170 protein-coding genes and 3 tRNA genes (1 of these 173 cut by a window edge) are annotated in these 100672 nt (G+C 67.7%); 132 read left to right on the top strand and 41 right to left on the bottom strand.

Annotation, left to right across the window (positions count from 1 at the left end):
- The 7 genes from galU to FH608_RS46600 form a co-directional block, all read left to right on the top strand.
- Positions 1–476: the 3' portion of a UTP--glucose-1-phosphate uridylyltransferase GalU gene (gene galU, locus FH608_RS46630; protein ID WP_139637631.1), read on the top strand. 427 nt of this gene lie to the left of the window's left edge; only the last 476 of its 903 coding nucleotides appear in the window; its start codon lies beyond the left edge, outside the window; its stop codon occupies positions 474–476.
- Positions 463–1650, top strand: a complete 1188-nt coding sequence (gene glp, locus FH608_RS46625; RefSeq protein WP_139637630.1) for a molybdotransferase-like divisome protein Glp — start codon at positions 463–465, stop codon at positions 1648–1650. Before galU ends, glp begins: the two co-directional genes overlap by 14 nt.
- Positions 1647–2123 (top strand): cyclic pyranopterin monophosphate synthase MoaC, encoded by a 477-nt coding sequence (moaC, locus tag FH608_RS46620; protein WP_139637629.1) that lies wholly within the window; start codon positions 1647–1649, stop codon positions 2121–2123. The genes glp and moaC overlap by 4 nt, the downstream gene beginning before the upstream one ends.
- Positions 2123–2602 carry a MogA/MoaB family molybdenum cofactor biosynthesis protein gene (locus tag FH608_RS46615; protein ID WP_139637652.1) on the top strand — a complete coding sequence of 160 codons (480 nt, stop codon included), beginning with the start codon at positions 2123–2125 and terminating at the stop codon, positions 2600–2602. The genes moaC and FH608_RS46615 overlap by 1 nt, the downstream gene beginning before the upstream one ends.
- Positions 2603–2648: 46 nt before the next feature.
- Positions 2649–3302, top strand: a complete 654-nt coding sequence (locus FH608_RS46610) for a GNAT family N-acetyltransferase (protein WP_139637651.1) — start codon at positions 2649–2651, stop codon at positions 3300–3302.
- Positions 3303–3426: 124 nt separating this feature from the next.
- Positions 3427–4005, top strand: a complete 579-nt coding sequence (gene sepX / locus FH608_RS46605; RefSeq protein WP_139637628.1) for a divisome protein SepX/GlpR — start codon at positions 3427–3429, stop codon at positions 4003–4005.
- 49 nt (positions 4006–4054) lie between these two features.
- A tRNA-Ala gene (locus FH608_RS46600) sits at positions 4055–4128 on the top strand.
- A gap of 94 nt (positions 4129–4222) precedes the next feature.
- Here the strand turns inward: FH608_RS46600 and FH608_RS46595 are convergent.
- The 4 genes from FH608_RS46595 to FH608_RS46580 all read right to left on the bottom strand — a co-directional run bounded on the left by FH608_RS46595 (position 4223) and on the right by FH608_RS46580 (position 7543).
- Positions 4223–5707, bottom strand: coding sequence for a tyrosine-type recombinase/integrase (locus FH608_RS46595; protein WP_139637627.1), 1485 nt, complete (start codon positions 5705–5707; stop codon positions 4223–4225).
- A 43-nt stretch (positions 5708–5750) separates the two neighbouring features.
- Positions 5751–6560, bottom strand: a complete 810-nt coding sequence (locus FH608_RS46590; RefSeq protein WP_139637626.1) for a hypothetical protein — start codon at positions 6558–6560, stop codon at positions 5751–5753.
- Complete coding sequence (locus FH608_RS46585; RefSeq protein WP_139637625.1) at positions 6557–6859, bottom strand: hypothetical protein; 303 nt, start codon at positions 6857–6859, stop codon at positions 6557–6559. The genes FH608_RS46590 and FH608_RS46585 overlap by 4 nt, the downstream gene beginning before the upstream one ends.
- Positions 6860–7081: 222 nt before the next feature.
- Positions 7082–7543 (bottom strand): helix-turn-helix domain-containing protein, encoded by a 462-nt coding sequence (locus FH608_RS46580; protein ID WP_139637624.1) that lies wholly within the window; start codon positions 7541–7543, stop codon positions 7082–7084.
- 204 nt (positions 7544–7747) lie between these two features.
- On the opposite strand from FH608_RS46580, the gene FH608_RS46575 reads away from it, so the two are divergent.
- From FH608_RS46575 to FH608_RS46520, 14 genes are all read left to right on the top strand, one after another.
- A complete protein-coding gene (locus FH608_RS46575) occupies positions 7748–7987 on the top strand; it encodes a helix-turn-helix domain-containing protein (RefSeq protein WP_139637623.1) in 240 nt (79 codons plus the stop codon).
- Positions 7984–8331, top strand: a complete 348-nt coding sequence (locus FH608_RS46570) for a hypothetical protein (RefSeq protein WP_139637622.1) — start codon at positions 7984–7986, stop codon at positions 8329–8331. The genes FH608_RS46575 and FH608_RS46570 overlap by 4 nt, the downstream gene beginning before the upstream one ends.
- Before the next feature lie 112 nt (positions 8332–8443).
- Positions 8444–8593 carry a hypothetical protein gene (locus FH608_RS52225; RefSeq protein WP_193319028.1) on the top strand — a complete coding sequence of 50 codons (150 nt, stop codon included), beginning with the start codon at positions 8444–8446 and terminating at the stop codon, positions 8591–8593.
- Positions 8594–8675: 82 nt separating this feature from the next.
- Positions 8676–8936: a hypothetical protein gene (locus FH608_RS46565; RefSeq protein WP_139637621.1), complete on the top strand. Its 261-nt coding sequence runs from the start codon at positions 8676–8678 to the stop codon at positions 8934–8936.
- Positions 8929–9279: a hypothetical protein gene (locus FH608_RS46560; RefSeq protein ID WP_139637620.1), complete on the top strand. Its 351-nt coding sequence runs from the start codon at positions 8929–8931 to the stop codon at positions 9277–9279. The genes FH608_RS46565 and FH608_RS46560 overlap by 8 nt, the downstream gene beginning before the upstream one ends.
- Positions 9276–9581: a hypothetical protein gene (locus FH608_RS46555; protein WP_139637619.1), complete on the top strand. Its 306-nt coding sequence runs from the start codon at positions 9276–9278 to the stop codon at positions 9579–9581. The genes FH608_RS46560 and FH608_RS46555 overlap by 4 nt, the downstream gene beginning before the upstream one ends.
- Complete coding sequence (locus FH608_RS46550; protein ID WP_139637618.1) at positions 9578–9940, top strand: hypothetical protein; 363 nt, start codon at positions 9578–9580, stop codon at positions 9938–9940. Before FH608_RS46555 ends, FH608_RS46550 begins: the two co-directional genes overlap by 4 nt.
- Positions 9937–10245, top strand: coding sequence for a hypothetical protein (locus FH608_RS52220; protein ID WP_193319027.1), 309 nt, complete (start codon positions 9937–9939; stop codon positions 10243–10245). Before FH608_RS46550 ends, FH608_RS52220 begins: the two co-directional genes overlap by 4 nt.
- A complete protein-coding gene (locus FH608_RS46545) occupies positions 10245–11180 on the top strand; it encodes a YqaJ viral recombinase family nuclease (protein WP_193319026.1) in 936 nt (311 codons plus the stop codon). Before FH608_RS52220 ends, FH608_RS46545 begins: the two co-directional genes overlap by 1 nt.
- The gene (gene bet / locus FH608_RS46540) at positions 11177–12148 is read left to right on the top strand and encodes a phage recombination protein Bet (RefSeq protein WP_139637616.1); all 972 of its coding nucleotides are present in this window, start codon (positions 11177–11179) and stop codon (positions 12146–12148) included. Before FH608_RS46545 ends, bet begins: the two co-directional genes overlap by 4 nt.
- Positions 12145–12489, top strand: coding sequence for a hypothetical protein (locus FH608_RS46535; RefSeq protein ID WP_139637615.1), 345 nt, complete (start codon positions 12145–12147; stop codon positions 12487–12489). The genes bet and FH608_RS46535 overlap by 4 nt, the downstream gene beginning before the upstream one ends.
- Before the next feature lie 11 nt (positions 12490–12500).
- Complete coding sequence (locus FH608_RS46530) at positions 12501–12995, top strand: HNH endonuclease (protein WP_139637614.1); 495 nt, start codon at positions 12501–12503, stop codon at positions 12993–12995.
- Positions 12992–13324, top strand: coding sequence for a hypothetical protein (locus tag FH608_RS46525; RefSeq protein ID WP_139637613.1), 333 nt, complete (start codon positions 12992–12994; stop codon positions 13322–13324). The genes FH608_RS46530 and FH608_RS46525 overlap by 4 nt, the downstream gene beginning before the upstream one ends.
- A 10-nt stretch (positions 13325–13334) precedes the next feature.
- A complete protein-coding gene (locus FH608_RS46520; RefSeq protein ID WP_139637612.1) occupies positions 13335–13727 on the top strand; it encodes a hypothetical protein in 393 nt (130 codons plus the stop codon).
- Positions 13728–13811: 84 nt separating this feature from the next.
- Here the strand turns inward: FH608_RS46520 and FH608_RS46515 are convergent, their stop codons facing one another.
- Complete coding sequence (locus FH608_RS46515; protein ID WP_139637611.1) at positions 13812–14102, bottom strand: XRE family transcriptional regulator; 291 nt, start codon at positions 14100–14102, stop codon at positions 13812–13814.
- Between the two features lie 168 nt (positions 14103–14270).
- Between FH608_RS46515 and FH608_RS46510 the strand changes: the two genes are divergently transcribed.
- The 21 genes from FH608_RS46510 (at position 14271) to FH608_RS46425 (ending at position 24599) form a co-directional block, all read left to right on the top strand.
- Positions 14271–14519 carry a helix-turn-helix domain-containing protein gene (locus FH608_RS46510; protein WP_193319025.1) on the top strand — a complete coding sequence of 83 codons (249 nt, stop codon included), beginning with the start codon at positions 14271–14273 and terminating at the stop codon, positions 14517–14519.
- 44 nt (positions 14520–14563) lie between these two features.
- Positions 14564–15301, top strand: coding sequence for a hypothetical protein (locus tag FH608_RS46505; RefSeq protein WP_139637609.1), 738 nt, complete (start codon positions 14564–14566; stop codon positions 15299–15301).
- Positions 15298–16293: a hypothetical protein gene (locus FH608_RS46500; protein ID WP_139637608.1), complete on the top strand. Its 996-nt coding sequence runs from the start codon at positions 15298–15300 to the stop codon at positions 16291–16293. The genes FH608_RS46505 and FH608_RS46500 overlap by 4 nt, the downstream gene beginning before the upstream one ends.
- A 93-nt stretch (positions 16294–16386) precedes the next feature.
- Entirely contained in the window at positions 16387–16845 is a 459-nt protein-coding gene (locus tag FH608_RS46495; protein WP_139637607.1) for a hypothetical protein, read from the top strand.
- Positions 16842–17015, top strand: a complete 174-nt coding sequence (locus FH608_RS52215; protein ID WP_193319024.1) for a hypothetical protein — start codon at positions 16842–16844, stop codon at positions 17013–17015. The genes FH608_RS46495 and FH608_RS52215 overlap by 4 nt, the downstream gene beginning before the upstream one ends.
- Positions 17012–17413: a hypothetical protein gene (locus FH608_RS46490; RefSeq protein ID WP_139637606.1), complete on the top strand. Its 402-nt coding sequence runs from the start codon at positions 17012–17014 to the stop codon at positions 17411–17413. The genes FH608_RS52215 and FH608_RS46490 overlap by 4 nt, the downstream gene beginning before the upstream one ends.
- On the top strand, positions 17410–18066 hold the full coding sequence (locus FH608_RS46485; protein WP_139637605.1) for a class I SAM-dependent methyltransferase: 657 nt from the start codon (positions 17410–17412) through the stop codon (positions 18064–18066). Before FH608_RS46490 ends, FH608_RS46485 begins: the two co-directional genes overlap by 4 nt.
- A 78-nt stretch (positions 18067–18144) precedes the next feature.
- Positions 18145–18552 (top strand): hypothetical protein, encoded by a 408-nt coding sequence (locus FH608_RS46480; protein WP_139637604.1) that lies wholly within the window; start codon positions 18145–18147, stop codon positions 18550–18552.
- A complete protein-coding gene (locus FH608_RS46475; RefSeq protein ID WP_139637603.1) occupies positions 18545–19300 on the top strand; it encodes an HAD domain-containing protein in 756 nt (251 codons plus the stop codon). Before FH608_RS46480 ends, FH608_RS46475 begins: the two co-directional genes overlap by 8 nt.
- Positions 19297–19620, top strand: coding sequence for a hypothetical protein (locus tag FH608_RS46470; RefSeq protein ID WP_139637602.1), 324 nt, complete (start codon positions 19297–19299; stop codon positions 19618–19620). The genes FH608_RS46475 and FH608_RS46470 overlap by 4 nt, the downstream gene beginning before the upstream one ends.
- Positions 19620–19787 carry a hypothetical protein gene (locus tag FH608_RS52210; RefSeq protein WP_193319023.1) on the top strand — a complete coding sequence of 56 codons (168 nt, stop codon included), beginning with the start codon at positions 19620–19622 and terminating at the stop codon, positions 19785–19787. The genes FH608_RS46470 and FH608_RS52210 overlap by 1 nt, the downstream gene beginning before the upstream one ends.
- The gene (locus tag FH608_RS52205) at positions 19780–19935 is read left to right on the top strand and encodes a hypothetical protein (protein ID WP_193319022.1); all 156 of its coding nucleotides are present in this window, start codon (positions 19780–19782) and stop codon (positions 19933–19935) included. Before FH608_RS52210 ends, FH608_RS52205 begins: the two co-directional genes overlap by 8 nt.
- Before the next feature lie 17 nt (positions 19936–19952).
- Positions 19953–20309: a helix-turn-helix domain-containing protein gene (locus FH608_RS46465; RefSeq protein WP_139637601.1), complete on the top strand. Its 357-nt coding sequence runs from the start codon at positions 19953–19955 to the stop codon at positions 20307–20309.
- Positions 20306–20596, top strand: coding sequence for a hypothetical protein (locus FH608_RS46460; protein ID WP_139637600.1), 291 nt, complete (start codon positions 20306–20308; stop codon positions 20594–20596). The genes FH608_RS46465 and FH608_RS46460 overlap by 4 nt, the downstream gene beginning before the upstream one ends.
- Positions 20589–20798, top strand: coding sequence for a hypothetical protein (locus tag FH608_RS46455; RefSeq protein ID WP_139637599.1), 210 nt, complete (start codon positions 20589–20591; stop codon positions 20796–20798). The genes FH608_RS46460 and FH608_RS46455 overlap by 8 nt, the downstream gene beginning before the upstream one ends.
- A complete protein-coding gene (locus FH608_RS46450) occupies positions 20791–22095 on the top strand; it encodes an SNF2-related protein (RefSeq protein WP_139637598.1) in 1305 nt (434 codons plus the stop codon). Before FH608_RS46455 ends, FH608_RS46450 begins: the two co-directional genes overlap by 8 nt.
- Positions 22092–22988, top strand: coding sequence for a DNA-methyltransferase (locus FH608_RS46445; protein ID WP_139637597.1), 897 nt, complete (start codon positions 22092–22094; stop codon positions 22986–22988). The genes FH608_RS46450 and FH608_RS46445 overlap by 4 nt, the downstream gene beginning before the upstream one ends.
- A 219-nt stretch (positions 22989–23207) precedes the next feature.
- Entirely contained in the window at positions 23208–23663 is a 456-nt protein-coding gene (locus FH608_RS54270) for a WhiB family transcriptional regulator (RefSeq protein WP_139637596.1), read from the top strand.
- The gene (locus FH608_RS46435; RefSeq protein WP_139637595.1) at positions 23663–23926 is read left to right on the top strand and encodes a hypothetical protein; all 264 of its coding nucleotides are present in this window, start codon (positions 23663–23665) and stop codon (positions 23924–23926) included. Before FH608_RS54270 ends, FH608_RS46435 begins: the two co-directional genes overlap by 1 nt.
- Positions 23923–24423: a helix-turn-helix domain-containing protein gene (locus FH608_RS46430; RefSeq protein ID WP_139637594.1), complete on the top strand. Its 501-nt coding sequence runs from the start codon at positions 23923–23925 to the stop codon at positions 24421–24423. Before FH608_RS46435 ends, FH608_RS46430 begins: the two co-directional genes overlap by 4 nt.
- On the top strand, positions 24420–24599 hold the full coding sequence (locus tag FH608_RS46425) for a hypothetical protein (RefSeq protein ID WP_139637593.1): 180 nt from the start codon (positions 24420–24422) through the stop codon (positions 24597–24599). Before FH608_RS46430 ends, FH608_RS46425 begins: the two co-directional genes overlap by 4 nt.
- Positions 24600–24616: 17 nt before the next feature.
- Here the strand turns inward: FH608_RS46425 and FH608_RS46420 are convergent, their stop codons facing one another.
- Positions 24617–24946: a hypothetical protein gene (locus tag FH608_RS46420; protein ID WP_139637592.1), complete on the bottom strand. Its 330-nt coding sequence runs from the start codon at positions 24944–24946 to the stop codon at positions 24617–24619.
- Between the two features lie 217 nt (positions 24947–25163).
- Between FH608_RS46420 and FH608_RS46415 the strand changes: the two genes are divergently transcribed.
- The 14 genes from FH608_RS46415 to FH608_RS46350 all read left to right on the top strand — a co-directional run bounded on the left by FH608_RS46415 (position 25164) and on the right by FH608_RS46350 (position 33648).
- The gene (locus FH608_RS46415) at positions 25164–26078 is read left to right on the top strand and encodes a helix-turn-helix domain-containing protein (protein ID WP_139637591.1); all 915 of its coding nucleotides are present in this window, start codon (positions 25164–25166) and stop codon (positions 26076–26078) included.
- Complete coding sequence (locus tag FH608_RS46410) at positions 26075–26638, top strand: ATP-binding protein (protein ID WP_139637590.1); 564 nt, start codon at positions 26075–26077, stop codon at positions 26636–26638. Before FH608_RS46415 ends, FH608_RS46410 begins: the two co-directional genes overlap by 4 nt.
- Entirely contained in the window at positions 26635–28029 is a 1395-nt protein-coding gene (locus tag FH608_RS46405; RefSeq protein WP_139637589.1) for a replicative DNA helicase, read from the top strand. The genes FH608_RS46410 and FH608_RS46405 overlap by 4 nt, the downstream gene beginning before the upstream one ends.
- Positions 28030–28039: 10 nt before the next feature.
- Positions 28040–28507: a CHC2 zinc finger domain-containing protein gene (locus FH608_RS46400; RefSeq protein ID WP_139637588.1), complete on the top strand. Its 468-nt coding sequence runs from the start codon at positions 28040–28042 to the stop codon at positions 28505–28507.
- Positions 28504–29175, top strand: a complete 672-nt coding sequence (locus FH608_RS46395; protein ID WP_139637587.1) for a PDDEXK family nuclease — start codon at positions 28504–28506, stop codon at positions 29173–29175. Before FH608_RS46400 ends, FH608_RS46395 begins: the two co-directional genes overlap by 4 nt.
- Positions 29172–29900, top strand: coding sequence for an endonuclease domain-containing protein (locus FH608_RS46390; protein WP_226900503.1), 729 nt, complete (start codon positions 29172–29174; stop codon positions 29898–29900). Before FH608_RS46395 ends, FH608_RS46390 begins: the two co-directional genes overlap by 4 nt.
- Positions 29901–29956: 56 nt before the next feature.
- Positions 29957–30439, top strand: a complete 483-nt coding sequence (locus tag FH608_RS46385) for a hypothetical protein (RefSeq protein ID WP_139637586.1) — start codon at positions 29957–29959, stop codon at positions 30437–30439.
- Positions 30436–30897, top strand: coding sequence for an NUDIX domain-containing protein (locus FH608_RS46380; protein ID WP_139637585.1), 462 nt, complete (start codon positions 30436–30438; stop codon positions 30895–30897). The genes FH608_RS46385 and FH608_RS46380 overlap by 4 nt, the downstream gene beginning before the upstream one ends.
- Positions 30890–31276: a hypothetical protein gene (locus tag FH608_RS46375; protein ID WP_139637584.1), complete on the top strand. Its 387-nt coding sequence runs from the start codon at positions 30890–30892 to the stop codon at positions 31274–31276. The genes FH608_RS46380 and FH608_RS46375 overlap by 8 nt, the downstream gene beginning before the upstream one ends.
- Complete coding sequence (locus FH608_RS46370; protein WP_139637583.1) at positions 31269–31775, top strand: hypothetical protein; 507 nt, start codon at positions 31269–31271, stop codon at positions 31773–31775. The genes FH608_RS46375 and FH608_RS46370 overlap by 8 nt, the downstream gene beginning before the upstream one ends.
- Complete coding sequence (locus FH608_RS46365) at positions 31772–32170, top strand: DUF397 domain-containing protein (protein WP_139637582.1); 399 nt, start codon at positions 31772–31774, stop codon at positions 32168–32170. The genes FH608_RS46370 and FH608_RS46365 overlap by 4 nt, the downstream gene beginning before the upstream one ends.
- Positions 32171–32297: 127 nt before the next feature.
- On the top strand, positions 32298–33038 hold the full coding sequence (locus FH608_RS46360) for a ribonuclease H family protein (protein ID WP_139637581.1): 741 nt from the start codon (positions 32298–32300) through the stop codon (positions 33036–33038).
- Complete coding sequence (locus FH608_RS52200; RefSeq protein ID WP_193319021.1) at positions 33038–33439, top strand: hypothetical protein; 402 nt, start codon at positions 33038–33040, stop codon at positions 33437–33439. Before FH608_RS46360 ends, FH608_RS52200 begins: the two co-directional genes overlap by 1 nt.
- Complete coding sequence (locus tag FH608_RS46350) at positions 33439–33648, top strand: hypothetical protein (RefSeq protein ID WP_139637580.1); 210 nt, start codon at positions 33439–33441, stop codon at positions 33646–33648. Before FH608_RS52200 ends, FH608_RS46350 begins: the two co-directional genes overlap by 1 nt.
- Positions 33649–33652: 4 nt before the next feature.
- On the opposite strand, the gene FH608_RS46345 is transcribed toward FH608_RS46350, so the two are convergent.
- The gene (locus tag FH608_RS46345; RefSeq protein ID WP_139637579.1) at positions 33653–33931 is read right to left on the bottom strand and encodes a hypothetical protein; all 279 of its coding nucleotides are present in this window, start codon (positions 33929–33931) and stop codon (positions 33653–33655) included.
- A 144-nt stretch (positions 33932–34075) separates the two neighbouring features.
- Here FH608_RS46345 and FH608_RS52195 point away from each other — a divergent pair, with 144 nt between their 5' ends.
- The 25 genes from FH608_RS52195 to FH608_RS46225 all read left to right on the top strand — a co-directional run bounded on the left by FH608_RS52195 (position 34076) and on the right by FH608_RS46225 (position 45127).
- Complete coding sequence (locus FH608_RS52195; RefSeq protein ID WP_193319020.1) at positions 34076–34240, top strand: hypothetical protein; 165 nt, start codon at positions 34076–34078, stop codon at positions 34238–34240.
- Positions 34241–34347: 107 nt separating this feature from the next.
- Entirely contained in the window at positions 34348–34614 is a 267-nt protein-coding gene (locus FH608_RS46340) for a hypothetical protein (protein ID WP_139637578.1), read from the top strand.
- Positions 34615–34620: 6 nt separating this feature from the next.
- Complete coding sequence (locus FH608_RS46335) at positions 34621–34923, top strand: hypothetical protein (protein ID WP_139637577.1); 303 nt, start codon at positions 34621–34623, stop codon at positions 34921–34923.
- A 71-nt stretch (positions 34924–34994) separates the two neighbouring features.
- Positions 34995–35342 (top strand): hypothetical protein, encoded by a 348-nt coding sequence (locus tag FH608_RS46330; protein WP_139637576.1) that lies wholly within the window; start codon positions 34995–34997, stop codon positions 35340–35342.
- Positions 35343–35418: 76 nt separating this feature from the next.
- Positions 35419–35625: a DUF7167 family protein gene (locus tag FH608_RS46325; protein ID WP_139637575.1), complete on the top strand. Its 207-nt coding sequence runs from the start codon at positions 35419–35421 to the stop codon at positions 35623–35625.
- Positions 35626–35928: 303 nt separating this feature from the next.
- On the top strand, positions 35929–36186 hold the full coding sequence (locus tag FH608_RS46320) for a hypothetical protein (RefSeq protein ID WP_139637574.1): 258 nt from the start codon (positions 35929–35931) through the stop codon (positions 36184–36186).
- A gap of 3 nt (positions 36187–36189) precedes the next feature.
- The gene (locus FH608_RS46315; protein ID WP_139637573.1) at positions 36190–36441 is read left to right on the top strand and encodes a hypothetical protein; all 252 of its coding nucleotides are present in this window, start codon (positions 36190–36192) and stop codon (positions 36439–36441) included.
- 198 nt (positions 36442–36639) lie between these two features.
- A complete protein-coding gene (locus tag FH608_RS46305; protein WP_226900502.1) occupies positions 36640–37023 on the top strand; it encodes a DUF4326 domain-containing protein in 384 nt (127 codons plus the stop codon).
- Positions 37016–37219: a hypothetical protein gene (locus FH608_RS46300; protein ID WP_139637571.1), complete on the top strand. Its 204-nt coding sequence runs from the start codon at positions 37016–37018 to the stop codon at positions 37217–37219. The genes FH608_RS46305 and FH608_RS46300 overlap by 8 nt, the downstream gene beginning before the upstream one ends.
- On the top strand, positions 37212–37472 hold the full coding sequence (locus FH608_RS46295) for a Zn-dependent oligopeptidase (protein ID WP_139637570.1): 261 nt from the start codon (positions 37212–37214) through the stop codon (positions 37470–37472). Before FH608_RS46300 ends, FH608_RS46295 begins: the two co-directional genes overlap by 8 nt.
- Positions 37465–37824: a hypothetical protein gene (locus tag FH608_RS46290; protein WP_139637569.1), complete on the top strand. Its 360-nt coding sequence runs from the start codon at positions 37465–37467 to the stop codon at positions 37822–37824. The genes FH608_RS46295 and FH608_RS46290 overlap by 8 nt, the downstream gene beginning before the upstream one ends.
- A complete protein-coding gene (locus tag FH608_RS46285) occupies positions 37817–38038 on the top strand; it encodes a hypothetical protein (protein ID WP_139637568.1) in 222 nt (73 codons plus the stop codon). Before FH608_RS46290 ends, FH608_RS46285 begins: the two co-directional genes overlap by 8 nt.
- Positions 38039–38061: 23 nt before the next feature.
- Positions 38062–38313, top strand: coding sequence for a hypothetical protein (locus FH608_RS46280; RefSeq protein WP_139637567.1), 252 nt, complete (start codon positions 38062–38064; stop codon positions 38311–38313).
- Entirely contained in the window at positions 38297–38761 is a 465-nt protein-coding gene (locus FH608_RS46275; protein WP_139637566.1) for an HD domain-containing protein, read from the top strand. Before FH608_RS46280 ends, FH608_RS46275 begins: the two co-directional genes overlap by 17 nt.
- Positions 38758–38976, top strand: a complete 219-nt coding sequence (locus FH608_RS46270; RefSeq protein WP_139637565.1) for a hypothetical protein — start codon at positions 38758–38760, stop codon at positions 38974–38976. The genes FH608_RS46275 and FH608_RS46270 overlap by 4 nt, the downstream gene beginning before the upstream one ends.
- Positions 38895–39212, top strand: coding sequence for a DUF6011 domain-containing protein (locus tag FH608_RS54610; RefSeq protein WP_226900501.1), 318 nt, complete (start codon positions 38895–38897; stop codon positions 39210–39212). Before FH608_RS46270 ends, FH608_RS54610 begins: the two co-directional genes overlap by 82 nt.
- Complete coding sequence (locus FH608_RS46265) at positions 39205–39756, top strand: hypothetical protein (protein ID WP_139637564.1); 552 nt, start codon at positions 39205–39207, stop codon at positions 39754–39756. The genes FH608_RS54610 and FH608_RS46265 overlap by 8 nt, the downstream gene beginning before the upstream one ends.
- 66 nt (positions 39757–39822) lie before the next feature.
- Positions 39823–40014 carry a hypothetical protein gene (locus FH608_RS46260; protein ID WP_139637563.1) on the top strand — a complete coding sequence of 64 codons (192 nt, stop codon included), beginning with the start codon at positions 39823–39825 and terminating at the stop codon, positions 40012–40014.
- 126 nt (positions 40015–40140) lie between these two features.
- Positions 40141–40911: a hypothetical protein gene (locus FH608_RS46255; RefSeq protein ID WP_139637562.1), complete on the top strand. Its 771-nt coding sequence runs from the start codon at positions 40141–40143 to the stop codon at positions 40909–40911.
- Between the two features lie 721 nt (positions 40912–41632).
- Positions 41633–43228 carry a TROVE domain-containing protein gene (locus tag FH608_RS46250; RefSeq protein ID WP_139637561.1) on the top strand — a complete coding sequence of 532 codons (1596 nt, stop codon included), beginning with the start codon at positions 41633–41635 and terminating at the stop codon, positions 43226–43228.
- Between the two features lie 116 nt (positions 43229–43344).
- Positions 43345–43566 carry a helix-turn-helix domain-containing protein gene (locus FH608_RS46245; protein ID WP_226900500.1) on the top strand — a complete coding sequence of 74 codons (222 nt, stop codon included), beginning with the start codon at positions 43345–43347 and terminating at the stop codon, positions 43564–43566.
- A 220-nt stretch (positions 43567–43786) separates the two neighbouring features.
- Positions 43787–44272, top strand: a complete 486-nt coding sequence (locus FH608_RS46240) for a hypothetical protein (RefSeq protein WP_139637559.1) — start codon at positions 43787–43789, stop codon at positions 44270–44272.
- Positions 44272–44670 (top strand): hypothetical protein, encoded by a 399-nt coding sequence (locus FH608_RS46235; protein WP_139637558.1) that lies wholly within the window; start codon positions 44272–44274, stop codon positions 44668–44670. Before FH608_RS46240 ends, FH608_RS46235 begins: the two co-directional genes overlap by 1 nt.
- Positions 44670–44942 carry a hypothetical protein gene (locus FH608_RS46230; RefSeq protein WP_139637557.1) on the top strand — a complete coding sequence of 91 codons (273 nt, stop codon included), beginning with the start codon at positions 44670–44672 and terminating at the stop codon, positions 44940–44942. The genes FH608_RS46235 and FH608_RS46230 overlap by 1 nt, the downstream gene beginning before the upstream one ends.
- Entirely contained in the window at positions 44942–45127 is a 186-nt protein-coding gene (locus FH608_RS46225) for a hypothetical protein (protein ID WP_139637556.1), read from the top strand. The genes FH608_RS46230 and FH608_RS46225 overlap by 1 nt, the downstream gene beginning before the upstream one ends.
- 275 nt (positions 45128–45402) lie before the next feature.
- Here the strand turns inward: FH608_RS46225 and FH608_RS46220 are convergent, their stop codons facing one another.
- A complete protein-coding gene (locus FH608_RS46220; protein ID WP_139637555.1) occupies positions 45403–45594 on the bottom strand; it encodes a helix-turn-helix transcriptional regulator in 192 nt (63 codons plus the stop codon).
- Positions 45595–45656: 62 nt separating this feature from the next.
- On the opposite strand from FH608_RS46220, the gene FH608_RS46215 reads away from it, so the two are divergent.
- Complete coding sequence (locus FH608_RS46215) at positions 45657–46868, top strand: RNA-guided endonuclease InsQ/TnpB family protein (RefSeq protein WP_139637554.1); 1212 nt, start codon at positions 45657–45659, stop codon at positions 46866–46868.
- Positions 46869–46966: 98 nt separating this feature from the next.
- Positions 46967–47227: a hypothetical protein gene (locus FH608_RS46210; RefSeq protein ID WP_139637553.1), complete on the top strand. Its 261-nt coding sequence runs from the start codon at positions 46967–46969 to the stop codon at positions 47225–47227.
- A 167-nt stretch (positions 47228–47394) separates the two neighbouring features.
- Here the strand turns inward: FH608_RS46210 and FH608_RS46205 are convergent, their stop codons facing one another.
- On the bottom strand, positions 47395–47742 hold the full coding sequence (locus FH608_RS46205) for a hypothetical protein (protein ID WP_139637552.1): 348 nt from the start codon (positions 47740–47742) through the stop codon (positions 47395–47397).
- 220 nt (positions 47743–47962) lie between these two features.
- Here FH608_RS46205 and FH608_RS46200 point away from each other — a divergent pair, with 220 nt between their 5' ends.
- The gene (locus tag FH608_RS46200; RefSeq protein WP_139637551.1) at positions 47963–48250 is read left to right on the top strand and encodes a hypothetical protein; all 288 of its coding nucleotides are present in this window, start codon (positions 47963–47965) and stop codon (positions 48248–48250) included.
- Between the two features lie 5 nt (positions 48251–48255).
- Positions 48256–48717: a hypothetical protein gene (locus tag FH608_RS46195; RefSeq protein WP_139637550.1), complete on the top strand. Its 462-nt coding sequence runs from the start codon at positions 48256–48258 to the stop codon at positions 48715–48717.
- 94 nt (positions 48718–48811) lie between these two features.
- Here FH608_RS46195 and FH608_RS46190 read toward each other — a convergent pair whose 3' ends face one another.
- The 4 genes from FH608_RS46190 to FH608_RS46180 all read right to left on the bottom strand — a co-directional run bounded on the left by FH608_RS46190 (position 48812) and on the right by FH608_RS46180 (position 51568).
- The gene (locus FH608_RS46190) at positions 48812–49015 is read right to left on the bottom strand and encodes a hypothetical protein (protein ID WP_139637549.1); all 204 of its coding nucleotides are present in this window, start codon (positions 49013–49015) and stop codon (positions 48812–48814) included.
- Positions 49016–49042: 27 nt separating this feature from the next.
- Entirely contained in the window at positions 49043–49411 is a 369-nt protein-coding gene (locus tag FH608_RS46185; protein ID WP_139637548.1) for a hypothetical protein, read from the bottom strand.
- A gap of 417 nt (positions 49412–49828) precedes the next feature.
- Positions 49829–49990 (bottom strand): hypothetical protein, encoded by a 162-nt coding sequence (locus tag FH608_RS52190; protein ID WP_193319019.1) that lies wholly within the window; start codon positions 49988–49990, stop codon positions 49829–49831.
- 18 nt (positions 49991–50008) lie between these two features.
- Positions 50009–51568: a hypothetical protein gene (locus tag FH608_RS46180; RefSeq protein ID WP_139637547.1), complete on the bottom strand. Its 1560-nt coding sequence runs from the start codon at positions 51566–51568 to the stop codon at positions 50009–50011.
- 13 nt (positions 51569–51581) lie between these two features.
- Between FH608_RS46180 and FH608_RS52185 the strand changes: the two genes are divergently transcribed.
- Together FH608_RS52185 and FH608_RS46175 are read left to right on the top strand one after the other, a co-directional pair.
- Positions 51582–51728, top strand: coding sequence for a hypothetical protein (locus FH608_RS52185; RefSeq protein WP_193319018.1), 147 nt, complete (start codon positions 51582–51584; stop codon positions 51726–51728).
- A gap of 15 nt (positions 51729–51743) precedes the next feature.
- Positions 51744–52091: a hypothetical protein gene (locus tag FH608_RS46175; protein WP_139637546.1), complete on the top strand. Its 348-nt coding sequence runs from the start codon at positions 51744–51746 to the stop codon at positions 52089–52091.
- Positions 52092–52166: 75 nt separating this feature from the next.
- On the opposite strand, the gene FH608_RS46170 is transcribed toward FH608_RS46175, so the two are convergent.
- Together FH608_RS46170 and FH608_RS46165 are read right to left on the bottom strand one after the other, a co-directional pair.
- The gene (locus FH608_RS46170; protein ID WP_139637545.1) at positions 52167–52778 is read right to left on the bottom strand and encodes a transposase; all 612 of its coding nucleotides are present in this window, start codon (positions 52776–52778) and stop codon (positions 52167–52169) included.
- The gene (locus FH608_RS46165; protein WP_139637544.1) at positions 52703–53245 is read right to left on the bottom strand and encodes a winged helix-turn-helix domain-containing protein; all 543 of its coding nucleotides are present in this window, start codon (positions 53243–53245) and stop codon (positions 52703–52705) included. The genes FH608_RS46170 and FH608_RS46165 overlap by 76 nt, the downstream gene beginning before the upstream one ends.
- 715 nt (positions 53246–53960) lie before the next feature.
- Here FH608_RS46165 and FH608_RS52180 point away from each other — a divergent pair.
- From FH608_RS52180 to FH608_RS46055, 22 genes are all read left to right on the top strand, one after another.
- Positions 53961–54269, top strand: a complete 309-nt coding sequence (locus FH608_RS52180; protein WP_193319017.1) for an HNH endonuclease — start codon at positions 53961–53963, stop codon at positions 54267–54269.
- 448 nt (positions 54270–54717) lie between these two features.
- Positions 54718–54870 carry a hypothetical protein gene (locus FH608_RS52175; protein WP_193319016.1) on the top strand — a complete coding sequence of 51 codons (153 nt, stop codon included), beginning with the start codon at positions 54718–54720 and terminating at the stop codon, positions 54868–54870.
- Between the two features lie 91 nt (positions 54871–54961).
- Positions 54962–55360 (top strand): hypothetical protein, encoded by a 399-nt coding sequence (locus tag FH608_RS46150; RefSeq protein WP_139637542.1) that lies wholly within the window; start codon positions 54962–54964, stop codon positions 55358–55360.
- 459 nt (positions 55361–55819) lie between these two features.
- Complete coding sequence (locus tag FH608_RS46145; protein WP_139637541.1) at positions 55820–56059, top strand: hypothetical protein; 240 nt, start codon at positions 55820–55822, stop codon at positions 56057–56059.
- Positions 56060–56062: 3 nt separating this feature from the next.
- Complete coding sequence (locus tag FH608_RS46140; RefSeq protein WP_139637540.1) at positions 56063–56443, top strand: hypothetical protein; 381 nt, start codon at positions 56063–56065, stop codon at positions 56441–56443.
- Between the two features lie 366 nt (positions 56444–56809).
- A complete protein-coding gene (locus FH608_RS54785; RefSeq protein ID WP_139637539.1) occupies positions 56810–57280 on the top strand; it encodes a phage terminase small subunit in 471 nt (156 codons plus the stop codon).
- Between the two features lie 46 nt (positions 57281–57326).
- On the top strand, positions 57327–58922 hold the full coding sequence (locus FH608_RS46130) for a hypothetical protein (RefSeq protein WP_226900498.1): 1596 nt from the start codon (positions 57327–57329) through the stop codon (positions 58920–58922).
- A 12-nt stretch (positions 58923–58934) separates the two neighbouring features.
- On the top strand, positions 58935–60461 hold the full coding sequence (locus FH608_RS46125; RefSeq protein WP_226900506.1) for a phage portal protein: 1527 nt from the start codon (positions 58935–58937) through the stop codon (positions 60459–60461).
- Between the two features lie 3 nt (positions 60462–60464).
- A complete protein-coding gene (locus tag FH608_RS46120; protein WP_226900497.1) occupies positions 60465–61433 on the top strand; it encodes a VG15 protein in 969 nt (322 codons plus the stop codon).
- Between the two features lie 93 nt (positions 61434–61526).
- Entirely contained in the window at positions 61527–62321 is a 795-nt protein-coding gene (locus tag FH608_RS46115; protein ID WP_139637536.1) for a hypothetical protein, read from the top strand.
- Positions 62322–62330: 9 nt separating this feature from the next.
- Positions 62331–63395 carry a major capsid protein gene (locus FH608_RS46110; RefSeq protein ID WP_139637535.1) on the top strand — a complete coding sequence of 355 codons (1065 nt, stop codon included), beginning with the start codon at positions 62331–62333 and terminating at the stop codon, positions 63393–63395.
- A gap of 2 nt (positions 63396–63397) precedes the next feature.
- A complete protein-coding gene (locus FH608_RS46105; protein ID WP_139637534.1) occupies positions 63398–63760 on the top strand; it encodes a hypothetical protein in 363 nt (120 codons plus the stop codon).
- A complete protein-coding gene (locus FH608_RS46100) occupies positions 63757–64359 on the top strand; it encodes a hypothetical protein (protein ID WP_139637533.1) in 603 nt (200 codons plus the stop codon). Before FH608_RS46105 ends, FH608_RS46100 begins: the two co-directional genes overlap by 4 nt.
- 29 nt (positions 64360–64388) lie before the next feature.
- Complete coding sequence (locus tag FH608_RS46095; protein ID WP_139637532.1) at positions 64389–64961, top strand: head-tail connector protein; 573 nt, start codon at positions 64389–64391, stop codon at positions 64959–64961.
- On the top strand, positions 64958–65368 hold the full coding sequence (locus FH608_RS46090) for a DUF6093 family protein (protein ID WP_139637531.1): 411 nt from the start codon (positions 64958–64960) through the stop codon (positions 65366–65368). The genes FH608_RS46095 and FH608_RS46090 overlap by 4 nt, the downstream gene beginning before the upstream one ends.
- Positions 65368–65751, top strand: coding sequence for a hypothetical protein (locus tag FH608_RS46085; protein WP_139637530.1), 384 nt, complete (start codon positions 65368–65370; stop codon positions 65749–65751). Before FH608_RS46090 ends, FH608_RS46085 begins: the two co-directional genes overlap by 1 nt.
- Complete coding sequence (locus tag FH608_RS46080) at positions 65748–66158, top strand: DUF3168 domain-containing protein (protein WP_139637529.1); 411 nt, start codon at positions 65748–65750, stop codon at positions 66156–66158. The genes FH608_RS46085 and FH608_RS46080 overlap by 4 nt, the downstream gene beginning before the upstream one ends.
- A gap of 62 nt (positions 66159–66220) precedes the next feature.
- Positions 66221–66547 (top strand): hypothetical protein, encoded by a 327-nt coding sequence (locus tag FH608_RS46075; RefSeq protein WP_139637528.1) that lies wholly within the window; start codon positions 66221–66223, stop codon positions 66545–66547.
- Positions 66534–66776 carry a hypothetical protein gene (locus FH608_RS46070; protein WP_139637527.1) on the top strand — a complete coding sequence of 81 codons (243 nt, stop codon included), beginning with the start codon at positions 66534–66536 and terminating at the stop codon, positions 66774–66776. The genes FH608_RS46075 and FH608_RS46070 overlap by 14 nt, the downstream gene beginning before the upstream one ends.
- Positions 66769–67257, top strand: a complete 489-nt coding sequence (locus FH608_RS46065) for a phage tail tube protein (RefSeq protein WP_139637526.1) — start codon at positions 66769–66771, stop codon at positions 67255–67257. The genes FH608_RS46070 and FH608_RS46065 overlap by 8 nt, the downstream gene beginning before the upstream one ends.
- Entirely contained in the window at positions 67254–67808 is a 555-nt protein-coding gene (locus FH608_RS46060; protein WP_139637525.1) for a hypothetical protein, read from the top strand. Before FH608_RS46065 ends, FH608_RS46060 begins: the two co-directional genes overlap by 4 nt.
- A gap of 5 nt (positions 67809–67813) precedes the next feature.
- Positions 67814–68176: a hypothetical protein gene (locus FH608_RS46055; protein WP_139637524.1), complete on the top strand. Its 363-nt coding sequence runs from the start codon at positions 67814–67816 to the stop codon at positions 68174–68176.
- Here FH608_RS46055 and FH608_RS46050 read toward each other — a convergent pair.
- Positions 68169–68354, bottom strand: a complete 186-nt coding sequence (locus FH608_RS46050) for a hypothetical protein (protein WP_139637523.1) — start codon at positions 68352–68354, stop codon at positions 68169–68171. The genes FH608_RS46055 and FH608_RS46050 overlap by 8 nt on opposite strands.
- A gap of 110 nt (positions 68355–68464) precedes the next feature.
- Here FH608_RS46050 and FH608_RS46045 point away from each other — a divergent pair, with 110 nt between their 5' ends.
- The 14 genes from FH608_RS46045 to FH608_RS45985 all read left to right on the top strand — a co-directional run bounded on the left by FH608_RS46045 (position 68465) and on the right by FH608_RS45985 (position 80102).
- Positions 68465–72490, top strand: a complete 4026-nt coding sequence (locus FH608_RS46045; protein WP_139637522.1) for a coiled-coil domain-containing protein — start codon at positions 68465–68467, stop codon at positions 72488–72490.
- Between the two features lie 46 nt (positions 72491–72536).
- Positions 72537–72758 (top strand): hypothetical protein, encoded by a 222-nt coding sequence (locus tag FH608_RS46040; RefSeq protein ID WP_139637521.1) that lies wholly within the window; start codon positions 72537–72539, stop codon positions 72756–72758.
- Positions 72759–72760: 2 nt separating this feature from the next.
- Positions 72761–73234, top strand: coding sequence for a hypothetical protein (locus FH608_RS46035; protein ID WP_139637520.1), 474 nt, complete (start codon positions 72761–72763; stop codon positions 73232–73234).
- Positions 73235–73299: 65 nt separating this feature from the next.
- Entirely contained in the window at positions 73300–73794 is a 495-nt protein-coding gene (locus tag FH608_RS46030) for a hypothetical protein (RefSeq protein WP_139637519.1), read from the top strand.
- On the top strand, positions 73795–74490 hold the full coding sequence (locus FH608_RS46025; RefSeq protein ID WP_139637518.1) for a hypothetical protein: 696 nt from the start codon (positions 73795–73797) through the stop codon (positions 74488–74490).
- 15 nt (positions 74491–74505) lie between these two features.
- Complete coding sequence (locus FH608_RS46020; protein ID WP_139637517.1) at positions 74506–75570, top strand: phage tail family protein; 1065 nt, start codon at positions 74506–74508, stop codon at positions 75568–75570.
- Between the two features lie 30 nt (positions 75571–75600).
- Positions 75601–77433, top strand: a complete 1833-nt coding sequence (locus FH608_RS46015) for a hypothetical protein (protein ID WP_139637516.1) — start codon at positions 75601–75603, stop codon at positions 77431–77433.
- A complete protein-coding gene (locus tag FH608_RS46010) occupies positions 77430–77828 on the top strand; it encodes a hypothetical protein (protein ID WP_139637515.1) in 399 nt (132 codons plus the stop codon). The genes FH608_RS46015 and FH608_RS46010 overlap by 4 nt, the downstream gene beginning before the upstream one ends.
- A gap of 113 nt (positions 77829–77941) precedes the next feature.
- Complete coding sequence (locus FH608_RS46005) at positions 77942–78232, top strand: hypothetical protein (protein WP_139637514.1); 291 nt, start codon at positions 77942–77944, stop codon at positions 78230–78232.
- Complete coding sequence (locus FH608_RS46000) at positions 78229–78426, top strand: DUF7620 family protein (RefSeq protein ID WP_139637513.1); 198 nt, start codon at positions 78229–78231, stop codon at positions 78424–78426. Before FH608_RS46005 ends, FH608_RS46000 begins: the two co-directional genes overlap by 4 nt.
- Positions 78419–78739: a putative phage holin gene (locus tag FH608_RS45995; protein ID WP_139637512.1), complete on the top strand. Its 321-nt coding sequence runs from the start codon at positions 78419–78421 to the stop codon at positions 78737–78739. Before FH608_RS46000 ends, FH608_RS45995 begins: the two co-directional genes overlap by 8 nt.
- Positions 78736–78894, top strand: a complete 159-nt coding sequence (locus FH608_RS52170; RefSeq protein ID WP_193319014.1) for a hypothetical protein — start codon at positions 78736–78738, stop codon at positions 78892–78894. The genes FH608_RS45995 and FH608_RS52170 overlap by 4 nt, the downstream gene beginning before the upstream one ends.
- The gene (locus tag FH608_RS45990) at positions 78891–79634 is read left to right on the top strand and encodes a CHAP domain-containing protein (protein ID WP_226900496.1); all 744 of its coding nucleotides are present in this window, start codon (positions 78891–78893) and stop codon (positions 79632–79634) included. Before FH608_RS52170 ends, FH608_RS45990 begins: the two co-directional genes overlap by 4 nt.
- A gap of 111 nt (positions 79635–79745) precedes the next feature.
- Entirely contained in the window at positions 79746–80102 is a 357-nt protein-coding gene (locus FH608_RS45985; protein WP_139637511.1) for a hypothetical protein, read from the top strand.
- A gap of 83 nt (positions 80103–80185) precedes the next feature.
- Here the strand turns inward: FH608_RS45985 and FH608_RS45980 are convergent, their stop codons facing one another.
- Together FH608_RS45980 and FH608_RS45975 are read right to left on the bottom strand one after the other, a co-directional pair.
- A complete protein-coding gene (locus FH608_RS45980; RefSeq protein ID WP_139637510.1) occupies positions 80186–80764 on the bottom strand; it encodes a class F sortase in 579 nt (192 codons plus the stop codon).
- A 60-nt stretch (positions 80765–80824) separates the two neighbouring features.
- A complete protein-coding gene (locus FH608_RS45975) occupies positions 80825–82066 on the bottom strand; it encodes a hypothetical protein (protein WP_139637509.1) in 1242 nt (413 codons plus the stop codon).
- Between the two features lie 366 nt (positions 82067–82432).
- Here FH608_RS45975 and FH608_RS45970 point away from each other — a divergent pair.
- Both FH608_RS45970 and FH608_RS45965 read left to right on the top strand, forming a co-directional pair.
- Positions 82433–82507: transfer RNA gene (locus FH608_RS45970), tRNA-Met, on the top strand.
- A 206-nt stretch (positions 82508–82713) separates the two neighbouring features.
- Positions 82714–82935 carry a DUF2283 domain-containing protein gene (locus tag FH608_RS45965; protein WP_139637508.1) on the top strand — a complete coding sequence of 74 codons (222 nt, stop codon included), beginning with the start codon at positions 82714–82716 and terminating at the stop codon, positions 82933–82935.
- A gap of 888 nt (positions 82936–83823) precedes the next feature.
- Here FH608_RS45965 and FH608_RS52165 read toward each other — a convergent pair.
- From FH608_RS52165 to FH608_RS45900, 16 genes are all read right to left on the bottom strand, one after another.
- On the bottom strand, positions 83824–83982 hold the full coding sequence (locus tag FH608_RS52165; RefSeq protein WP_193319012.1) for a hypothetical protein: 159 nt from the start codon (positions 83980–83982) through the stop codon (positions 83824–83826).
- 5 nt (positions 83983–83987) lie between these two features.
- Complete coding sequence (locus FH608_RS45960; protein ID WP_139637507.1) at positions 83988–84185, bottom strand: hypothetical protein; 198 nt, start codon at positions 84183–84185, stop codon at positions 83988–83990.
- An 89-nt stretch (positions 84186–84274) separates the two neighbouring features.
- Positions 84275–84505, bottom strand: coding sequence for a hypothetical protein (locus tag FH608_RS45955; protein ID WP_139637506.1), 231 nt, complete (start codon positions 84503–84505; stop codon positions 84275–84277).
- 270 nt (positions 84506–84775) lie between these two features.
- A complete protein-coding gene (locus tag FH608_RS45950; protein ID WP_139637505.1) occupies positions 84776–85078 on the bottom strand; it encodes an HU family DNA-binding protein in 303 nt (100 codons plus the stop codon).
- A gap of 95 nt (positions 85079–85173) precedes the next feature.
- Positions 85174–85383 carry a hypothetical protein gene (locus FH608_RS45945; RefSeq protein ID WP_139637504.1) on the bottom strand — a complete coding sequence of 70 codons (210 nt, stop codon included), beginning with the start codon at positions 85381–85383 and terminating at the stop codon, positions 85174–85176.
- Positions 85384–85468: 85 nt separating this feature from the next.
- Positions 85469–85867 carry a hypothetical protein gene (locus FH608_RS45940; RefSeq protein WP_139637503.1) on the bottom strand — a complete coding sequence of 133 codons (399 nt, stop codon included), beginning with the start codon at positions 85865–85867 and terminating at the stop codon, positions 85469–85471.
- A gap of 139 nt (positions 85868–86006) precedes the next feature.
- Positions 86007–86186, bottom strand: coding sequence for a hypothetical protein (locus FH608_RS45935; RefSeq protein ID WP_139637502.1), 180 nt, complete (start codon positions 86184–86186; stop codon positions 86007–86009).
- Between the two features lie 73 nt (positions 86187–86259).
- Complete coding sequence (locus tag FH608_RS52160) at positions 86260–86406, bottom strand: hypothetical protein (protein WP_193319011.1); 147 nt, start codon at positions 86404–86406, stop codon at positions 86260–86262.
- 86 nt (positions 86407–86492) lie between these two features.
- Positions 86493–86756, bottom strand: a complete 264-nt coding sequence (locus FH608_RS45930) for a hypothetical protein (protein ID WP_139637501.1) — start codon at positions 86754–86756, stop codon at positions 86493–86495.
- A gap of 14 nt (positions 86757–86770) precedes the next feature.
- A complete protein-coding gene (locus FH608_RS45925) occupies positions 86771–87013 on the bottom strand; it encodes a hypothetical protein (RefSeq protein ID WP_139637500.1) in 243 nt (80 codons plus the stop codon).
- 279 nt (positions 87014–87292) lie between these two features.
- Positions 87293–89656, bottom strand: coding sequence for a hypothetical protein (locus tag FH608_RS45920; protein WP_139637499.1), 2364 nt, complete (start codon positions 89654–89656; stop codon positions 87293–87295).
- 153 nt (positions 89657–89809) lie between these two features.
- On the bottom strand, positions 89810–89974 hold the full coding sequence (locus FH608_RS52155) for a hypothetical protein (RefSeq protein WP_193319010.1): 165 nt from the start codon (positions 89972–89974) through the stop codon (positions 89810–89812).
- Positions 89971–91422, bottom strand: coding sequence for a hypothetical protein (locus tag FH608_RS45915; RefSeq protein ID WP_139637498.1), 1452 nt, complete (start codon positions 91420–91422; stop codon positions 89971–89973). Before FH608_RS45915 ends, FH608_RS52155 begins: the two co-directional genes overlap by 4 nt.
- A 298-nt stretch (positions 91423–91720) precedes the next feature.
- Positions 91721–91915, bottom strand: coding sequence for a hypothetical protein (locus tag FH608_RS45910; RefSeq protein ID WP_139637497.1), 195 nt, complete (start codon positions 91913–91915; stop codon positions 91721–91723).
- A complete protein-coding gene (locus FH608_RS45905) occupies positions 91912–92172 on the bottom strand; it encodes a hypothetical protein (protein WP_139637496.1) in 261 nt (86 codons plus the stop codon). Before FH608_RS45905 ends, FH608_RS45910 begins: the two co-directional genes overlap by 4 nt.
- Before the next feature lie 104 nt (positions 92173–92276).
- On the bottom strand, positions 92277–92474 hold the full coding sequence (locus FH608_RS45900; protein ID WP_139637495.1) for a MerR family transcriptional regulator: 198 nt from the start codon (positions 92472–92474) through the stop codon (positions 92277–92279).
- Between the two features lie 201 nt (positions 92475–92675).
- On the opposite strand from FH608_RS45900, the gene FH608_RS45895 reads away from it, so the two are divergent.
- Both FH608_RS45895 and FH608_RS45890 read left to right on the top strand, forming a co-directional pair.
- Positions 92676–93458 (top strand): GntR family transcriptional regulator, encoded by a 783-nt coding sequence (locus FH608_RS45895; protein ID WP_139637494.1) that lies wholly within the window; start codon positions 92676–92678, stop codon positions 93456–93458.
- A 16-nt stretch (positions 93459–93474) separates the two neighbouring features.
- The gene (locus FH608_RS45890) at positions 93475–94152 is read left to right on the top strand and encodes a hypothetical protein (protein ID WP_139637493.1); all 678 of its coding nucleotides are present in this window, start codon (positions 93475–93477) and stop codon (positions 94150–94152) included.
- A gap of 310 nt (positions 94153–94462) precedes the next feature.
- Here FH608_RS45890 and FH608_RS52150 read toward each other — a convergent pair whose 3' ends face one another.
- The 5 genes from FH608_RS52150 to FH608_RS45870 all read right to left on the bottom strand — a co-directional run bounded on the left by FH608_RS52150 (position 94463) and on the right by FH608_RS45870 (position 96206).
- Positions 94463–94609: a hypothetical protein gene (locus FH608_RS52150; protein WP_193319009.1), complete on the bottom strand. Its 147-nt coding sequence runs from the start codon at positions 94607–94609 to the stop codon at positions 94463–94465.
- Positions 94610–94672: 63 nt separating this feature from the next.
- Complete coding sequence (locus FH608_RS45885; protein WP_139637492.1) at positions 94673–94924, bottom strand: hypothetical protein; 252 nt, start codon at positions 94922–94924, stop codon at positions 94673–94675.
- 16 nt (positions 94925–94940) lie between these two features.
- The gene (locus FH608_RS45880; protein ID WP_139637491.1) at positions 94941–95213 is read right to left on the bottom strand and encodes a hypothetical protein; all 273 of its coding nucleotides are present in this window, start codon (positions 95211–95213) and stop codon (positions 94941–94943) included.
- 49 nt (positions 95214–95262) lie between these two features.
- A complete protein-coding gene (locus tag FH608_RS45875; RefSeq protein ID WP_139637490.1) occupies positions 95263–95943 on the bottom strand; it encodes a hypothetical protein in 681 nt (226 codons plus the stop codon).
- Complete coding sequence (locus FH608_RS45870) at positions 95940–96206, bottom strand: hypothetical protein (protein WP_139637489.1); 267 nt, start codon at positions 96204–96206, stop codon at positions 95940–95942. Before FH608_RS45870 ends, FH608_RS45875 begins: the two co-directional genes overlap by 4 nt.
- 179 nt (positions 96207–96385) lie before the next feature.
- Between FH608_RS45870 and FH608_RS45865 the strand changes: the two genes are divergently transcribed.
- Both FH608_RS45865 and FH608_RS45860 read left to right on the top strand, forming a co-directional pair.
- On the top strand, positions 96386–96640 hold the full coding sequence (locus FH608_RS45865; RefSeq protein WP_226900495.1) for a GntR family transcriptional regulator: 255 nt from the start codon (positions 96386–96388) through the stop codon (positions 96638–96640).
- Between the two features lie 204 nt (positions 96641–96844).
- On the top strand, positions 96845–97084 hold the full coding sequence (locus FH608_RS45860; protein ID WP_139637488.1) for a winged helix-turn-helix domain-containing protein: 240 nt from the start codon (positions 96845–96847) through the stop codon (positions 97082–97084).
- A gap of 6 nt (positions 97085–97090) precedes the next feature.
- On the opposite strand, the gene FH608_RS45855 is transcribed toward FH608_RS45860, so the two are convergent.
- Positions 97091–97345 (bottom strand): hypothetical protein, encoded by a 255-nt coding sequence (locus tag FH608_RS45855; RefSeq protein WP_139637487.1) that lies wholly within the window; start codon positions 97343–97345, stop codon positions 97091–97093.
- A gap of 244 nt (positions 97346–97589) precedes the next feature.
- Here FH608_RS45855 and FH608_RS45850 point away from each other — a divergent pair.
- Positions 97590–97700 (top strand) — tRNA-Ala (locus FH608_RS45850).
- 82 nt (positions 97701–97782) lie between these two features.
- Here the strand turns inward: FH608_RS45850 and FH608_RS52145 are convergent.
- Entirely contained in the window at positions 97783–97953 is a 171-nt protein-coding gene (locus FH608_RS52145) for a hypothetical protein (protein ID WP_153264994.1), read from the bottom strand.
- 308 nt (positions 97954–98261) lie between these two features.
- Here FH608_RS52145 and istA point away from each other — a divergent pair, with 308 nt between their 5' ends.
- Positions 98262–99908 (top strand): IS21 family transposase, encoded by a 1647-nt coding sequence (gene istA / locus FH608_RS45845; protein ID WP_139637486.1) that lies wholly within the window; start codon positions 98262–98264, stop codon positions 99906–99908.
- On the top strand, positions 99905–100672 hold a 768-nt coding region (gene istB, locus FH608_RS45840), incomplete at its 3' end, for an IS21-like element helper ATPase IstB (protein WP_139637485.1). The genes istA and istB, both read left to right, overlap by 4 nt.

The following is a 100672-nucleotide window of genomic DNA, read 5'->3' as shown; positions in this document are numbered from 1 at the left end:
CCCTGCTCAAGCGCATGATCGAGGTGCGTGACACGTTCGGGGGCAGCGTGATCGCGCTGATGGAGGTGCCCAGGGAGCAGGTCTCGCTCTACGGCGTGGCGACCATCGAGGCCACCGCCGAGGACGACGTCGTACGCGTGACCGACCTGGTGGAGAAGCCGCCCGCCGACGAGGCGCCGTCCAACTGGGCGATCATCGGCCGTTACGTGATCGACCCGGCCGTGTTCGACGTGCTGGAGAAGACGCCGCCCGGGCGCGGGGGAGAGATCCAGCTCACCGACGCGCTGCGCACGCTCGCCTCGCGCGGCCCCTCGGAGGGCGGGCCGGTGCACGGGGTGCTGTTCAGAGGGCGCAGGTACGACACCGGCGACAAGCTCGACTATCTGCGGACGGTGGTGAAGTTCGCGGCGGATCGGGAGGATCTGGCGCCTGAGTTCGTGCCGTGGCTGCGGGAGTTCCTCAATGAAGTCGGTTGACGAGCACCTGGCCGAGATCCTGGCCACGGTCCGCCCGCTGGCGCCGCTGGAGCTGGAGCTGGACCAGGCGCTGGGGGCGACGCTGGCCGAGGAGGTGTCGTCGCCGGTGCCGCTGCCGCCGTTCGACAACTCGGCCATGGATGGATATGCCGTACGCGCGGAGGATGTCGCCGACGTCCCGGTGACGTTGCCGGTGATCGACGACGTGCCGGCCGGGTCCGTGGAGCTGCGGGCCGTGGGGCCTGGTCACACCATGCGCATCATGACCGGCGCTCCTCTGCCGGCCGGGGCCGACGCCGTGGTGCCGGTGGAGTGGACCGACGGCGGCACGGTCTCCGTCCGCATCTCGCGTACGGTCAGCGCCGGCAACGCGATCAGGCGGGCCGGTGAGGACGTCGGGGCCGGCGAGGTCGTCCTCAAGCCGGGCACGCTGATCGGGCCGGCCCAGCTCGGCATCATCGCCGGTGTGGGCCGGCGGCGGGTGCTGGCGCGGCCCCGGCCCAGGGTGGTCGTCGTCTCGACGGGCGCGGAGCTGGTCGAGCCGGGCGGGCAGCTGGCTCCCGGGCAGATCTGGGAGTCCAACAGCTTCACGCTGACCGCCGCCGTGCGCGAGGCGGGGGGCGAGGGCTTCCGCGGGGAGTCCGTCGGGGACGATCCGGGCGTACTCCTCGATCGGCTCGACACGCACCTGATGCGGGCCGATGCCATCATCACCAGCGGCGGGGTGTCCATGGGGGCGTACGAGCCGGTCAAGGAGGCTCTGTCGCCGCTGGGGACGGTCCGGTTCGAGAAGGTGGCGATGCAGCCGGGGATGCCGCAGGGGTTCGGCGTGCTCGGGGAGGACGAGGTGCCGATCTTCGCGCTGCCCGGCAATCCGGTGTCGTCTTTCGTGTCTTTCATGCTGTTCGTACGCCCGGCGCTCGACAAGATGCGCGGCCTCCCCGCGGGGCCGCCGGAGACGGTGACCGCCCGCGTCACCGGGCCGCTGCGCTCGCCCGCGGGGCGGAGGTCGTTCCTGAGGGGAGTGCTGGCCGCGGACCGCACGGTGTCGCCGGTGCACGGGCAGGGCTCGCACCAGCTCGCCGCGCTGGCCTCGGCCAACGCGCTGATCGTGGTGCCCGAGGACGAGACCGAGGTGCCCGAGGGGGCCTCGGTGGAGGTGATCGCGCTGTGAGCGAACTGACTCATGTCGACGAGACCGGGGCCGCCCGCATGGTGGACGTCTCCGCCAAGGACGTCTCGGCCCGCACCGCCACGGCGACCGGGCGGGTGCTGCTGTCCGCCGAGGTCGTGTCGCTGCTGCGGTCGGGCGAGGTGCCCAAGGGCGACGCGCTCGGGGTCGCGCGGATCGCGGGGATCATGGGGGCGAAGCGCACGCCCGACCTGATCCCGCTCTGCCATCCCATCGCGCTGCACGGGGTGAAGGTCACGCTGGACGTCGAGGACTGGGGCGTGGCGATCACCTGCCGGGTCAAGACGGCCGACCGCACCGGGGTCGAGATGGAGGCGTTGACGGCGGTCTCGGTGGCGGCGCTGGCGCTGTTCGACATGGTCAAGGCGGTGGATCCGGGCGCGGTGATCACCGATGTGCGGGTGGAGGAGAAGCTGGGCGGCAAGACCGGCCGCTGGGCCAGGGACGCTTCGTGATGCGGGCTCTTGTGATCACCGTGTCGAACCGGGCGTCCGCCGGAGTTTATGCCGATAAATCAGGACCACTCCTTGTTGAGCTGCTGGGCCGGGAGGTGGGCTGCGAGGTCGTGGACGGCCCGGTGGTGGTGCCCGACGGGGAGGCGGTCGAAGGCGCCCTGCGGAACGGCGTGGCGGAGGCGTACGACGTGATCGTGACGACCGGGGGGACCGGGCTGACGCCCTTGGACCTGACGCCGGAGATGACCTCCCGAGTGATTTTTCGGGAAATTCCCGGTATAGCCGAGGCCATCCGGCTCGCGAACCGCGACAAGGTTCCCGCCTCCGTGCTGTCCAGGGGGCTGGCCGGGCAGGCGGGCGACACCTTGATCGTAAATTTGCCCGGATCGTCCGGTGGCGTACGCGACGGCGTCGCCGTACTCGCACCCATCCTCCGGCACGCGGTCGACCAGATCCGCGGCGGCGATCACCCGCGCTGACCTCGATTCCGTGATCCGTGGCGACATTGTGCCCGATGGGGGGATGATGAGAGGTGTGGATCGACTTCGTGGCTGGCCGGCGACGCTGAACGAAGGCCCGGTCGGCCTCCGGCCGCTCCGGCTGGGCGACGTGCGCGTGTGGCGCGAGACCCGGCTGCGCAATGCCGACTGGCTACGTCCCTGGGAACCCAGTAATCCCGAAACGCCCCTGTTCAGGACCGGCCTCGGGCCGTACATCTCCATGGTCGGCACCCTGCGCCGCGAGGCCAGGCAGGGCCTGGCCATGCCGTGGGTGGTCACGTACGGGGGGCGTTTCGCCGGACAGTTGACGGTCGGTGCGATCGTGTGGGGATCCGCCCGATCCGCCCAGGTCGGCTACTGGGTCGACGGCGCGCTGGCCGGCAACGGCATCATCCCCACCGCCCTGGCCCTGGCCGTCGACCACTGCTTCTTCACCACCGGCCTGCATCGGCTCGAAGCGAACATCCGCCCCGAGAACCAGGCCAGCCGGCGCGTGGTTGAGAAGCTCGGATTCCGGGAAGAAGGCATTCGGCGGCGCCAACTCCACATCGATGGGGCCTGGCGCGACCACATCTGCTACGCGTTGACCGTCGAGGACGTTCCTGGCGGGCTTCTCGTGCAGTGGCGTCGCGCGCGTGAGTCAGCAGCTCACGGAGGTTCTCCCGTCGAAGAGGTTTGACGATCTCGCGACACACCGCACCGAATGCTCGTCAATTAGTGACACGCGGTCTTACGGTGCGTGACGTGAGCACATTGAAGGCGCGACGAGCAGACACGCGTCTTTGTGCTGCCCGGAGGTGGTCGTGAGCAGCGTCCTCCTCTACTTCGCCATCGTCGTGATGTGGCTCTGCGTCCTGATCCCGATGTGGCTGCGCAGAGACAAGACGAACCTGGCCGAACTGGTCGAGCTCGAAGAGCACTACACCGGCGAGCACCAGCTGCCCGACCTCGACAACCTCGACCCCTCCGACACGGACGAGGACGACGGGGCCGAGGTGGAGAAGGTGGACGTGCGCCAGTTCCGGCTCCGGCGCCGCGCCATCATCGTGGCCCGCCGCCGGCGGCTGCTGTTCTTCACGACCCTGCTCGTCCTGGCCTCGGTCGTGACGGCCGCGGTCAAGATGATCCCATGGTGGGGCGTGGCGCCCTCCGTGGTCATCATGTTCTCGTACATGGCCTTTCTCCGCATCGCCGTACAGGTGGACAGGGAACGCCGCGATCGCGCCCGCCAGCTGCGCGCGGAGCGCCAGCGGCGAAGCCGCGAACAGCGGCGCGCAGCCGAGGAGGCGGCGCAGGCGGAAATCATCGAGCTGGCGTCGCTGCACGCGGACGTCCTGTTCGACCAGTACGCCGAACCGCCCAAGCGGGCGGTGGGGGACTGAAAGGGTGGCGCGAGGACCCTCGGGAGTTTGCTAATCTAGTCGAGTCCTTGGGGATGTAGCGCAGTCCGGTAGCGCACTTCGTTCGCATCGAAGGGGTCAGGGGTTCGAATCCCCTCATCTCCACCGCAGGTCAGAGGCCGTTTCCCATCCGGGAAACGGCCTCTTTCGTTTGGTCAATGTCCGATTTTGGGGGCTACTTGGGAGTGGACCTTGGAAGTCAGAGCCTCGCCGACAACCGTCCCCGCTCCCTCCTGACCGACTGAAGCGCCCTCCGCGGACGCGCCGAACCGATCGACGCGACCACTCCGCTCCGGAACGGCTCGAGCAACTCGTTCAGCAACGGCACCGACGACGGCAGCGCCGAATGCTGCTCGAGCGCCACCCGGTCGGCCAGCGACTGCTCCCACCGCTTCTGCAACGACTCCACCAGCTCGCCGCGCATCTGGTCGGTCACGTGCGTGTAGTGCGAACGCATGCTCCCGTCGCCGATGTGGCCCATCCGCTCGTCTCGCAGCACGTCCGCGATCCGGTCCTCCGCCATCCACGTCTCGTGGCTGTGCCGCAGGCCGTGCGGAGTCAGATCCTTCATGATGGGCCGCCAGTTCCACAGCGCCGCCTCGGCCGGGAGGCCCGGTATGCCGCGGCCTCGAGGGTAGGAGTCGGCACCCGCGGGCCACGGCGGGTTGATGGCCTTGCCCGGCCACGACGCGGAGACGTCGACCAGGACGGGGGCGGCCGGCCGGGCGTCCTTGCCTCCGCGTGCGGCGTACCAGCCGTCCGACGCCGGCCGGAAGTACCGGCGTGCGAAGTCGCTGCGCCGCGCGTGCCCGCCGCCAGGCGTGAGGAAGACGTACGTGCCGCCGCTGCAATACGGATCCTCGGTTTCGGGAGAGCAGGAGCACGACCGGGTGGGCAACCGCGCCAGGAGGCCGGTGAGGAACGGCGGCGTGTCGATGGCCCGGATGCTGCCGTCCTTCGGGTGCCCGCGGTAGAAGTGGCCGTTCAGTTCGTACAGCTTCCAGTCCAGGTCGATCACGTCGCTGTGCACACAGGAAGGCTCGAGTCCGACCGCCTCTGACCAGCGGGCCCCGGTGTAGGCGATGAAGAGGACCTCGATGAAGTCGCTTTCCTGGCCGCTGAGTGCCGCGACCCGCTCGGCGACCAGCAGGGCCTCGAGCGGAGTTGCCCACGCCTTGCGTGCCTGCATGACCCGCTGGACTCGCCTCGTTGCTTTCTTGCCTGTCGCGCGTTTGCGCTGGGCCGGGTTGACCTGGATACGGGCGGGCACCGCTGCGGCGAGCACCGTCCCCAGGACCGATCGGGCGTCCTTCGCCGTGCGGGCGGAGCACCGGCCGTTGCGGACGAGGTTCTTCTCCCACGCGGCGATCTCCTCGGCCGTCAGCGAGGCGAGGGTACGTTCGCCGAACTCGCCCAGCACGATGTTCTCGAGCAGCGACCGGTAGGTCTCGAGCGTGGTCAACTCGAGGTCTTGCGCCGGGTACCAGATGTTGACCCAGTCGATCAGCGTGATCTGCCCGGCGCGCGGGTCGACGTACCGGCCCGCCCGGATGGCTGCTTCCTGGTCGTTGGCGTACTGCGCGGCCGCCTTCTTGGTGAGGAAGCCCGGCATGCGCTCGAGCCTGTTGGTGGGCCCTTTCCAGCAGGCGCGGAACATCCTGCCGTGCTTTTCGCCGTAGCCCATCGGGCTGCTCCTAGGGGAGGTCTAAGGGGGTAAGGGTTGGAGTCTAGAGCCGCACGCAAACGTTCAGCAGCGGGTCCAGGTCGACGCCGATGACACAGTCTCGTCCCGCCGTCGTGGGAGTGTCGGGGGTCGGCGCCGGCGGCTCCGTGGTGGAGGGCGGTGGGCTCGCGTCTGGGGGTGGGCTCGTCTCGCGCGGCTCGTCGGCAGTGTCACGCCCCGCTTCGACGGTGGCCTCGTCGGTCGCTTCGACGACGGCTTCGGCCGTCTTGGAGATGGCAGGCGCGGCTGTCGTGGGCGGGCGGGCCACCGTCCGCGAGGGAGGGGTCGACTTGGGCCGGGGGCGTCTCGGCCGCGGCCTCTCCTCCGCCTGGGTGTCCCTCAACGGTTCCGGCAGCCGGGCGGGCAGCGGATTCATGGGTGAGGGGCGGACGGGTGTGCGGGCACGCGTCGGCTCAGGTGCCGGTGTCGGCGGCGGCTGCGTCATGGTCGGCGTCGGCGGGGCGACGGTGACGATGAGCGGCGACGGGCTGGGGAGCACGGCATGCCTGTCGTTGTTGTCCAGGACGGCGTGCAGGCCGGTGACAGCGACGCTGGCCGCCAACGCCGCAGAGACGGCGGCACTGGCTACCTGGTGGTCGCGTGTCGCCCGTAACGCCCGCTCAACCGCCCAGCCAAGAAAGGCAGGGATGAAGATGCCGAGCCTGAGCTCTCGGTAGACCGTTCCCAGGTCTTCCTCGTTGGAGTTGAGGATGACGGTTGTCGGCTCGTCGGGGTCGTCGGCCGGCACCGCGAGCGCGGCGATCTCAGGCGGCAGGTCCTTGCGGGAGGGGAGCGGGCGGACGTTCTCGCTCATGCGCTCCTCCCTCCCTCGACGAGGTCACGCACGTACTCCCACAGCCACTGCTCCCGCTCCACATCGACGCGGCCTTGCGGGTTGAGCAGAAGGGAGACGGGACGGCCGCCGATGGTCACGGTGACGGGTTTGCGTTTGGAGCCGACCGGCCGGCGGAGCGCTGCCCGGAACGGTCCAGGCGGGGATGCGAGTGTGCCCGCGGTGTCGGCGTCGTGGCGGTCGAGGTTTTGGACGATTTCCCGCATGATGATGCGGTCTTTGAGGGTGGTGCGGGAGTAGCGCACGGCTTTTTCGGTCATGCGGTTGCGGGAGTCGTCGGGGCCTCCTGGATTGCTGTTGTCGTGTGAGGGGTTGCTTCGGGATGTCACTCCGGACGCCTCCTGTGCTGCTGGAGAGTTCCGCTGTTCCCTCGCCTGTTTTGCGCTGTCGGGCTTACATAGCACGCCCTTTAGCCGTATTTGGCCAGACCTTATAACGCTGTGTAATCATTCCGTTACATAACGGCTGGTTATGGTGGCGGGTCAGGCGCCCCTTTGTTCCTCCAAAAGCTTCCTGATCAATTCGTTCGAACGCTCGACCTTCTCCGTCAGTTCGGCGAGCCGGTCGTCCGTACGCCGCTGCGCCTGCTCCAGCAGGGCACGCAGCTGGGGCGTGATCGGCGAATCCTGCTCCTCGTCAGCGGCGCTCAACTCTCCCGCGCCGCCCTGCGTCTCCCCGCGAAGCTCATCGATGGGGCGCGGTTCGCCACCGCTGAGCACTCTCGCCGCGCTGCCGGGCTGCCATTTGAGGGCGCGTTCGAGTTGGACGAGCACCCGGTCTTCGTAGGTCGTCTGCTTCGCGTTTTCGATCTTGCTGATGACTCCGGTGGATGGGCCGCCGGCCGCGCTCACCTCGGGTTGGCTGAGTCCGAGGCTGATGCGTCTCTGGCGCGCTTTGAGGCCGAGCCTCGCCCATGCTTCCGGCGGGTACGTGGTGTCGCTCATGACCACTGCATCCTGACTGTCGCCGGGGCGGATGTGAGGGGTCCCCGTGTCAGACATGACTTTACGGGTTTCAGCGCGCATTGGCGAGTCTTCGCATGCAGAGCCGCGCGACAGCATGTGTTGCACCCTCTTGACTCGCATGTATCCGCAAGTCAAAACATGCGAAAACTTGCGAACGCATGCGAGCGTGGCTAGGTTGAAGTCATGGAAGACACCAGCGAAGACGCCAGCGCGTCCGAGCAGGCGCAGGAACAGATCCTCTACACGGCAGAGGAAGCCGCAGCGCTTGTACAACTCACGCCGTACTGGCTGAAGTACAGAGCCCGCCAGGGTCTCATCCCGCACCGCAGAGTTGGCCGGCTCTTCCGATTCGCCCGGGAAGATCTTGAGGCGATCAAGGACATGTCGGCGCAGCCCGTGAAGACCCCCCGGGAGTCTGCGTGAGCGACCTGGGCAAGCTCTACACCACGCGCGACCTGGCCGAACGGTACGGCTGCAAGGCACGCGCCGTCGCCGAAAAGGCATGGCGCAAGGAGTGGCCGTCGACCAAGGTTCTCGGCGAGTACCGGTTCACGCCCGCCATGGTCGAGTGGATCGACCGGCAGCACGAGCACTGGCCCAACGAGCAGGCCGCCGAACCGCAGCAGCCCAAGCCGAAGGCCGAGCCGGTCCGGCAGACGAGGCAGCGACGCACCCCCCAACCTCCGCCGGCAGCCGCTGGCGCCGGGAACAACGTGCGCCGACTCGTCGCCAAGGACCGCTCCCAGCGCCTTAGGGGTGCGTCGTGATGGCGAAGAAGCCCCCGTCCCCGTGGCTGCCGCCGTCTACGCCGTCCACATGGGTGTGCCGGTGTGGAGGGGTCAACCGAAACGGGGCGCTCACCTGCCGGAGGTGCGGCAAATGAGCATCCCCGAGCGGATCGCCGCCGCCGAGATGACCGCCGCCCTGTCGCAGCGGGTGTCCGAGCTCGCCGTCCTGGACGCGTTCGAGGACGAGCTGGCGGACCTGCTGGCCGCCTACGAGGGCAGGCACCGCGCCCTCACCCCCTAGCAAACAGCGCGAGGCCAGCCGTCCCGGGCTGACCTCGCTGATCCCGCTCCAGAGCACCGACTGATCGAGAGAGAGCAGGACCATGACAAAGATACCGCCGCTGATCAGAATCGCGGCTGACCTTGAGGTGGGGGACACCTACCACCGCGACGACGCGTACAGCGTGGTCGTCACCGCTCTGAACCCGCCCACCCGGGAGGCCGCTCTGGCTCGCGGGGAGCGGGAGGTGTGGTCGGGCGGCATGTGGTGGACGCTCCTCGCCGTCGAGAAGATCGACGCCACCCCGAGCGCTCGCCGAGTGGACGCCTACCTCGCCGAGAAGGCGGGAGCGGCGCATGCCTGAGCAGAAGTTCATCATCCGCGCCCTGCTGGAGTACGAGTACCTCGTCACGGCGGAGAACGCCGACGAGGCCGAACGGCTCATGGAGGACGGCGAGCAGATCGGCGAGGGCTCATGCGTCGGCTACAGCGTTGACGCCGTTGTCGCCGCCGACAAGCGTGGTCGCTTCTGGTGCGAGGAGGACGACCTTCGGGCCCGCTGCGAGTGCGGCCACCTGGTCGTCAACGAACACACCGGCCGCAAGTTCGGTGAGCGCGAGCCGAGCAAGACGTTCACCCAGCAGTGCAGCGCCTACGGGTGCAACTGTCCGACGCCCGTCGAGGTGAAGACGGGGGACGCGGCATGAACGACTACGACTACGGCCCCTTGCAGACGTACGAGATCACGTGGAAGTCGGGGCACGTCGAGCGTGTCCAGTGCCACCAGATCACCCACCACAGCCGCGACATGGGCTTCGCCGGCGGCTTGCTCGGTGTCCAGGTCACCCATGACGACCGCCGGATCCAGATGCACGGCGAGTTCGGCGGGCATTGGCGGCTGGTGCTGTCGGCGCTGGAGGACGACATCCGGACCATCCGCCTGGTGACGGGCGGCGAGGAGTTCGCCGGTGAGCGGTTCGATATCGGCGGCGAGGAGTCGGGGTCATGACGGTCTTCTCTCGCGCCCACCTCGGGGACCGGCTCCAGATCGCCGGCGTCCGGGTCGGCAAGTTGGGCCGCGGCGAGTCCTGGTCGAAGCCGCTGCTGCTGATCGGTGAACCGGTCCCGTGCGGGGACGGCCCCTGCAAGGCGCTGACGTGTGACGCGCTGAACCCCGAGGGCAAGACGGTCCACCTGCACCTGAACGGGTCGCGGGAGGTCCACGTCCTGGAGCGCGGCCCCGCATCGGAGCTGGACGCCCGAGAGGGCGCATTCCTGGCCGAGCACGCGGAGACGCCGACCGTGGGCGGCGGACCCGACATCGGCGGCGAAGCGGAAGACCTGTACCGGACGGAGAAGGGCACGTGAACGCCCCCATGGAGCCGGTCTTCATGGACCCGCCCCCAGCCGCCAACGGTCCGCGGGACGCCTCCATATGGGCGCCCACCATCGCCGCTCTGATCGAGAAGACCGGCCAGTGGGCGAAGGTCTTCGTCGGCGACTACAAGGACGCCAACCGGCTCGTGGGTCAGGTCCGCAACAGCCGGTACGCCTGGGCGGGCCACGAGTGGGAGGTCACCGCTCGGAACACCCTGTCGCACACCGACGCGACGGTCTACGCCCGCCACATCAAGCCCCTGGATGCCCCCAACGACGAGGGAGACAACGCCTGATGCGCACGCCGACGGGACGCCTGCTGGGGCGCTGGGAGAGTGGGTCCCCTCAGTGGGACGCGGCTCGGGCTCAGCGTCTCGGCGGCTCCCGCATGGCCGCCCTGCTGGGTCTGTCGCCGTGGGAGTCGCCGTACTCGGTGTGGTGCCAGATGGCCGGGCTCGTGGAGAAGGACAAGCAGACCAAGCAGCAGGCGCGCGGCCACTACCTGGAAGCTGGGATCGCGGCATGGTTCGCCGACCAGCACCCCGAGTACGAGGTGCGCGAGGCCGGTACGTACGTGCACGCCGAACGGGACTACCAGCTCGCCAACCCTGACCGGCTGCTGCTCGGCATGCCCGGCCACTTCCCTGAGCCGGGCGTGCGGGCAGGGCTGGAGTTGAAGACCGACGCCGAAGCGTCCGGCTGGGGCCGTCCGGGGACGGATCAGATCCCGCCCTACTACCGGCCGCAGGTCCAGTGGTACATGGACACGCTCGGCCTGGACGTCTGGTACGTCGTCGTCCTCACGGGGCGGCTGGAGTTCCGCGAGTACGTCGTCCACTACGACGCCCAGGACTGCGTGTGGATGCGCGACCAGGCCGAGGATTTCCTGTCGTCGCTGTACTGGCGGGAGATGCCGGACCTGGACCACCACCCGGCCACCTACGCCGCGGTGCGGAAACTCCACCCGGACATCGATAAGGACGCGGCGTTCGTCGCGGACCTTGACCTGGCGGTCGAGTTCATCGACGCCACCACCAGTCTCCGTGAAGCGCAGGAGCGCGAACAGAAGGCCCGTACCCGCCTGCTTGAGGCGATGGGGCCCGCGCACCGCGCCTTCTACGACGGCTATCGGCTCGCCCGCCGACAGGCGAAGGGCGGCGGCACGCCGTACCTGGTGACCGAGCAGAAGCTTCCTGACCTTTCCGATCTTCTTCGAGGAGTTGCGGCATGACCGTGACCGACAACCTGCCGGCGACGCAGGGAAACGGAACCCTGGCGATTCAGCCGGAGCAGTCGATGTGGACGCCCTACCAGCGCGCCGTTCTCGCCACGCTCGGCGTCGCGGATGACTGCCCGAACGCCGTCCTGGCCGGCTATCTCCACCTGTGCCAGAAGCGAGGCTTGGACCCGTTCCTCAAGCAGGTGTACCTCGTTGGCCGCAATCAGAAGCAGCGCGACGGCAGCTACCGCACCGTCTACACCCCGCAGACCGGCATCGATGGGTTCCGTGTCCTGGCCCAGCGGGCGGCACGCCGCGCGAGCATCGAGTACGAGTACGAGGACACCATCTGGTTCGGCCCTGACGGCTCCCAGCACGAGGTGTGGCTGGCCAGCGAGCCGCCCGCCGCGGCGAAGGTCGCCGTCATCAAGAACGGCAAACGGTTCTCCGCTGTGGCGCTGTACAGCGCGTACGTCGACACCGACCGGGACGGTAGGCCGAAGAACCGGTGGAAGACCGACCCGGCCGGGATGACCGCCAAGTGCGCGGAGGCGCTCGCGCTCCGCAAGGCGTTCCCCGAGGACTTGGGCGACCTGTACACCGACGACGAGATGGCCCACCTCGATGAGGAGCAGCCGCGCGACGTCATCGTGGGGGAGACCATCCGCGAGACCGCCGCGGCGAAGAACGGTGACGCCACACCCGGTGGGGCGACCAAGCACCAGCGCTTCCAGATCGTGCAGCTCCTGTCGGAGAAGGGCATCACCGACCCGGACATGGGGCTGGCGTACATGGCCAAGGTCGCCGACCGCGAGATCGGCAAGAGCGAGGACCTGACCGGAGCCGAGGCCGCGCAGGTGATGGCGGCACTCAACCGCGGCGACTTCGTTGACGAGCCGCCGTTCACGGCGCCGGCCGAGGACAACCCGCTCCACTACGACGAGGACGAGGTGGCCGACTCTGAGGGAGGCCAGTCATGAGCGAGATGCTCACGATCGTCAAGCAGCTCGGCCAGCTCTCTCGCGACCTGGACGAGGCGGTGAAGGAGCTCGGGAAGGCCGAAGAGCAGGCCGTCGAGGATGAGGCAAAGTTCAAGGTTGCCTTCTCCAAGGCGTTCCGTACCGCGGTCGGGTCGGTTGAGGACCGCAAGCAGATCGCCACCGAAGAGACGATCGACCTCTGGCGGATCTGGGGCAAGGCTGCCGCGCTGGTCCGGCTCCGGAAGGAAAACGTTAAGGCGCTCCATTCGCGGATCGACGTGGGCAGGACCATCCAGTCCACGGCGCGGGCGGAGATGCAATTGGCGGGCGGTCAGCTGTGAAGCGATCACCGATGCCGCGCCGCAAGACCGGCCTGAAGCAGGGCAAGCCGCTCCAGCGCAAGACTGAGATGCCTCGCGGGGCAGGGCTCAAGCGCGAGGCCAACCCACCCGCGAAGAAGTCGTCGGGGCAGGCGAAGACGAACCGCGGACTGGACCCGCTGAAGGCTCAGGCTCGCCGGCGCGACGGCGACCGCTGCGTGAAGTGCGGGGTGCACCTGTACGGCGGCGGCAACGTCCACCACCGGCGGAACCGCGGCCTGGGCGGTTCGAGCAAGGCGAACGTCATCTCGAACTTGATCACCTTGTGCGGGACTCCTCTGACCTTGTGCCACGGCGAGGTGACCCTGAAGCCGGAGAAGTGCGACGCCTTCGGCAACGGGTGGCGGCTGTCCACCAACGGCACCTCCAACCCCGCCACGGAGCCCGTGCTGGTGGAGTGGCTCGGCTGGGCACTCCCTCTCGCTGACGGCACCTGGCAGGCCATCGACGCCAGGGAGGTGGCGTGATGGAGCACTCCCTGTACTGCCCCGACTGTGACACGACCGGCCCTCACATGGTGGAGGGCCGGGAGGCCACCTGCCGGTCCTGCTGGACCATCCGCACGGTCTACGACGACGTTCTCGCCGCCGTGATGGACGTGGAGCGCTGCCCTCACTGCCGGGTGACGCACCCGGTGGGAGGGGAGTGCGTGACGGACCTGACGCCGTGCCTGCGCAAGACCGGGCTGTGGCCCTGCGGCACGTGCGATGTCTGCCTCGCCGCACAGGAGCGGGACCTTGCCCGCCGTGCCGACCTGATCGAGTACGGCTCGCCCTCCGACCTCGACACCCCCTGAGGAGACCCCCATGACGCACGTAGACGACCTGCACGAGCCGAACGACCGAGAGCCCGGCGAGCCCGAGCAGGAACCGCCGCTCGACCTGGACGACCTGGAGAAGCTGTACGACCTCTCAGGCGAGCCCGGAGCTCTCCCCGCGTGGGCTCACGTGGTGTACCTGAACGTTCCCGTCCTCATCGCGGAACTGCGTGAGGCCCGCCGGCGGATCGCCGAGTGGGAGGCGCTGCCGGGCCGCGAAGAGTTCGCCACGACCGACCAGCGCGACATCCCGCCGAACAAGCACCACCCGTACCGGGTGACCCCTGGCGAGGCGCTCAAGGCTCCCGAGAAGGGACGTCAGGCATGGGTTCGCCGCCTGACTGTCCACCCGTGGGAGCCGATCGACGGCGCTCCGTTCTGACCCTCTGATCTTCCGCGCCCGCTCGGGGGCGGGCGCGGCACACACCTAGACCACCAGACCTCAGGAAGGGAGGGGAGAGGGGTGTCAGTACTTGAGGCGGCGCTTCATCTCCGCGATCAGGACCTCTCCTGGAACGTACGTGAGATCCGTGGGGATCTCGGTCGTCCCGGCCTCTTCCTCGGTGAGGAAGCCAGCAGCCACGAAGGCTTCGAGCACGGGCCGTTCGTAGGTGCGGGCGAAGGTGGCGACGTTTTCGGGTTTCGGCGAGGCGTGCTGCCAGCGGTTGACGCTGGTCTGGCCGATGCCGGTTCGCCGGGAGATCTCGCGTGCGGACGCCTGCCCGGCGATCTGCTGAACGTACGTCCACCAACTCATGCGCAACAGGGTAGGCGTCCACGCCTCACCCCGTCCAGGCGATCACGGTCCATGTGGCCAAGAGAACTGCCGATATGACTTGAGGGCTACGGCACTCACGCCGTACACTGAGGCGTACACGCATCAGGCGTTGCGACCGGCCCACCTATTTGGAGAGAGGAGACCACAGTGAATGCCACGCTCCGGCTCCGTAAGGACGAGCTGGCCAAGCACCGAGTCCGTGCCGGCCTCAAGACCGAAGGCGACCTCGCCGCCGCCATGGGCGCGGACAGAGGGACCGTCAACCGGGTCATGCGCGGCAGGGCCAAACCGTCCCAGGACTTCATCGCATCGCTGATGGCGGCACTCAATGACGACGTCGCATTCGGCGACATCTGGGAAGTCATCCCAGCCGACTCGGGGGAGTCCCACCGATGAACGAACTTGCTCTCACTGAGAGCCCGTCTCTGCGAGCCCAGTACATGGATCGCGTCGATGTCCTGGACAAGGTGAAGGCGCTCACGTTCTTCCCGGACGGCGAGCACGTTGACACGCCTGGCGTCGCCGATTACTTCGAGGTGAGCCTGGACGTGATCAAGAAGGTAATCCAGCGCAACCGCAAGGAACTCGAACGCAACGGCATGCGGGTGCGGCGCGGCGAGGAGTATCGAGAGTTCGCCGTCGTCAACGCGGTCGCCCCTGAGGGCGGGGACACCCTGTCCCTGGCCTCTTCGCAGAACACCGTGACGACCTTTACCCGCCGGACGATCCTCAATGTCGGGCAGATGCTCACTGAGTCGCCCGTGGCGGAGGGCGTCCGCAAGCACCTGCTTGATGTGGAAGAGCGCGCTCGGGAGATCTACCTCGCGAGCAGGGCGATGCAGCAAGCCGAGTCTCAGGTGCTTCAGCCGAAGACCTTCCCCTTTACCGACGCCGTGGTGCTCATGCGGCAGGAGTACGGCGTCCGGATCTCCGTTAAGGACCTGACCGAGACGCTCCGGCAGGGCGGTGTGCTGCGCCAGGACGAGCGCAGGCCGAAAGCCAAGTACGAGGCGATGTTCTGGCACACCGGCAGCGCCTATGAGGTCCATGCCCACCACATCAAGGGCCTGTACCACCTGTACGAGTCCACGAAGCTCCGCCTTCAGGCTGCGGCGCAGCGCGCTCTGCCGATGGACCCTCCCGGCTGGCCTGAGCTTCCTCTGGACGGTGCGTCGTGATCATCCGTCCAGTCGATTTGCCGCTGGTGCGAGAAGAACTCGCGCGACTCACGTCTTCTGCCGTTGGCGACTGGGCTTTTGGTGAACTAGCGAAGCGCTTCGTCTTCAAGGACCGCGACCTTGGTGACGCCGTCGCCAAGGAAGAAGCCGACCGGTTGCGCCGAGCCGAGTTGTTCTTCGCGAGCGGCGATATGTCGGCGTTGGCCATCGCGGCGTCCGAGGGCTTGCCCGCCTTCAACCTCCTCCCAGAGGACTTGCCGTCTGCCTGCGGGTTCCTGTTCCTAGAGGAGCCGGTCAACATCGGCGAGCTTAGCGAAGACGGTCGGCAGCAAGCGCCAATCGTGGCCGTTTCCTGGGGACCCATGCATGTGAGTGGCGAACTGGTCACGGACCCTTCGATGATGCCGCACGGGGCTCTCTGGGTGAGCTGGTATCTCGGCAGAGAGGAAGCTCTCGCCAACGCTGGGCTGCACGTCACCCCCGGCAAGAACGGCGCAGATCTCGACAGATGGATAGCGACGTTTCGCCACGCCCCGCGCCTCATGTGCATCGAGGTGAGCGTCGTTCCATTCAGCCCCGAGGCGATAACTGCGGACATCGGCAGCGACGGCGATCGGCCTGTGCGGCTTGACGACAGCGAGGGTGCTGGGCGGTGGATGCGCATCCTGAAATCGGCGTGGCTGCTCATGCAGCAGCCAGTGGCGACCGTCTCGGATGCGGAGTACAAGCGGCATGATCGCCGCCGCTTGGAGCGACAGAAGATCGAGCCGAGCCGAGTACGAGTCATCATGCTTCGCCGCGCAAAGACCACTAGCGAGCACGGCGACTCCGACCGCGAGTTCCACCACCAGTGGATCGTCCGAGGCCACTGGCGTCAGCAGTGGTACCCGTCCCGAGGCGTCCACCGCCCCGTGTGGATCGCCCCCCACATCAAGGGCCCTGAAGGGGCTCCGATGCTCGGCGGGGAGAAGGTCCACGCCTGGGTCCGGTAGCCGCCTCCACGAACTCTGACCCCCCTCGTGCTCGCCCTCCCCAGGGCGAGCCACTCCGATCAACCCGAACAAGCACGCCAACAGGAGATCGTTTTGAGCACCACCAGCAGCGTTTTCGATCAGCGAGTCGCCTACCGTCCGGCCGTCGTGGACCTGTTCCGCAACCTCACCGGACCCGAGATTCAGCGCGTCACCGGAGAGATCGCCAAACTGCAGGAGCAGGTGAACCACCTCGTCGCCCAGATCGAAGACGGCGAGAGGTACATCTCCGAGTTGAGGCAGGCACAGAAAGACGTCGAGGCCAGCGCCGACCTGCCGGCGGCCGAGCCGCCCGCCGCGAGCGTGGCGAAGTGCTCAGCCTGCGGCGAGAAGGTCGTGCAGGTCGAGGGCGAGTGGACGCACTCCGGCCGGGAGCTGGTCAAGAACGGCAAGGTGTGCTGGCCGGACCGGCACAAGTCGCCCGTTGCCGCCCCTGCGGGTCCTGCGGACCAGTCGTTCGAGCGGTGGGAGGGCGCGATCGAGGAAGAGCGCCGCGCGGGGAGCGTCTCGTGAGCCGCCTGTTCGCCCGCCGCCGGGGTCTCCACTGCCGTCACGGCAGCTTGACGGGCTGGTCTGCCCTCGCCTTCCTGGTCGGCCTTGAGCCGGTCGTGGAGTCCTTCACCCGGCCGCGCACCTCCACCCCTCACATCCACCCCTACGACTCCCCGAAGGACGCAGCATGAGCACCGAAACCCCCGAGACGAAGAACCCGTACCAGGCCCGCCGTGAGGCCATCTCCCGCGCCATAAGCACTTGGCAGCAGGGCGACGGCAGCGACTCCGGCCACGAACTGGACGACGCGACCGCGCTGGAGGACTGCCTCCTGGACGAGGGCCTGGCCCTGATGCCCCGCTCTACCGGTCACGGCAAGTGGGTGGTGGAGGTGGACGGGCAGCGCGCCCCGATCGCTCCCGGCTCGGACCGCCCGGTCGGCCTGCTGGACGCGGAAGAGGCGGCCGAGCTGTTCCTGACGCTCAGCGCCGCCGACGAGTACGCCGAGCACCAGCCGACCGTCCGCCCGGCCACCGAGATGGAGTTCAAGACCGCCCTGGCCAACCACCTGTTCGGCGGTGTGGCATGAACGTCTCAGCCTCAGACCGCGAAATGTCCTTCTGGCCTACCCCGGCCGAGGTCGCCGACGATCTCGTGTACTGGCTGATGGAGCCGTGGCACGCCCTCGGTGATGGCGTCCGTGTGCTCGAACCTTCAGCAGGCGAGGGGCACCTTGTCCGCGCGATTCGGGAGCGCCTGCCCGAAGCGCACATCACTGCGGTCGAGCCCAGCGAGACGCGGGCTGCGGCACTGCGCGCGACGCCTGGCATCGAGGTCGTGCAGACCACCCTGGAGTCGTACCTCGCTGACGTCACACGGCAGGCGACCAATGGTCCGTGGCAGCCCTTCCATCTGGTGATCATGAACCCGCCGTTCACCCTGCCGGACCGCCGCGAGGCATGGGCCGAACACGTGCTGGCGTGCTACTACCATCCGCACCTGCTCGCGCCATACGGCGTCATCGGCGCGGTGGTTCCCCGCATCGTGATGACCGGCCGCTCCAAGCTCGTACAAAAGGTGCGCGGCCTCCTCGACGAATGCGGAAGGGCGCGAGCGTGCGAACGAGGCGCCTTTTCCGACATGGGGGCCAAGGTCAGCACGGCACTGATCTGGACGCAGAAGCCCTACGGGGAAGCCGAGTCGTCGGGCCAGCTTGACCTGTTCTCCGGGGCGGCGTCATGAACGACATCACCCCCGAGAACCTCTCTGAGGCCGCTCAGGCTCAGACGGGCGGTGCGTCCAATGCCTAACCCCATGTCCATGGAAGAACTGGAGGCGTTCCGCGAGAGCGCCCCAGAGTGCGCACACGGCGAGCTCTGGTCACTGCTCGACTGGTCGCTGTGGGGGGCCGGGATGGCCGACGTGTTCCGGGAGCCGCTGGCGGACACGATGCTCGCCGCCGTCCCGGACAACGTCCGCCAGCACGCTGAGGCGATCATGGCCGACTTCAAGAAGCGGCGCGAGATCACCAAGACGGGCGTCACGGTCTACCAGGAGCAGCGTGACGAGGTGGCGCGCCTCAAGGCCCGCCTGGACGCCGCCGAGTGGACGATCCGTCAGGCGCTCTCCCAGGTCGAGCACGAGGAAGCCGTGCACGTCCTGAACCGGTACGTCGCCGCCGCTGAGGCCGCTCAGGCAGACCAGGGCGGCGGTGACGGCAATGTCTGAGCCGCCACTGCTGCTCCTGGACGTTGATGGCGTCCTGAACGCCCTCCAGCGACCCGGCCCCGAGTGGATCGCCACCAGAGCGTTGGGCTTCCGCCTACTGCTCAACCCGTCACATGGGCCGATGCTGCTGAAGCTCGCCGAAGAGACGGGCGCTGAGCTGACGTGGGCCACCACGTGGGAGCACGACGCCAACCGGGAGATCGGCCCCAAGGTGGGCCTGCCCGAGATGCCCGTGATCGAGCTCGGCTCTGCGCACGACGTGCCGGGCGTGCTCTGGAAGACGCCCGCCGTCGCCGAGTACGTGAAGGGCCGCCCGTTCGTCTGGTTCGACGACGACCTCAACGACGCGGACGAGGCGTACCTGAAGACCCACCCGGGCGTGGGCGAGTTCCTGATCGTCCACGTGGACGGAGACCACGGGCTCACCGATCGACACTTCGAGAAGGCGCGCGATTGGCTGACCATCCAGCGCCTCACCTCCGAGCGGGACCGTCTGGCTTCCGCCGCCCGCGACTCTGACGCCTACGCCCTGGACAAGGAGTTGACCGAGTCCGACGCCGAACGCGCGGACCTCGCCAGCCAGGTGTCCGTCCTGAAGGACCACGTGGCCGCCCTGCAAAGCGACGCGCGGGCCGCCCTGGCCATCGACTGGGACGCCCTGAAGACCGCCGTGGCCGGCCTGGAAGGCGTCGAGACGTCTGCCGTGTCCGCCGTACTGGGAGCGTTCCGTCAGGCGGTGTCGCGGTGAGCCTCGACAACCTCGCAGCGTGGATCGCCTGGGTGGGGTCCTCTGGCGGTCGCGGATGGCTGCTGGCCGGCGTCGTCATCGCGGTCATCCTGGCCGCCGCCTGCGTGGCGTGGGTGGCGTCCAAGGCCACCCGGTTGCCCGCCCGCCAGCGCCCCGCCCGGACGGTCGACCGCGCCGACGACGAGCGGGACATCCACCCGCGCACCCGGCTGGAGCGGATCCTCCGCGAGGACGCCGCCAGCCGCCCCCTCACCCGCGCGCAGATCCGGGACCAGTTCGGCGTGGACGTCCACGACGCGTTCCCCGAAGAGGAGGGCTGATGGCCCGCGTTATCGCCCTGGCGATCGTCACTGCCGGCGTGCTGGCCGTCGCCTGGTTCGTCAACCAGACCGACCCGGGTGCCGCGTTCTGGGTGCTCGTCCTGGGTGGCCTGTTCCTAGTCGCTCCCGCACTGTACGCGGTGATCGACGGAGACGGCCGTGGCTGACCTGCGCCCCTGCTGCCAGCAGGCCGGCCTTGACGGGACCACACCCGAGGAGCACTTCCCGGTGTGCGACGCCCGAGCCGAAGACCCGCAGACAGAAGCCCTGTTCGACCTGTTCGCCACGACCGAGGAAGGAGGGCCGCAGACGTGACCAGAGGAAGGCCGCCGATGCGTCCCGAGGACGTCGAGCACGGCACTCAGCGCGGCTACGCCTGGCACCGCCGCCGCGGCGAGCATGCCTGCGGGCCGTGCATGGAAGCACACGGTCGCGACCTCGCGAACCGGCGGGCACGCAGAGCGGAAGCCTCCCCGTTGGGCCGCAGCCTGACCCAGGCACGCCAGCGCGCTGGGCTGTCAGAGGCCGAGCTTGCCGAACAGCTGGGCTGGTCGTCGCCGTACTCGGTCGGCTGGGTGGAGAACGGCTCCCGCCGGGTGTCGCTCCAGGCGCTTGAGGAGTGGGCCGCCGCCTTGGGGTGTCGGATCGAACTCATCCCAGGCGAGGTACTTGAGGAGTCAGCCGCATGAATCCCAGGGTCCCCAGCGCGAACCAGCGCGCCACGGAGGTGGTGAAGCACTTCGCCGCCGCCATCGAACATCTCGGCCGCGCCCTGCACGCCGTGGAGCGGGGCGACTGGGACAGGGCTCGCAACCATCTGACCCGCGTGGCCGAACGCGCCTCCATCACCGACGTGTGCTTGAACGTCGGCTACCCGGACGCCAAGGCCACCCTGGCGGCCATGCGGGAGCGGCTGCCGAAGGAGTGGGCTGACCCAATCGCGGCGTTCCTGGCAGAAGGAGCGTCCGATGTCTGACTTCGCCTCCCACCCCATGATCGACGTGTGGGCAGTCCTGTCCGACCCGGACATCCCCAGCGACGTCGGGCAGCGGCTCCTGACCCGGCAGCGTGCCCGCGCTCTCGGACTCACCCCCGACGTGGTGCCCGAAGAGGACAAGCCGTTCCTGGCCCGCCACATCGTGCCGGCGCCTGACCCCACGGAGGTGGCCGATGCCTAGCCCGTCGTACGCCGACTTCATCGACCGCAAGCGCCGCACGATCACGCCCGTCGGCCTTCCCGCCGAGCCGAGCGATGTCCACCCGATGCTGCACGAGTGGCAGCGCCGGATCGTCGCCTGGGGTGTCCGCACCGGCCGTGCCGCGCTGTGGGAGGACACCGGCATGGGCAAGACCGTCCAACAGGTCGAGTGGGCGCGTTTGTCCGGCGAGAGGTCGCTGATCGTGGCGCCCCTGGCGGTGTGCGGGCAGACGGTGCGTGAAGCGGCCAAGGTAGGCGTGAATGCCCGCTACGTGCGCAGCGGCGCCGACGCCGACGGCCCGGGCGTGTGGGTGACGAACTACGAGATGGCCGAGCGGTTCGATCCGGACACGCTGGACGCGGTGGTGTTGGACGAGGCGTCGATCCTGAAGCAGTCGGACGGCAAGACCCGTACGGCGCTCATCCAGCACTTCAAGCCGGTCAAGCATCGTCTCGCGTGCACGGCGACGCCGGCGCCGAACGATGTCGAGGAGCTGACCAATCAGGCCGAGTTCTTGGGCGTCACCACCCGCGCGGAGATGCTCGCCGCGTACTTCGTGCACGACTCGGACGGGTGGCGGCTCAAGGGTCACGCCAGGGAGCCGATGTTCCGGTGGATGGCGTCGTGGGCGGTCGCCCTGCGCCGTCCCTCGGACATCGGCGGCAGCGACGACGGTTACGACCTGCCCGGCTTGGACATCCAGGCGCACCGGCTGCCGGTGGATGAGGTGCCCGAGGGCCAACTGTTCGCCGTCGACCTGGGCGGCGTGGGCGGGCGGGCCAAGGTCCGCAAGCAGACGCTAGCCGCCCGCTGCGAGAAAGCCGCGGACCTCATCAACGCCGAGCCAACGGAGCCGTGGGTGGTGTGGTGCGGGCTCAACGACGAGGCGCGAGAGATCGCCCGCCGCGTGCCTGGCGCCGTCAACGTCGAAGGTTCGTGGACGCCCGAGGCGAAGGCTGACGCCTTCCTCCGCTTCGCCGATGGCGACATCCGCGTCATGGTCACCAAGCCGTCCATCGCGGCCTTCGGGTTGAACTGGCAGCACTGCGCCCGCATGGCCTTCGTCGGCCTGTCCGACTCATACGAGTCCTACTACCAGGCGATTCGCCGCTGCTACCGGTACGGCCAGACCCGGCCGGTCACGGCCCACATCGTCGTGTCCGAACTCGAATCTCAGATCGCCGCGAACGTCGCCCGCAAGGAGCGAGAGGCCGCCGCCACGATGGCCGCCCTCGTGGAGCGGATGCGCGCGGCCGGAACGTGGAGTGCCGCATGAGCGACCTGTATGTCACTGACGAAGCCGCAGGCACGGGCTGGCGGTTCATGCTCGGCGACAGCTGCGAGAGGCTCGCCGAGGTTGAGACGGGCAGCGTGCACCTGTCGGTGTATTCGCCGCCGTTCGCGTCCCTGTACGTCTACTCCGACTCGCCCCGCGACCTCGGCAACAGCGCCGACTGGCCGGAGTTCTTCGAGCACTACCGGTACATCATCCGGGAGAACCTGCGGGCGACGGCGCCCGGCCGGATGGCGGCCGTGCACGTCGCCCAGGTCCCCATCATCAAGGGCGTTGCTGGCTACACCGGCCTTCAAGACTTCCGCGGCGAGGTGATCCGCGCCTACGTCGAAGAGGGCTGGATCTACTTCGGCGAGATCACCATCGACAAGGATCCGCAGGCCCAGGCCATCCGCACCAAGAGCCACGCCCTGATGTTCGTGACGAAGAACCGCGACTCGTCCGGCACCCGGCCCGCCCTCGCTGACTACCTGCTGCTGTTCAAGAAGCCGGGCGAGAACACGGTCCCGATCAAGACGGACGTCACCAACGACGAGTGGATCGCATGGGCGCGCCCCATCTGGTACGGCATCCGCGAGACCAACACCCTCAACACCACGGTCGCGAAGGACAGCGCGGACGAGCGGCACATTTGCCCCCTTCAGTTGGACTTGATCGAGCGGTGTGTCCGGCTGTGGTCCAACCCTGGCGAGTTGGTCCTGTCGCCGTTCGGCGGCATCGGCTCCGAGGGCTACGTCGCGGTCCGGACGGGCCGCCGCTTCATCGGCTGCGAACTCAAGAGCTCGTACTGGCGTGCCGGCGTCACGAACCTCCAAGAGGCCGAGATGCACGCCGCCACCCCGGCTCTCTTCACAGCTGCGGAGTTGACGGCGTGAGCACGCACCTCGCTCGGGATGTGGAGCGTCTCCGCTCCCACATCCCGTGCCTCGAAGCCGCCGCCGCTGACGAGTCCGTTCACCCCGTAGTTCGGGCGTACATGCGGATGGAGGCCGCTCTCACCCGCGCAGCAGTAGATCTCCTCGCGCAGACCGTCTCGCAGCGAGACGGAACCCCCTCGAACGACCCCGAACGAAACCGAATGGAGGCGAACTCTGATGTCCACGCCTAACTGGGAGAAGCGTGCCGCGTGCCGCGGCGAGGACCTGTACTTGTTCTTCGGCCACGAGGGCGAGCGGCAGCCTGACCGGGAAGCGCGCGAGCAGGTGGCAACCGCCATCTGCGCCCGCTGTTCGGTGCGCACCCCTTGCCTCCTGGCCGCGTTCGAGCGCAAGGACGACTCGGGCGTTTGGGGCGGACTGGGGGAGGAGGAGAGGCGTTCCAAGCGCCGCTCGTGGCTGAAGCGGACCGCGTTCGAGCGGAAGACTGTCGGCGCCTACGTGCCGCTCCCCGACGACAAGCACTGCCCGGCCTGCGGCACCACCAAGTCGGCGATCGAGTTCCCGAAGGATCGCCGCCAGCCGGACGGGCTCAACCGGACGTGCAAGGAATGCGCCAGCGAGGCCGGCCGGAAGGCCCGCGCTCAGCGCCGCGAAGCCGCAGAGGTGGCGTGATGAGCTACGTCACCGCGATGGGCGGCCACGACGCCGAATGGCTGCTGCAGCGCGAGCACGAGCTGAACGACCGGCTGATGCAGGCCGGACGCGCCGGCAGGAAGCCGCTGCTGAAGTCTCCCGTCTCCTCCTCCCGACTCGGCGCGATCAAGCCGATCGAACCGTGGGAGGCCGATCTGGTGTTCCGGTTCGTTCGCCGGACTGTCGCCGGCGACGAGGCGGTATCTGAGGTCCTGCAGATGCTCGGGCTGGAGGGGTCGTGAAGCCCGTCCACCCGATCGTCGCCGCCCTCAAGCAGGCCAGGGAGGACCGCGGCTGGACTCAGGCCGAGCTCGCCCGGCGCCTGTGGAAGACACCCGAGGCGGTCGCGTTCTTCGAGAACTCGCCCGGCAGCCGGAAACTCGCCTCGGTTGAGGAGGTTGCCGCCCTCTTCGGGATGCGGCTCGCGCTCGTCCCGGTCGTAGACGACGGCGTCGACCTGGATGCTCTGGCCGACGACATGATCCTGCCCGCCTGCCGTCTCGTCCCCGCCGTCCACGACGAGGACCCGGACGAGGTGGCCAACATCATCGGCGCGATGGGCGTGATGGAGTTGCGCGCCCTCGCGGTCGTCTTGGCCTCCCTGGTGCCCGCCGACGACCCGGCTCTGGGGCTGTTCACCCAGTGGCGAGAAGACGGTCCTGGGAAGGCCGCGGGACGGCGCCGGCTCATGCTCTCGGAGGTCGCGGCGTGGGAGCAGGGCAAGCGGGAGGCGTCGTGACCCCTCAACAGCTTCATGCCGCCCTCGACGAACGCCGCCGTACCCTCGGCCTGCCCTGGTGGCGGGTGGCGATCCAGTTGCAGATCAGCGGCGTGTTCCTGAACCGGATGCGGCACGGGCACCTGTCGAAGCCGTTGCGTGCCCGTGTCGAGGCGTGGCTTGGGGAGGCGTCGTGAGGGCGTCTCTCCGTACCTCAGGAGTCGGAGGGCTCGGGCGAGTCGGTGAGGCGGAAGCCTGCCGCTTCGAGGTCCCGAAGTGTGACGTGGGCGACGGGCCTGGTCTTGCGTGCCGGCGGAGGCTTGATGCCGTCGACCACGTCGGCGTCTTCCTGGATGCGGCGAATGTGTTCCGGCTCGCGCTCGAAGTGACGGGCGATGTCCGCCTGCTTCACGCCACTTGCGCGGGCTTCTCTGATGGCGCGGCCGAATTCGAGCCACGCACCGTTGACGATCTCTTCGGCGAGTTTCTCGGCTCGCTGGACCTCAGCATAGGCAGCATCGAGGGGGGCCATCGGGTCGCTCACCTCTCCATCATCACACCACTGATGTGGCCACCTTAGCATGTGGGGCCCACATTGCAATGTGCCCACATCTCAAGTAGGCCCCACATCATCATGTGGGGTATTGTTGGACTCGAACAACTGAGTGATCAGGGGGACTGAAGTGGCGTCACTCCGAAGATCGGCCTTACCGCATGAGTCCCTGAACCCCTTGGCGACGACGAATGGATGGCCGACCTACATGAGCACGCAAGCGATGGTGTGGGCCCTGGAGGATGCTCCAGACGTACCGGCTCAGGCTCTCGGTGTGCTCATGGGGCTCGCCAACCATGCCGACGAGTTCGGCCGCGGGGCGTACCCGGATCAGCAGACGCTGGCCGGCTACGCCCGCAAGTCTGACCGGTCGTGCAGGTCGGATCTGGCCATGCTGGAGGAGCTGGGGCTGATCCGGCGCGGGGACCAAGGTCTCGTGGCCCATCTCGCGCCCAACAAGCGCCCGGTGGTGTGGGACGTGGCGATGGAGCGTCGCAAAGAACGGGTTGGCCGGAAGCGTGATTCCGGCCGGAATCACGCTTCCGGCCGGAAGCCTGGCGCAGATCAGGACGAATCCGCAGGTGACAGTTCTGCGTCCGGAAGTGGGCTTCCGGGCGGAAGTGAGCGTCCGGCCGGAAGCGCAGCGCAGACAGGCCGGAAGCCTGCTTCCGACAAACCGTCCGTAGAACCGTCCGAGAGTTGTTCTCTCCCTACGGGAGAGAACAAAGACGCGCGTACGCGTGATAGCACCTCCGGCGACTCCTCGAAGCCAAAGCGCAAGAGAGCCACCAAGGCCGAACTCGACGAGCGTGAGCGCCAGGCGCAGGACCTCACCACGAAGTTCTTCGAGCGCTACGAGACCGCCCAGCAGTTCATCGCGATCCGGCAGGTGCTCCGCGGCGCGCTCGGCAACGGCATCAGCCGCGACAACCTCGCCAGAGCCATCGATCGGCTCGGCCGCGAAGGTAAGCCGATCTCCGGCGCCAGCATCCAGTACGTGCTCGGCCAGATGCGAGGCCAGGGCAGGGACTCGCCGGGCAATGGCTCCAACTCACAGTTGCCGCCTCGTGACGGCTACACCTCCGACCTGTCCAAGATCTTCGGGATTGGAAACGCCTCATGACTGATGACCCGAACGGCCTGGCTGAGTGGCACGCAGAGCGGCGCCGTAAGCGCGTCGCGGACTTCCACGCCAGGCGGCCTGTTCGCCTCCGTACCTCCGGCCAACTGCACCCCGACATCGCCGAGTGGGGCAGCCGCCTGTTCGACCACACCGCCGGCAACCTGATCCTTCTCGGCCCGACCGGCACCGGAAAGAGCTGGTCGACATGGGAAGTCATGGAGCGCACCCTCAAGGCCGGATACATGGGCGAGATCGCGATGCGCAGCCAGGCCGAGTGGCAGGAAATCGTCGGCCCCCCCGCTGACCGTGAGGGGTTGGCGAAGATGCGCGACGTTGACGTGCTCGCCCTCGACGACTTCGGAACGTTTCGCGCGGAGGAGTGGCAGCGCGAACTGCTCCTGCCGGTGATCGACGCCCGATGGGCGAACGGCCGACCCACCATCATCACGACGAACCTGCCCGAACTGGGCGAGCGTCTTGGCCCGCGGATCGCATCCCGTCTGGCCGACAACGCGACCGCTGTGGCCCTGGGGGGCCCTGACCTGAGGGCGGGCCGATGACCGACTTCGAGACGTCCGGCTGGGAAGCGACCGAGAAGGTCATCGCCGCGGAGATGGCCATCGCTGGCGCGGCGATCCAGTCCCGGCTCTTGCTGGACGAGGCTGCCGACATTGTGACGCCTGCGGACTTCTACAGCGTCGCCCGCTACGTGTTCGCCGCAGCGCTGGAGGTGCGGGACAACTGCAAGCCGGCCGACCGCGCCAAGACGCGGATCGACACCACCGAGGTGCTGATCCAGCTGCAAAACCAAGGCGACCTCGAGCGGGTGGGCGGCGGCTCGTACCTGCACACGCTGATGGAGCACGCCGCCGTCGCCGGGTCGGTGGGCCGCCTGTGCAAGGAGATCTCCCAGGACGCCGAACGCCGCCGTCTGCAGCAGGCACTCCGCACCAGCATCCAGATGACCGAGCACGCGACGTGGGACCCGTCCACGGACATCGATCAGGTCCGCAAGATGGTCGACGAGGCGTTGACCCGCCGGATCGGCGAGCGACCCAAGGACGTTTCGGCCACCGTGGTCAAACTGCTCGACGAGCTGGAGAACCCGCCGCCGAAGCTCGACGTGATCGAGACGCCGTTTGAGGACCTCAACCACCTGCTCGGCGGAGGCTTCCGCAAGGGGCAGCTCGTCGTCATAGCCGGTCGGCCCGGCCTGGGCAAGAGCGTCCTGTCCGTCGACTTCGCCCGCAAGGCCGCCATCCAGAACGGCGAGCGGAGCATCATCTTCACGCTCGAAATGAGCGAGGAAGAGGTCGTCGACCGCATCACCGCCGCCGAAGGGCGCATACCGTTGCGCGCCATCCGCACCCGCAACGTCACCCGGCAGCAACTCGCCGCCGCCGCGGAGGCCGGCGCCCGCATCTCCGGGTCGCCGCTGACGATCGACTTCGTGCCCGGCTGCACGCTCGATCACATCCGTTCCCAGCTTCGCTGGCTGTCCCGTGAAGACCCGGCGAAGCTCGTGGTCGTCGACTACTTGCAGATCATGACCGCGCCCAAGAATCCGCGCCGTGACATCGAGCTTGGCATGGTCACCCAGCAGTTGAAGGCCATGGCGGGCGAGTTCGGGCTGACGATCGTGCTGCTCAGCCAACTCAACCGCGAGTCGCAGAAACGCACCGACAAGCGGCCCCAGATCGGGGAGCTGAAGGACAGCGGCTCCATCGAGGCGGACGCCGACGTGGTGATCCTCATCCACCGCGAAGATGCCTACGAGCCGGAGTCCCCTCGAGCGGGCGAGGCCGAGCTGATCGTGGCGAAGAACCGCGGCGGCCCCCAGGCGACCGTGACCGTGGCCGCCCAACTCCACTACTCCCGGCTGATCGACATGGCCAAGGACGAGCCCACCTCAACCCCTACCGGCCGACCCGACCTGCACGTCGTGAACTGAAGGAAACCTCATGTCTCTACAGATCCCTGACCGTGACATCGCTCGAGTCCTGGCGCTCAGCCCGATCGCCGACATCGTTCGAGAGCACGTCAACCTCATCCCGGCTGACGACGGCACACTGAAGGGCACCTGCCCGTTCAGCGCCGACCCTACGGAGACGTTCTACGTGGCGCCGAGCCGTGGCATGTGGTTCTGCTTCGGCTGCGATGCCGGCGGAGACGCCATCACGTTCATTGAGAAGATCGAAGGACTGGCGTTCGTTGACGCGGTCATTCGTCTTGCCGACCGGGCGCACCTCGAGCTCGAGTTAAACCCCGAACCCAGCGCAGTGCACGCGGCCCGCGCCTTGCGTGCAGGGATTCCCGAGGCCATCGAGAAGCGTGACCTTGATGCCCTGATTCGCAACCTCGCGGAGTGGCTGTCCACCGATCCCATCGTCCGCCGTGCCGCCGACGCTGGCGAGGAGGGGACGGCGTGAACATCAACCCGATCGAGACCAGGTACCGCGGCTACCGCTTCAGGTCCCGCACCGAGGCGAGGTGGGCCGTCTTCATGGACCACCTCGACGTCCCGTGGGACTACGAATTGGAGGGCTACGTCGTGGACGGCAAGCCCTACCTGCCTGACTTCCTTGTCTACCCCGACACCCCAGCCGCGTTCTGGCTGGAAATCAAGGGCACCGCACCGACGGCCGACGAGGTCGCCAAGGCCCAGGGACTCGCAACCGGAACGAGCATTCCCGCCTACGTCTACTTCGGCAAGGTCGAAGTGCCAGCGCCCGACCTGTCGCACATCACCGACCTCGAAGATCTCATCGGCAGCCCCGGCTACGAATGGGACAACAGCGTCGGATGGCTGCCCTACCCGGTTCGGCCGGCGCAGTGGGAGCTCAACCTCACACCGACCGCCTACAGGCTGAACCCGCGGCCCACGCCAGGGCAGCCGAAGAGCGACTTCTGGTGGTGGATGGACTGCCCTTACTGCCCGCGGGCGATCATCAAGCTGTCTGGCCAGGTGTTCGGCTGCCCAGACCTCCCCGACGACGCCGAGTTGCAAGCCGTGCAATTCCGGCACCACACCCCGCGGCTTCTCGACGCTTACCGCGCTGCCCGGTCGGCTCGTTTCGAGCACGGGGAGTCCGGGTGAGCGTCACCGTCGCTCCGACTGTGGAGGCGATGATCTGGCTTCCGAAAGAAGGCCAGGTGATCGCGAAGGTCCCGCCGCGGAAAGGCAACTTCCGGTGGTTACATCACACGCTGGAAATCCGCTCACCCAGCCTCGAAGGCGATCGGTGGTCCCTGCCTCGCAACTGCCTGATGAAGTTCGTGATGGCGGCGATCGACCGTTTCGGCTACGTCGCGGTGTACCGGGACATGTCGAAGCTGTCGAGGTGCACCAAATCGTGCCTGGATGCGATGGGCATGGAGTGCGACTGCTCGTGCCTAGGCGCCCACCACGGAGAGTCCTCTGGAGGCTGGTTCGAGCGAGTTGGGGACGCCGTGGTGGCGGACTTGGGTGAGATCGCCCGAACCAAGGTCGTCTACGGCCCCAAAGGCGCTGAAGGGGGTGCCCAGGTCTACCGCGGCCAATTGCAGGGCCGCACCTACTCCGTCACCCGGGCCGGCCGCAGCGACTGGCCGAAGGCCGCGGACTTCATGTGTCCAAGTTGCGTGACCGCACGGGCGCAGGTGTGGGACCACTGCCACACCCATGGGTTCGTCCGAGCGCCGCTCTGCAACCCCTGCAACACCCGCCACTGGAGCGGTTGGCGCCCGGTCAACGGTCGGGCCATGCCAAGCCACAACCTCGACACCAACTACTACCGGTGGTGTCCACGTCACGGCGAGCGCGGCCAGGCATGCAGCGCCTAATCCCGCTCCCGCCCCTCCCGATACCGACCTAACAGCCCAAGGGGAGATCAACGCCCATGAGTGACACGAAGACGACCGTGCTGTGCGGCAACGAGGACCACGACGAGGACACCCCGGCGGTCGCTCGTCTCACCTACCCGAATGCCCGGTTCCGTCCGGTTGCGGTCTGCGCCGGCGACCTCGAAGACGTGGCGGAACAGGCGCTCGACGAGAAGGCGAGCGTGCTCATCGAGCCGGTCGAGCACCGACACAAGCCGGTCACCAGCGCGATGAAGGAGGTGGCCAGGCTGCACTTCAGGGAGCGCGGCGGCGACGTGCGCGCGATCCTGCTGCAGGCGCCGGACCACCCAGGTTACGAGGACCTGCCGGAGACGATCGAGGAGCGGCGCAAGCTCCCGGCCCGCTTCCACGTGCCCGTCTGGGACGGCAACGGCCAGCCGAATGCGTGGCTGTGCGCGGTCTGCTGGGAGGACGGCGCCGCCTGGCAGTGGCCGTGCGAGGTCGCGGCGAAGCAGGGCGGCGAGGTGTTCGCCCGATGAGCGCCACGACCGCGGCTGACGCTCGCGTCCAGTTCGCCCAGAAGGCCGTCATCCTCGACGGCGACCGGGTGCTCACGGTCCGCAAAGGCCCCGACGACCCGTTCCAGCCGGGCCGCTGGGAGTTGCCGGGCGGCCGGATGCGGGCGGGCGAATCCCCGGACGACGCTCTGGCCCGCGAGGTGTGGGAGGAGGTCGGGCTGAAGGTGATCCCGGGCCGTCCGCTGGCGGTGTGGTCGTGGCGGCTGGGCGACGGCCCGGACGCTCCCACGGTGGTGGCGGTAGCCAGGCTGTGCGCGACCGCCGCAGGCTCCACGCCTCGCGTCGTGGCCGCCGAGATCGACCGGGCTGCCTGGGTGCCCGTAGGCGACGTTCTCACCCTCGACCTGATCCCGTCCGCTCGCGGACCCATCACGGAAGCGCTCGCCCAACTCGACACCGGGGAGAAGACCCATGGCTGAGACCGTGATCGATCCGGACGCCTGCGTCTCGTGCAGCGCTCCGAACGCGGCGCACCTGCGCGAGCGCGGAGACGGCCAGCACCCAGACGGGCCGTTCTGCGCCCACTGCATGGCCGCGCGCATCGTCGGCACCACCGGGAAGACGATCGCCGACGAGTTTCAGTCGGCGGTGGACACCCTGCGTCGGGCGGCCGAGAGCGCCCGCCGCAACGGCCACCTGACCGGAGACGTCCTCCTGCGGCATCTCGCCGATCCGGTCGCCGACTGGCTGGAGTCAAAGGAGGGCATCCACCTGAGCCAGGACGGGCCGATGCCGGACGACTTCCAGCACGCCCTGCGGATCGCCCGGGTGATCAACCAGGGAGCCGACCATGAGTGACGCGAAGACCGAGAAGACCATCGGCGACGAGCTGCGAGAGACGGCGGCGAAGCTGCGTCGGGTGTCTGCGGGCACCACCGAGGGCCGATGGGTGTGCGGCCAGATGGAAGAGCGCGAGGACTACAGCACGCAGGTAGCAGTCAGCGCGGAGCACACGCTGGTCGCTGAGATCAACCTGAGTACCCGCGATTCCGCGTGGCGTTACATGCGCGACCAGGCCGTTCGGGACGGGCAGTGGATCGCGCTGGCCTCGCCCGCGCTGGCTGAGCCTCTCGCCTCCTGGCTGGAGCAGGCGGCGGAGGAGTTCGACCGCGAGGTCATCACGGACACCCCGGAGTGCCCGAACTGCGGCGAAGGGTGCGCCGGGCACCCTGACGCTCTCGTCCACGACGAGGGGTGTGGGAACTGGCTGGCCGACGCCGACGCGCCCGGCCTTCGCTGCGAGTGCTTCGACCGCCCGCTGGCTGTGGCCAGGGTCCTGAACGGGACCACGTCATGAGCGGCCAGGTCTGGCGGAAGTCGAGCTTCTGCAACGGCGCCACCGCCTGCGGGGAGGTGGCCCTGCTCTCTGACGGAGACATCGGGGTGAGGGACTCCAAGCACCCCGAGGGGCCGACCCTCGTGGTTCCGGCCGGCGACTGGTGCGCGTTCCTGGACGCGGTCAAGACCGGGTCGATGGGCTGGGCTGGCGGGCTGGTGCAGGCGTCCAGGGTCGGTCTGGATGAGTGGCTGGTGTGGTTGACCAGCGACAAGACGGTGGCTCTGCAGTTCACGGAGTCGGAGATGGCGGCGTTCGTGCGGGGTGTCCACGCCCACGAGTTCGATCTGGCGCGGCTCGGGTCGGGCGTGGAAGGCGTCTCCGTGGCTCCAGGATCGACGCTCGCGGGTTTGTAGGGCTCTCCCGTACCTTTTCCCGTCCTTGGGATTGAGCGGGCTTCTGTGGCTCGCTCAGTCGCTCATCAGTCCGAGAAAGATCACTGATCAAGCTCTGCAAGATCGATATTTGAGAGAGGACTCGAACATGCCAGCAGCCGAGGAGGTGAGTTCCGAGATGCTCGCAGCGTTGGCCTACCGCTTCGCCAACGGCACCAGTTCCCCCGAGGGGTCGAGCTGGACAGCGCCGCATCAGGCGCCCGAGACATTCGAGGTAGCCCGCCCCATACGCTTCCGCCTGGACGGATTCACCGGGCAGCGCAACGTGATCGGCACCGACGGGTCGGTCACCCCGGAATGCGAGCACGCCGGGTTCGCTGCCGTCTCCGGCGACGGCCACGTCACTGTCGGGACGTGCCACGGCCCGCGCATGAACAGCCAAACAGCGGAGATGCAGGCCGTCAGATTTGCGCTGCGCCGCTCCGGAGAAGGCCCCGTAACGCTGTTGCTCGACAACCAGGAAGTGATCGCCGCCGTGCAGCACATGGCCCGCACCCGGAAGCCAGCAAGCGGCGGGTGCCGCGACCGGCAGGCGGTCGACGAGGTGAACAACCTGCTCCGGCGCCGCCCCATCACCGTCCGCCACGTCCCCGACGCCGAAGGCACCACCACCTGGGATCGCATGCCGTCGAACCCGCTGATGGCTGCCGCCCACCGCCTGGCCTGGTCGGTGCGGCGCATGCGTCTGGACGGCATCGAACCGACAGGCGCGGCGGTGGACTGGCTGCAAGCAATCGCAGTGGCCAAGACGCGGCGTACGTCGACGCTGCGGGACCGGTACGAGACTTTCCGCCGCCGTCACGCCTCCCAACGGAAGGAGGCTTCCTGATGGCCGCGCCGATGCTGTTCAAGCTGGTCCGCGACGAGGACGTCAGCGGGGTGTCCGGCACAGGCGAGGTCGCCGACGGCGTGCTGTGGCCGGACGGGGCGGTAGCGCTCCGCTGGCGCGGTGAGCGTCCATCCACGGTCCACTACAACCGGATCGACGACGTCAAGCACGTCCACGGGCACAACGGATCAACACGGATCGTGCTCGTCGACCCGTCCGGCCGGCTCGGCAGGATCGCCGACGCCCACTCCAAGAGTGAAGGGCCGCACGGGACGACGTCCGGCCTGTGCGGCGAGTGCGGGTTCGCGTGGCCCTGCCCGACCAACGTGTGGGCGTCCACGGAACGGGACCTGAACGAGGCATGGGATCCCCGCGACGACGAGATCGGGGAGGCTCCCTGATGACCAAGGGCAGCGCCGACTACATCCGCCGCTACTACCAGGTGCCCGCCAAGCGCGGCGCCCGGATCAAGTTCCGAGGGCAGGCGGGCACCATCGTGGGCTTCAAGGATGCGGCACTCCGTGTCCGGCTCGACGACGACCCGAAGCGGATCATCCCGTGCCACCCGACCTGGCGGATCGACTACCTGGACGGGAAGGGCGAGAGGTGAACAGCTACTCCGACTCGCCGGCGGGAGGTGCGGGCGTGGCATCCCGTCCCACAGTGGGCGGGCGGTGCCGTTCGACTCCTTCGGCTCGGGCGATGCGGCGGAACAACTCGTCTGTGAGGCCCGTCCATTTGGCGAGCTGGCCGGTGGTCGCCCCCTGCTTGAGCGCGTGGGCAGCCATCTCCTTGACCTCGGGCAGGAGCGCCTTGTGCGCCTCGTAGTGCCGCTTGAAGCGGGCGAAGGTCTTGGCTTCGCGGTCGTCGGGTGTGTAGTCGCTCTTGCTCATGGCCTCATCCTCGCACACCGAAAGCCCACCGGGAAGGCCACCGCGTTGGGGCTGCTGGCATTCGCCCCGCCAACCTATTGACACCCAACAGGTTGGCCAATACGTTGGGGTTATCAGCAAGGGACACCGACCAGGGAGCACGAGATGACCGCCCGCCTCACCGCCGCCGCCCTCCTCGCCGACAACCCGAACATCACCCTCCAGGAGCTGATCGACTACTCGGCCGGCATGGACTCCAAGAGCGAGGACCAGTTCTGGGCGGCGGTCCGGAAGGAGAGGCCCGCCCTCTGCCCCGAGTGGACCGACTGAAGACCCCAAGGGCCCCGGGAGACCGGGGCCGCCCAGCCCGACCAGCAGTCATCCGGGTGCGAGACCCGGACGGGCACGTAGACCAAACCCAGCAACGAGGAGACGACATGACCACCGCCGTCCGCGAGATCAACCTCGGCACCCTCAACCGCGACCGCCAGGGCCGCTACGCCAAGGTCTTCACGCTGTCCTACGAGACCCGCGCCAAGGGCAGCGGCGAGACCGTCAAGGTCGTCCGCCACCTGCCCGCCTCCGGCGTCGAGACGATCGGCAAGGTGCTCATGAAGGCGTCCGAGGACGTCGCCTGGAACATCGAGGTCCTCGACAACGACGGCAACGACTGCACCTTCGACTTCGCGTACTTCCAGGGCTGACCCGCCATGGCCATCAACTGGAGCGACCTGCCTCCGGCGCCCGCGAACGACACCGCAGACCAGCGCGCCACCCGCGCCGCTGAAGGCCACCCGTGCCTGCGCTGCCCCAAGACCGCGACCACCGCCTACGTGGTGCAGACCGAGGCGGGTCCGCGCTGGATCGACCTGTGCAAGACCGACAGCGACGCGCTGGTGGCGTGGCTGCACCGCGAGATCGTCGTGGTCGAGTTGCCCACGCTGGCCAACCCCAGTCCTGAGGCACCCTCCTCGCCGATGGACGCCCTCGCCGAGTTCTTGTCCACCCGCTGACCCCAAGGGCCCCGCAAGGGGCCCCCTCCTCTTCCTGACCCCAATGCCCGCCCTCGACGTAGGAGACCGCGATGCTCGGCAAGCTCGTCGCCACCGGCAACCCAGACGCTGACGCCTACCTACGGATCGCCCGCAAGATCCGGGGCATCGACGCAGCGCTCGCCACGGCGACCGAGCGCGTCGAAGCCCGCGAGGGCGACACGCACGTCCTGTGGTGGCCGGCGGTGTCCGACGCCAACCCGCTCGGGTACGAGCGCGCCGCCGCTGTGGTGTTCTTCGCTCCCGGCCTGATGGACCGGCTGTGGGGGCAGGCGCAAGAGCACCTGAAGGCGGCGCGGGCGGGCGACGAATGGGCGGCCGAGCTGGTGGACCTGCACGCAGGTCGCCTGTGGGACCCGGCGTTCACGCTCGACACCTGACCCCTCCCGCTCTCCCGGTGTCTCTTCTACCGGGAGAGCGGACCCCAACCCCCCGACGATGACCAAGGAGTCAGATATGGACAACGAGCCGACGATCAAGCTGGCGGTGACGCTCGGCATCGGCCTGGCGAACGCCGAGCGCAGCGACGTGATCGACACGGGGATTCCTGTGAGCGAGTGGAACGCTCTCACCTCGGAGCAGCAGGAGGAGCGCGTCCACGAGGAGTGGAAGGAGTGGATCTGGGAGTACGTCGATGGCGGCGGCTCCGTGGTGGACGAGTGACCTTCTGTCCCGGAGTCCCTTCCGGGACTCCTCAACCTCCGGAGAACCGACCATGAGCGAGTCCCCGCCCGATCCCGCGTCGATGAGCGACACGGACCTCATCTTCGCGATGGGTGTCCACGACGACGTGTGTACCTGCGACTGGTTCCTGGAGTGGCACCGCCGCCGAGGTAGCAAGCCTGCCCCTGCCGAAGACACCGACGACTGACCCTCCCAGCCCTCTCCCGGTACGGCCGGGCACGCGCTCAGAACGCGGAGAGGGCGCTCAGATCCACAAGACCCTCATCGACAAGGAGATGCCCGATGCCCCGCATCCTTTGGGTGAACGCCCCGTACAGCAGCCTGAACGGCTACGTGGGCGGCCTCTGCCTGTTCACTATCGACTGGAAGATCCGCCGCGAAGACCCCGATCACACCCTCAGGACGAAGCTGCCCGGCTTGGACACGCAGGCGTTGAAGGACGACGACGCCGACGTGCTGAAGCGTCGCGCCGAGCAGGTGCTTGAGGAGTTTGTCCAGAAGCTCGGGGCGGTCTTCCCGGACTCCCCGAAGGAGGGCTGAGCCGTGGCCGACGTCAACACCGAGTACGCCTGCCGCTTCACCGGCTACGCCTACGACCCGGAAACCCGCGACGACAAGCAGGCCACGGTCTACGACCTGACCGGGTTCGGCAACGCCGGACTGGCGGCGGCCCGAGCGACCGTGAGCGACACCCGAGCGTGGCAGAAGCGCAAAGGGCTCCCGGTTGACGCCGTCGTGGTGTCCCGGGACGTCCCCGAGTGGACGGTGCACGAGGAGACGGAGACGGAGCGGTGACCTCCCAATCCCCCGTACAGCACGCTGAGGCGCTCGGCCACACCATGGAGTGGGACCCGCCCTTCGCATCCAGCGCCTCCCGGTGGACATGCAAGAGATGCGAGGCGGCTGTCCTGCAGAACCGGAGCCACGTGTACGGCTCCGCCATCGAGAAGACCTGCGACCAGGCGAAAGCGGATCTTGAGAGGGTGATGGGGCGTGCCTGAGACCCGAGAGCCCAAGCGCATCCAGAGGAGACGCACGAAGGGCTGGACCATGCCCGAGGGAGCCGTGTACGTAGGCCGCCCAACGAAGTGGGGAAATCCGCTCCGCTGGACTGATTACCCTTCCGTTCGGTTCGACTGCGACGGCGAGCCGTTCTCAAGCCCCACTTCCGCCCGCCGCCGCTACGCCGTGGTGGACTTCCAGGCTGCCGTCGCCTACAGCGGCGGCATGTCCGGCTACCCGAGCAAGGACGAGATCCGGCGCGAACTGGCGGGCAAGGATCTCGCGTGCTGGTGTCCACTGCCCGAGCCGGGAGAGACCGACTGGTGCCACGCCCGCGTTTTGCTGGAGATCGCGAACGGAGACCCCGATGCCTGAGACTCCGATCACCTGTGAATGGTGTCGTAACAGCCCTGCCACGCAGGCGTTCGTCTTCTACTTCAAGCGCATCCAACGGAAGACTTCTCTGGTGTGCGAGCCGTGCGGCGACCGAGGCGAGCAGGACGTCGCCCGGAACGATCCCGTGGTGTGGCGGTACCGGCTCACCCCGATCAAGGAGGTGCAGAGTGCCTGAGATCCCCGAGGAAGCCCTACGCGACGCCGTACGGGCTCACGAATGCGCCTGGGTGTCCGGAGCCTCCCGCGAGGACCTGGTACGGGCAACCGTAGAAGCCGCCGTAGACGCCCTCGCCGGCGCGGGCCTGGTCGTCGTCTCCGCTGAAGACCTGCGCGCCTACACGTACCGAGGCGTCGACATGACCGAAGAGGAACGGGACGCGATGAACCGCCTCCGCGCCGCCCTACCCGAGGAGTCCGCCGATGCCTGACTTCACCGTCCCGATCCGCAAGCTCGCCACCCTCAACGACACCTCCCCGTACGAGCGGGTGTTCGTCATCCGGCAGATCCTCGACCGGGTGTACCGGGAGGGCTATGACGAGGGATACACGCGGGCGATGGGAGACCGGGGCACAGCGGATCTGATCGCCGACGACCAGGACCGCAAAGACGCGGCAGGCGAGCGGACCCGGATCGCCCGCCACTTCGACGACATGGTGATCACCCGAGAGTGGCGGCGCCGCTTCGAGGACCGCCACGCCGAACACCTGGGCGACGGCGTCACCGTACAAGGCGTGCTGAAAGCCGTCATCGATGAGATCAAGGGGATGGACCGTGCCTGATGACCTCCGTTATCGGGAGATCAAGACCAAGCTGACAGCCCGGTCGTCACGAGCGCTCGGCGAGTTGGCCGCTCGCACCAACCTGTCGGAGGTGGACATCGTCAACAGGGCGCTCCAGATCTACGCCTACGTTGAGGCAGAGCAGGCGGCGGGCAGGCAGATCCTCACCCACGACGAGCGGGAGGGCGAGACGCATGTCCTCCGATGGTTCTGACCTCAACGACCAGGAGACCGACCATGGCTGACCCCGCCCTGGCCATAGACCTCGAAGCCCCGTTCGCCGGCTACGAGTCCGTGACCGAGTGGTACGTAGGCGAGTACACCGATCACGTCTACCCGTCGTGCCCTGCTCTGCGACGCTCAGGGGAGCCTCCGCGGCGCGGGCAGGGCAGGCTGTACCCGGAGGCGGGGGACGTGTGCGGCTGGTGTGCGCGTACGTGGAGAGCCCGCAAGGCGAAGGAGGTGACCGCCGATGACCTTCACATTTGAGGACGCCTACCGTCTCGCCGAGAAGGCCCACCACGGCCAGACGGACAAGGCAGGAGTGCCGTACATCCACCACCCTCTGGCCGTCGCCGACGCGCTCACCGAACACGGCGAGCAGGCCCGCATCGCGGGGATACTCCACGACGTCATCGAAGACACCGACGTGACAGCGGAAGACCTTCTCGCCGCTGGAGTGGAAGCGGACACCGTGGACGCGATCCTCTCGGTGACCCGCCGCGAAGGCGAGGCTTACGCCGACTTCATCCGCCGAGCCGCAGCGCACCCGATGGGCAGGCTGGTCAAGAGAGCAGACATCGGCCACAACTCCGCGCCTGACCGTCTGGCCACTTTGGAGCCGAGACAGGCCGCATCGTTGGCTCGCCGCTACCGCCAGGCGCTGGCGATCCTCGACGAGGCAGAGACGCCAGCACCACCCGAGGAGGAGACGTGAACTGGCTCGTGTGGCTCCCGTACGGGACCCTGGCGCTATCCGTGGTGGCCCTCGCCGTGTCGATCTGGGTCTGTCGCGACGTCAAGCGCAGCGCCCAGCGGGCCATCGCGAACTGGGAGCAGGCTGAAAAGTCGTGGAACGAAGCGGAACGCCGCTGGAAGCAGGCAACCAAGGACTTCAAGACCGCAGCGCAGATCAGACAGAAGCGGCCTTGACCCTGCTCGACCTCGAAGCCCCGCCCCTCCCGCCCATGTACTGCCTCGCCCGCTGCGGCAAGCTCCTGTGGGACCCCAAGAGCCGCGAACTCGGGTACGGGCCGGAGTGCGCGGCCAAGCTGGGCATCATCACCCCGCACTCTCCCCGCTTCTCCCGGAGAGACGGAGGAGACTGCGAAGGGCAAGGCGACTTGTTTGAGGCGCACGAAAACGGGAGCTCTGATCGCCATGCCTGACGCCCTGCCCGCGTTCGAACACCTGTGGGCCACCCTCGAAGCCGAGCGCGCCGCCTGGGAGAAAGCCAAGCCCGCCTACCGGCAGCGGATCGAGGACAACGACGCCACGCTCCATGCCGTGAAAAGCAACGTCCAAGACGCACTCGACGCGCTGGCCGCATCGAAGCATGGTCCGCCTATCACCCAGGACATGATCCGCGCAGCCGCCGCGCGCGCCCGCCGCCGCTTCCGCCGCTCAAGGATCACTGACGCGCTGCGAGGGCGCCCCGCACCCACCATCCCAGAGTGCGCCCATGACGACGTCGTCGAGGTCGTCTCCGCCGGCGAAGTCGTTGCAGGGCTCTGCCAAGGATGCGGTGAGCAACTGACCGCAGCATGGCTCACCTGCCAACACCAGTGCGTGGACCGGCCCTACGTTGACCCTGAGGCGATCTCATGGCCCGAAATCGGCCACAGTGTCCGCCTCGCCATCCACCAGTGCCCAGACTGCGAGACCACGTGGTGGCAGCCCGTGACGATCGCCGAGTGGGTGAGGTGGCTTTGAGGCTCTTGCTGCCGATCCGCCCGTCTGGACATACGGCAACGTCTCACCTGCGATAATGATCGCATTGTGTACGACCCGAATCCCGCCCTCGTCTCCCGCCACCCGCGCCTGCCCGGCGTCGAGCTGATGCACGGGCCGCGCTCGGGTGAGTCCTACCTGCTCGCGGTCGGCGTCCGCTTGGACCCGGACCAGCTGGTAGACGTGGGCGAGTGGCTGGCCAAGCAGGGCCGGGAACAAGCCGCCCGCCGAAGACGCTGAGACGCGAAGAGCGGCCCTCCGCCGTCACTCGGAAGACCGCCCTCGACCCCACTACCCTCGCCACACCTCAGCCGCCACAGCCGAAGCTTCTCCCGCTAGCGTACCGACCTCGGGGGAGGCACCACAGTGTTCGATCCGTCCATCTCGCCCGAAGGGGCCTGCGTAGGCTCGTGTAACCACCGAAGCCGAGAAGCATGGAGGGCGTACCACAAGGCCCGCGAGGCGCACGCCGCCGCAGTAGAGGCGTGGCTGGCAGCCGGCCAGCAGGGCGAACCGCCTGCCGAACCTGAGCAGCCCGACGTCCGCTTCTGGCCCGGCGCCCCGCTCGTCTGCGAGAACGACAAGGCGAAAGTCCGCGCCGCGCTCGCCGACCTTGACGAGCTGATGACGCTCCGCCTGCTCTACGGCGACGGCTACGAAGCCCGCGGCGAATCAGAACGCGTCTCTGGTTCGGCGGAACCGCCCTCCCCGTCGTCCGCGTACGACGACCTGAACGATCTGCTGGGCTGGCTGCGACACCACGAGACCACCTACCGGGCGTCTCAGCTGGACTGGCTCACCGCCCCGTACCGAGGAGCGTCCGCGTCGGCGCTCACGTCCGCAGTCGGCTGGCTGTCGAAGCATCTGGACGGCATCCTCGCCCACCCCGAGCTCGCAGCCGAGTTCGCTGAGGGTGTGCTGCGCTGGACCCGCCGCATCGACCAGGCGGCGAAGGCCCGGCCCCGCCGACGCAGCAAGCCCCTGAGGTGCCCCCAATGCCATTTGGCGACGCTCTCCCAGATGGACGGCGAAGACAAGATCGAGTGCCGCAACCGTGATTGCGGAGCATCTCGCGGCGGGCCAGTCGTCATGACGCAGGACGAGTACGACGCACTCGTCCTGGAGAAGGCGTCATGAGCGCCCAGTGCCCCACCTGCCTCGGCAGGGGAGAGGTCCCCGACGCGAAGACGTGCGCTCTGCCGGACTGCGGACGCGAGTTCGTGTGGCAGGACGACGGACGAGGTCGAGCGCACCCGAGAGCGGACGCGATCTACTGCTCCAAGGCGTGCCAGCACGCCGCCGGGATGCGCGCCTACCGATCCCGGAGGGCTGCGTGATGTCATAGCTCGGGGCGATCGCATCACTTTTCCCGACCCGCCCGAAAATGGGCTGTGACGCGTCACGCCTACCGCTACGGTGGGGAGTGCTTCAGGTGCGAGGGCTCCGGTTCCTTCATCTGCTAAATGAAACCGACCCGGCGCCGTTCTGATCTCTGAAGCTCACAACTGGATATGCACCTTCCCGGTGCGCTGACTGCGGTTACTTCAGTCTCAATAACTGACAAGACAGGTTCGACTCCTGTGCTCGGCTCTGGCCGAGCGTCGCGGGACAAGCCAAACACCGCCGTCACCTTGATCTCGGGAGGGATACAACTTCAGAGCGCGTGCCCGGTGCGCAGGCATGGGTTACTTCCTTTGGGAGGGTGGAGTCGCAGGTTCAAGTCCTGTCACCCCGCACTACGCGGGGTGTAGCTCAGTTGGCAGAGCACACAAACAGTCACCTACGCCGACCTTGATCTCGGGCGCGATCTCTTGAACGAGCCCCTCTCGATCGACATTCGAGAGGGGCTCGTTGCGTTATGACGAAGTTCAACAGCACGACCACCCGCCCGGCCGTGTTCAGCCCGGTGAAGACCGAACGGACCCCATCCGGGCGCACCCACGAGGGAGCCCCTGGATACATCAGGGACGCAAAGGGAGAACTCTTCCTGCTCGCCGTGTCGAACATGGTGGGCGAAGACACCTTCTACGAGAAGGCCGGCGGCCGGGACAACCGGTTCCGGGCTCTCGTCCACCAGGTGGCCATCGAGGACGGCGAGTGGCTGGCCCGGTTCCTGCCGTGGCTGCGCGGCGAGGCGAACATGCGGTCCGCGCCGATCGTCGCCGCGCTCGAAGCGGTCAAGGCACGTCTCGCCGCGGGCGAGCAGGGCCTTAACCGGCAGCTCGTGAACACAGTGCTCCAGCGCCCAGACGAGCCAGGGGAGGCGCTCGCCTACTGGACGTCCACGTACGGGCGTGCGATCCCGAAGCCGGTCAAGCGCGGCATCGCCGACGCCGTCCAGCGGATGTACAACGAGCGCAACCTGCTCAAGTACGACACCGACTCCAAGGGCTACCGGTTCGGCGACGTCATCGACCTCGTTCACCCGTCGCCGGACGCGGCGAAGCGCTGGCAGGGCGACCTCTTCCGGCACGCGCTCGACCGGCGCCACGGCCGCGACAACGACATTCCCGAGTCGCTCGCCATGCTGCGGCGCCGCGCACACCTCATGTCGATGCCGGTCGCCGAACGCCGCGCGATCGTTGCCGTGGGCGTGCCGTCCGCGGTCAACGCCACGCTCGCCGACGCGGGCATGACGTGGGAGGCGCTCGCGGGCTGGCTTCAGGGGCCGATGGACGCGCAGGCGTGGACGGCGGTTATCCCGTCGATGGGCTACATGGCGCTGTTGAGGAACCTTCGCAACTTCGACCAGGCCGGCATCCCCGACGAGATCGCCGACCAGATCATCGCCAAGCTGGTGAACCCGGAGGAGGTTGCCCGCTCCCGGCAGCTTCCGTTCCGGTTCTTCTCGGCGTATCTGAATGCTCCGTCGCTGCGGTGGGGTCACGCGCTCGACAAGGCGCTCACCCTGGCCACGTCGAACGTTCCCGCGTTCAAGGGGCGCACGCTCGTGCTCGTGGACACGTCGGCGTCGATGACCGGTAGCCGTATCTCCGGCAGGTCGTCCGTCTCGCCGGCGCAGGCCGCGGCGTTGTTCGGGGTGTCGCTGGCAGTGAAGGGCGGCGTGGACCTGTACGGCTTCGCTGACAGCGTGTTCAAGCACGAGGTCGGCAAGGGCGCGTCTGTGCTGCGGGAGTTGGAGCGATTCGCCGCGCGGACGGGCGAGGTGGGCCACGGCACGCAGATCGCCGCGTCCGTGCAGCGCACCTACTCCGGCCACGACAGGGTCATCATCCTGTCGGACATGCAGACGATGAGCGGCTACTACGCCGGGAACGTCACCGACGCCGCGCCCAAGCACATCCCGATGTACGGGTTTAACTTGGTCGGCTACCAGCACGCGGCGATGCCGACCGGCGCCGGGAACCGGCACGAGCTCGGCGGGTTCTCCGACTCCACGTTCAAGCTGATCCCGCTGCTTGAGGCGGGGAGGTCGTGCGACTGGCCGTTCTGACCAGCGCCGACTTGTGGATCAGCGGCGTGACGCGTTACTCTCGGTTTTCGGAGACGTGTGCCCCGGTCAGGAAGAGATTCCAGGCCGGGGCTTTTTCGTGTGCGGGGGAGGTGGCCGTGGCCGACTACGACCCCGAAGAGGTGTACGTCACCACTGCCGAAGCTGCGGCGCTGTGCGGTGTGAAGCCGCCGGCTGTCCGCCAGTGGGTGAAGCGCGGACACCTGGAGCCTGTAGGCCGGGACGAGCGCGGTCAGATGCTTTTCACGCAGCTGGCCGTTGCGAAGGCCGAGTACGCGACTCGGAAGCACGCGCGCCGGCCGGACAACGTCGCTGCCTAGACACCGCTAGAAACCCTGAGACGCGCGCTCCCGTGAGGAGTGCGTCGGCTCCGCTGTTCTTCCCCGATGGTTCAGCGTCGAGCCCCACCCTGGTCGCCCGGCCCTCGTGTCGTGAGGGTCGCGGGGTCGGGCGACCAACCAAAGACGTGCGGCCGGGCCTAGCTGGGGGGTCAGGTCCGGTCGCGCGGTAGACCCCCTGGAACCCCCTTGGAGAGCACCAATGAAGGTGTACCTAGCCACGAGTGGCGCCTACTCGGACTACGAAATCGATCACGTCTTCGCCAGGCGCGAGGACGCCGAAGCGTACGAGCTGGCCGACCGGGTCGAAGAGTTCGAGCTGCACGAGGGACCTGTCGAGACGCGCGTCTGGTATTCGCTCACCTGGTGGCCCGACGAGCCTGACGGAGATCACGAGGTGCCGATGTCCGGCCACGGACACCGCCCTGACTACATGCTCACCCTCACCAACCCGCGCCCCATTGAAGGGCGGCGGCGCGACTTCGACGCGCGACCCAATCACGTGGAGCATCGCTGGATGGGTGGCTACGCCAAGGGAAAGGCGTCGCTCACCGTCGAAGGCTGGGACGCTGAGCGCGTCCTGAAGGTGTACGGCGAGCGCCGCGCCGAGTGGCTGAACAACAGGACGCTCGGCATGGTGTGGGACTCGGAGAAGTGCGTGTGGACGCCCGGCGAGGTGGACGCCTGATGCGCATCCAGATCTTGCCCCTCCCTGCCGTCATGGTCGGCGACGACCTTGAGGAGCCGTTCGCGCTGGTCGTGGATCAGTGCCGCTACGACGACCCGAACCTCATGTCACCGCACGTAGCCGACGTCATGGCGCGGCGGTGGCGGGAGTTCGCCCAGGAGTGCGGTGCCCGGTCGGTGATCATCACTGACGAGACGGTCGAGGTTGTGGACGGGTACGCCGAAGCCCCCGCCGTCGAGCCGAGCCGGACCCATGAGGTCCGTCTCAACGTTCCGGGCGTAGATCCTGAGCGGGTTGCGCGGGAGATGTGTGCCCGGCTTGGCCGGTGCCAAGAGTGCGGCAAGCGGCCGTGCACCTGCTCGCCAGAGGAGCCTCCCAGCGAGGAGGCGCGGGTCTGATGGCCGAGGTCAAGCGAACCCGCTCAGCGTCCCTGTACATCCGCAGCCGCCCGCCTTACCAGGGCAGCATGACGGTGTGGGCGCTCAGGGACTTCGTTCGCGCCCTCGACGCTGAGGGTGTCAGCGACAAGACCACGGTGGATTGCCACCACTCCCACGACACCCGGCATGTCGTCTCCCTGTCGGTACGGGAAGCGACCACCGAAGAGGTGAGCGAGCCCGGCGACGACGCATCCGGAAGCGAGCACCAGGGCGACGAGGGGCAGGGCTGATGGCCGCGCTCACCGCCGCCCACCTGCACGAGGTGGCCGAGTGGATGCGGCGCTGGCAGCCGACCCGGCGCGTGGCCGCTGATCCCGCCCGATCCCGGATCCTCTCTGAAGGACAGGACCGGGTGATCGTGTACGAGGAGGCGGCAGTCAGACGGCTGGTGCTCACCTCGCGGGCGCGGTCATGAACGCCCTCCACCGTGCCTGGCGGGCATACGCCGACCCTGCTGGCAGCGAAGCGGCAATGGTCCTCAAAGGGATGATCCCTCTGGAGTTGGCTGCCTGGAACTATCGGGCGTTCGCCCCAGAGGGTTGGCCTGTCCTGTCCGGGACGACTCTCGTGCAGGTGTTGCTGTGGTGCGCCCTGCTGTGGTTCGTACGGGAGAGAGACCAGGCGAGAGCCGAATAAAGACTCCGGGCGAGCGACTCTGACTGCACGCCGGTCGTTCGCCCGGTGCACCACTCAAGTCTCCTCGCGGGGGCGCGCAGGGTGCTTGGCCCGCCACTCGCGTAGCGGCGCTTCCTGCCACATGAGCGCCCGTCCGAACCGCTTCGGCTCGGGGAAGTCCTCGTGATCGCGGGCGTAGTAGTACACCGTCCGCTCGTCCACTCCGAGGATCACGGCAGCTTGCTTGGTGGTCAGGTAGTCCTCCACACCCAACAGATTAGGGTAAGCTTTAACCCAAGACAGTTGGGTTAAAGAAGGGTTAGCCTGCCGTGTCCCGCTACCGCCTCACGCCGACGCCTGCCCAAGAGGTGGCGTTGCTGGAGCATTGCGGGCATGCCCGGTTCGTCTGGAATCTGGCGCTTGAGCAGTGCTCCCACTGGAGGCCAGGACGTAAGAGCGCGCCCGGGTTCGCCGAGCAGTGTCGCCAATTAACCGAGGCCCGCGCAGAGTTTGAGTGGCTGCGCGCAGGCAGCCAGATGGTGCAGCAGCAGGCGCTGAAGGATTTCGCGCAGGCTATGGCCAACTTCTTCGGTGGCAGTCACCGCAAGCCGACATGGCGCAAGCGCGGGCGGATGGAAGGATTTCGCATAGTTGGGCAGCGTGGAGCCGGACGCCACGGTAAGTGGGATGTCCGCCGCGTTTCCCGCAATGTCGGCGAGGTCAAGGTCCCCAAAGTGGGCTGGGTCCGCTTCCGCTGGTCGCGTGCCGTCCCCGAAGACGTCAAGTCGTTCAGGATCACCCGAGACGCTTCAGGTCGCTGGCATGTCGCCTTCGCGGCTATACCGGAACCGATCTCAGCACCCGGCACGGGTGACGTTGTTGGCGTTGATCGTGGCGTTGTTGTGTCTGCCGCGTTGTCTACGGGCGAGTTGCTGCATGCGCCAACGTATCGTGACACCGAGAAGGCCCGCCTCCTGCGACTGCTCCGCAAACTGGCCCGTGCCCAGCGCGGGTCGAACCGGCGGAGCAAGGTGAAGGCCGCCATCGCGAAACTGAAGGCGCGGGACACGGATCGCCGCAAGGACTGGATTGAGAAGACCAGCACCGACCTCGCACGCCGCTTCGACGTGATCGCGGTCGAAGACCTGAAGATCCGCAACATGACCCGATCGGCCAAAGGCACCATCGACGCGCCGGGCCGGAACGTCCGGCAGAAGGCCGGGCTGAACCGAGGCATCCTCGCGGCGGGCTGGGGACAACTGGTCGAACGGCTGGAACACAAGGCCCCGGGCCGAATCGTGAAGATCAACCCCGCGTACACGAGTCAGCGTTGCTCGGCGTGCGGGATCGTGGACGCGAAGTCGCGCGAGAGCCAAGCCGACTTCCGTTGCCGATCCTGCGGATACGCCTGCAACGCCGACGTGAACGCGGCCAGGAACATCAAACACGCGGCAGGGCATGCCGTGTCTGCGCGGGGAGGCCCGCCGTTGGGCGGGCCGGTGAACCGCGAACCTCAACACGACATCCTCCCCGTGAGGTAGTTGCCGTTGGAATTCCCCGCCGCCAGGCGGGGGAGGATGTCAAGCCGCATGCTTGGCTGCCCGCCCGGACATCAACCCCTCATCCTCGGGAGCCCCTCATGCCCGACCGCTCGGACCTCACCCTCCCGTGCCTGGCCTGCGGCAAGCCCCTCACGTCGGCCCTGCCCGGAGCGTGCATCAACCAGCCGTCCGGGGCGACCACGTTCACGACGACTGGCCACTACGGGTCCACCGTGTTCGACCCGATGGACGGCTCCCGCCTGGACGTGAACGTGTGCGACGACTGCCTCACAGCCCGGCGGGACCGGGTGCTCCACATCGCCCACGACGGGACTCTCCAGCCGTGGGGCGTGGACTGATGGACTTCGCCACAGGCTGGAAGATCTCCCGCTCCGTCCCGGCAGAGAACCACGCCTCGCGCTGATCCTACGTCCAGTCGGACGGCCGCCTCTTGTGCGACTGCCACGTCCTCTTCCGGCATCCGCAGTTCCTCGCTGACCTCGGAGACCTGAGCGCGCTGCCGTAGCTACGCCTCTCCGCCCGCGCACCGGCACGGCACCTGAACGAGCGTCCCCGCCTCCCGATCGAAGTGGGCGACCTTCCGCGACCCGAAACACAGACGGCACGGGAACGCAGCCGAGACCACAGGATCGGACCACACCCGGTGGTTCGTCGCGGTCGGCTCCGGTGGCGGCGGCTTGGAGCACGCTTCCGCCGGCTCATTGTCGCCGCCGACCCAGCCGAGCCCGCCGCAGAAGCGGCACGCGAGGAACAGCGGGCCGACCAGCTCGCCCTTGCTGCCCTGGCACTCGGGGCAGGTGATCGGGTCGGTCATCCGCGCCCTGTCCCGCCGCACGCCGAGCACGGAACCCATTTCCGCTGCTTGTTCTCCTCGCCGTTCATCTCCATCCACTCCCCCTGCGCGCCGAGACACACGCCGCAGATCGGTGGGGCTTCGTCGTCGTCCTTTTTGCCCATGCCCGGACGGTAGCCGGATACGCACGGCGCGTCTGTGGTCTTTGGGGTTCTAGCCCTGTACCACCCCGAGACCCGCCCACCACGGCGGGCTTTCGCACGCCTGAGGAGGTGGTCGCGTGGCCGACGAGTACGACCCCTCCCTCCACGGCTCCTACGGCAGGTGGCTCCGCGAGAAGGGCGTCCAGACCCGTGCCGGCGGATGGACGAACGCCACCCACGACCAGGTGCGCGAGGGCGTCGGCGAAGACGGCCGCCGCTTCAAAGTCGTCACCGACCAGCTCGGCAACGACGTCATCCAGCACGGCAACGACCAACAGTCCGTGCACATCAAGTCCACGGAAACCATCCGCGCCACCGTCGCCACGACCACGAGCAGCGGCGCTAACGAGCAGTCGAGGGGCTGATCATCATGTCGATTACTTCGAGCGGCTTCTTCACTTCGACGTTCGTCGCCACGCTGGGCGCGTCCCAGATCGGGCTGGACCTGGACGACGACGACATGTTCAAGGTGGCCCTCTTCACGGACAGCGTCGTCCCCGACTTCGATGCGGTGGCCGCATCTGCCGCGTACGGCGCCGGCGTGTGGGCGTCGAACGAAGTCTCCGGCACCGGCTACACGGCCGGCGGCGCGGTCCTCGGAACCGCCGCGCTCACGGGCGCGTCCGGGGTGCTGAAGTTCGACGCCGCCGACTCGTCGTGGACGTCCTCGACGATCACGGGCGCTAAGGGTGCGCTGATCTACGCGGACGGTCTGACCGGTAAGAACGCGGTCGTGCTCGTCAACCTGGGAAGCGGGTATTCCACCTCGAACGGAACGCTTGCGATCACCTGGAACGCGAGCGGGATCTTCACGGTGACGCTCAACAGTTAGCCGTGACCTGCGCGCCCGCCGCCTGACCTCGCCGCCTACGGGCGGCTTTCGCGTGTCTGGGGGTCGTGGTGGTCGCCGCTTACCGCTCCCACACTCAGACCACGTCGCAGTCGTCCACGTTCACGTGCGCTGTCCCGGCCGGGACAGCGTCCGGGGATGTGGTGTTCGCGGTCCAGTCGGCAGACCTGGTCACGTTCGCGAACATGGGCACGCCCAGCGGTGGCACGGCCTGGAGTTTGCTGACCTCCCGCCAGTGGGGCGACGCCAGCAACCTCGCCGGGGTGAAGATCTGGTACAAGACCGCTGGCGGCTCCGAGGGCACCAACTACACGTTTTCGCAGGGTTCAGGCGGCGGCAGCGCGGTGATCGTCCTGTCGGTGTCGGGCGCGGACGCCTCGACCATCGTCAACGCCTCAGCGATCTCCGGTACCAGCACCACGCTCACCACCCCGTCCGTCACCCCGAACGGCACAACGGACCTGCTGATCCGGGTGGGCACAGCACGCGGCTCGTCAGCGATGTCGTTCACCGCGCCCGCGTCGCACACCGAACGCGGCGACGCCAACGTCAACGTGGTGTTCACCAACGCCGCCTGCTCGACGGCCACCCGGTCGCTCGCCTCAGGCGCGGCCACGGGCACGGCGAACTTCACCGTGTCGCCCGCGCCAGCGGACCGGATCGGCTTCTCGATCACGCTTGGGCAGCCTGGCGGGACGGACGCCACCGCGACCCCGGCCGTGGTGGCTGCTACGGCGTCGATCCCGGGCCCGTCCGTGCAGGCGGACCTGTCGGCGACCGCCACCCCTGCCGTGGTAGCTGCGACGGCCAGCATCCCCACCCCGGACACGTCGGCGGGCGAGGTCACGTTCGTTTCGGCTTCGCATGCGACGTCGTTCACCGGCGTCCTGCCCGAGGGTGCCCAGCAGGGCGACATCCTCCTCGCCATCATCCAAGCCACGGCCCCGCCCACGGGGCCGGACGGCTGGACCAAACTCGGCGACGACCGCACCGCTTCCGATTTCGCCGGTAACGCCTGGACCACGACCGTGGGAGCTTCCGCCCCGGACCTGACGTGGGTGGGCGTTGACGGCCCCATCGTGGACATCCTCTGCTATCGGGGCGCGACCGCCCCCGAGGTGTTCTCCCAAAGCTCTGCCGGCTCCGCTACCGCCCCGTCGGTGACGACGACGGTCCCGGACTCGATGCTGGTCTGCTTGTACGCGGACGAGTCGGTGCAGACGTTGACCGCGCCGGCCGGGATGACGCTGCGCACCCCCTCATCAAGCTTCGCCTACAACGCCGAAGCCGACCAGCTGATTGAGACGCCGGGCGCTACCGGCACCCGCGCGTTCGGTGGCGCTACGGGGCCGATCGGCATCTGGTCGGTCGTTCTCGCGCCGGGCGCTGCTGCAGTCGACGCGACCGCCACCCCGGCTGTCGTCGCCGGCACGGCGTCCGTTCCCGCCCCTACGCCCAGCACCGGGTCTACCGCTTCGCCGAGCGTGGTGGCCGCCACAGCGTCCCTGCCGGCTGTGTCGCCTTCGGCGGGCGCGACCGCGCAACCGTCCACTGTCGCTGCTGCTGCGTCGATCTCTGCTCCTGGTGTGGCGGCGTCGTCGACCGCGAGCCCTGGCGTGGTCGCCGCGTCCGCGTCCATCCCCAGCCCGGCCGTCAGCGCTGCCGCTACTGCATCTCCGGCGACGGTGGACGCATCCGCGTCGATCCCAGATCCGGTGGTGCTGGCTGAGAAGGTCGCCCACCCGGATGCCGTGGCAGCGTCGGCGTCCATCCCGGACCCTGCGGTGAGCGCCGGTTCGAGCGTGTCGCCAGCCACGGTCCAGGCGACCGCCACCGTGCCATCTCCGGCGGTTTCGGCGGTCACCGCGGCGTCCCCCAGCACGGTCACGGCCACCGCCACGATCCCGGCCGCGAGCATCTCCACAAGCTCGACAGCCGCCCCGAACGTCGTCGAGGCCACGGCATCGATCCCAGCGCCTACCACGTCCTCTGGGGCGACTGCGAGCCCGGCCGTGGTCTCGGCGACCACCACCATCCCCGAGGCCACAACCACGACAGGCTCAACGGCGAGCCCCACCGTGGTCCAAGCGTCGGCGGACGTGCCGGCTGCGACCGTCTCGGCGAGCTCAACCGCAACGCCCAGCACGATCACAGCCAGCACGGCCATCCCGACGCCCGAGGTCGCCACCGGCCAGGTCGCCACGCCCGCGACCGTCACCGCGACGGCCACGATCCCGACACCCACCGTGGCGTACGGGCAGACCGCCACCCCCGACACGGTCACAGCGGTTGCGTCGATCCCGTCTCCGGCCGTCCAGTCGGGCAGCTCCACGACCGCAGCACCGGACACCGTCCACGCCGCGGCGTCGATCCCTGCCCCGGGCGTCTCGGCGGGAAGCACCGCGAGCGCGCCTGTAGTCGCCGCTACGGCGTCCGTAGCCGCTCCCACGGCCTCCGCGTCGTCCACCGCCTCCCCGAGCGCTGTGGACGCCTCTACGGCCATCCCAACCCCGGACGTTGCCACGGGAGCCACCGCAACCCCAGGCACCATCCAGGCGAGCGCGTCGATCCCGTCGCCCACCGTCCAAGCCGGCGGCAACGCCAACGCCCAACCCGCGACCATCAACGCCGTAGCGAGCATCCCCGGGCCGGCCGTGAGCACCAGCTCCACGGCCACACCCACTCTGATCCTCGCTACTGCTGCGGTCCCGACACCCACCACCACGACCCTCGTTGCTGCTACTCCACAGGTGGTGGAGGCGTACGCGTCCATCCCGGCCGCGCTCATCTCCACCACCGCACGGCCTCCCGTCGTGGCTGCGGTGGCGTCCATCCCGACACCATCCGTGTCCACAGGCGTGGCCCCGGACCTGCCTCCCGAACTCGGCGGCGCGCTCGTGGCCCGCCACGAGCTTGGCGGCTCAAGGGTGGACGGGCAAGGGCTCGGCGGGTCGAAGGTCACCACCAACCAGCTCGGCGGATCACGCGCGTAGAAGGGGGTGGTTCTTGTGCCCGACTTCGTCAACCTGACCCTGACCGAGGACGACGACGAGTCCGCCTCCTTCCGTATCACCGACGACGCGGGCGACGCTCTCGGGCTCACCGGCGCTGACGTGTTCGCCGTCATCAAGGCCAGCCAGGCAGTGGAGGACGACGCGAGCACGGGCGTGTTCACCCTGACCGAGGGCGACGGCGTCACCATCGACGACGCAGCGAACGGGCTGATCACGCTCACTTTCCCTTCGGGCGTGACCGAGTCGCCGGGCGTCTGGTTCTACAAGATCAGGGTGAGTCGCGGTTCCCCATCGGCGACCAAGACGGCCATCGAAGGGTGGCTCAGCGTCGCGGACTCATGAGCCCGCGCAAGTCGTTGACCGTGTGCTCGAATATGTCGGAGTCGTCCGATACACACATTAAATTCGTAGAGTCGGTCATGGCTTTGCCGGGGTATCGAGGGTGAGCCCGGTCTGGGTCAGACAGCCGGTGAGCAGGTGAGGCCGGTATTGGATCTTCTTCAGCTTGCGTTTGATGATCCGGACGAGCCCGGGCAGGTCGGTGACGGCGAAGTTGGCCAGGGCCCGGCGGAGCAGCGACCACACACCCTCGGCGGGGTTGAGCTCGGGAGCGTAGGCGGGAAGCTGGACGATGCGTAACCAGTCGGCGTTCTCGGCGGCGAAGTCGGCGAGCTGGCCGGCCAGGTGCACGTTCAAGTTGTCCCAGCACCACACCAGCGGCGCACCCAGATGGTGGTGGGTGGCCACGATCAGGTCCCGATAGTCCATCCAGGAGAAGGTCTTGGGTTCGCCCTTGCGGCCGTGGTAGACGTGCAGGCGGTAGAACAGGTGCGGCCGTTCACCGTCCCGGAAGGCCAGGACGCCGGCCATGTTGACCCGGCCCGAGCCTCTGCCGCGGACCGTCACCACCGGCCGGGCGCCGACCGGTGCCCAGGTGCGTCCTTTCGGCGGCCTCAGCCCCTGCCCGGCTTCGTCTTCGAAGCAGAGGTAGGCGCCCAGGTCCGCCGCGGTTCTTTTACCGCGGGCCACACCTCGGCCTTCCACAACGCGATGGCCTCCTGGTCCCGCTCGATCGCGCGCCGGGCCGGGACCTGCACCGACCAGCCGTGGCGGTGCATCAGCTTGCCCACGCCCTCGATGGTGTAGCCGATGTGGAACAGCCGCCCGATCAGTGTCTTGATCCGGCCCAGCGTCCAGCACTGATCCTCGGCATATCCCCAGGCCAGCGGGCCCCGTCGTAACTCGGCATCCAGCCGCGCCCACTGAGCGGCCGACAGCTTCTCCCTCGACACCGGCCCCTTGGACAGCAGCGCCGGCCTGCCGCCCTCTCGCCATGCCTTCCGCCAGCGGGTCACCGACCGCTCGTGCACCCGTAACCGCGCCGCGACCGTCCTGGTCGGCTCCCCGGCCTCGAACCACTCGGCCGCCTGCAGCCGTACACGCTCCCGCCGCTCCTGTTCCGCGGGCGTGTACCCACCCCTTTGCCCGTACCGCATGCTCCGGTCGTACCGCACCGAACGCGATCCGTCACGAGGCTAGGACTCTACGCTTTCAACCGGTGTAGCCTGACCAACACAACCGAAAAGTGAACCCCGGCGAGTGCTACCAACACTCCCGGGGCGTGGCCGATCTACTGAGGAGATCGACGTGTCACAGAGTACACACGTGTGCGTTAACCCTGCCTGCCAGGCGGAGCACTTCCCGACGCGCAAGGGCCGCTGTCCACGGTGCGCGAAGTACTTCAGCCGCCGTGGCGTAGAGCGGCCCAAGGAAGTCATCGATGGGAAGAGGCTTCCGCGACCTAGCACTATCAAGCCCCGCGAGTGCTCGCGCTGCTTGGAGATGTCCACCAGGATTCAACTCGGCCGGTGCCCTGCCTGCTACCAGTACTTCAAGGCGAATGGCGCAGAGCGCCCGTTCGCGCGCATCTTCCACGTAAAACTCCGCCAGTTAGGTCTCCGCCTATGCCGGACGTGTCGTGCAGTCCTCAGTATCAAGTCCTTCCACAAGGGGGGACAGTGGGACTGCAAGGACTGCCAGCGGAAGGCCATAGGCATCTGGAAGGCTCGCCACCCCGAATACGTTCCGCTCTTCAAGCGGGACCCCGAAGCCCGCATACGGCACTTGCAGACTCGTCGACGATGGCGGCTTACTCCCACTGGGAAGGTTGCTAGGAAGCGTCAATATGAGCGCAACAAGGAGCGGGCGAAGGTGGATCCCGAGTATCGCGCCCGTCGTGCAGCCATCATGCGGAAGGTGAAGTTCAACCGCCGTCGCCGCCTGCGTGCAGCATTCGTCGAAGTGGTTGATCCGCAGTACATCTTCCAGCGAGACCAGGGCGTCTGCCAGATCTGCAGGAAGCGCGTCAGAGCGGGCGAGTGGAGCCTGGATCACATCATCCCGCTGTCGAGAGGCGGGACTCATGAAACCGCCAACGTCCGCCTCGCGCACAAGAGGTGCAACTCCCGCAAGTGGGCCAATGCCGGTCCCGGTGGAGACCAACTCCTATTGCTGGGGTGACCGTGCCTCGTAGATCATTAACAGTTTGTTCTACGCCTTCGTGCGCCGAACTCACTTCGGGCGGTCGCTGCGCTGTCTGCAGGCGAGAGGCGGAACGGCAGCGAGGCAGCGCCTCACAGCGCGGCTATGACGCGGCCTGGCAGCGTACGAGAGCGGCCTACCTGAAGAACCATCCCCGCTGTGAGTGCGAGGACTGCGAGGCTCTGCCGTACGAGCAGCGCCCCGCCGCGACGGACGTGGACCACATCGACGGGCTCGGACCGAACGGTCCGCGCGGTCACGACCCGAGCAACCTGAGGGCGCTCACAAAGTCTCACCATTCGAGGCGGACGGCACGTGATCAACCCGGCGGATGGAACGCCCGATAGTCACGCTCGGTACAACTCGTCACCGGCGGGAGAACCATGATCGGTGACCGTCTGTAGTAATCGCAGGAATGGAGAAGCACATGAACGCCTCCGATCTCTTCACCCTGCTCGCCCTCGTCTGCTTCCTCACCGCCTCCGTCGTCGGCTTCATCCACAAGTCGTGGGTGTCGGCGCTGTTCTGTCTCGGCGTCGCCTTCCTCGTGTTGGCGGGCGGAGAACTGCTCACCACCTGAACCCATCAAGATCCTCCCGGTTCGCGGCGGGAGGTAGAGGCCCCCGAGAACTTCCGGGCTCGGGGGCCTCGCCACACCCCGGGAGAAACACATGCCTCTGCACCTGCCGCCTCAGCACAAGCTCACCCTGTCCGGCGGCCCATTCGTCTACACGGTCACCCTTGACGGGCATGACCTGAGCCAGGCCATCCGCCGCATGACCATCGACGTGGACCCGCGCGACAGCCTGCCCCGCGTGGAAGCGGAACTCGCCATCCACGCCATCGAGGTGACCGAGCTCGGCGTGAAGGACGCCCACTTCGAGGTGGTCATGCCCGACGAAACACGCGCTGCGCTGATCGCTCTCGGCTGGACTCCGCCCGTATCGGAGGCCGCCTGCCCAGACTGGTCGATGAGCAAGGAGCACACGGCCCACGAGTGGGACGGCGACGTCCCCGTGTCTGGCCGCTTCTCCTGCCCCGGCTGGCCTTCTCCGGCAGGTGACCGATGACCACCGTTCAGGTCTCCTGGGTTCCCGCCCTACCTGCACCTGCCGATCTCGGCGAACAGGTAGCCGATCTGGAGTTCACGACCAAGCCTCTGCCCGAGTCCAGGTCTCTGCTGGTACCCACGTCCGAGCGGTACGTGGCCATCCCCGTTCGCATGCTGCGCTCGGCAGGAACGAACCGGGTCAGCCTGCGTGGGCGCGTCCCGTGGCCTTCGTACCGCCTGCTGTTCGACCTCCCGCACCCTCACTCCCGCAGGGTGAAGACGGAGTACCACCGCCGCTCCCGCGCGCGTGGGAGGAAGAGATGACTGCCGTCCGAGTCCACTGGACCTTCGATGATGGCGCGGTCGTCGAGTTCGATGCAGACCTGTCGACCAGGGTTGTGCCAGACGCCCCGTCCGAGGATGGGCCTTCCGGCGCGCAATGCGTGCTACTCGCCTACCGAGGTGAGGAGCGCCAGCCGTGAAGCTCCCCGTCGACGCTCTCCTCGAAGCCCTCACGCATCCCTGCTTCTACCTCAGCGGTGACGAGAACGGCGGAGTAGGACTCCACTGCCGCGACCACCACGACGGCGGACGGCCGCTCGCCTACTACGACCGGGCCGGCAGCATCTGTTCGGATCCGGAGGTGGCCAACGTCGCCACCATTCCAGGCCTGTGGGCTGTAGCTGTGGACCACCTGTCCACGCAGCACGAGGGGTAGCGCATGGACTGGTACACCGCAGCCCTCCGAGCACGGGATCCACAGCGCACACAGATCCTCGCCGCCACCGTTGATCTGTGGTGCACCTACCTGGCAGCACAAGCAGACCTGCCCTACCTGACGCGCATGCTGAACCAGGAGGAGCGAGTGGAGCAGCCCGCCGGCCAGATCCTCGACAGCCTCGGCCTCACCCTCGACCTCGACCCTGGAGACCTGGCCACCTCAGCGGTAGCCCTTGTCAAGGTCGTGAAGGACGACGGCTCGGTCACTCTGATCTACGCCCACAGCGAGGGCATCTCGTGGATAGAAGCGATCGGCTTGATCACGGCAGGCTCCGACATCGTGCGGCATGGCTACGCCCACGCTGATGAGGACGACGCGTGATCGATATCCCTGCATGCCCGCCCCCGCTGCACGAGTAGTGATCACATACACGCCACTACTGGTGATCATGCAATACCTATTCCTCTGGGTCATGTCGACATTCACGAAATCGGACATTAGGGCATAAACAGCGCTCATGATCATGATTACACAGAGTTCCGGGCGCACCCTCAAATCGGACATTTCGGGAATCACCACAAATCGGACATATGGGGCATAACCCCCAAATCGGACACATATTAGAGGACCGCGGGGGAGAGCCGTCGAAGGTCTGCCAGGTCAGAGAGTCCTTGATCAACCTCAAGATGGTGACGCAATGTGACCGTCGCCCGATGTCGCGCAACGCGGCTGAGGAGTGAATGAACCATGCCAAGAGGCGGACATGCAGCGTCCGGGCCCGCACCGGATCCGAACGCGCTACGTCGAAGCAGGCCCGCGGACGCAGCCACGTGGACCACCCTTCCTTCCGAAGGCCGCGAGGGCGAACCTCCCGAATGGCCGCTACTGGAGCCGGACGGCCGCGAGTGGGAGTTGTGGGCGGACTTCTGGTCCCGCCCGCAGGCGCTCATGTGGGAGAAGATGGGCCAGCTGTACGAGGTCGCGATGTGCGTGCGCATGCTCGCCCGCGCGGAGCAGCCGAAGTCGTCGATCGAATTGCAGAAGGTGGTCCGACAGTACTTCGACTCGCTGGGGCTCTCCACGCAGGGGATGCTGCGCAACCGGTGGCGTCTCTCGGCGAATGAGGTCGCGGAGAAGCGCGCTACGAAGACTGTGAAGGCGGCGCCGGGGCGTTCCGTGAGGGATCGGCTGAAGGCCATCGATGGCGGGGGAGCGTAGCCCGCGGCCTCTGCTCGTCGCGCCGGCGTGGATCGAGGCGCACTGTGTGATCCCGGACGGTTTCCGTCGCGGCGACCCGTTCAACCTGTACGACTACCAGCTCCGCTACTTCGCCGCGTTCTATCTGGTGCGCGGGGATGCGGTGTGGCAGCCGGAGGATCCGGTTCTCGGCCCGGCGTTCGTGTACCGGCGTGGCTTGCTCGCTGGTCCGCAGAAGCTTGGCAAGGGACCGCATACCGCCGCGCATGTGTGTGTGGAGGGTGTCGGGCCTGCGCTGTTCGCTGGCTGGGCGGGCCGTGATGATGGGTACGCGTGCGCCGACTTCGGGTGTGGCTGCGGGTGGGAGTACCCGTACGAGCGCGGCGAGCCGATGGGCATGCCGTGGCCGACGCCGCTCATCCAGATCACCGCCGTGTCCGAGGAGCAGACGGACAACATCTATGGTGCGCTCCGGCCGATGATCGAACTGGGGCCGCTCGCGGACTTGATCCCGAAGACGGGCGAGGAGTTCATCCGCCTGCCGGGCGGCGGCCGAGTGGACACGGTGACGTCCTCCGCGCAGTCGCGGCTTGGTCAGCGGGTCACGTTCGTCCCGCAGGACGAGGTTGGGTTGTGGACGACGACCAACAAGATGACGAGGGTTGCCGACACCCAGTACCGCGGCCTGGCGGGTATGGGCGGGCGGGCGTCGCTGACGACGAACGCGTGGGACCCGTCGGAGAATTCGGTCGCTCAGCAGCAGTTCGAGTCGTCGGCGCAGGACATCTACCGCCAGTTTGTGCAGCCGCCAGGGCACCTGTCGTATCGGAACAAGGCGGAGCGGCGCAGGATCCACCGCATCGTGTACGGCGAGGCGTTGAAGGAGAACGGCGGCCACGTCGACCTCGACTCGATCGAAGCTGAGGCCGCGGACCTGATCGAGCGGGATCCCGCCCAGGCGGAGCGGTTCTTCGGCAACCGGATCGTTTACGGCGCCGGCCACTTCATCGACGGCGACGTCTGGGATGGTCGGGCCGAACCGTGCGAGGTGCCGGACGGTACCGCGATCGTGCTCGGGATGGACGGCAGCGACGTCGACGACTGGACCGGGATCCGAGCCGAGACCAGCGACGGCTTCCAGTTCACGCCCACATTCGGCCCCGACCGGCGGCCCACCGTGTGGGACCCGGCGGCGTACGGCGGGCAGGTGCCGCGGCTTGAAGTGGCGGCGGCGTTCGACGAGCTCATGACCCGGTTCAACGTGGTGCGGGCCTACATCGACCCGCCCGGGTGGACGTCCGAGATCGACGCGTGGGCGGAGAAGTACGGCGACAAGATCGTGATCCGGTGGGCGACCTACCGGCCGGTGCAGATGCACGCCGCGTGCGAGCGGCTGCACGTGGACGTCGGGAAAGCTGATTCGAGCTTCCGGCACGACGGCTGCCCGATCACCGCCATCCACGTCCGGAACACCCGCAAGGCGCCGCGGCCGGGCCAGCGGTACGTGCTGGCGAAGGCCAGCCAAACCCAGAAGATCGACCTGACCGTCTGCTCCGTGCTCGCGCACGAGGCGTACGGCGACGCGACCGCCGCCGGGCTGTTCACGGTCGAGAAGCCCACCGAGAACCTGATCTACACGGCGTCATCAACACGACGGAGGTGACGCCCGGTGGCCATGCCCCTGCCTGTCGTGGACGGGCCGAACACGGACGAGGCACGCCGGGCGGTGAACGTCCTGAACCGTCTCGCTGACGAGCTCCGCCGGCGGGAGACGGAGACAACCAGGCGGCTGGACTACTACAAGGGCAAGCACAAGCTGTGCTACGCCTCCCCGGAGTTCCGGGACTACTTCGCTGACCGGTTCAAGGGGTTCTCCGACAACTGGACCGCCCCGGTTGCGGCGGCGCCCGCCGAGCGGATGAACGTGCTCGGCATCCGGCTGCCGGGTGAGCAGGAGACGGATGCGGACCTGGCGGAGGCGTGGCGGTTCGCCGACTGCGAGCGCGGCTCCTCGGAGGCGTTCGTCGTCATGCTGGCGGCGGCCCGCGCCTACTGCCTGGTGTGGGGCACCGAGGACGACGAGCCGCGGGTGACGTGGGAGCGTCCCGATCAGGCGATCGTGGCGTACGACTCCGACACCGGGGAGCGGATCGCGGCGCTGAAGCTGTGGTCTGACGACACCCGCGAGTACGCCACCTTGTACGAGAAGTTGTTCGTGTGGAAGTTCGCCCGCCCGCGCTACGCCCGTAACGGGTACAGCGTTTCGGGGCTGATCGTCCCCGCGGGGAGCGACGTCGTCAGGTCGGCGGGCCCGGAGGGGTGGCAGCCGCGACAAGGCCCGAACGACGACACATGGCCGATCCCGAACCCGATGAAGCGCGTCCCGATGGTGGAGCTGCGGAACCAGACGCTGCTCGACGATGACCCGCTCTCGGATATCGCCGGCGTGATGGCGATGCAGGACGCCATCAACCTGACGTGGGCGTACCTGATGAACGCCCTCGACTTCGCCAGCTTGCCGCAGCGGGTCGTCATGGGCGCGGACGTGCCCAAGATGCCGATCCTCGACGAGAACGGGCAGAAGGTCGGCGAACGCCCGCTGGAACTGGACACGCTGATCAACGAGCGGATCCTGTGGCTGACGGGCGACGCCAGCATCGGCTCGTGGCCAGCCGCGGACCTGTCCGCATACAGCAACGTGATCGAGCGGGCGATCGAGCACATCAGCGCACAAACCCGCACCCCACCTCACTATCTGATCGGCAAGGTCGCCAACCTCAGCGCTGAAGCACTGACTGCCGCGGAAACCGGCCTGGTGGCCAAGACAGGCGAACGGATCACCTACTGCAACTCGCCGATCCGGGAGATCCACTCCCTGATGGCCAGCGCCATGAACGACGAAGAGAAGGCGAAGGCTTGCCGTCGCAGCGTCGTCATGTGGGCAGACCCGCAGTTCAGGGCGATCGGCCAGAAGGTCGACGCGCTCATGAAGATGAAGTCCATGGGCTTCCCGCTGCGCTGGATTGCCGAACAGTACGGGCTGGAGCCGCCCGAGGTCGACCGCGTCATGGCAATGGTCGAGGAACAGGCGGAAATGGACCCGGTCAATCAGATGCTGAACGGCGGCGCCCAGCCGCCTCGGGCGCTACGGGCCGCCCCTGGAGACGACCCGTTCGCGGTCGAGTCTGAACCGGACGCGTAGCCGATGGCGGCGCCGGAGGAGATCGCCCGGGCGTACCAGCAGCGGCAGAAGAGCATCGTCTTGGCCGCGATCGCGGCGATCCTCGGACTGTGGCGGCGGCTTGACCAGGAGCGGCTCACCGAGTCGTGGCAGTCAGGCGTGGGGCCGTCCATCGTTGAGACGATGGCCAGAGCCCAGTTGGAGGCTGCGGCGCTCGCGCCTGGCTACCTGCAGGCGCTGGCCGCCGCTCAGGGGGTGCCGCCGTCGGGTCTGGAACCGGTCGCTGCGGCGTTCTCGGGGATCGCCTCGGATGGCCGCCCGCTGGAGAGCCTCCTGTATCAGCCGATCGTGCTGTTCAAACGCCTCTTGGTGGCGGGGGTGAGCCCCGAGGAGGCGATGAGGCAGGCGACTGCGCACGTGGCGATGATTGCCGCGACGCAGGCCGCGGACGCAGGCCGTGGCGCTGTTGAGGTGGGCATGACCGCGAACCGCGCGTGGGTGATGTACGTGCGAGTGGTCGATCTGCCGGCCTGTTCCAGGTGCATCATCCTGGCCGGGCGCACCTATTCTCACTCCACGGGGTTCGCCCGGCACCCCGCGTGTGACTGCGGCATGATGCCTGTGACCGGCGACGATGTAGACATTCCGTCGCCGATGGACCTGTTCGAGCAGATGTCCGCCGAGGAACAGGACCGCCGATTCGGGAAAGCCGGAGCTGAGGCGATCAGGCTCGGCGCCGACATGGGGCAGATCGTCAACGCTCGCCGCGGCATGCAGACCGCGGGCGGGAAGCTGATCACCACCGAGGGCACCACCGTACGAGGGGTGGCCGGCCGGCGGCTCGGCAAGTACGTCCGCCTCCCGGGCGAACGCTACCGCCGCTCCACGATCCCGAGGCCCATGCCCGAGCAGCTCTTGGCGGACGCGGGCGGCGACCGCGATGAGGCGATCCGCCTGCTCGAACGGTTCGGCTATCTGACTCGTACCTCCTGACCCCTTCCCCCACCTGCCGGTACGCGCAACGCGTCACCGGTGATTCCGCATGCCCTCGCGCAACGCCAGGGCCGTCCCTTCCGGGAGACATGCATGACGCTCGAAACCGAGCTTCCTTTCCACCCTCGTACCGGCCTTCAGGCCATTGGGCTGCTCCGCAACGGGAAGCCCATCTGGCCCGTTCTGGGCGGGGCGGAAGACGACGATGACGACGTCGCCACCGAGGACGACGCGAAGGCCGACGAAGGCCAGGACGACGACGCCGAAGACGGCGACTCGGGCGAGAGCGACGACGCCAAGGACGACAAGCCCGACAAGCCCGACGACGAGGACAAGCCCCTCGGTCCGGCCGGTGAGAAGGCGTACCTGGCCGAGAAGGAGAAGCGCAAGCAGGCCGCCGAGCGTGCCCGCGCCGAGAAGGCGCGAGCCGACGCCGCGGAAGCGGAGTTGGCGAAGCTGCGCCGGGCTGCTGAGCGCGCCAAGGCCAAGGTGGCGAAGCCGGAGGAGAAGCCCGCCGACGACGAGCCGGACATCGATCCGGAGGAGATTCAGCGGGAGGCCGACGCGAAGGCGACGGCCAAGGCCAACGAACGGATCATCAAGGCCGAAGTACGAGCGTCCGCCGCGGGCAAGCTGTCCGACCCGGTGGACGCCCTCAAGTTTCTCGATCTTTCCAAGTTCGAGGTGGATGCCGACGGCAACGTCGACACCGAGCAGATCGACGACGCGATCGCCGACCTGCTGGAGAAGAAGCCCTATCTGGCTGTGCCCGCGCAAGGCGAACGCAAGCGGTTCAAGGGCTCGGGCGACGGCGGCGCAAAGCCGGTCAAGCCCGCCCGTCCCAAGAGCCTCGGTGAAGCGATCACCAGGCATTACGACAAGAAATAGGAGAACTGAATGCCTGTCACCCTTGCTCAGGCGCAGGTCAACACGCAGACCGACGTCGACTTCAGCGTGATCGACTCGCTGCGCCGGTACTCGTGGCTCGCCGACCAGATGGTGTTCGACAACGTCGCCACCCCTGGCACCGGCGGCGGCACCCTGACCTACGGTTACACGCGGCTGACCACGCCGCGCCAGGCGGGTTTCCGCGACTACAACACCGAGTACACGGCTGCTGCGGCCACCCGGCAGCGGTATTCGGTGGACCTGAAGCCGCTCGGTGGCGCGTTCACCCTGGACCGCGTGTTCTCCAACCTTGGCCCGGCGGCCACGAACGAGATCACGTTCCAGATGAACGAGCTGCTCACCTCGGTGCGCATGCGGTTCCAGCAGGAGCTGATCCGGGGCGACACCGCTGTGGATGACCGCGGCTTCGACGGCCTGGACAAGATCCTCACTGGTACGGACACCGAGTGGGACCCGAACGACAACAGCGTCACCGCTGGCTACCTGGACTGGACGATCTCCACCGTCAACGACCAGGACAAGGCGATGACGGCGCTGGACTACCTGGACGACTTTCTGTCCCGGATCGTTCCGTCCCGCGTCGGCGGCGGCGACCTCAACCAGCCCGGCGCGCTGCCGCCCGGTGTGAAGGCGATTCTGGGCAACACTCAGTCGATCACCCGCGTGCGGGCTCTGGCCCGGCGGGCGGGCGCCTACACCGCCACCCAGGACGACCTGGGCCGTCACATCGAGATGTACGGTCCGTGGACGCTGGTCGACATCGGCGACCGGGTGGACGGCTCCAGCCCGATCATCCCGATCGAGAGCCGCGACGCTGACGGCAGCGGTGGTGGCGGCAGCATCGCCGGCCTGACCGACCTGTACGCCGTTTCGTTCGGCCTGGACGCCTTCCACGCCGCGAGCCCGGCCGGTATCCCTCTGCTGCAGACGTGGATGCCGGACTACGACCGCGCTGGCGCGGTCAAGTCGGGTGAGGTCGAGATGGGGCCCCTGGCGGCTGTGCTGCGGTCGACCAAGGCGTGCGGTGTGCTCCGCAACGTGAAGGTGCAGTAACGATGCGTTATCGGATCACGACTCCCGTCCGCGGCTTCACTGGCGAAGTCGCGGGCGTGGCGTTCGCCAACGGATCCGCCGAAGTGGACGACGCGGCCAACGTGCGCGCAGTCGCCTACTTCCGCCGTAAGGGCTACCGAGTGGACGCCGTGGCGCCAGCGCACACCGAGCCGCCGGTCGAAGCGCCCGAGCAGGTCGCCGACCAGTCGGAAGGCTCGCAGCGGCCCGGCAAGAACGCCAACAAGGACACCCTCGTCGCCTACGCGGTCGCTGAACTCGGCATGACCAAGGACGACGCCGACGCCAAGACCCGGGTCGAGTTGCTCGACCTCATCGACAAGCACGAGAAGGAGAGCGAGCAGTGACGGTTCACGGCCGCTATACCGGCATCCTCCGTGACGACTTCGGCTACTACGCCGACGACCTCTACCAGGGCGAGCCCGGCGTGGACTTCACCTCGGGCGACCTGTACCGGGCGAACCTGTCGCGCCGCGCCTGCGACACCGATCTGGACCCGCTGACCACGCAGGTGATGCTGTCGGTGGCCCTCTACCTGCGCGCCGGTGATGTCGTCACCAACCTCACCTTCAAGTCAGGTGCGACTGCGGCGGACACGCCTACCAACTGGTGGTTCGCCCTGTACGACACCGAGGGCGCGCTCCTGGCCCAGACCGCGGACCAGACCACCACGGCCTGGGCGGCGAACACCGTGAAGACGCTGGCGCTGTCCAGCGCGCAGACCATCGAAGAGACCGGAGTCCATTACGCCGGAATCATGGTCAAGGCGACCGACCTGCCGTCCCTGGTCGGCGCGAGCCTCGGCATCGCTGGCGCGTCCGCAGGATGGTTCACGGGCGAAAAGATCATCGCCCAGACCTCGGGCTCGTCGCTGACGACCACCGCCCCAGCCACAATCGCCACCCCGACGGCGGTCGTCAACGTGCCGCGTGTTGTCGCGACCTGATCGAGCGGACTTCATCCTGAGGAGGCGTCATGCCACCGCTTCCGCTCGCATCCCCTGCTGACGCCGCCAGGCTCGGCTACACCCTGCCTGACGGCAGGGAGATGGAGTTCCTGGCCCGCGCCTCCGCCCGGCTGCGGCGGGAAGCGGGCCGCCCCATCTCCTCCACCACCTCGACTGTGCGCCGGCGTGTGGACGGCGGGAAGGTCCTGCTCCCGGGCGGGCCGATCACCGCCGTGTCCACCGTGGCCCGGCTCGCGGAGGACGGCGGGGACACGCTCTCCGGGTGGCGGTGGGACGGCATGGAGCGCATCCACTGCATCCCGCTGTGGTGCGGAGACGTCAACGTCACCTACACGCACGGGTTCACCACCATCCCGGACGAACTGCTGGAGTTGGTCTGCTCCGTCGCTGTACGGCTGTCCGCAACGGACGACGCCGCCGGCATGGAAGCAGGAATCCGGTCCGAGTCGATCGACGACTACTCGGTGACGTACGCGGCCGAAGCGGTGGAGACGGCGTCCGGGCTGCTCCCTGGCGAGTGCGCGTCTCTGGCCGGATTCCTCGGGTCTGCTCCGGGTGCGTACGTGGTGAGGCCGCGGTGAGCGTCTCAGGGGTGCTCGCCCGGGGCCGGACGGCGGCGCTCATGCTGATGCGCGACACCTGCACGGTGGAACGCAAAGACGGCGACCCGGTGCTCAACGACGAGACCGGGCAGCTCGAACAGGCGTGGACCACGGTCTACACGGGCGTGTGCCGGGTCAAGTCCGGCGGCCGGGCAGGACAAGGCGCGGGCCGTGAAACCGAGTGGGGCGAGCGTGAAGTCACCCTGCACCAGTACACCGCCGTACTCCCGTGGGACACCACAGAGGTGATCGCCCGAGAGGACCGTCTGACCGTCACAGCGTCCGACGACACATGGCTGATCGGGCGGCACCTCGAAGTCATTGACATCTCCCTCGCCGGAACCGCGACCGCCAGGCGGCTGCTCGTGGAGGACAAGGAGGGGTGATGGCCGACATTGACGGCTCGGAACTTCTTGACCTCGTCCAGTACCTCGACAACGCCGAACATGAGGCTGCCAGCAAGACCTACCCGGTGGTTGAGCGGCACGCAGAGGCGTTGCGTGACCAGTGGCGGAAGAACGCCAAGGAGACCGCGCGCAAGCACGGCAAACGGTATCCGAAGACGATCACGACGGAGCAGGTTCCTGCCGCGGAAGCGATCGAGTGGACGGTCGGCCCTGAGTCGATGATGCCTCAGGGCGGGATGGGGCCAGGTTTCGAGCATGGCAGCCGTAACCAGCCGCCCCACTGGGATGGCGCCCGCGCAGCCGTTGCGGAGGAGCCGAAGTTCTACAAGAGCCTGGATGAGATCGTGCGGAGCCTCCTGTGACGCCGCTTCCCTCCAGGCCGCTCGTAGATGCCCTTCTGGCCTCCTGGCGGGCGGCCGTGCCGGACACCTTGAAGATCCACGATGCTCAGGCATCGCCTGACGCCGAGCCCCCCTACGCGGTGGCGTACTTCGACACCGGGATGAAGTCGGGCTTCCACCGCGACCTCACCAACGACGGCCCGAACGAGCTGCGCTACCAGATCACGTCCGTCGGTGCGACGCGTGATCAGGCCGCGTGGGTGGCGGACAAGATGGCCGCTGCCGTCCTGGGCACCGTCGCCACGGTTTCGGGGCGCCGGGTGTGGCCCGCGATCGAGGAAGGCTCGCAGCCCGTTCGCCGCGAGGACGACGGAACTGCGCTGTTCTTCGCCACCGCCCAATACCTGACCAGGTCAGACCCCACCTGACCCTCTTCTGATCCATTCGGCCCGCCACGGCGGGCTTTTTTCATGCCCTGAGGAGAGCCCGCATGGCTACCTACTCCGCGCAGGCGATCACGACCGATGGCCTGGTCGCGACGTCTCGTACCGCAGCCTCCGGCGACAAGATCACCCCCGACAGGAATGTCATCCTCCGCGTCACCAACGGCGCCGGCGCCGACGTGGACCTGACGATCACCGTCCACGGCACGTCCGCGTACGGCAGCGACCTGCCCGACAAGGTGATCACGATCGCGGCCGCCGCGACGAAGGTCATCCCGCTCAGCTTCAACGAGTACATCAGCCCCACTGATGGGCTGATCGCGCTCGGGTGGGAGTCCACCACGTCCGTGACCTTCACCGTTGAGCGGATCTGAGCCCATGGCGACGCTCACGATTCGCGACCCGTACGGCAACGAGTTCGAGATCGACGCGACCGCGCGCAAGTTCTGGGAGCACCGCGAGGGCTACACGATCCTCCCCGAACCGGCCCCCTCTCAGCAGGACGAGTCGCCTGCGCAATCGCCGGACAAGACCGGCGCCCCCAAGTCCACCCAGAGGGCGGCTCGGGCTGCCCAGGATGTGAAGGAGCAGCCCGGTGGCTAAGCGGCTTACCGACGGCAACACCAAGGCCACGTTCGTGCCCACCATCTCGTCCATCACCGCGCCCACGGTCGCCGAGCTCACCGACTCTGGCATCGTCGCCCTGGAGAACACCGTCACTGACGATGGTCTCGACATCTCCTTCGATGAGGGCACCGTTGAGGGCAACGTTCTGGCGAGTACGCAGGACTTCGAGTCGCCGGGCCGGTCGAAGGCGCAGATCGAGCTCACCTACTACCGCGACTCGACCACCGCCGCGGACCGCATGTGGTCCGTCATGACCCGCGGCACCGCGGGATTCCTGGTGGTGCGGCGAGGCGTCACGGCGTCGACCGCGTACGCCGCAGACCAGAAGGTCGAGGTGTACGAGGTGACCTGCGGCGAGCGCCGCCCGCTCGCCCCCGAGCGGGAGAGCTACGAGAAGGTCCAGCTCAAGCTGTACGCCTCCGGCACGTACAGCGTCGAATCCACGGTGGCGGCATGACCTCGACCCGACCGTCCGCGATCGCGGACATCATCGGCCAGGTCAAGCGCCCCGAGAAGACAGTCCAGATCTGCCTGGCAGGTGATCTGCAGGCCGAGTTCGAGGACCTGGAACGAGACCTGCAGATCGCTCGGGACCAGCCCGCCGAGGGGACACTGGCCGGCGGCGCGAATCCCATGGCGACGCAGATCGCGCAGCAGATCATGGAGCTGCGGGAGCGGATGCGCGAGCACACCACGGTGTTCAAGTTCCGCGGCCTGCCCCGCAAGCAGTACTCCGACCTGGTGGCGTCGTGCCCTCCGTCCGACGAGGACAAGGAGAAGGGCGCGGAGGTCGACTGGGAGCAGTTCTCGGTCGCCCTCGTCGCTGCGTGCGCGGTCGAGCCCACCATGACCGCGGACGAGGCGGGTCAGATCGCTGACGTGCTCACGCAGGCGCAGTGGGACAGCCTCGTCGGCGCCGCGTTCTCGGTGAACAAGCGGGATGTGGATGTCCCTTTCTCCTTCGCCGCCTCCGCGATTCTCCAGAACTCCAGGAAGAACTCGAAGTAGCCGCCATGTGGGGCGTCCCACGCAGTGAACTGCTGGGACGCCAGACACAGGCGACGACGGAGTACTTCTACGACGAGGACGGCCTGCTGGTCCGCAGCGAGACCACGTGGGAGCCGCGCTGGCTACCCGAGGACGTGTCGTGGGCGCAGGCGTGGCGGCGGTGGGTGGCGGGCAAATGCCCCGGGTGCGGGCTGCAGCTCGCCGACACGACCGCGATGCGGGACGGCGAACCGGTGCACAGCTACCACGTGCCGGATCCGGCGCGCTGCTACGGGTGCGACGAGTTGCTGAAGGACGACAAGGAGCGTGCGAAGAAGCCGACGGTCCGGCCGGAGGCTTTGTTGCGGCACGTCGAGCAGGTCACCTGAACAGCGCGTGGAACCAGTACACGTGCTGGTCGAGCACGGTGACGACGAGCGCGAACAAGAAGAACGCGAGCACCGAGAGCACCACGCGTAGCGGCCAGCCTTTGAAGTAGCTCCACCATTCCCGGCCGGTCTTCGGGTCGCCGGGCCCGCCGGCCATGTGGTCGCTGTTGCGGAGCATCTCGAAGTCCCTTCGTGAGATCCCCCGATCCGTGGCGATGATGCCACGGTCCAACGCCTCATTGCCGCCATTCGGCTCATTTCGTGACCTGACGGGCGGGGGTGAGCAGGGTGGCCGAGCGCTCGATTTCGATCAACTTGAGGGCGCGCGTCTCCGGATTCGTCGCCGGGATGCGGGAAGCCAAGGGCGAGACGCAGAACCTTTCGCGTCAGATGACCGAGACGGGCGCGTCGGCCGACCGGATGCGCCGCCGCCTCGAAGCAGCCACGAAGGCGCTCCCGAAAATCAAGATCGATGCGGACTCGACGGCCGCTGAAATTAAGTTCGCGCAGCTGCGTTCGCAGATGGAGTCGCTCGGCGACAAGAAGATCGGCATCGACATCTCCGCGGCCGACGCGATGACGCAGATCCGCGAGATCGAACGCGAACTGGAGCAGCTTCAGCGCAACGAGGCCGACATCAACATCCGCGCCGACATCGGTGAGGCGCTGGCGGAACTCCGCGCGGTCGACGCCGAGATTTCCCGGGTCAACGGGCGTACGGCCGACGTGCGGGTGGACGCCGACGTTTCGGGTGCGCTACGCAACATTGCGCTGATCGGCGGAGCGCTGGCTTCCCTTCCGGCAGTCACCACGATCGCCGTCGGCGTGACCGCTCTCGGCGGCGCGTTCGCGGCAGCCGGGGCAGGGGCGGCGGCCTTCGGCGCCGTCGCCGTGCCCGCGCTGGGCCGGATCAACGACGCACTCAAGGCGCAGGAGACGGCAGCCAAGGCGGCGGGGGGCGCGACCGGCGGGGCCGGGCAGAGTGCTGCTCAGGCCGCCCAGCAGGCGCTGCAGCTGGAGCAGGCTGAGCGTCGGCTGAAGGACGCGCAGAACGAGGAGCGGGCCGCCCAAGAGGACCTGACCCGGGCGCGCGAGGCCGGGCGCAGGGCCTTGGAGGATATGAACTTCTCGCTGGAGAGGTCCATCCTCAGCCAGAAGGACGCTGCCCTCGCGGTCCGCGAGGCCGAAGCCCGGCTGGCCGAGCTGCAGGGAGACCCGAAGGCGACCGCGCTGGAGATCGAGCGCGCCCAGCTGTCGCTGGAGATGGCGCAGCAGCGCGCCCGTGAGCAAGAGGTCAAGACCCAGCGGGCCCGCAAGGACACCGCGGAAGCGAACGCGGCTGGGGTCAAGGGCACCAAGGAGTACCAGGACGCTCTCGACAACTTGCGGCAGACGCAGGACAAGGTCGCCCAGGCGGAGCAGCAGCTCAAACTGCTGCACCTGCAGCAGCAGGCCGCCATGGCCGGCGGCGGCGGGGCGGCGGCCAAGCTGAAGGACGCCTTCGCCGACCTGTCGAAGGAAGAGAAGGAACTCGCCAAGAACATCAAGAGCTTCAAGGACGAGTACATCGCCTGGCAGCGGTCCTTGGAGCCCGACGTCTTCCCGGTGATCAACAAGGGTCTCGATTTGATGAGGCTCGGGCTGAAGGAGGCGGGCCCGCTCGCCAAGTCGGCCAGCGCCGGCCTGCTCCAGTTCGGCCAGGATGCCGAGGCTGCCCTGCGGGGCCAGTTCTGGCAGGCGTTCCTCTTCGACCTGAACACCAACATCCCTGGCGCGATCACCACCATGGGGCGGATCGGCATCGACACCTTCACAGGGTTCGCGGGGATCATCAAGGCGGTCCTCCCGTACGGGATGGAACTGCTCGGCAACATCGAGCACCTGTCGGATGCGTTCGCGGACTGGGGAGCCGGTCTCGAAAGCAATCAGCAGTTCCACCAGTTCATGGCCGACGTCAAGGAGACCGCTCCCGAAGTCTGGGCGCTGATCAAGGATGTGGCGAAGGCGCTGGTCAGCATCGGCGAAGCGGTGGCGCCGCTGAGTACCGGCGCGTTTTCGGGCCTGAGCCTCCTAGCCAAGATCATCTCCGGGATGGATCCCGAACGCATCCAGGCCATCGCCATCGCCATCGGCGCGATCAAGCTGGCCAGCATGGGCATGAACGCCGCCGCTGCCTGGCAGGGCCTCGCTGGCGGGATCTCGGCGACCGGCACGGCGGCAGGTAAGGCCCAGGGCAAGGTGGCCGCGTTCGGTAAGGCCGCCGTCGGCGTGTCCGCCGGGGTGATCGGGTTCGAGCTTCTCGGCTCGGCCATGAACGACCTGGCCGGCCACTCCGAAGGGATGGGAGAACTCACCCTCGCCCTGACCGAACTTGGGCAGACCGGCAAGTGGGCCGGCGACCTGGGCGAGCAGTGGGGCGGCACGTTCGACGACGCCAGCAAGGCCGCCGAACTGTTCGGCGACGGACTCCGCGAACTGCAGGACCCTTCGTTCGGCGAGATGTTCTGGCTGCACCCGCTGTCGGAGCTGACCGCGATCCTGCCCGGGATCGACTCGTCGGTGGACATCCTTGAGCAGAAGTTCTCCGACATGGACAAGGTCCTGGCCGGCATGGTGACCAGCGGCAACGCTGACACCGCCGCCCGGGCCTTCCAGGAGTTGGCCAAGCAGGCACAGGCGCAGGGCATCCCGGTGGAGAAGCTCAACCAGCTGCTCCCCACCTACAACCAGTCGCTGCGCGTCGCGGGCAACGCTGCCGCAGAGGCTGCGGCCGGGGTGGACAAGGGCAAGCTGGCGATGGATGGCTTCAACTCCTCGCTCGACGCTTTCTCGTCGCGCACCGACGCGTTGACTGCGATGCAGAACCTGAAGACCGCGTACAACGCGGCTGAGCAGGCGATCAACGCGGCGAACGGCAAACTGCAGGTCAGCGCGACTATGACGGACCGTCAGCGGGACGCTGTCATCCAGGCGCGGCAGAAGTTCTCCGAGTACATCACCGCGGTGAAGGGCGCCGCTGACGGGGCGGCCACCCTGTCGGGCAAGACGAGCGACGCCACGCTCAAGATCTTGGAGCAGTTGCCGAAGCTCGGCGACCTCGCCGGCAAGAACAGCGAGGCCCGCGAGCAGGTGCTGAAGCTGGCCGAGGCGTACGGCATTTCCCGCGAGGACGCCGAGAAAGCCATGAAGAGCGCGAAGGACTTCCAGGACGTCCTGAACGCCTTCAAGAACAAGCAGATCTACATCAAACTCGGCCTCGACACGACAGAGGCCCAGGAGTCGTTCGAACGATTCGTGAAGAAGGTCGGCGACCGGCAGCTCGCGGTCAGCCTGATGGCCAAGCAGAACATGCCGGCCCGGGCTGGCGGCATCTTCGCCTACGCCCGCGGTGGGCTGCAGAAGTTCGCTGCCGGCGGCAGGTCAACCCCTCCGAACATGGCCACCGGGCCGACGATCCTGTATGGGGAGGGCGCCGATCAAGAGGCGTTCATCCCGTATGAGGATCGGTACAGGGATCGCGCGATCGGCCTGTTGGCGCAGGTCGCGAACGATTTCGGCCTGCAGCTCAACAACGCCCAGGCAGCGCAGGGGATGGCGGATCTGTCGGTCACGATCGACGACTCCGGCCTTCGGATCGTTGACGGCCTGACCGGCGTCATGGGGTCTCTGCAGAACACGATGGGCGAGACGGGCACGCTGACGTCCAGCATCTCCAAGGTCGGCTCTTCTGCTGACCAGCTGAATCAGTCGTGGTTGGCGGGGTCGGCGATCGTGGGCGACACGATGACCCGGCTGGGCACGGTCACGTCGGACGCGGTCACGGTGATGACCGGGTCGGTGACCACCAGCGTGGACGGGTTGACGTCGTCGGTGGACGCGCTGGCGGCGGCGGTCGGCGCGGCCAAGCAGGCGGCGTCGTCCGCGTCGAGCAAGTCGTCGTCAGGGAAGAAGGACACCAAGCCGGGCATGGTCGCCGGGTCCGGCCCGAAGTCGTCTGACGGGTTCCGGGAGGAGTACTCGGTCGCGGGCTCGTACGGCTTGGACGGTCCGGGATACGTGTCGACGCACGAGTCGGCGTTCGTGACGTCGCGGCCGGTCAACTATTCGCAGGTGTCCGCGCCTCAGCAGTCGGCGCCCGCTCCGAGTTCGTCCACACCCGCTGAGCGGGTGCACGGCTCTTCGGGGACGTGGGGCCGCGACGGCATGGCGGCCGGCCCGGCCGTGGTGATCCAAAACCAGACTGTGAACAACGACGTGGACGCCAACATGTTCGCCGAATCCGTGGCGATGAAGGTCCGGGCGCGCGGGCGGTAACCGCCCTCCCATCGCTTCTTTTACCAGGTAGGAGGGCGGTTTCGTCATGTCTTGGGACCCCGCGTCCGGGATCACGTTCGGCCAGTACATGCGGGCCAAAGGGGTCCAGGTCCGGCCCGCCGGCTGGTCGTGGCAGACCCGCGACCAGGTGCTGGAGGACTCGCCGACCCGCAAGACGGTGCGTGATCAGGCGGGCAACGACGTGACCGAACGTACCGACGAGCACGGCGGCTACCACCGCGACGTTTCGATCAACCTTAGGAGCTAGTGGTGGCCATCACTCGCGATCTGCTGTTCGTGGACACCCAGGTCAAGGCGCTGACGAATGCGATCGCGCTGAATTTGGGGGACACGACGGCGGGCGCTTTCAAGATTGCGCTGTTTCAGGACAGTGTGACGCCGGACGCCTCCCAGGCGAACCCGGCGTACGGGTCGTCGCCGTTTTCCAGCGGTGAAGTGTCCGGCGCCGGGTACAGCGCGGGCGGGCTGGCGTTGACGAGCGTCGTGTTCGAGGAGCTGTCCAGTAGCCCGGGATATGTGCGCTGGGACTTCGACAACATCTCCTGGCCGAGCAGCACCATCACGGATGCGAAGGGTGGCCTGTTCTATGCGACGGGCCTGTCCAACCGGGCGATCGTCTTCCGGTCGTTCATCCAGGAGTACAGCTCCCAGGACGGCACGTTCAGCGTCAACATCCACACCGACGGTGTGATCAAGCTCAACGTGGTCGGCCCGCTCCTCTGACCCGCCTCATATCCGATCTTCAGCCCCGCCGGCGTGCGGGGCTTTCGCATTGAAAGGGGCCGGTCATGGCCTTGTACTGGGCGTCGAACGCGGCGATGGCCACGACGGCGGCACCCTCGCCTGTCACTACGGGTACGGCGGCGAAGACGCTGCTGCAGATCGCCACCCCGTCCACCCGGTCGATCAAGGTCGTGGAGTGGGGGATCAGCTTCGACGGCAGCACCGCGGCGGAGCCGATCCGGTGCGAGCTGATCCAAACGGATGTCGCAGCCACGGTGACGGCGCACGTCGCCGCCGGTGTGCAGCCGTATGACGACCCGGGCGCTCCTGCGTCGCTGATGACGCTCGGGACGAGTGCCACGGGCTACACGTCCAGCTCTGAGGGGACGATCACGGCGACCCGTACCGGCGACCTTCAGCTGATCAGCCCAACGACCTTGTATGTGAAGCAGTGGCCGTTGGGGCGCGAGTTCCGGGTTCCGGTGTCGAAGTTCCTGCGGGTTCGGGTGACCGCCGCCGCCGCAGTGAACGCCTACACCTATGTGGTGTGGGAGGAGTAGGTGTCCGCCTCGCTACGGGCGGTCGCCTCAGCGGCGAACTCGGGCGCGTCGATCTCCTGCAATAAGCCGACCGGGACCGAAGCGGGCGATCTGCTGCTGGCGTTCCACACGGCCGACGTCGGCACGCTCGCCGCCATGACGACCCCGACAGGGGGTACGACGTGGACTCTGCTGCGGCAGCAGCAGTGGGTCGGCGGCGATCCCGGGACGAAAGTCTGGTGGAAGATCGCAGGCGCTTCCGAGCCGGCCTCGTACGGTTTCGTTCAGAGCTCCAACGCTGACGGTGTGGTCGGTATCGCGGCCGTCATGTCGGCTGCGACGACGACGCCGGTGAGCGCGTCCAGCGCGTCCAGCACATCCAGCACGTCGATCCCGTCTCCGTCGATCACGCCGACCGGCGCGGACGACCTGGAATTGCGGTGGGCGGCGAGCAAGGCCGTGATCGGCGGGGCGTTGACGTGGACGCCGCCTGCCACCTACACGGAGCGGGTCGATCGCCAGTCCAACACGTTCACGTCGGCGACGTTGGCGACCAAGCAGTTGTCGTCCGGGGCGGCGTCGGGCATCCAGAACTTCACGATCTCGTCGGCGACGGGCGCCCACATGGGGCTCACGGTCGCGGTCGCGACGATGCCGTTCCACACCTCGAAGCCGCTGGTGTTCGGTCAGGCGATTCAGCGCGCCGCCTTCTACTGATCTTGAGGGGGGCGTGTGGCTCGTCTCGGCCGTTCCCAGCCGATCCCGGTAACCAACGTCGGGCGGCTCACCTACTGGCAGGCGGCCACTGATCTGCCGTCGTTCTCGCTCGGGTGGGAGTTCCCGTCCCTGCAGGTGGTGTCCCCGTCTGTCACCATCCCGCTCGGCTCGTTTGCGCTCGGGTGGGAGTTCCCGAGGGTTTCGCTCCCGGTCGGACTTCCGGCGTTCAGCCTGGAGTGGGAGTTCCCGGCGATCGTCGCGGTCGTCCCCACCAACCCGGGCGACAATCTGACCGGCGCGGACGGGCAGATCGAGTGGAACGGCACCGTGTGGGGGCCGGGCACGCCGTTCACGGTGCAGGAGATCACCGGCTGGCGGTCGCTTCCCCAACTCGACAACTTGAACGTGCAACGCCCGTCCCGGCACGGCGCATGGCCCGCCCGCAGGCTGGCGCAGCAGCGCGTCGTCACGATCCGGCTGCAGCCGAACAGCATCGGCAACGAAACCGAGATCGACGACCTTCTCAGCCAGTTGGACCAGGTGACGGGCGTCCTGGAAGACGAGACGGAATGGCCGCTCGTCATCAAAGGCTTCGGCGACGCGCAGCTGGCGTTCGGCGCGATCGTGGACCGCGACGTCGCCATGGACGACCTGTACAGCGTGGGCGCCCCCACCGTCTCGGTGATGATCGTGTGCGCGGATCCGCGACGGTACAGCCTCTCCCGGTCCGGCGTTGACCTGCTACTCGACGAAGAGATCGTCGTGTCGAACGCGGGCAACGTCGCCACCCACCCGATCGTGCGCATCCCGGGCCCCGTCGTGGACCCCACCCTCACCAACCTCACGCTGGACAGGGTGCTGCAGTTCTCGATCACCCTCGATGACAGCGAACAGATGGTGATCGACACCGACGTCGGCACCGTCACCGTCGGATCCGACTCCCAGATGCGGACACTCACCGGCGTGTCCGTCCCCGTGACGGAGTGGGTGCTGGCCCGCGGCACCAACACGTTGAAGTACAGCGCCAACTCCGGCGGAGACAGCCCAGCCGTCTGCCTATACCGCGACTCCTGGCTCTGACCTGCGCAAACCTGGACAGGGGGGCGGCTCTTGACCATCACTGTCCGCTCCTCCAGCGCAGCAGGCGACTCCAGCGGCGAAATCTTCGTCCTGAAGCCGCCAGGCGTGGCCGCGGGAGACCACCTGTGGGCGATCCACACCAACACGGTCGGGCTCGGCGGCACACAGCAGCAAGGCTGGACCTCCCAGGCGACCGGCAGCGGGAACGGGTTCTTCGTCCGCGTCTCCCGCCGGATCGCCGGGATCGGCGAACCGGACAGCTACACGTTCGGGCAGGCCAGCAACGCCGACGGCACCGTCCACATCATCGCCGTCCAGGACGCCGACCAGAGCACCGCACCCAACATCGTCATCTCGTCCGGCGGGTCGTCCCAGTCGGCACCCACCCCGAACGTGACACCGGCCGGCGCGCCGCACCTGGAGATCCGGGTCGCCGCGGTGGACGACGAGCACCTGGGCTGGTCGGCGCCGTCCGGGTATGTGCTGCGCGGCACCGCCGCGGACGCGGTCGGGCTGATCTCGTCCGCCGCCGCCAGCAAAGTCATCAACTCGTCGGCCGCTTCCGGTGTCCAGTCGTTCAGCGTCTCCCCGGCCGACACGCGCAGCGACATCGGCGTGTCCATCTCGATCGCGTCGGCGGTCACGCAAGAGCCAGAGATCCCGGACTATCCGCCGTACACGCCGGCCCGCGGCACCGCCCTGTACTCCTACCGGGCCCGGCGCCTGCGAGATGGCCAGTTCCTCGGGTTCCTCGACTTGGAGAACGTCACGTTCGACAAGCGGATCAGCGCACCCGGCACGTTCTCGGCGACGATCCCGATCCCCAACCGGCGCACCGCCGACCTGGTGGCGGAGGTCATCCCGCGCGACTCCACAGTCCTGTCCGCAGGCCCCGGCGTGATCGTCGTGGACGTGCTGCGCGGAGGCGACATCTGGGGCGAGTATTGGATCACCCGAGCCACACCGTCCCGGTCCGGCCGAGACACGCCCTCCATCCAATTGCAGGGCACCACTCTTGACGGCTGGCTGTCCGCCGTCGAAATGCAGCAGGAACTGTTCTTCGAGCAGGTCGACCAGATCGACATCCTGCGCGGCCTGCTGTCCAACCTGCAAGGCCAGCCGTTCTCCAACATCGGCCTGTCGGTCGCCGCCGGCATGTCGGGAGTGCTGCGGGATCGGCAGTACGGCGACGACGGCGGCACCTACGGGCAGCGCATCAAAGAGCTGTCCGAGGTGAACAACGGGTTCGAGTACACCATCGACGTCGGCATCGCCGAAGGGACGATCGTCCGCCAAATCCGCTGGGGGTATCCGACGCTCGCCAGCGACACGGTGGAGCACGTCTTCGCGGACGGGTTCAACGGCGGCGACGTCATCGAATGGCAGGACGAGATCGACGCGCTGCGCGGCGCGACCCGGTGGCGGGCCCGCGGCGGCACCCCGGCCGCCGACGCTGACGCGTCCGTCACAGCCGAGCCGCTCATGTCAGCCGTCTACGAGGCGGCCGACCATCTGATGGCGGGCTGGCCCCGCATCGACCGCACCCTGTCCTACAGCGACGTTGTGGACCAGGAGACCCTGGAGGACTACGCCGCCTATTGGGCGAGCGTCGCCCCCGGGGCTTTGCGGGTGGAACAGTACACGGTGGTGCTCGGCGCCAACCCGTCGCTCCACCCGAACAAGCTGGGCGACTGGTGCCGCATCTACTTGGACAACGAATGGCACCGCCCGCATTGGCGGACCCGCCGCATCATCGGCCTGCAGATCACCCCCGTAGGCCGCGACGAGGGCAAAGAAGAAGCGAAACTCATCCTCGAAGGGCTGGACGTCGGCGGCCCTAGCCTTACGGGAGGCGATGCGTGATGGCCGACCGTTTCCCCGACGACCTGTTCGAGCAGATCCGGCAACTCGCGGCCCGCGTCGACCACCTCGAAGCCCAGCTACGGCAACGCCCCGGCGTCACCAAAGCGTCGCAGGGATGGCTGCTGGCCGACATGAGCGTCCCCACCGTCCCGTCAGGCCACGTCCAGATCGGATGCGCGTCCGGCGACTTCTACGTCGCCACATCCGACGGCGAGGTCAAACGCATGCCGGGCGTCGGCTCCAGCGTGGTCACCCCCGACGTGGACCTGTCCGACGCGCCGTCGTCGTACAACCAGACGTGGGCTCAGGCGCACGTCGCGTCCACGAGCTCGATCTACCAGTCGTTTCTCCAACTACTCGACAGCCTGGGCGGCGCCGGCTTCATCGAGTTCTGAACGTGGCCGCCCGCGTATCGACCCCGGCCTTGAGGGTGCGCTGGACGCGTCGGTAGAGGGAACGCGGGCGGCCACCCCTCGATACCCACTGATCAAGGAACTGAGGTACATGCGTGCAGGACCCGAACGTCATCGGCCTCATCCTCAACGCCGGGCTCGCCGGGATCACGCTGTTCCTCTTCCTCAAGGGCTGGGTGGTCCCCAAACCTTCGGGGGATCGGCTGGTCCGCGAATTGGAGCAGTGGCGAAAGCTCTACGAGACGGAGAGAGCCGCCCACGACCTGACGCGGAAGGCGCATGCCGAGGAGACGAGGGCGGCGTTGCAGGCCGCGGCCGAAAGTAGCCAGACAGCGATGGCGCTGCTGGAGGAGATCAGGAAGCGCCAGAGCGAGGCTCACTCATGACGCCAGAGGAAGAGATCAGACGCGCCGAGCGTGAGGCTGCGGAGTCGAAGCTCCGGGCTCAGCAGGAGCTCAGCCAGGCGCGGGAGCGGGCCGTACGCACCAGGTCGATCGCGCGCAGGCTGCGCGAGTTGCGGGAGGCGAACGGTTTCGGCCAGCTCCTCGACGAGGCGTTCGGGGGTGGCTCTCGTGCATGACGAGCTGTACCTGGTCGGCAGCGTCTTCCTGATCGTGACTGCGCTGATCGCGGTGGCGTGTGTGGTGGCTCAGGCGATGCTGGCCCGCTGGTGGGAAACCCCGGCCGGTCGGCATGTGATGGCGTTCCAGGGGGTGCTCGCCGCCGTGTTGTGCCTGTGGGCGCTGCGGGTGTGGGTGCCCGACTCCGACGTGATCCGCGCCCTGCGGTCCCTCGCGTTCGCCGGCGTGCCCATCGTGCTCGGATGGCGGCTGGCCATCATCATCCGGACCTGGCGCCGAAAGCGCCGCGAACACAAGCAGGAGGCGCGGTGAAGGCGAAGACCGAAGCCGAGTTCACCGAGGACGGCGTGGACCTCCACCACTGGGGCGCCACCGAAGACGACGAAGAGCAGGTCCTACAGGCTTTGTACGGGCCGGCGGATGAGGACGGCGTCTACCGGGGCGCCGGCGACGAGGAGGGCGAGTGACCGCCAAAGCCATGCTGGCCACCGCCCGCGAGGATCTCGGGCTGACGGGCAGGCCGAACCGGATCACCCGCGACTACGCCAAACGCAACGGCGCCGAGTTCCTCGCGGTGGCGTGGTGCCAGATGAGCATCACGTGGTGGGCGCGTAGGTCCGACAACACGGACGCGGTGCTGCCGCGCGGGGACAGGGCCTACACGGTGTGGAGCGCTGAGGACGGCGAACGGCTCGGCCGCTGGCACGCCGGCACGGTCGCCAACATCAAGAAGTACTGCAAGCCGGGCGCGGTCATCTACTTCGACTGGGCGTTCTCTGACCGGATCGCCGCGATCGACCACGTGGGCCTGGTGGAGAAGGTCCTGCCGGACGGCCGGGTGCAAACCATCGAAGGCAACACGGGAGACGCCTGCAAGAGACGTGTCCGGTCAGCGGACGTGATCGCCGGCTTCTGGAACCCCGACTACGAGGAGGACGACGTGTCCGCTAAGGACGTGTGGACGTACGAGATCCCGGTCACGTACGGCTCGAAGGAGAACCCGGAGTGGCAGGCCCGGAACGTCCTGGTCAACCACGGGGAGCACCTGCGGAAGATCGAGGCGAAGCTGGACGCGATGAACGCCACGATCAAGACTCTCGCGGAGGCTCTGGCCGCCCGTGATGCCGCGATTGACGCTGACGCGCTGCTGGACCGGATCCGTACGGAGATCGAGAACGTGAGCGTGCGGCTGGACGTGGGCAAGTAGCCCGACTGATCGTCACTGAGAAGCGGTCTCCGAGGCGCGTCTCTCAGTCCCGGGGCGGTCCCGCCAGATGCGGGCCGCCCTTTCGCATCCCTCTGAGCGCTGAGGAGCGCCATGAAGAAGGTAACGATCTTCGGCCAGGAGCCCGCGGTGATCGTCTACACGATCAACTCGCTGGTTGCTCTGCTGGTCGCCTACGGGCTGGACCTGTCGCAGGTACAGGTCGCCGCGATCTCGACGATCGCCACTGGCGTGCTGGCCGCGGTCGTCGCCGTGATGACCCGCCCGTTCGTGGTGTCGGCTCTCACCGGCGCGGTGTCCACGGTGATGGCCGCCGTGGCGGGGTTTGGGCTGGAGTTCACCGCCGATCAGATCGGCGCTACGGTCACGGTGCTGTCCATCGTGCTGGCGCTGGTGCTCAGGGCGAATGTGACCCCGACGTCGGGGCCGGTCGCGTCGAGCGTCCGCTGATGTAGGGACCACCCCCTCCCCGGGGTGATACGAAAGGCCCGCCGTTCCTTCGGGAGCGGCGGGCCGTTTCGTGCTGTCGGGACTCAGGCCTCGTCGGCCCACAGCACGACATTGGACAGGTAGTGCCCTGACGCCTTGTCGAACGCTCCTCCGCATGTGATGAGCCGCAGCGCCGGGCCGTCCGTCTTTCCCCAGATCTGCTTGGCCGGGAGCGCGGTCTTGGCGGTCTGCTGGGAGCGCTGTGCGACGAACTCGTACGTGACGCCCGCCTTGTCGGTGATCTGGATCTTCGCGCCCTTCTTCACCTGCTTCAGTTTGGCGAACACGTCGGGGCCGGTCTTGGAGTCCACGTGGGCGATGACGACGGCGGGGCCGTCCTCGCCGGGCTTCGGACCCTTGGAGTACCACCCGGCGCGGCCGAACGACGGCGTCTCCATGTCGCCGTTGGCCTTGAGTCCGACCTTCACGATGCGGGCGTCCACTCCGATGCTGGGGATGCGGATCCGTGAGGGCTCTGAGACTCGCTGGGTGAGCGTGCCGGGTGTGGCTGAGGTAGACGGAGGAGCCGCGAGTAGAGATGGCTGAGACGGCTCAGGAGAGCCGTTCGCGCCACAGGCGGACGCGAGGACCAGGCAGGCGGCTACAAGGGCGAGACGACGCATGAGGGGCTCCAAAGAGAAAGAGGGCTGGACCGCCTGTGCGACGGTCCAGCCCGAGGGGGACTACTTGGCGAGACCGCCGAGACCGGTGTCCACGCGGGCGGGCACCGGGATGTTGTTGACGACCGTGACGTGCGTGGTGGTCGTCGGCGTAGCAGTCGGGCAGTCCGTGGGAGCCTCGGACAGGACCAGCGTCCACTCCGACTCAGCGCCGTCGGCCAGCGTGTAGCCGTCCGCCGCCTCAGCGGTGATGGTCACCGAGCCGGGGTCGACGCTGTACGTTTTGCCCTGCTCCACCGTCTTGCCGCTGGACGTCTTGTACACCACGCCCGGGACCTCGGGGATGGAGACGGAGGCGGTCTTGTCGTCGCAGGTGGCCTGCGTCAGCGTCGGAGACTTCGGGGTGGCCTCACGGTCGTCGGGGTCGCCAGTCGGAGTCGGGCTCACCGTCACCGTCGGGGTGGCCGTGGGCGTCGGGCACGCCTTCGCCTCGTCCACGGTCAGACGCCACCGCCGGTCACCACGCAGCACATACCCGTCCTTCGCCACGGCGACCACCCGGTACGAGCCAGGGCGGACCTTGAACGTGCCGGCACGCCACGCCTTGCCGCGCACCTCGTAGCGGACGCCCTTCTTGGCGGGGATGACCAGCTCGCCCCGGGTGGTGCCGCAGTCGGGCTGGGTCACGGTCGGCGCGAGCGCGGTCACCTGGGCGTCGCAGTGGGCGCCGGTGATGTCGCCGGAGTTGCCGCCCACGGCGGGGTCGGCGTTCCGCCACGTCTCGGCGCAGGTGCGGTACGTCCACTGCCAGTCGTGGTTCGGCGTCACTTCCGCCTGCGGGTCGTTGAAGTACAGCTTTGGCCAGGCGCTCGTCTCTGCTGGCTTCGTGCACGACCCGCCGATCGAGCAGCCGTAGTCGTAGGAGTTGTCCACCCCGGCGGCGCTCGGAGCGGACGTAGACGTCACCGTGAACGTGTACGAGCCGGAGAACGACCCGGTCACCGCGCGGGAGATGGTGACGCCCGCCTGCGGCGACTTGGCTCCCTTGATGGTGGTGAAAGCGCCCGAGTCGGACAGCACCACACGGTAGGTGTCCGGCGCGTTGTTGGCGCCTTCGATGGTCTTGGTGATGGTGACGCTGCGGCGCAGCAGGTCCCACGCCCACGGGCCATGCGTCCCGGAGTCGAGGTTGTTGCTGATCTGCACCGAATCTCTGAAAGGGGCGGCGGCGGTTGCGCTGGTGGCCAGTCCAGTCGCTACCAGCACGCCAGCGGCGACAGTCGCCGCGAACTTGCTGATGAACATGAGGAGTGCACCCTCTCGGGAGTTGCCGACCCTCGGGTAGGGCCAGCGTCTGCGGCGCGGCAGGTCCTACGCCTCTCTGGCGAATCAGGACATGCCAGCCGCAAACCATTGTGCACCTTGTCTACTTGAAGCCGCCTAATCGCTGAAATCTGTACAGGCCGATGCGGAATTGGTGGGCGATATGACTATGGCAAACCTGGTCGAGGTGGCACCGCAGGCTCCTGTACCGTGGAAGCACCCTGGGGAGCGCAAGCTGGTTGGGGATGGTGCACCAGGACCCAGCGCCTGCGAGGAGAACCGGCCACGTAACCCCGGACTGATCACCCGGGAGCGCGGACAGGCTCCGATCAGGACCCCAGGCCGAACGCCTGCATAGCTCAGTCGGTGAGAGCGCCGCACTCATAATGCGGAGGTTCCCAGGTTCGAGTCCTGGTGCAGGTACGCGGGGAGGCGGGGTCTTCGAATCGTGAAGACTCCGGTCGCCACGGTCGGCGTCGACGGGCTCCGGTCGAGGGTGGCGAAGCCGGGCAGACGTGCCCGTGTGGACCTCCGTGCAACGTACGGGGTCGGGTCGCCAGGCATGGCCGCCCGACCCCTTTCAACTATTTCCAAACTGGAAAGAGTTGCTTTCGAGTTCGGGAGGCGCGATGCGGTTCGACTACGACCTGGACGCCGACGCCCTGTACGTGACGATCTCCGGTGAGCCCGTCGCGGACACCCGGACCGTTGAGGACCTGACGTCGGTGGACGTGGACGCTGAGGGCCGGGTGGTCGGCATCGAGGTCGTCAACCCTGGCCGGGCGTGGGCGATAGACCGGGTGCTCGCCCGGTATCCGCTCGGGGATGAGGATGCTCCCGCCCGAGATTGAGGCGCTGTTCGAGCGGCTGGACCGGCGGGCCATGGAGATGATGGGCGAGGAGCCTGCCGCGTGGCCTCAGGCATGACCTGCTAGTCGGCGGATGTATGGGCCGAGTAGCGCGGCGAGGCGCAGGCACTGCTCGTCGGTGAGCGGTGGGTCATCGGCTCCGTCGTCCCATCCGGCTTGGAAGGACTCCTCCGGAGTACGGCAGAGCTGTCGCGGGTCCTCGCTCATGGAAGGAAGGTACTGACGGCCACCTCAAGCGGTCGTCACGCGAGCCCCGGCCTCAACTAAATTGACGCCCCCGTCCTGGTCCTCTCGCGGACCGGGGCGGGGGCTGTTTCATGTGCGTGGTCAGGCGCTACGCCACCGCGCCTGATCGCCACCCTTCGACGAGCACCTCATCAGAGTGCCCGCGCTCGTCCTGCCGAGAGCGCCCTGAGGAGCACAGAACGCGCCGGGGTGGACACCGGACCTGACCGCGGGCTGTGCCACCTTCCTCGTGCGCGTCGGCGTCGGCCGAGGCTTGGGCTTGATCACCTTGCGGTGCGTCTTCGTCCTCGCCGGCGTCGGCGTGTGGATGGGTGCGCGTGGCGCGGTCTTCGACGGCGTCGGCGTTGGTGTGGGGGTCGGCGTCGCCGTGTATGCCAGTGCAGTCGTGGTCGCCGCAGGCTCCCGGGCAGGCGCGGCGGGAGAGGAGCAGCCGGCCGTGAACGTGGCCGCGAGAGCTGCGGCAGCGAGGAGAGTACGCATCGTGGGCCTTCCGGTTGGTGAGGGACTCGAAACAGACCGTTAGACGACGCTCGGTGACCGATGGTTGTCAGTGAGTAGGAACAACATGCGAGAGCCCCGGCCCGCGGGGAAGCGCGGCCGGGGCTCACTCGTGCGGTCAGTTGGTTACGGATTCTTGTTCGGCCGCCACGCCTTGCCGTTCTTCTCCCACTTGGTGCCGCCGGACTGGCAGTCGCACGGCTCCTCGGTGACCCAGTAGTCAAGGTGGTCGTTCTCGATCGTCGTGTAGAGGCTGGCCCGAATGTCGTCGTCGCTTCTGGGCACGCTGGTCACCTCCCGCGCCGCTTGTCGAGCAGCGCGAAGTACTCGGGCGACCCGAACTCCGGGCACACGCACGGCTTCTTCTGGCAGACCGCACACCGCATCTGCGACAGGTCGACCTTTCCGGCGAGGAAGTCGTCCATGTCGGGCGACCACTTCGCGCCCAGCCGGTCGAGCAGCTCTTTGGCGTCCTTGGGTCGGCTCATACTGTTCACCTTTCGTCTTCCGTTGCTTCGCGTACGCCGATCCGCGCACGCGCCTTGTCGGCGGCCTATGTACGAGCCGCCCGACAGCTTCACGGCGGGTAGCCGTGTCGCCTGAGGGCGTCCTCCACGTAGTCGACCTCCGCCCGGGTGCACCCCTTCAACGCCCGGTAGTACCGGTCCCGGTTCGTCACGAAGTCGTCGCCGTCGGGGTCGCCGCCGTACCACGTCATGCCGAGTTTGAGCGCCGCTTGCACCTTGTCCCGCCGTACGGGTGGCGGCGGGGCGGGGTCGCTCTTCTTCTTGCTGCTGAACAGCCCCATGGGGCCCCTTCCGTTGATTGATGGCGGTGGTCGGGGGGGCTACCGAAAGCGGACGTTCAAGGTCCAGTCGTGGCCCTGGCCGCAGGAGCACATAGTGACCTCCGTGTGCAGGCCCTCCGTGAGCCCGGCGGGCCAAGTGAACGTCGCCTCGCGCCTGCACTTCTGGCAGGTGGAACGCTGGACATGAGGCTCTGGTGTGCGCACCTGTTCCTCCTTCGTCTGTCGTGATGTGGTGGCCCGGCCACGCCAGGACCGGGCCACCGTGCGGGATTAGGCGGCGGCCGACACCTGCTTCGGGCCCGCCTTCACCGCCGCCTTGAATCCGGCGCCCGCAGAGAACGACACCTTCCACGTGTCCCCGTACGTGACCGGCTCCCCGGTCGCGAGGTTCCGCACGGTGCCGCCCTTGACCTGGGCGCGCTTCCAGGTGCCGAACCCGGTGATCTGCACTTCGTCGCCCTTGGCAACGACCTCCTGGATGACGGCCAGGGCGTGCCCGATGGCGGCGGCCACGTCCGCCTTGCTGAGGTCGGCGCGCTCGGTAACGGCGTCGATGAGCTGGGACTTGTTCATGGTGTTGCCTTTCTGGTGGATGAGCGGAGCGGACGCTCCGGGCACCCGCCCAACCGCGTGGGCTGGGCGGCCACCCGCAACGTCAGCGGCGACTCTCAGCCGCGCCGTACATGCATCACCGCCGGGTCGAGCCCCTTGCTGAGCATGTCGGCCTTGATCTTGTCGGCCTCGTCGTTGAGCAGGTCTGCGGCGGCCACCTGATGGCGGTGGTCCAGCGCGTACGCCCGGTCTTTCAGTTCCTTGACGGTGGTGCCTCGGGCGAGCATCTCGTTCAGGATTCGACGCCCGTCTACGGCCTCAGCCATGTCGTCCTCCGTGGTCGCGTCTCGTGTGGAGCGCTCTGCTCCGGACACCCCGCCCGCACGACGGGTCGGGCGGGGATCCGCAGCCTCAGCGCCCGTACTCCGCCGCCTCGACGGCATCCCAGTACGCCTCAGCCAGATACGAGACGACCGCGAGCCTGCCGCCGTGATGCTCGGCGACGTGCTTCCCGGCCGACGCCGTGGCGGCCCGGTCGGTCGTGTAGTGGCTGGCCGTCATACGGCAGCCGCCACACCGCCACGCCCGCTCATCCACGTCCCGGCGCGGGTTGGCCCAGACGTCGAGGGCGTAGCCCCACACCACCATCCCGGCCAGGATGGTGACCGTCTTGGCGAGCTGGCGGACGAGACGAGACACTGTGGCGTCGTCGACCGCCAGCGTGTCGAACAGCTTGCGGGCGCCGTCGAGGTCGCGGTCGTGGAGCCGGTCGGCGATCTCCTCCGCCGACTCTGCGAGTGCGGCGCTCACCGGGCACCCACCGCGACCGGGCGGGCGGGGGCGTGAAACTCGGTGTCCAGCTCAGCCGCCCACACCGTGCGCCGACAACGCGCACAGCGGTAGACGACCGGCCCCTCGTCGAGCGCCGTCGAACAGCGCGGGCACCGGTTCATAGCGCCCGGCAGTTCTGGGCGTGCTTGTCGGCGTCGGTGTAGTGGCCGTTCGTGTCCTCGCCGCAGCCGCCGCATTCGTACTTGCCGCTCCGATACGGCCAGTTGGGGTCGTGTGGGAGCTTCTTCCAGGTGACGGTGTTGCCGCCAGCGGTCTTGTACTTGATCTCGCTCTTCACTGGGTTTCCTCTCTGTTCGATGGGTGTGAAGGGTGGCCCGGCCCCGGAGGGAAGACGGGGCCGGGCAGGAGGGCTACTTGAGGAGGACGCTGCCGACGCCCTTGCACACGCCGCACTCCTTGATCAGCGGGACAAGTGAGTCGCGGCCCGATCCCTTGCACGAGCCGCACTTGACGACGTGGCCAGGGCACGGCTGGTCGGTGTTCTTCTGGTCGCCCATGGGGATCTCCTTCGCATCGGGTGGAGCTGGCTGCTCCGGCCCCGCGCCCGGTCCCAGAGAGGTGGAGCCGGGCGGGAGCCGCAACGTCAGCGCCTGCCCGGCCGTCCCATGTCGGTCCACCAGCACTGGTCCCCCTGGCACGTCATGGGAGGGGGGCCGTCCTGGCGCTTGGCTGGCTTTGAGTGCTTGGGCTTCTCCTGGCCGATGCCGAAGAGCGGCTTGGTGTCGCTGACGTCGTGCGAGGTCTTGCCGTCGCCGAACGCCCCGGACAGGCCGGCGCCCGCGACGAGGGCGAGCACGAGAGCAGCGGCCTTGCCGACGCTCATCTGGGATTCGCGGTACGCGTTCACGGTTCAGTCCCCTGTCAGCCGAAGAGCCGGCCGAGGCCCTTGCGGCTGGCGCCGGCCCGCTGTATCGCCTGCTCCTGTAACTTGGCGGCCTTCTTGGCGCCGACCGCTTTCGTCAGGTCCCGCTGCGCTTTCTGCTGCTGCACGCGGGTGGCGTTGCCGCCGCCCACGGCCTGGGTTGCCAGCGTGTTGAGCGTGTTGGTGTTCTGGGCGGCGGCCCTCACCTTGGCGAGCTGTTCGGGCTTCATCCTGCTGCGCATCTGATTCCTCTCATTGATGATCGGTAGTGAAGGTTTTCCGGTGGAGCAGACGCTCCGGACATCCCTCCTGAAAGATCAGGAAGAGGTCTCCGCAGCACCGCTGCGGGTTAGTTCGTGAGTTGGGTCAGCGAAAACGGGTTAGTGATCCCCTTCTCGTATCGGAGGGGCTTAACTATGACGCTGACCTGCGGATTGTTAGTCGGGTTAGCCGGTGAGCAGGTGTTAGGTGCCCCCGCTTTGAAGGGCTCCAGAGCGAGTTTCGCGGTGGTGCTGGCCACCTCACTCACCCGCCTCGCGCAGAGCGCGAACCCGACGCACCTCGGGAGGGTCCAGGTAGAGCACGTTGCCGGAGTTGGGGACCTTCACCCCGTGCTCCCGGGTCAAGATGTCGCGAAGCTGAGTGCCTGTCAGGCTCTGGTACGGCAGCCAGTGCGGCGCCAACTTCCGGAGACGGCCAGGGACATCCGCGAGCCGGATACGGTCCTGCCCGAGCACCTCGTCCAAGTCGTCGATCAGGTCCCGGTGCTGCATCGTCGCGGGCCCGGCCGAGCCGTACCCGGCCTTTTCGCGGATTTGCAGCGCCCGCTGCACCACCGGCACCGCCTGGGATTGCGACACGAAGTACCCGCGCAGCAGGCTCGGCTTCGGGGTGAAGCCGCGCCCCATGAACGTGCCGACGTCGCCCAGGCTTTCGTCGGTCTTGGGCTCCAGCCCGACCGCGGAGATGCCCGCCTTGTAGGAGCCGGTGCCGAGAACGGCGTCGTTGCTGGTCTGGTCGCCGATGGCGAAGCACGCCCGGTTGGAGGTGATGGAGATGAGCCGGCGCGGCAGCGAATCCGACGACGGTTCCGGCGTCGCGTAGATGATGGTGACGCCGTACTTGCGGGCGGCGTTCTCCGTCTTGACCGCGGTCTCCAGAGCTTTCCGGCCGAGCGTTTCATGCATGAACAGCGCCTGGCACTCGTCAACCACGATGATGCGGGGGCGGAGACGTTCGTCCTTCTCTGCGATCTTCCGGTTGGCGGCTCGGACGCCGTGCTCCTGCAGTGCCTTGCCGCGGATGCTGAGCTCGTTGTAGATGTCGCTCATCGTGGCCAGGCAGTGTTCGGCGACGTCCTCGCTGGTGCCGGTCCTGAGGGTGCGCAGGCGCGGCTTCATCGGGTCGTAGTCGGCGTTGTCGGCCATGCAGAACACGTCGGCTTCGACCAGCGGGTCCAGCAGCGCGCCGAGCAGCAGCGTGATGATGAGGGTGCTCTTGCCGGACCCCATCATCCCGGCGATGGCGTAGTTGGCCTCGAACAGGCGCCCATTGACGTTGCGGCGGCGGATGTCGACGGCGACAGGGACGCTCTTGAAGTAGTCGGCGGCGCCCTCGTGCAAGAGGGGCCAGTCGTCGACCGGGCCGGACAGGGCGCCCTGGTCGGCGACCCACAAGTCCAGCACGCCCGGCATGCCGCGCGGCTCTGTCGGCCACACCTCGATGGGGAAGCGCACCAGGTTGTGCGCGAGCGTCTTCTTCTTCTCGACCACCATCGAAACGGGCACGGCCGGCGGCATCTCCAGCTGCGTGTGGTAGCCGTTGCCGTCGCGTTCGGTAGGCAGTACGAACCGGGGCCGCCACCCTGCCTTGAATGCCCTGTTCAGCGGGGAGATCTCCAAGTTGCGGAGCGCGTTGAGAATCGCGCCCTCGTCGGGGATCAGGTCACGCGAGCCGCCAGTATCGAAGCCCGAGTCGGCGACCAGCCACTTGGGCGTCTCACCCTTACGGCGGCCTTCCCGCCACGCTGCGATCACCACGAGGAACGGCAACACGACCAGGAAAGGCACCCACAGGAACGCCACCGCGGTGAACACCCAGCGCAGCACATCGCCGACCCACACGAACACGTCGGTGAACTCGCCGGCACCTGTGACCAGCACAAGAGTGGAGACGATGACCATCAGCACTACGAGGGCGAGGCAGCCGCCCGCGGCGAAGATGGCCACCTGCAGGCCGAGTTTGGGCAACTCCATGAGCCGTTCCCGCCTGTCGCGGGCGGCCTCGCGCCTGCGGACGAGCCAGTGGTCGAGCGCCTCCCGGTCGCCGGCCGCTTCGGCGGCGCGGATCTGACGCCGGTAGACGCCGCCGGTGAGGGCGTCCCATGCTCTGACCAGCCACGAGTGCCAGCCCTGCGCAACGGTAACGCTGTTGCGCGCTACGACTCGGGCGACCTGCTTACGCGCGTCGGGTCGAAGCACGGTGACCCGGTCGACCACCACCGACGGCAGCAGCCTGTTGGACGGTTCGGGAGCTTCCGAGATGATCTCACCCTCGTAAACCATCGGCTCCAGGTCAGAGCCCATATCCTCGCCTTCCTGCTGCGGTTCCACGTCTGCCGGCTCGTCGGCGGACGGCGGCAGGTCGGGTGTGGCATTACTGCGGGGAACCAGGCGCAGGTGGTCGACACGCTTCTCAGCGCTCATGACACAAGTGCTCGCATTCCGTCCGTGCGGGTGAGGCGGTAGGTACGGCCATCGGCCGAGGTGGTGGTGGCGACCTTGGCCAGCAGCAAGGCAGCCAGGGCGGACACGTTGAACACGGCAGCCCGGCCGGCCCACCAGCCAGCCACAACGAAAGGCCCGATGGCGACGCACGCCAGCCATGCGGCGGGCTCCCACCAGCGGGCGGCCAGCACGCGCGCGATCACCTGGGAGGGCGTCCGCGCCGCCGACGTGGGCTCACGTACTAGGCAGGCAGGGAGCGCCAGCAGCACGACCGCGACGAAGGTGAGTGTGTTCATGGCTGGTTCCCTCCGATCAGGTGAGGACGTTGGTGAAGAACACGGACAGCCGATCGGCGCCGGCGAGGATGCCGTCGAAGATCCCGTTGACCGCGTCCGCCGCAGAGGCGGGCTTGGTGAACAGGTAGAACGCGGCGAACGCGAGAGCGAGGTAGATGGCGGGCTTCTTGATGCGGGTCATGACTGGTCTCCAGACACTTCGGTGTTGGCATCGCTGACATTCGCGGCAGTGGGGGAAGCGGCGGCCTCAATGGGCGGGATGACGCGGTTGCCGGGCAGGAATCGGTAGCCCTCCGCGGTCAGGTCGGCGCGTGCTGCTTTGACACGCAGGTTGGCCCATCCGTTGGAGAATCCGAACTTCGCCGCGATGTCAGCCTGCTTGGGCGTCTTCCCCTTGCGCATGGCGGCGCGGATCCACTTCTCGGCTTCCTTGTTGTCCTGCGCGTCTGGGCGTTCGCGGGGTGTCTCGTCTGACACTTCGCTGACAGCCGCGGCGTCCTCTTGAGCGTCCGCTGAACTGTCAGGCGCGGGCTCGATCTCCAGAGGCGCGGGCGGCGCGATCGCTGACACTTCGCTGACACGCCGCTCCAACACCGCCGCATACGCTTCGGTGGCAGCCAAAGCGGCGGCCTGCGCGCGGACGAGAGCCTCACGGCCGGCGTCGAGCTCGACACTCGCCCGGCGCGCGAGCCGCTCGGCGGGCTTGCCCGTCTCGGTGATCTGGATGGCGAGGATCGCCGCGGTGGGGGACTGCTCGCCGTGGCGGACCGCCCACTTCAGTGCCCGCCATGTTTCCGCCCGGTGCAGGATCCACCGCAGCGCCGCGAACTTCGGGGCGCGCGGGTCAATGAGCCCCTTGGCGCGCAGGTCCTTGCGGTGCACGTGCCGGGAGTGGATTGCCCACAGCCACGGCGACAGCAGGGACGCGCCGCCGAACATGACAGCCTGATCGTCCAAAGACCAGTCGGCGGCGTAGTGGTGGTAGTTGAGCGCCGCCACCCCGGCCGCGATCCCGTAGGAGGCGGCACGCAGCCGAAACACCGAGTCGCCCTCGATGAGGGCGATGTGGGCGTGCCAGCCGATGTAGATGGCGATCGACTCGATGACCGCGGCGGCGCCGAGCGCGCCCGCCGCCGGCCACGAGAACGGGGCGGCCTGGAATGCGGTCACCTGGCCGGCGACGGCGACGATGTTGACGCCGACGATCGCGCCGACCATCACGAAGGCGTGCCACCAGGAGGTCAGCCGGTGCCGCCACACCTCGTAGGCGGTGGTGCGGGCGGTAGCGGCGGCGGTCTTGCGGGCGCGCTTCCGCTCGGTGCGGAGCTGCTCGCGTTCGGCCGCCCACTGCTCGGCGCGCCGTTCACGGTCACGGCGGGCCTGGTCGCGGATCGCGTCACGCTGCGCTTTGGCCGCGGCGGAGGCGACGATGCGCTCGGCACGGGCCGCACGGGCGACGGCGTTCACAGGCTCCGCTGTCTTCGGGGCGTCGGCGGTTGGCCCGACCACGGACTCTTCGCGCGCAACTGACTGGCCCAGCGCTTTGACGTTGGCGTCCGTGAAGTTGTTCAGCTGTGCGAGGTTCTCGGACAGCGGGTTGGCTGCCAGCCCGTCCTTTGAGGGCGTCATGTCAGGGGGTCCGTTTCACGTCGTAGGTCGGTAGATGTGGCCCCGTCCGGCGACGTGGCGAGTTGGATTCGGAGGACACGTCCACTCGCCGGACGGGGTTCGTGCCCGCCCGGCGCTTGCTCGCTGGGAGTGCCGGCGTGGGTACCGGACAGGCGTCGGGTGTACAGGTGGTGCCCCCTCGCCTGTGGGCCACAGACAACGGCGAGAGGCGCGGATGTGCAGCCGCGCCTCACCACAGACGGGGGGAGCAGGGGAGACCCGGCCGCCGCAGAGCGGGTCCGTACGGCAGCCGGGCCAGTCATCGCGAGCTCCTCGTCTGGGAGCAGGTGCAGCGGCGGTTAGAGCAGGACGGGGCGGTACAGCCGCCCGTGTTGAGCCTGGGCTTGTCCACGAACCTGCGGGAGGCGGGCTGGTGCGCCATCAGCTTGTACACCTCGTCGGTGGCTGCCTTGATCTCGGCGGCGGTGCGGGTCGTCGCAGCGCTGGTCTTCATCGGGCCACCGCCTGACGGCGAGCACGGTAGGCGGACAGGTCGTACACGCCCGCGGGGAGCGGCTGCGACTCGTGCTGCTGGGGGACGCCGGCCGCCGCACCGAGGAGGTTGTCGGCGGCCTGCGCGAGCATGGCGGCCATGTCGGAGACGGCAACCGCAGTCGCCGCCATCGAAGCGGCCTCCTCGCACCAGACCCGCGCGGTCGCCGCCGCCATAGCGGGGGAGAAGGGGGTGATGTCGTAAGACGGCTGTGCCATGATGGGGGCGTTCCTTCCATCCTGGAGGTGGGTGGGGACATGCGGGCGGCCCAGGTCTTGGCGGATGAGGGCCGCCTTTCGCATGTCGGGGAAGGTCGCGTTCATCAGACTGCGACCTCGTCTTCGAGAGCGGACGAAGAGGCGGAACCCTCGTCGTCGGTAAGCAGTGCATCCACGTCGGTGGGGTCGAATCGGTAGTGCCCGCCGGGGGTCTTGCTGGCTGGGAGCTTGCCTGCCTTCACCCAGGCGAGGACCGTCCAGGAGGTGACACCACACTGGAGCGCAACGGCACTGGTCTTCATCCAGGGCCCGCGCGTGCGACGGCTCGTCAAAGCAACCTCCGGAAACGGACAAACAGGCACGTCCTCTGGGATCCTCGCGGAACCCCGAGAAAGCGTCGTACGACAAAGCATCGTACGACGCATGGGTACTGTCAAGGCAAGTGGCGTATGACGCATCCGCAACCTTGGAATTGGCCTACGACAATCCGTTATCGTTGAGCCATGAGCCCCGAAGCACAGACTGGGCCGGCCACCCAGATCGCAAACGACCTCCGCGCCGCCATTGCCAACGGCACTCTCCAGCCGGGCGCGAAGCTGCCAACGGTGCGTGACCTCGCGGAGCAGTACGGTGTCAGCCGGAACACAGCCGCTAAAGCCATTGCCCAACTCAGCAACGAGGGACGCATTGTCACTCGCTACGGCTCGGGCGCCTACGTTCGCGAGGCCCACCCTGTCCGGCGCGTTGGCCAAGACAGGTACGCCAAGAGCAACTGGGCGAACTCCACGGTTGAGGTGTACCGAGATGAACGCCACGAAGGTGAACCTGCTGAGCAGCAAGGAACCCAGACACAAGAGGTCACCTTGCTCTCAGCGGATGAGCGAGTTGCTCAGGCACTCGGCGTAGAGGTTGGAGCGGACGTTTATGAGCGAGACCGCATCATGTTCCGCGATGGCAAACCCACGCACCTAGTGACCAGCTACTACCGTCGCGAAGACGTGGAGGGAACCGCCATCATCGATTCGCGGCCTGGGATGGCCGGCTCTGGCGGCAGTTTCGCCATCCTGGCCGAACGTGGTCTCGCCCCTGACGAGATGACCGAGGAGCTCTTCGCTCGGATGCCGACCGTGGAAGAGATGGTCTCTCTGGATCTCCCGCCAGGCGAGCCAGTCGTCGAGCAGTGGCGCACCACGCGGACAGCCGAGGGGCGTGTCATCGAGTACGCGAAGGGCGTCCACCCGGCCAGCAGGTTCGTCTGGTCCTACACATTCAAGATCCCCGACTAACGAGGCAGTGATCACAATGAAGATTCATCGCTCCGCACCCGTTGTGGACGGCATCACGATCCCGACGGCAACGCTCCTGGATGAACGCTTGAGTTTCGTGGCCCGGGGTCTTCTGTGTGAGTTGCTGACCAGGCCGGACGACTGGGAGGCGAACGCTGACGAAATGTCGAGGCGTGCGCGCGATGCCCGGGGCTTAGTCACAGGTGAAGGGCGGCAAGCCATGCGCGCCGCCTTCGCTGAACTCGAATCCCATGGCTACCTGGTGCGGCGGCGGAAGCGTTACGCGAATGGCCGTTTCGTAACGACTCTCGAACTGTACGACACGCCCGGTCACGCACTCCCGGACGTCGTACCGACGAAGAAAAGCCTGAAGCCGACGCCGCGCGGAGAAGTGCTGTATCGGCACTGGGATGAGAACGGTCTCCTGCTGTACGTGGGAGTGACGAACCGCGCGACCTCCCGCGAGCGCGCACATGCCAAGGTTTCTCCGTGGATGGAATTCTGGGTCGAAACGACCTATGAGCAGCATCCTTCGCGGGCCTCTGTGGAGGCGGCTGAAGCGGCGGCCATCCTGGATGAGCAGCCGTTGTTCAACGTGGCGGGCAACGACGATCCTGAGGCTCCCCGGCGGCTTCGGCGATACCTTGCGGAGAGAAACCGCCTGGACCTGCTCTTGCCCAAAGTGCCCGCCTAGCTGTCAGAGGGGGCAGATGCGCAGCCAGGGCAGGCCGCCATCACGAGGGTCCCGGCGGCCTCGTTGACGTTGGCCACTTGCTGTGTGCCGAGGCAGTACCGGCAGGGCAGGCCCCCCCGGACAGCCGGGTCTGCCCACACCTTGTGTTCCCAGGCGGGCGGCGGGGGTGGCGGTGGGCGGTCGTCGCGTTCGGCGGGTTCGTTGTCGCCGCCGACCCAGCCACGGCCGCCGCAGAACTGGCACGCGAGGAACGACGTGCCGACCAGTTGCCCACGACGGCCGTGGCACTCAGGGCACGTGATGGGGTCGGTCACCTACGGCCGGTCCCGTTGCATGCCGCGCACTTCACCCACTTGCGCTCCTGGTTTTTCTTGCCGTTGAGCTCGATCCACTCGCCGCCGGCGCCGAGGCAGGTTCCGCAGATCGGTGGCGGGTCGTCGTCTTCTCCTTTGGCCATACCCGGACCGTAGCGACCCCAACGCATCCTGTCTGTCGCCTGGCGGAAGTGGATCCGCTTACCTCACAGCTTCTTGCCGAGGAGCCGAGCCCCGACTCGTAAGCGGTAACCGACGCCCTTGCACGCCCTGCACCAGCCGAACGTGCCCGGGAAGATCGTGGAATGCGTCTCCCGGGAGCGGTTGCACTTCTTGCACACCTTGTACGGCTTGAAGATGCACGAGGCGACGTTGACGACCAGGTAGCCGCCACCAAGCGCCCAGGCCGCCGGGTTGCCGAGGAGACTGCCGATCAGATTCAGGATGGCGTCGGCCATAGGTCCTCCTGGCTGTCTACGGGGCGGCCGTGTCTTCCCTGCTGGCCTCCGCTGCGGCGCCGGCGGCGGCTTCCTTCAGCACCGCGCCGAACTCGCGGTAGAAGCCGCGGGTGAGCAGGTCGAGGATGTCGGCCAGCTCCGCGGCGAGGCCGGTGTCGAGGTCGCTCTCCAGGCGTGGCCCGCCCGCGTAGTGGCGTGCGATGCGGACGACCGGCGGGCCCTGGTCTACGCGGGTGACGCACACCTCCACGGTGACCTCGCCGAGTTCCCAGGCGCCGAGACAGACCACGTGGTCCGGCCTGTCTCCGGGCCGGTGCGGGGCGCGGCACCAGCGGACGTCACAGCGGGATGTGCGGGCGTACCGATGCACGAGGCCCTCCCACTGGTCTCATGCCGTGCAGTTCGACCACCTGGGCGACGGCCAGCGCGCCCGGATGGTATTCGCGCCACTCCCACGGGACGAACACGTTGTGGTCCATGAGGACCGGTTGGTGGGCGCTCCCGGGCTGGTATATGTCGGCCAGCACACCGGCGGGGCTGATCGAGGCGACCGTGCACAGTATCGGGTGGACAGCCAGCATCGGGCACTGCTCCAACGCTTTGGGAATGCAGGACCAGCATGTTGGCGGCGCGTTGGTGCGGCCGGACTGTTCGCTGGTGGCCTCGAACACCGTATGGGCGAGCAGCCACGGGATGAGGCCCGTGTCCGGGTCGGTCGCCGGCTCGCCGCACACCTGGCACAGCAGCTTGTCCATGCATCGCCACTGGCGGCGGGTGTTGAGCTTGCGCATCCGCTCCGGTCCACGCTGGGCGGGCTTGTCGCTCAGCAGATCCCGCACGCGGGCGCGCAGGATGCCGAGGTCCCACGACGGCGCCGCCGGGCCCTTCACCCAGTCGCCGGGCTTGGACGGCCGGTAGGTCAACCGGAGCTTGCCTCCGAGGACCTCGAAGCCGAGCGGATCGGTGACCATCTCGTTGGCGTACGCGATCGTGTACGGCACCGTCGTGTAGCCGCTCAAGACATGTCCCCCGTCGTGAACGGCACCTCGTCACCGGAGCGGGAGGTCTGCCACGTCCACACCCGGACCCGGTTACGCACCGCTTCCTGTGTTAGCTCAGTCTCGGTGGGTGCCTGCACCTCTTGTACGCAGCCGTATCCGAGAGCTCCGTCCGGGAGGAGTTCGTCGAAGCGGGCGTGATAGCCGCGTTCGTCGGCCCACGTCTCGTAATGCAGCAGTTTGGGGGGTTGGGCGGGCTGATCCGCGCCCGTAGCATCGGTCAAGGGTCGCACCTCCGACGTGCGATCAAATGGGCCCGTCCAGACGTTCGCCGCGCTGGCCGGGCCCGGCCTTTTGGCCTGGCTGTTGCCTCATGATGACGCCGGGTGGGTACAGATGTCTACGGTCATCGCTCAACGTTGGCCAATATGCCGGGTGCTCGTCAGGCTCCTACGGTCATCCGGTGAGTGTGGGGCTGGACTACGACGAGACGCGGCCGAAGTGGCGGCAGGTGTACGCGCACGTCAAGGAGCGCATCCGATCAGGCGAGCTGCCGCCGCGCTCGAAGGTGAGCGAGCATCGGCTGGTCGCCGAGTACGGCGTGGTCCGGGACACGGTCAGGAAGGCGCTTCGTGCTCTGCGGGAGGACGGGTACGTCTACACCGAGCACGGCATCGGCAGCTTCGTCGCCGAAGAGAATGCGTGGCCTGACGACTGACCTGTAGGTGCGGCGGCGTGGGCCCGACAGCCTGCGGCGAGGTTGCACCTCAGGGGATGTTTCCCACGCCGCCGCTTGATCTTCTCTACCCCTATTCAACTGCTGGTGAAACATGGGACCGCATGGAACTGCGTAGGCCGTCCTAGTCCGTCCTGGGTAATGCCCGGTGGAAGGGGGTAAGCCTTGGCCGACTAGCGTCTTTCCATGATCAAGTGGGAGCCGAAGCATCGCTACGAAGAGGTCGCCGACGACCTCCGCGACCGGATCCTGAGCGGCGAATTCCCGCCACGGGAAACCATCCCAGCCATCCCGAGAATCATGCAGCAGTACTCGGTGGGACGGAACACCGCGATGCACGCCGTCGCCCTCTTGGTCGAGCAAGGATTTTTGATCATCAAGCGATCAAAAGGCACCTACGTCGTGCCCCCAGAGGACCGGCCATGAACACGGTCAGTACTGGGTGGCCATCTGCGCGATGTACAGCTGCTGGCACAGGACCGCGGCCAACGCGTCCAACCCGGGCTGGAGGATACACCGGTGCAGGCCGGCCGCCGCTTGGCCCGGGGTGGGGGCGGTGATGCGGGTGGCGGTCCACATGTCGTTTGGCCACTGCCGGATCCGCCAGGCGGGGTAGGTGTGTTCGATGACGGACAGTTTGTGCTCGTTGAGGTCGTTCTCGTGCTCTGGGCATGATGATGACGCCATTGTCATAAAGGGATGCCCCCATGGTCGCTTCTGTTCCGGGTGTCCCGCGTTGCTCCCCCGTGTCGGGACGTGTCACATCTTGCGCCTTCTCGGGCCGATTCGGAAGACATGTTGAAGATTTGACCATGGCAGTTAGTTGGCCGTCATGAACGCCCGTTCGTCCGCTGTCAGGAGACGGCGGGGATTGGGAGTGAGAATGGGAGTGGATCAAGCCGGGATGACCCGTGATGGTCCGAGGTTAGTCGGGGTGCCAACCTGTCCTGACGTGCACTAATGGCAACAATCAACAGGTCACGAATGAGGCGGGACTTCGTTCGCATCGAAGGGGTCAGGGGTTCGAATCCCCTCATCTCCACCCAGGTCAAAGGCCACTTCCGGTGATCGGAAGTGGCCTTTTTGATCTTCTGAGTGACAAACTGAGTGACATGCCGCCGGGGCTACTCGTCCGCGATGTCGTCGAAGATGCGGTCCATGGCCAGCGCACCGGTTTGGATCACGGGCCGGATCTGGTGTCGATAGACAGTCTCGGTCACGGCTGTGCGGGCGTGTCCGCACAGTTTCGCGATCTCGTCTATGGAAAGGCCACCGTCGTCGGAGAGCAGAGACACGAAGCTGCGTCGTAGCTCACATGGTGTCCACGCGTCCGCATAGACGCCCTTGATGCTTCTGGGCGCCGCGGACCTCACGCCGTACGTTGTTGGCGTCGAGCGGCGTGCCGATGCGGCTGGTGAAGAGGAGTCCGTGTTCCTCCCAGCGCTGGCTGGCTCTATACCTGAGTTGCGACAGCGTTTGTTGGCCGGCCGTGACAGCGGTCGTGTAGTCCGCCGGACTGTGTTGCTGAGTTTTGACAGCACCCAAGTGGTTGCGGTGGGACTATCAGGGTGCTACGCACCGTGAGGGAGCCCACGTGCCTCGCATGTCGAAGGTTGAGCTGTACGCGGCGATCCGCCGCGATGCTTGCACTGGCATGTCCAACCGGGCACTGCAAACGAAGCACGGCGTCGGGTTCCGCACGGTGCAGAAGGCGTTGGCCTCGGCATGGCCTGAACCACGCAAGAAGCTGCCGCAGCGAACGTCCAAGATCGACCCCTACAAGAACGTGATCGATCAGATGCTGCGCGCGGACCTGGACGCGCCACGCAAGCAGCGTCACACCACCAAGCGCATCTTCGACCGGCTGGTGAGCGAGCATCACGCGGTGGGAGTGTCGTATCAGATGGTTCGCGCCTACGTCGCGCAACGCCGTTCCGAGATCTGGACCGAGTCGGGCCGGGGCCCGAGCAAGGCGTTCGTGCCCCAGTCGCACCGGCCCGGCGCCGAGGCCGAGGTCGACTTCGGGGAGGTGACCATCCGATTGGCCGACGAGATGGTCAAGTGCGTGCTGTTCTCGTTGCGGCTGTCGTATTCGGGCAAGGCCGTGCACCGCGTGTTCGCCTCCGGCGGCCAGGAAGCGTTCTTCGAGGGACACGTCCACGCCTTCAGCGTGCTGGGAGGGGTGCCATTCGGCAAGGTCCGCTACGACAACCTCAAGGCCGCCGTCGCTCAGGTTCTGGGGTTCTCCCGTGCCCGGGTGGAGACCGCACGCTGGACGGCTTTCCGCTCCCACTACGGGATCGAGCCGTTCTACTGCCAGCCTGGTAAGCAGGGCGCCCACGAGAAGGGCGGAGTGGAAGGCGACATCGGCTGGTTTCGCCGCAACCACATGGTGCCGATCCCCGATGTCGCCTCACTGGCCGAGCTCAATGTGTTGATCGACGCTTGGGACCTGGCCGACGAGACACGGCGGATTGGGAACCGCGCCCGGACCATCGGGGAGTACTTCGCCATCGAGGCCCCGTTGCTCAAGATGTTGCCCACCGAGCCGTTCGAGACGGGGCTGCTGCTGACGCCGCGGGTGGACCGCTACAGCCAGATCACCGTGCGCACCAACCGGTATTCGGTGCCCGCCCGCCTGATCGGCCGCAGGGTGCGGGTCATGCTGCACGCCTCAGAGCTGGTCATCTACGACGGACGGGAAGAGGTCGCACGGCACGAACGGCTCCTGGCGAAAGCCGCGAGCCGGCTGGAGTTGGACCACTACCTGGAGGTCCTCATCCGCAAGCCTGGCGCCCTGCCGGGAGCCACCGTCTTGGAGCAGGCGCGCGCCGCGGGCAAGTTCACCCCCGTCCACGATGAATGGTGGGCGGCTGCCTGCAAAGCCCACGGCGACGCGGCCGGCACCCGCGCTTTGATCGAGGTGCTCCTGCTGACCCGTCACATGGCCCACGAGCACATCGTCACGGGGATAGCCACCGCAATCCGGGCTGGTGCGCTGACCGCTGATGCCGTCGCCTTGGAGGCTCGCAAAGCCGCCGACTCTGACTCCTCCACCAACACCAGCACCGAACCCGTCACCGTATCCGGCTCAGTACCGACCGGCGCGACGGTGACCTTCCTGACCGAGCGGCGCCTGGCACACCTGCCGCCCGATAACCGGCCGCTGCCCTCGGTGGCCGCCTACGACCAGTTGCTGCGACATCGCCGACCCGCCGCGCAGCCGTCCGCCCAGGGAGACACCTCATGACCTTTCCCCGCCACCGCGGATTGACCGAGCAAGCCGCCCAGGCCGCCGTGGACTCGGCCTGTCGGATGCTTCGGCTGCCGACCATCCGCCGTCAATTCGGCGAGTTGGCCGACACCGCGACCCGCGAGCAGATGACCTATTTGGGCTTCTTGGCCGAACTGCTGATGGCCGAATGCGACGACCGCGCGCGCCGCCGCTCCGAACGCCGGATCAAGGCCGCCGCTTTCCCTCGTGACAAGTCACTACGCGAGTACGACTTCGACGCGAACCCCCACATTGACCCCGCCGTCATCCACACCCTCGCCGCCTGCGAATGGGTGAAGAAAGGACAGCCGCTCTGCCTCATCGGCGACTCGGGCACCGGCAAGTCCCACCTGCTCATCGCGCTGGGCACCGAGGCTGCGATGAAGGGCTTCCGCGTCCGCTACACCCTGGCCACCAAGCTGGTCAACGAACTGGTCGAAGCCGCCGACGACAAGCAACTGTCCAAGACCATCGCCCGCTACGGCCGAGTCGACCTGCTCTGCATCGATGAGCTGGGCTACATGGAACTCGACCGCCGCGGCGCCGAACTCCTCTTCCAGGTGCTAACCGAGCGCGAAGAGAAAGCCAGCGTCGCCATCGCCTCCAACGAGAGCTTCGGCAAAGCGCACATGTTCGCGCGAACTTGTGTCAGGCCGCGCCGAAACATCACATGTTCACGGAGCCGGAGTCGCGGAGGGTTACGTGGCGTGGGCCGTTGTATGGGGCCAGCGACAGTACCG

This window comes from Nonomuraea phyllanthi (assembly GCF_006334985.2).
In the GTDB taxonomy this organism is placed as follows: Bacteria; Actinomycetota; Actinomycetes; order Streptosporangiales; family Streptosporangiaceae; genus Nonomuraea; species Nonomuraea phyllanthi.
This window is presented reverse-complemented; position numbering and strand designations above follow the sequence as displayed.

What these genes read in the sequence shown, in the direction of transcription:
- glp (WP_139637630.1), top strand. Translation starts at nt 463, where the DNA reads ATGAAGTCGGTTGACGAGCACCTGGCCGAGATCCTGGCCACGGTCCGC.
- FH608_RS46615 (WP_139637652.1), top strand. Translation starts at nt 2,123, where the DNA reads ATGCGGGCTCTTGTGATCACCGTGTCGAACCGGGCGTCCGCCGGAGTT.
- FH608_RS46610 (WP_139637651.1), top strand. Translation starts at nt 2,649, where the DNA reads ATGAGAGGTGTGGATCGACTTCGTGGCTGGCCGGCGACGCTGAACGAA.
- FH608_RS46595 (WP_139637627.1), bottom strand. Translation starts at nt 5,707, where the DNA reads ATGGGCTACGGCGAAAAGCACGGCAGGATGTTCCGCGCCTGCTGGAAA.
- FH608_RS46590 (WP_139637626.1), bottom strand. Translation starts at nt 6,560, where the DNA reads ATGAGCGAGAACGTCCGCCCGCTCCCCTCCCGCAAGGACCTGCCGCCT.
- FH608_RS46585 (WP_139637625.1), bottom strand. Translation starts at nt 6,859, where the DNA reads ATGACCGAAAAAGCCGTGCGCTACTCCCGCACCACCCTCAAAGACCGC.
- FH608_RS46580 (WP_139637624.1), bottom strand. Translation starts at nt 7,543, where the DNA reads ATGAGCGACACCACGTACCCGCCGGAAGCATGGGCGAGGCTCGGCCTC.
- FH608_RS46575 (WP_139637623.1), top strand. Translation starts at nt 7,748, where the DNA reads ATGGAAGACACCAGCGAAGACGCCAGCGCGTCCGAGCAGGCGCAGGAA.
- FH608_RS52225 (WP_193319028.1), top strand. Translation starts at nt 8,444, where the DNA reads ATGAGCATCCCCGAGCGGATCGCCGCCGCCGAGATGACCGCCGCCCTG.
- FH608_RS46565 (WP_139637621.1), top strand. Translation starts at nt 8,676, where the DNA reads ATGACAAAGATACCGCCGCTGATCAGAATCGCGGCTGACCTTGAGGTG.
- FH608_RS46560 (WP_139637620.1), top strand. Translation starts at nt 8,929, where the DNA reads ATGCCTGAGCAGAAGTTCATCATCCGCGCCCTGCTGGAGTACGAGTAC.
- FH608_RS46555 (WP_139637619.1), top strand. Translation starts at nt 9,276, where the DNA reads ATGAACGACTACGACTACGGCCCCTTGCAGACGTACGAGATCACGTGG.
- FH608_RS46550 (WP_139637618.1), top strand. Translation starts at nt 9,578, where the DNA reads ATGACGGTCTTCTCTCGCGCCCACCTCGGGGACCGGCTCCAGATCGCC.
- FH608_RS46545 (WP_193319026.1), top strand. Translation starts at nt 10,245, where the DNA reads ATGCGCACGCCGACGGGACGCCTGCTGGGGCGCTGGGAGAGTGGGTCC.
- bet (WP_139637616.1), top strand. Translation starts at nt 11,177, where the DNA reads ATGACCGTGACCGACAACCTGCCGGCGACGCAGGGAAACGGAACCCTG.
- FH608_RS46535 (WP_139637615.1), top strand. Translation starts at nt 12,145, where the DNA reads ATGAGCGAGATGCTCACGATCGTCAAGCAGCTCGGCCAGCTCTCTCGC.
- FH608_RS46530 (WP_139637614.1), top strand. Translation starts at nt 12,501, where the DNA reads ATGCCGCGCCGCAAGACCGGCCTGAAGCAGGGCAAGCCGCTCCAGCGC.
- FH608_RS46520 (WP_139637612.1), top strand. Translation starts at nt 13,335, where the DNA reads ATGACGCACGTAGACGACCTGCACGAGCCGAACGACCGAGAGCCCGGC.
- FH608_RS46515 (WP_139637611.1), bottom strand. Translation starts at nt 14,102, where the DNA reads ATGAGTTGGTGGACGTACGTTCAGCAGATCGCCGGGCAGGCGTCCGCA.
- FH608_RS46505 (WP_139637609.1), top strand. Translation starts at nt 14,564, where the DNA reads ATGGATCGCGTCGATGTCCTGGACAAGGTGAAGGCGCTCACGTTCTTC.
- FH608_RS46490 (WP_139637606.1), top strand. Translation starts at nt 17,012, where the DNA reads ATGAGCACCGAAACCCCCGAGACGAAGAACCCGTACCAGGCCCGCCGT.
- FH608_RS46485 (WP_139637605.1), top strand. Translation starts at nt 17,410, where the DNA reads ATGAACGTCTCAGCCTCAGACCGCGAAATGTCCTTCTGGCCTACCCCG.
- FH608_RS46480 (WP_139637604.1), top strand. Translation starts at nt 18,145, where the DNA reads ATGGAAGAACTGGAGGCGTTCCGCGAGAGCGCCCCAGAGTGCGCACAC.
- FH608_RS46475 (WP_139637603.1), top strand. Translation starts at nt 18,545, where the DNA reads ATGTCTGAGCCGCCACTGCTGCTCCTGGACGTTGATGGCGTCCTGAAC.
- FH608_RS52210 (WP_193319023.1), top strand. Translation starts at nt 19,620, where the DNA reads ATGGCCCGCGTTATCGCCCTGGCGATCGTCACTGCCGGCGTGCTGGCC.
- FH608_RS46465 (WP_139637601.1), top strand. Translation starts at nt 19,953, where the DNA reads ATGCGTCCCGAGGACGTCGAGCACGGCACTCAGCGCGGCTACGCCTGG.
- FH608_RS46460 (WP_139637600.1), top strand. Translation starts at nt 20,306, where the DNA reads ATGAATCCCAGGGTCCCCAGCGCGAACCAGCGCGCCACGGAGGTGGTG.
- FH608_RS46455 (WP_139637599.1), top strand. Translation starts at nt 20,589, where the DNA reads ATGTCTGACTTCGCCTCCCACCCCATGATCGACGTGTGGGCAGTCCTG.
- FH608_RS46450 (WP_139637598.1), top strand. Translation starts at nt 20,791, where the DNA reads ATGCCTAGCCCGTCGTACGCCGACTTCATCGACCGCAAGCGCCGCACG.
- FH608_RS46445 (WP_139637597.1), top strand. Translation starts at nt 22,092, where the DNA reads ATGAGCGACCTGTATGTCACTGACGAAGCCGCAGGCACGGGCTGGCGG.
- FH608_RS54270 (WP_139637596.1), top strand. Translation starts at nt 23,208, where the DNA reads ATGTCCACGCCTAACTGGGAGAAGCGTGCCGCGTGCCGCGGCGAGGAC.
- FH608_RS46435 (WP_139637595.1), top strand. Translation starts at nt 23,663, where the DNA reads ATGAGCTACGTCACCGCGATGGGCGGCCACGACGCCGAATGGCTGCTG.
- FH608_RS46415 (WP_139637591.1), top strand. Translation starts at nt 25,164, where the DNA reads ATGAGCACGCAAGCGATGGTGTGGGCCCTGGAGGATGCTCCAGACGTA.
- FH608_RS46410 (WP_139637590.1), top strand. Translation starts at nt 26,075, where the DNA reads ATGACTGATGACCCGAACGGCCTGGCTGAGTGGCACGCAGAGCGGCGC.
- FH608_RS46405 (WP_139637589.1), top strand. Translation starts at nt 26,635, where the DNA reads ATGACCGACTTCGAGACGTCCGGCTGGGAAGCGACCGAGAAGGTCATC.
- FH608_RS46400 (WP_139637588.1), top strand. Translation starts at nt 28,040, where the DNA reads ATGTCTCTACAGATCCCTGACCGTGACATCGCTCGAGTCCTGGCGCTC.
- FH608_RS46385 (WP_139637586.1), top strand. Translation starts at nt 29,957, where the DNA reads ATGAGTGACACGAAGACGACCGTGCTGTGCGGCAACGAGGACCACGAC.
- FH608_RS46380 (WP_139637585.1), top strand. Translation starts at nt 30,436, where the DNA reads ATGAGCGCCACGACCGCGGCTGACGCTCGCGTCCAGTTCGCCCAGAAG.
- FH608_RS46375 (WP_139637584.1), top strand. Translation starts at nt 30,890, where the DNA reads ATGGCTGAGACCGTGATCGATCCGGACGCCTGCGTCTCGTGCAGCGCT.
- FH608_RS46370 (WP_139637583.1), top strand. Translation starts at nt 31,269, where the DNA reads ATGAGTGACGCGAAGACCGAGAAGACCATCGGCGACGAGCTGCGAGAG.
- FH608_RS46365 (WP_139637582.1), top strand. Translation starts at nt 31,772, where the DNA reads ATGAGCGGCCAGGTCTGGCGGAAGTCGAGCTTCTGCAACGGCGCCACC.
- FH608_RS46360 (WP_139637581.1), top strand. Translation starts at nt 32,298, where the DNA reads ATGCCAGCAGCCGAGGAGGTGAGTTCCGAGATGCTCGCAGCGTTGGCC.
- FH608_RS52200 (WP_193319021.1), top strand. Translation starts at nt 33,038, where the DNA reads ATGGCCGCGCCGATGCTGTTCAAGCTGGTCCGCGACGAGGACGTCAGC.
- FH608_RS46350 (WP_139637580.1), top strand. Translation starts at nt 33,439, where the DNA reads ATGACCAAGGGCAGCGCCGACTACATCCGCCGCTACTACCAGGTGCCC.
- FH608_RS46345 (WP_139637579.1), bottom strand. Translation starts at nt 33,931, where the DNA reads ATGAGCAAGAGCGACTACACACCCGACGACCGCGAAGCCAAGACCTTC.
- FH608_RS52195 (WP_193319020.1), top strand. Translation starts at nt 34,076, where the DNA reads ATGACCGCCCGCCTCACCGCCGCCGCCCTCCTCGCCGACAACCCGAAC.
- FH608_RS46340 (WP_139637578.1), top strand. Translation starts at nt 34,348, where the DNA reads ATGACCACCGCCGTCCGCGAGATCAACCTCGGCACCCTCAACCGCGAC.
- FH608_RS46335 (WP_139637577.1), top strand. Translation starts at nt 34,621, where the DNA reads ATGGCCATCAACTGGAGCGACCTGCCTCCGGCGCCCGCGAACGACACC.
- FH608_RS46330 (WP_139637576.1), top strand. Translation starts at nt 34,995, where the DNA reads ATGCTCGGCAAGCTCGTCGCCACCGGCAACCCAGACGCTGACGCCTAC.
- FH608_RS46325 (WP_139637575.1), top strand. Translation starts at nt 35,419, where the DNA reads ATGGACAACGAGCCGACGATCAAGCTGGCGGTGACGCTCGGCATCGGC.
- FH608_RS46320 (WP_139637574.1), top strand. Translation starts at nt 35,929, where the DNA reads ATGCCCCGCATCCTTTGGGTGAACGCCCCGTACAGCAGCCTGAACGGC.
- FH608_RS46300 (WP_139637571.1), top strand. Translation starts at nt 37,016, where the DNA reads ATGCCTGAGACTCCGATCACCTGTGAATGGTGTCGTAACAGCCCTGCC.
- FH608_RS46290 (WP_139637569.1), top strand. Translation starts at nt 37,465, where the DNA reads ATGCCTGACTTCACCGTCCCGATCCGCAAGCTCGCCACCCTCAACGAC.
- FH608_RS46280 (WP_139637567.1), top strand. Translation starts at nt 38,062, where the DNA reads ATGGCTGACCCCGCCCTGGCCATAGACCTCGAAGCCCCGTTCGCCGGC.
- FH608_RS46275 (WP_139637566.1), top strand. Translation starts at nt 38,297, where the DNA reads ATGACCTTCACATTTGAGGACGCCTACCGTCTCGCCGAGAAGGCCCAC.
- FH608_RS46265 (WP_139637564.1), top strand. Translation starts at nt 39,205, where the DNA reads ATGCCTGACGCCCTGCCCGCGTTCGAACACCTGTGGGCCACCCTCGAA.
- FH608_RS46250 (WP_139637561.1), top strand. Translation starts at nt 41,633, where the DNA reads ATGACGAAGTTCAACAGCACGACCACCCGCCCGGCCGTGTTCAGCCCG.
- FH608_RS46240 (WP_139637559.1), top strand. Translation starts at nt 43,787, where the DNA reads ATGAAGGTGTACCTAGCCACGAGTGGCGCCTACTCGGACTACGAAATC.
- FH608_RS46235 (WP_139637558.1), top strand. Translation starts at nt 44,272, where the DNA reads ATGCGCATCCAGATCTTGCCCCTCCCTGCCGTCATGGTCGGCGACGAC.
- FH608_RS46230 (WP_139637557.1), top strand. Translation starts at nt 44,670, where the DNA reads ATGGCCGAGGTCAAGCGAACCCGCTCAGCGTCCCTGTACATCCGCAGC.
- FH608_RS46225 (WP_139637556.1), top strand. Translation starts at nt 44,942, where the DNA reads ATGGCCGCGCTCACCGCCGCCCACCTGCACGAGGTGGCCGAGTGGATG.
- FH608_RS46210 (WP_139637553.1), top strand. Translation starts at nt 46,967, where the DNA reads ATGCCCGACCGCTCGGACCTCACCCTCCCGTGCCTGGCCTGCGGCAAG.
- FH608_RS46205 (WP_139637552.1), bottom strand. Translation starts at nt 47,742, where the DNA reads ATGGGTTCCGTGCTCGGCGTGCGGCGGGACAGGGCGCGGATGACCGAC.
- FH608_RS46195 (WP_139637550.1), top strand. Translation starts at nt 48,256, where the DNA reads ATGTCGATTACTTCGAGCGGCTTCTTCACTTCGACGTTCGTCGCCACG.
- FH608_RS46180 (WP_139637547.1), bottom strand. Translation starts at nt 51,568, where the DNA reads ATGGACGCCACCGCAGCCACGACGGGAGGCCGTGCGGTGGTGGAGATG.
- FH608_RS46165 (WP_139637544.1), bottom strand. Translation starts at nt 53,245, where the DNA reads ATGCGGTACGGGCAAAGGGGTGGGTACACGCCCGCGGAACAGGAGCGG.
- FH608_RS52175 (WP_193319016.1), top strand. Translation starts at nt 54,718, where the DNA reads ATGAACGCCTCCGATCTCTTCACCCTGCTCGCCCTCGTCTGCTTCCTC.
- FH608_RS46150 (WP_139637542.1), top strand. Translation starts at nt 54,962, where the DNA reads ATGCCTCTGCACCTGCCGCCTCAGCACAAGCTCACCCTGTCCGGCGGC.
- FH608_RS46140 (WP_139637540.1), top strand. Translation starts at nt 56,063, where the DNA reads ATGGACTGGTACACCGCAGCCCTCCGAGCACGGGATCCACAGCGCACA.
- FH608_RS54785 (WP_139637539.1), top strand. Translation starts at nt 56,810, where the DNA reads ATGCCAAGAGGCGGACATGCAGCGTCCGGGCCCGCACCGGATCCGAAC.
- FH608_RS46125 (WP_226900506.1), top strand. Translation starts at nt 58,935, where the DNA reads ATGCCCCTGCCTGTCGTGGACGGGCCGAACACGGACGAGGCACGCCGG.
- FH608_RS46120 (WP_226900497.1), top strand. Translation starts at nt 60,465, where the DNA reads ATGGCGGCGCCGGAGGAGATCGCCCGGGCGTACCAGCAGCGGCAGAAG.
- FH608_RS46115 (WP_139637536.1), top strand. Translation starts at nt 61,527, where the DNA reads ATGACGCTCGAAACCGAGCTTCCTTTCCACCCTCGTACCGGCCTTCAG.
- FH608_RS46110 (WP_139637535.1), top strand. Translation starts at nt 62,331, where the DNA reads ATGCCTGTCACCCTTGCTCAGGCGCAGGTCAACACGCAGACCGACGTC.
- FH608_RS46105 (WP_139637534.1), top strand. Translation starts at nt 63,398, where the DNA reads ATGCGTTATCGGATCACGACTCCCGTCCGCGGCTTCACTGGCGAAGTC.
- FH608_RS46095 (WP_139637532.1), top strand. Translation starts at nt 64,389, where the DNA reads ATGCCACCGCTTCCGCTCGCATCCCCTGCTGACGCCGCCAGGCTCGGC.
- FH608_RS46085 (WP_139637530.1), top strand. Translation starts at nt 65,368, where the DNA reads ATGGCCGACATTGACGGCTCGGAACTTCTTGACCTCGTCCAGTACCTC.
- FH608_RS46075 (WP_139637528.1), top strand. Translation starts at nt 66,221, where the DNA reads ATGGCTACCTACTCCGCGCAGGCGATCACGACCGATGGCCTGGTCGCG.
- FH608_RS46060 (WP_139637525.1), top strand. Translation starts at nt 67,254, where the DNA reads ATGACCTCGACCCGACCGTCCGCGATCGCGGACATCATCGGCCAGGTC.
- FH608_RS46055 (WP_139637524.1), top strand. Translation starts at nt 67,814, where the DNA reads ATGTGGGGCGTCCCACGCAGTGAACTGCTGGGACGCCAGACACAGGCG.
- FH608_RS46050 (WP_139637523.1), bottom strand. Translation starts at nt 68,354, where the DNA reads ATGCTCCGCAACAGCGACCACATGGCCGGCGGGCCCGGCGACCCGAAG.
- FH608_RS46040 (WP_139637521.1), top strand. Translation starts at nt 72,537, where the DNA reads ATGTCTTGGGACCCCGCGTCCGGGATCACGTTCGGCCAGTACATGCGG.
- FH608_RS46030 (WP_139637519.1), top strand. Translation starts at nt 73,300, where the DNA reads ATGGCCTTGTACTGGGCGTCGAACGCGGCGATGGCCACGACGGCGGCA.
- FH608_RS46000 (WP_139637513.1), top strand. Translation starts at nt 78,229, where the DNA reads ATGACGCCAGAGGAAGAGATCAGACGCGCCGAGCGTGAGGCTGCGGAG.
- FH608_RS45985 (WP_139637511.1), top strand. Translation starts at nt 79,746, where the DNA reads ATGAAGAAGGTAACGATCTTCGGCCAGGAGCCCGCGGTGATCGTCTAC.
- FH608_RS45980 (WP_139637510.1), bottom strand. Translation starts at nt 80,764, where the DNA reads ATGCGTCGTCTCGCCCTTGTAGCCGCCTGCCTGGTCCTCGCGTCCGCC.
- FH608_RS45975 (WP_139637509.1), bottom strand. Translation starts at nt 82,066, where the DNA reads ATGTTCATCAGCAAGTTCGCGGCGACTGTCGCCGCTGGCGTGCTGGTA.
- FH608_RS45965 (WP_139637508.1), top strand. Translation starts at nt 82,714, where the DNA reads ATGCGGTTCGACTACGACCTGGACGCCGACGCCCTGTACGTGACGATC.
- FH608_RS45960 (WP_139637507.1), bottom strand. Translation starts at nt 84,185, where the DNA reads ATGAGCCGACCCAAGGACGCCAAAGAGCTGCTCGACCGGCTGGGCGCG.
- FH608_RS45955 (WP_139637506.1), bottom strand. Translation starts at nt 84,505, where the DNA reads ATGGGGCTGTTCAGCAGCAAGAAGAAGAGCGACCCCGCCCCGCCGCCA.
- FH608_RS45950 (WP_139637505.1), bottom strand. Translation starts at nt 85,078, where the DNA reads ATGAACAAGTCCCAGCTCATCGACGCCGTTACCGAGCGCGCCGACCTC.
- FH608_RS45945 (WP_139637504.1), bottom strand. Translation starts at nt 85,383, where the DNA reads ATGGCTGAGGCCGTAGACGGGCGTCGAATCCTGAACGAGATGCTCGCC.
- FH608_RS52160 (WP_193319011.1), bottom strand. Translation starts at nt 86,406, where the DNA reads ATGGGCGACCAGAAGAACACCGACCAGCCGTGCCCTGGCCACGTCGTC.
- FH608_RS45925 (WP_139637500.1), bottom strand. Translation starts at nt 87,013, where the DNA reads ATGCGCAGCAGGATGAAGCCCGAACAGCTCGCCAAGGTGAGGGCCGCC.
- FH608_RS45920 (WP_139637499.1), bottom strand. Translation starts at nt 89,656, where the DNA reads ATGGCTGGCGTGCGTCGCCATCGGGCCTTTCGTTGTGGCTGGCTGGTG.
- FH608_RS52155 (WP_193319010.1), bottom strand. Translation starts at nt 89,974, where the DNA reads ATGACCCGCATCAAGAAGCCCGCCATCTACCTCGCTCTCGCGTTCGCC.
- FH608_RS45915 (WP_139637498.1), bottom strand. Translation starts at nt 91,422, where the DNA reads ATGACGCCCTCAAAGGACGGGCTGGCAGCCAACCCGCTGTCCGAGAAC.
- FH608_RS45910 (WP_139637497.1), bottom strand. Translation starts at nt 91,915, where the DNA reads ATGAAGACCAGCGCTGCGACGACCCGCACCGCCGCCGAGATCAAGGCA.
- FH608_RS45905 (WP_139637496.1), bottom strand. Translation starts at nt 92,172, where the DNA reads ATGGCACAGCCGTCTTACGACATCACCCCCTTCTCCCCCGCTATGGCG.
- FH608_RS45900 (WP_139637495.1), bottom strand. Translation starts at nt 92,474, where the DNA reads ATGAAGACCAGTGCCGTTGCGCTCCAGTGTGGTGTCACCTCCTGGACG.
- FH608_RS45895 (WP_139637494.1), top strand. Translation starts at nt 92,676, where the DNA reads ATGAGCCCCGAAGCACAGACTGGGCCGGCCACCCAGATCGCAAACGAC.
- FH608_RS45890 (WP_139637493.1), top strand. Translation starts at nt 93,475, where the DNA reads ATGAAGATTCATCGCTCCGCACCCGTTGTGGACGGCATCACGATCCCG.
- FH608_RS52150 (WP_193319009.1), bottom strand. Translation starts at nt 94,609, where the DNA reads ATGGCCAAAGGAGAAGACGACGACCCGCCACCGATCTGCGGAACCTGC.
- FH608_RS45885 (WP_139637492.1), bottom strand. Translation starts at nt 94,924, where the DNA reads ATGGCCGACGCCATCCTGAATCTGATCGGCAGTCTCCTCGGCAACCCG.
- FH608_RS45860 (WP_139637488.1), top strand. Translation starts at nt 96,845, where the DNA reads ATGATCAAGTGGGAGCCGAAGCATCGCTACGAAGAGGTCGCCGACGAC.
- FH608_RS45855 (WP_139637487.1), bottom strand. Translation starts at nt 97,345, where the DNA reads ATGGCGTCATCATCATGCCCAGAGCACGAGAACGACCTCAACGAGCAC.
- istA (WP_139637486.1), top strand. Translation starts at nt 98,262, where the DNA reads ATGTCGAAGGTTGAGCTGTACGCGGCGATCCGCCGCGATGCTTGCACT.